Genomic DNA, 113,751 nt, shown 5'->3' with positions numbered 1-113,751 from the left:
GGCCGAGCGGGCCAGGTGCGACAGGTCGAGGACCCCCGTCTCGGAGCCGCCCTTGGCCCAGACCAGCGGCCACTTCTTCTTGTCGAGCCCGAGACCGACGTCGTTGGCCGACATCACCGCGCTCACCCGCCTGCCACCCAGCTTGAGAAGCCCGGCGTAGGCGCGGCAGACGTCGCGGGGCGAGCCGAACCACTCCAGCGTGTCGATCTCCCTGGGCTTCTCCCAGAGCACGATGTCCGACAGCGACTGCTTGGCGACCGTGTCCTTCAGGTAGGCGCGCCTGCCGACGGTGTCGAGCGCCAGGTAGGCGCGGGCCTGCGCGGGGTGGTTCACGCCCTTGAGCAGGAAGACCTCGCGCGTGGTGAGGAAGGGGATGTTCCGCTCGGCGTGGCTCGACCACCGCCGCACCTTGGCCTCCACGGCCTTGCGGCCGACCGTGTGGATCAGGATGTCGGTGGCGGTGTTGTCGCTGATCGAGATCATCAGCTTGGCGGCCTCCTCGACCGTGGTGGTGCTGCCGTCGGGGCGGCCCGTCAGCCCGTCCTCGCCCAGGCTCTTCCACTCGGGCTTGATCGTGAGCTTGGTGTTCCAGCTCAGCCCGCCGTCGCGGATCTTCTCGGCCACGGCACCCAGCACGTACAGCTTGAAGATCGAGCCCAGCGGCCGGACCGTGTCCGGCGCCACGGCGTGCGCGACGTCGCACCTGCCCCGCGCGTCGATCTCGGCGGCGAGGAAGCCGACCCGAGGCGCGACCTCGCGGAGCCGGGCGTCGAGCTTCTTCCAGCTCCTGGGAGCGGCGGGCACGGAGGGCTCGGGAGGCGTGAGCCCGAACAGGTTGATCTTCCCGTCGCCGTCCACGCCGAGCTGCAGGGTGAACGGCTGCTCGCCGATCGCGCCGGTCCCGGCCAGCGCGGACGGCGTCTCCTTGGTCAGCTTCTCCAGTCGGAACCCCTTCGACGCCTTGAGGAAGGCGTTGACGCCGTTGACCGTGAGCGACGAGAGGTAGCCGGAGTTGAGATGCTCCTTGAGCTCGCTCTCCGCCAGCGGTGCCCGGTCCGGCGCGCCGAGGAACCAGCGCAGCTGCCGGCCGGCGGGGCTGTCCGGGATCTCCGGCTCGGCGAAAGGTCTCCCCGAGGTGACCGTCCCGGCCGTGACCGTTTCGGCGGTGGCCCGCTCGGCCGTGACCGCCGACGCGAAAACGGCCGGCGGCAGGACCACAGCCGGAACGGCCGTGACGGCGACGGCGAGGGCCAGCAGGCGCTTCGATCGGAACGGCAACCGCATGAGATGCTCCTTCGGGATGTTCTCCGGCGTTGCGGCCATCTCCCCGATGGCCCACATCCGAAACTAGGAAGCGCTCCCGGCCCGCGACACCCGGCGGTCCTCCGTCTCGCGGGTGCGGCGAACCACACCGGAAGTGCGGACAACCCCCTGGACGGCGGAGCCTGCGGCAGGTCACCCTACGTTCTATGACGTTAACGGCCCCTCTGACCGTTTCGGTGCCCGCGTCGCCGTCGGGCCCGCCGGGCCCGTCGGCGTCCGCCCCGGTCCGCGCCCTCGCCGTGTCCATGGCCGTGGTGTCGGTGACCGGAATGGTCGCGGGCGGCGTGCTGGAGGCCGGTGTGCCCACGCCGTTCAGTCAGTGGCTGTTCATCGTGGCCTGCGCGCTCCTGCCCTCGGTCGGCCTGCTCATCGCCGTCAGGCGTCCCGACAACCCCTACGGCTGGCTGCTGCTGGTCACCGCCGTCTGCCTCGGTCTCGGCGGCCTCGGCGTGGGCGTCCTGGTGGCGTACGGCGACACCCGCGGCCCCCTCGCCGTGACCGGCGCGCTGCTGACCTCGCTGTTCTCCGGCTTCTACGGCCTGAGCTGGGTGTTCGTCCCGCTGATCTTCCCTGACGGCAGGTTGCCCTCACCGCGCTGGCGTCCGGTCGCCTGGATCGCGGGGGCGGCGATCCTCCTGCACTGGCTGGGCGTCCTGCTCAGCCCCGACGAGGTCTACGCCTCGACCTTCCCGTACGGCAACCCGCTGGGGCTCGAAGGCGCGGCCGGGCTGCTCGCCGCCTCGGTGGGCGGGCTCGGGCAGCTGGTGGTCTTCCTCGTGGCGCTGTCGGTGCTGGCCTCCCTCGTGCTGCGTCAGCGGCGCGGCACCCTCGTCGAGCGACGCCGCCTCCGCTGGATGATCCTCGGAGTGGTGGCCGCCCTGGGCGGCTCCATAGTGACGATGATCTTCGGGCAGGGCGGCCAGGCGGTGAGCTGGGTCGGCGTCGTGACGGCGGTGGCCGCGCTGCCCGCGGTGATCGCCACCGTCGTGTTCCGTCACAACCTGCTCGACATCCGGGTGGCGGTCAGGGGCTCCCGGCTCCTCCTGGTCTTCGACCTCAGGCCGACGGTGGACGAGCTCCTGACAGAGCTCGGGCCCGGCCTGGAGGCGGCGGACCCCGTGGAGCAGCTGGGACGGCTGGCGGAGGCCGTACGGACGGGTCTGGAGACGCGGTGGGCCGCCGTGACGCTCGCGGACGGCACGCGGGTGGTGGCGGGCGTGGAGGACGGGAAGGCGGTGCTCACCGTCCCGGCGGGGCTGGGGCACATCGCCTGCGGCCCCAAGGTCGCGGGGCGCTTCAACGCCGAGGACCGCAGGCTGCTCGGCTCGCTCGCGGTGCCGATCGGGCTGGCGATCCAGAGCGCGGGGCTGGCGGCGCGCCTGGTCAACGCGCAGGAGGCCGAGCGGCGGCGGATCGAGCGCAACATCCACGACGGGGCACAGCAGCAGCTCGTCGCGCTGATCGCGGGGCTGGAGCTGGCCCGCGCCACCGGTGGCGGCCCCGGCAGCCTGGCGCTCCTGCGCGAGCAGGCCCGCCAGACCCTCACCGACCTGCGGGAACTGGCGGCGGGCATCCATCCGTCCGTGCTCAGTCAGGGCGGCCTGGCGGAGGCGGTCGAGGAGCGTTGCTCGCGGCTGCCGGTGGCCACGGTCGTGACGGCCGATCAGGCGCTCCGTTCGCGGCGCTTCCCCGACGAGATCGAGGGAGCCCTGTACTTCACGGTCAGCGAGGCCGTCGCCAACGCGCTCAAGCACGCGGGGGCCTCCAGGATCGAGGTACGGCTGGCCTGGTCCGGCGGGCGCCTGCGGGCCACGGTCTCCGACGACGGCAGGGGCTTCGAGCGGGACGCGCCCGGCCGCGGGGGCCTGGGCGCGCTGGCCGACCGGCTGGCCGCGCTCGGCGGCGGCCTCGACGTCTCCTCGGTGCCCGGCGAGGGCACCCTGGTCGGCGCCTGGATTCCCGTGCCGGACCAAGGGGCCGGGCTGAGAGATCGGCGAGCCGAAATGCCGGGCTGAGGGGGTGGCGAACCGGGATACCGGGCTGAGGGAGCGAAAGGCTGAGGTAGCGAGCCGACGTGCCGGGCCGAAGGGGCGGGAGGCAGGGGGGGCGGCGAGCCGAGAGGCCGCTGAGGAGCGGAGGGCTGAGGGGCGGAGGGGTGAGGGGCGGGGGGTGAGGGAGCGGGGCGACGTGCTGGACCGAAAGGCCGGGGGCCAGGGGGCGGCGACCGGGTCAGCCGAAGACCGCGGGTGGGGGGACGGGGATGACCACGGCGTCGCCGTCGTTCAGCGGGCGGGCTCCGGCGATGAAGTTGACGATGTCCTCGCCGTACACGCAGCGGGCCTGGGTGAGGCCGCCCGCGGCCCTCCGGGTCAGGTCGGAGGCGGGCAGGGGAACGCGGGAGGCGGCGACGATGAGGTTGCCGAAGCGGCGTCCCCGCATGACGCCGGGCTCAGCGAGCAGCACCACCTGGGGGAAGGTGCCGCGGACGGTGGCGAGCACCCGGCGGACGAAGGCCAGCCCCTTGCCGTCGGCGACGTTGATCAGCAGGGTGCCGCTCGCGCGCAGGACGCGGGCGACGTCTCCCATGTACTCGGAGGTGGCCAGGTCGATCGGCATCGTGGCACCGCTGAAGGCGTCCAGCACGAGCAGGTCCGCCGAGGCGTCGCCGAGACCGGCGGTCGCGGTGCGGCCGTCGAGGATCCTGACCTTGAGCCGGGGCACCGACTTCAGCCGGAGCTGGTCCCTGACGAGCTGGACGAGCCCCTCGTCCGGCTCGGCGACGACCTGCCGGGACCCGGGGCGGGTCGCCGCGACGTAACGGGGCAGGGTGCAGGCGCAGCCGCCCACGTGCACGGCGTCCAGCGGCCCCTCGTCGAGGAGGTCGATGACGTCGGCCATCAGCCTGACGTACTCGAAGTCGAGGTAGGTGGCGTCGTCGAGGTCGACGTACGACTGCGGCACGCCGTCCTTGGAGACCACCCAGCCGGAGGGCCGGTCGAGGTCCTGTAGGAGATCGACCTCGCCGAAGGTCACCGGATACCGTCCCGGCATCGGCTCCCGCGTTTCCCGCCTGCCCATCGGCTCGGTCCTCTTCTCCCTGATGCGAACCCGAAGGGGAAACCATATGCGCAGTCGCGGCCGGTTGAGTCCCGTGTAGGGCAGATCACAACCTACGGCTACGTAAGTTACGCTACCGTAGGTTCATGGCCCCGATCCTTGCCGAAACGCTCGCAGAGTCCGTCAAGCCCCGTCTTCGCGGCTGGTTGCACGCCGGGGCGCTGCCCGTGGCGCTCGTCGCGGGATTCGTCCTCGTCGCGCTGGGGCCCACCCCGGAGGCGAGGTTCGCCGCCGTGGTCTACGCGATCACCTCCGGTCTGCTCTTCGGCATCTCGGCCACCTACCACCGTGGGACGCTCTCCCCGCGCTCGGAGGAGGTCCTCCGGCGCCTCGACCACGCCAACATCTACCTGATCATCGCGGGCACCTACACCCCGTTCGCGCTGCTCGCCCTGGACGGACCGGCCAGTGCGGTCGTGCTCGCCGTGATCTGGACCGGCGCGATCGCCGGGGTCCTCTTCCGGGTGCTGTGGACCGGTGCCCCCCGCTGGCTCTCGACCGCCCTCTACATCGCCCTCGGCTGGACCGCCGTCTTCGTGCTGCCCCAGCTCGTGGAGGGCGCGGGGATGGTCGCGGTGGCCCTGCTCTTCCTCGGGGGGGTGCTCTACACGGTGGGCGGGATCGTGTACGGCACGCGCCGGCCCGACCCCTCTCCCCGGTGGTTCGGCTTCCACGAGGTCTTCCACGCCTTCACCGTCGCCGCCTATCTGGCGCAGTACGTGGCGGTCTCGCTGGTGGTCTACGCGGCCGTGTGACGCGGTCGGGTGACGCGGTGACGCTGAGACGCGGCCGGGTGACGCGGGCCGGACGGAGCCCGTGCCGCCGGCCCGTCCACCTCGCGCCCATCCCATGTTCACCTCGCGCCCGGCTCGCTCACCTCGCGCCCGGTCCGCCGGTTCGTCTCACGCTGGATCCGCTGGATTCGCTGGGTTCGCTGGGTCCGCTCAGTTCGCGGCGAGGGCGAGGCGGCGGGTCGCGAGCTCGGCGTAGAGCGCGGCACCGTCGGGCAGCACCGCGTCGTCGAACCTCGCCTCGGGGGCGTGGTTGTAGGCGGCCCTGCCCGGATCGAGGTCCGCGGGACAGGCGCCGAGTGCCACGAAGGCCGACGGCACCTGGTCGCAGACGAACGAGAAGTCCTCGGAGCCGGTGAACGGCTGGGGGGCCTCGACGAAGCGCCGCTCGCCGTAGACCTCGCGGATGGCCGCGCCCGCGAAGCGGGCCTCGGCGCCGTCGTTGACCGTGACCGGGTAGCTCACCTCGTAGTCGGCGTCCACCTCCAGCCCGTGTGCCGCCGCGATGCCCTTCACCAGGGTCACCGCCCGCTCCTGGACGCGAGCGTGCGCGGCGGAGGAGAACGAGCGGATCGTGGCCTCGAAGCGGGCCTCCTCGGGGATCACGTTGTCGGCGCTGCCCGCGTGGAAGCTGCCGACGGTGACGACCACGGGGTCGAACACGTCGAACCCGCGCGTCACCATGGTCTGCAGCGCGGTGACCATCTCGCACGCCGCGGGGATGGGGTCCTTGGCGCGGTGCGGGGAGGCGCCGTGGCCTCCGGTGCCTCGTACGGTCACCGTGAACCTGTCCGCGGCGGCCATGATCGGGCCACTCCTGGTCACGAAGACGCCCTGGGGAAGTATCGAGCTGATCACGTGCAGGGCGTAGGCCGCGACCGGACGCTCGCCCGTCACGTCCAGCACGCCCTCGTCGATCATGATCTTCGCGCCGCCGGGGCCCTCCTCGCCGGGCTGGAACATGAAGATCACGTTTCCCGCGAGCCGGTCGCGCCCGGCGGCCAGCAGGTGCGCCGCGCCCGCCAGCATGGTGGTGTGCAAGTCGTGGCCGCAGGCGTGCATCCGCCCGGCCAGCCGCGAGGTGACCGCCGCGTCGCCCCGCTCGGTGACCGGCAGGGCGTCCATGTCGCCCCTGAGCAGCACGGTCGGCCCCGGCAGGGAGCCGCGCAGCACGGCGGTGATCGAACTCAGCCCCTCGCCGAGCCGTACCTCCAGGGGCAGGCCCGACAGTGCCGTCAGCACCTTCTCCTGCGTGCGTGGCAGGTCGAGGCCGAGTTCCGGCTCCCGGTGCAGGGCGTGCCGGAGGCGGGCCAGCTCGTCCCGCATGTCGGCTGCGGATTCGCGAAGGGACATCGGGTTTCCTCCTGGCGGTTGTACTGCCTTATCGCACTTATCGCACGATAGGTCGATTTGACCGGCTTGTGGGCTCGGGAGGGGTGATCTTCGGGAAGGGAGAGGTCATCCGGGGGAGACCCGGCCGCGCGGTCCCGGCGCCCGGATTTTCGCGTCTCAGCCGCACGGGAGCAAGAAAATCTTCATGGAAGTCGAATCTCATGCGTAATGTCTCCGTGTAAATGCGTCAACGACAGGGGATCATCTTCTCGGATCACCGTGGAGGGGACATGGACGTTCATGGCCGTCTCGCCCGTCACCTGCTCGTCGACGGCTACCGGCTCGTGCTGGACCTCGAACGGAGCCGGGGTTCCCGTCTCGTCGACGCCCATACCGGCCGAAGTTATCTGGACTTCTACTCCTTCTTCGCCTCGGCGCCCCTCGGGGTGAACCCGTTCGACGGCGATCCGGAGTTCCTCGCGCTGCTCGGCAGGGTCGCCGCGAACAAGCCCTCCAACTCCGATCTCTACACCACCCACCTGGCCGACTTCGCCGAGACGTTCGCCCGGGTGCTCGGCGACCCCGAGCTGCCGCACCTGTTCTTCGTGGAAGGCGGCGCCCTCGCCGTGGAGAACGCGCTGAAGTGCGCGTTCGACTGGAAGAGCCGTCTCAACGCGTCGCGGGGGCGCCCCCCGGAACTCGGCACCAAAGTGCTCCACCTCACCCGCGCCTTCCACGGCCGCAGCGGCTACACGCTCTCGCTGACGAACACCGATCCGATCAAGACCGACCGCTTCCCGAAGTTCGACTGGCCGAGGATCGAGGTGCCCGCGATCCACCTCGGCGACGTCGAGGCGGCCGAGGAGAGGTCCCTGGCCGCGGCGCGGGCGGCCTTCGAGCGCCACCCCCACGACATCGCCTGCTTCATCGCCGAGCCCATCCAGGGCGAGGGCGGCGACAACCACATGCGGGCGGAGTTCCTGCTCGCGATGGAACGGCTCTGCCACGAGTACGACGCCCTCCTCGTCATGGACGAGGTGCAGACCGGCGCGGGGACCACCGGCACCCCCTGGGTGTACCAGCAGCTGGGCCTGCGCCCCGATGTCGTGGCCTTCGGCAAGAAGGTGCAGGTGGGCGGGATCATGGCGGGCCGCAGGGTCGACACGGTGCCCGGAAACGTGTTCCAGGTCAGCGGCAGGATCAACTCCACCTGGGGCGGCGGGCTGGTGGACATGGTCCGGTCCCGCCGGATGCTGGAGATCGTGGAGCGCGACGGCCTGATCCCGCGTGCGGGCAGGCTCGGCGCCGAGCTCCTCGCGGCGCTGCGGGAGATCCAGGAGAGCTTCCCCGAGCTCGCGGAGAACGCGCGCGGGCGCGGGCTGATGTGCGCCTTCGACCTGCCGGACGCGGTGGAGCGCGACCTCCTGGTGGCCCGCCTGCGTGAGGAGGAGGGCGTGCTGGTCCTGCCCTGCGGCGAGCGGTCGGTACGGCTGCGCCCGGCGCTCTCGATCACCTCGGAGGAGCTGGCGGAGGGCACGTCCGCCATCGCCCGCGCCCTGGAGGCCTCCCGCTGCCTGCGCCTCTCCGCCTAGCGGTACGGGACTTCCCGCGCCACGCGGTGTCGGGATTTCTCCCGCTGGGCGGTACGGGACTTCCCGCGCCACGCGGTATCGGGGTTCCCCCGCTGGGCGGTTCGGGATCTCCCCACGCGGTGTCGGGGCTCGCCAGCCCAGCGGTACGGGATTCCCGCCGCTCGGCGGCCCCGGGGTTCGTCGCGCCCGGCGGCGATGGGGTCCCTTCCGTCTCACGGCACCGGGGTTCCTCGCGCGGGCGGGCGCTAGTAGTGCTGGGCTTCCTCGCCGGCCGACCGTTCCAGCCACAGGTCGATCGCGGTGACCCGCGAGTCGACGCCGAGCTTGGCGTAGATCCGGTTCACGTGGTTCTTCACGGTCTTCTCGCTCAGGAACAGGTGCTGGGCGATCTGCCCGTTGGAGCGACCCGTCGCGATCAGTTCCATGACCTCGGTCTCACGCCTGCTCAGACCCGTCACGACTCTGGGCTCTGCCTCGAACGGGGCATCGTCGACTCTCATCCGGCCTCCGTGGCTGCAACACGGTCAGGTCGCCGAAACCCCCGATACTAACGGCGTAGCGATAGCAGCGAGCATAACCTGCAATATCCACTTTTGGGGGTAATGAGGCTGGAAATGAAGAACGACCGGTCCCTGGGGACCGGCCGTTCTCGTGGGGTGAGCGAGGGGACTTGAACCCCCGGCATCTAGGACCACAACCTAGCGCTCTGCCAACTGAGCTACGCCCACCATCGCCGCCGCAGCAGCACATGAAAAGTGTAGCGGTCTTTGGGAGTCGTTTCGTACCGGGTTTCTCGTGAAACGCTCAAGCCCTGTGCGTGGACACGCCCTCGGCCAGTTCCCTGGCGGTGGCGGAGTCGGGGCCCGGCTGGGGCACGAAGACCGCCGCGCGGTAGTAGCGCAGCTCCCGGATGCTCTCGACGATGTCGGCCAGCGCCCGATGGCCGCCCTGCTTCTCCGGCGAGGCGAAGTAGACGCGGGGGTACCAGCGCCTGGCCAGCTCCTTCACCGAGGAGACGTCGATCATCCGGTAGTGCAGGAACGCGTCCACGGCCGGCATGTCACGGGAGAGGAACGACCGGTCCGTGGAGATGGAGTTGCCGCACAGCGGGGCCTTCTTCGGCTCCCGGATGTGGCTCCTGATGTATTCGAGCACCATTGACTCGGCCTCGGCCAGCGTGACACCGCCCCCCAGCGCCTCCAGCAGGCCGGAGGCGGTGTGCATCTCCCGCACCACCTCCGACATCTGCTCAAGGGACTCGGGCGGGGGCTTGATGACCACGTCCACCCCCTCGTCGAGCTGGTTCAGCTCGCCGTCGGTGACCACGCAGGCCACCTCGACAAGCGCGTCACGTCCAAGGTCGAGCCCGGTCATCTCACAGTCGATCCAGACCAGCAGGTCACTCATAGCCCTCAGGGTAGTACTCACTTCACGGGAGCTTGAATGACTTGATCACCTTGTCTGCTACGGATATGTCGAGATTGTCCGGTACGGAGATGTAGGCCAGCGCCGGACGGGTGTTCTCGCCACGATCTACGATCAAGAACGCGGCCCGCTCCTGCTTCCACTTCCAGCCGTTGGCCTCGGCCTGCTCGGAGAAGTCCAGGTCGAAGACGAGCAGCCAGGCGTCCTTCCCGCTGACCTTGACGGCCTTGTCCTCGACGATCTTCCGGCTGTGCGGCGGGGTGTAGAAGGCGGGCTCCACGACCTGCAGCAGCGTCGCGGCGACCGAACGCATGCTGCCGACGCCCTGGTAGCCGTACTGGTCGGGAAGCTCGCCGGTCAGCACGTTGCCGAGCCAGTCGCCGCCCCTGCCGTCGAAGTTCTCCTGGGCGACGGCGACGGCCGCGCTGGACCAGACGAACCCGAGCCCGCCGCCGACGCTGGGCGGCACCTCCCACGGCTCGCCGGGCATCTCGTACGACAGGCCGGTCACCGGGTCCGTGACGCGCCCGTCGACGGCCTTGGGCGGCGCGCTCCCCGAGGGCGCGGGCGTCGCCTCGGGGGTCGGCTCCTGGCTGGGCTCCAGGGGCGCGGTGGGAGGCGGCGTCGTGAGGCCGGTCGGCTCGCCCGCGGTGTTCCTGCGCTCGGGGTTGATCAGGTACATCGCGGCGACCACGATCACGACGATCAGGACCAGCACGCCACCGCCGCCCAGGATCCACGGGAGGGGGCCGCTCTTGCGCGGCGGCGGCGCGGACGGGTAGCCGTCGTACGGCGGGAGGGGCATCTGCGCCGTGTGGCCGTTCGGCGGCCCGCCCCAGTGCGGCTGTCCCGCACCCGTCGGCGCCTGCGCGCCCTGCTGGTGCGCGGCCGGAGGAGACCACTGGCCGGAGGGGCCGGACGGGGCGGGGGGGCCGGAAGGGCCGGAGGGGAAGGAACCGGAGGGGCCGGTCCCGCGAGGGCCTTCCTGCGTGGGGCGCGGTCCCGTCTGCTGGGGGCCGGGCCCGGCCGGATGCGGCCCTGTCTGCTGGGGGCCGGGCCCCGCGGAGTGCTGCTGGAGGAAGGGGCCGGTCTGTGAGCCCGGCGCCGTGCCCTGCCCCGTGGGAGCGTCCGTCTGATGAGTGGCGTCGGTCCACTCACTGCCGTCCCACCACCGCAACAGCGGTGAGCCGTAGGGGTCGGGATACCAACCGGAGGGGGTCTGCGTGGTCATGGCCGCCAGAGTAGTAAGAACGGCTTTGTGCCGCATTGTGGACCTTGGTGATCACTCATGAACATTTGTAGGTGAAGGTGGCTCTGTCCTGGATCTTCTTCCCCTCGGGGACCGGGGAGAGCACCATCAGGGTGGCGGTTCCTTTGAAATTCCCCTCGCCCTTGACCGTCCACTCCAGGCTCACCTCGTGCGAGGCGTCCCCGGACGCGATCTGGTCGGTCTGGGCGATCGGCTCCTTGCGGTCGCTCCGCTTCCACTGGTAGCGGACCTCACCGCCCGCGCCGTTGGTGGACAGCACGCCGGTGATCTTGACCGTCGTGTCGCACCCCTGCGCCTTCTTTGGGGCGCTGACGTCCACCTTCGTCACCTCCAGCGGCGTCGCCGGGCCCCGGAACAGCCAGATCGCCAGCGCGCCCACGACCATCAGCGCGAGGATCGCCGAGGCGAGGACCGTACGGCCGCGCCTGCGCCGCGCACGGGGAGCCGCGGCGGCGGCGAGCCTGCCGGACGGCAACTCGGTCTGCTGCTGGTCCCGGCCGGCCCGCCACAGCTGGGCGGCGGTGGTCTCCGACGGCACCCCGGGACCGAACCGCATGACCACGTCCTCGGGCCGGCGCTCGCCGCCCCCCGGGGCCTGCTGGTCGCCCCCCGCTGAGCCGCGCGGGTCACCCGGCCTCGGGACGTGCAGCAGCGTGACGATCTCCCCCTCGTCGGGGGCGGGGCGTACGGGCGCCGGATGCCCGCCCAGGGTGGGCGCCTCGTGCTCCGGCCACCGGTGCAGGGTCGCCACCAGCCTGTCGCGGGTGGTGAACCCGGACGGCAGCACGTCGCGCCCGGCGAGCAGCGCGTCGCGCGCGGGGGCGAGGCCCCGGATGGAGGCCGTCGCCGCCACCCTCTCCAGCAGCCCGGCGGCCCCGCGGTCGGCCGAGGCCCAGGTCGCGGCGAGCCCCCGGGCGAGCGACGCCCAGGCCGCCACGTCGCGTTCCGGCGCGGGGGGCCGGCCGAGCAGGGCGTCGGCCAGCCCTCGCTCCGCGAGCAGCGCCGACCCGTCCGCGGCGATCACCACGGTGCCCGGGTGGAGCTCCCCGTGGGCGAGGCCGGAGGCGTGTACGGCCAGCAGCGTCTGCGCGGTCTCCGCCAGGACCGTGGCCGCGCTGCCCGCGTCGGGCCGGGACGACCCGGGCAGGCCGGACGACAGCAGGTCGCCCACCGTCGGGCCGACCGGCTCCGAGGTGATCAGCCAGACCTCGTCCCCGGCCGTGACGAGGTCGGCGACCGGGACCAGCCCGGTCATGCCGCTCTGCGCGAGCCTGCGGTCGGCGATCACGGCCGCGACCAGCCGCTCGCGCGCCGAGGGATCGGCGACCAGCCGGGGGTCGAACCTGAGCGCGCTCCCCGGCCGCCCGTCGGCCGCGACGGCCGACGACCAGATCCCCAGGTCGTCCACCCAGGTGCGACCGGTCAGCCGGAACCCGGCGAAGCCTCCCCGGTCGGTGCTCATATCGCGATCGCTCCCCTGTCTACCGGCGTTTCCGGTGCCGTCCCGCCATGCCACGCTTGACGGCCAGTGTGAACGGTACGGCACCACTCGTCACCAGGCCCAGCGCGAGGAAGGCGGCCGGGGTGGTCTCCACGGGCGGCAGCGGCGAGGAGGTGAGGGTCGGAGGCGACCCGGTACCCGGTGACGAGGGCTCCGTGGTGGGGGTGGGCTCCGGCTCCGCCGTACGGGTGGGGCTGGAGGTGGGCCGGGTCGGCGTGGACGTGGGCTGGGTCGGGGCGGTGGTCGGCCGGGTCGGGGTGGGCGACGGCGGCCTGGTCGTGGGGCGGCCGGGATCGCGGGGGCCGTCCAGGGTGGAATTGCTCTCCGGGGTGGGAGGCGGGGTCGGCTGCCGCGTCGGCGTCCTCGTCGGCCGCGTGGTGGGCCTTCTGGTGGGTCTCGCCGACGGCGTGGGCGTGGCGGCCGCCGACGTCGCGGTGGGCGCCACGGGCGGGAGGCCAGAGGTGGCGGTGGTGCTCGGGGTCGGGGTCGGCGTCGGCGTGGCCGCGGACGGCGACTCCTCCACCGGCTCGTCGGTCTCGTCGGTCTCGTCCCCGGGGAGAAGCGTCTCCAGCGAGTCGGAAGGGGTCGGGCTCTGCGAGGTGACGGAACTCTGCGACTGGATCTCCGTGGGATCGCCCGAGCCGACCAGCACCGCGGTCAGCCCGCCGATCACCGCGATACAGCCGACGCCGATGAGGATCTTGACGCTCAGCCTGCTGACCGAGGAGGTCTTCTCCCAGCCCTCGCCGCCGACGCCGCCGTCACCGTCGAGCTCGGTCATGGCCAGCGAGGTGTCGGCCCCCGGGACGGGCGCGTCCAGCGGGAACATCGCGGCCAGCAGCCCGGCGATCCCGGCCAGGCGGCGCCGGCCGCGCTCCTGCCATTCGGGGCCGTAGGCGTCGGCGGCCACCGCCTCCAGTTCGGTGAGGAAGGCGGTGGCGGTCGGCGGGCGGTCGGCGGGGTGCTTGGCCAGGCCGCGCTCGACCAGCCCCTGCAGGGCGGTGGGCACCTCCTCGACCGGCGGAGGCGTGACCTGGTGCTGGCGGGCGAGCGCGGCGATGTTCGTGGCCCGGAAGGGGCGGGTGCCGGTGAGGCACTCGAAGAACACGACGGTGGCGGCGTAGACGTCGGTGGCGGGCCCGGCGGGGCCGCCCATCCACTGCTCGGGAGCCATGTAGGGCGGCGTGCCCGCGGGGGTGTCGCCGTCACCGGAGCGGACCGCGATGCCGAAGTCGACGAGCTTGCTCCTCCCGTCGGCCTCCACCATCACGTTCTCGGGCTTGAAGTCGCGGTGCACCACACCCGCCGAGTGCGCGGCGGCCAGTCCCAGCAGCGAGCCCTTGAGCACGAGCAACGCGGCCTCGGGGCCGGTCGGTCCCTCCGAGCGCAGCAGCGCCCGCAGGGCGACGCCGTTGACCAGTTCCATCACGATGGCCGCGCCGTCACCGGTCTCGACGTAGTCGTACAGCCGGACGGAGTGCGGGCTGCTCAGGGTGTTGAGCACCCGCGCCTCGTGCCGGAAGCGGGCCACGAACCCGACGTCGTTCCTGAGCTCGTCGGACAGATACTTGATCGCCACCAGGACGTCGTCGGCGTCGTGCCGAGCCATCACCACACGCCCGGCCGCACCGGCGCCCAACTCGCGGATCTCGGTGTATCCGGGGACTCGCCAGGCCGATGGCGTGCCGTACATACGGTCTCCTCAGTTGTCTGGGCCCCCACCCATAACAGACGGACCGTAGCCTAGCCATAGATAGCTGCATTCCGCTCATTAACCGCGAATAGGTCTCACGGTATGGAGCTGATCAGTGGTTATCCGCTACGGGTGGCCTGATGTCCCCGGCAGGGGAGGTGTGACCGAAATACCGATTTTCGGTCTTGCGCTGAGGGGGGCCGACGGCTGCGCCCCGGCCCGCGCGGTGCGGGTGACCGTCGCCTCCGGCCCGGGGCGTCCGGTGCGGGCGCCCGCCGGCCCCGGGGCGGGCTTCCGCGTGGGCCTGGAGGCGGGCGCGGTGGTGGGCGTGGAAGTGGGCGCGGTGGTGGGCCTGGAGGTGGGCGCGGCAGTCCTGGTCACCGTCGGGGCCGGTCCCGGGGTGCGCGTCGGCCCGGCGCACGGGGAGGTCTCACCGCTCGCGCCGCTCGTACGGCCCGAGGGAAGGCCGGTCACCACCACGTTCCAGGCGGCCCCGCACCCCACCCGGGGGAAAGCGAACCTGACCGTACGCGAGTAGCTCGTCGCGCCCGACAGCGGCACGGCCGTCCTCCGCACGGCCCGGCCGGCGCGGAAGACCACGCGCAGGCGTACCTTCCGGGCGCTCGCCGTGTCGACCGAGACCGCCACCAGGGCCGCGCCCCGCGCGTCGACACCGGCCCGCACCACCTCCACCCGGCGAACCCCCGCCCCCGGCGGCGCGGTGGAGGGACCGGTCGTCGGCGTCGGAGGGGAGGACGGTGGCGTCGGCGTCGGCGGGGATGCCGGTGATGCCGGGGGTGTCGGTCCGGGCGTGCCGGTGTCGGGGGGAGCGGTCGTCCCGCCGGCGGAGGGGGTGCTCCCCCCGGTGGGACCGGAGGACGGGGCCGGTCCCGCGGAGGAGCCGGTCTGCCCCGCGCCGGGACCGGTGGGCGAGGTGGGTCCCGCGGACACGGGAGGGGAGAAGGCCGCGGGAGAGGGCGCGGGCAGGGACGGCGGCGCCTGGCTCCGCGTACCGGGGGAGGGCGGCGGGGGCGGCGTCGCGGCGACCACGTCGATCACGCGAGGCCGCTCGGGTCCTCCCGAGGCGAGGGCGTACACGCCGGCGCCGCCCGCGATCAGCATCACCCCCGCGGCGCCCGCCGCCACCCCGGCGGACCTCGACCGCAGCGTGCCCAGCACCGTCCTGAACAGCGTGGTCCCGGCCACCGGGCCGGGACCGCCGGACGGGAACAGCAGGGGAAGCAGCGCCACCAGGGCGGCGAGCCCGGCCCGCCCGCGCTCCTCCCACTCCCGCCCGTATCCCGCGACCGCGACGCTCTCCAGCTCCGCCAGGAACTCCGCGGCGGTGGCCGGCCGGTCACCGGGCCGCTTGGCCAGGCCCCTGGCGACCAGGGGCCTTACCGGCTCGGGGACCTCGTCCACCGGGATCGGCGCGGTCATGTGCTGGTGCATCAGCACGACCCGCTCACCTGAGGGGTACGGGCGGTGCCCGGCCAGGCACTCGAAGAAGACCGCCGTCGCGGCGTAGACGTCGGAGGCGGGGGAGGCCGGGGCGCCCGCCCACTGCTCGGGAGCCATGTAGGGCGGGGTGCCCGCGGCCCGGCCGCCCCCTCCGGTCCGTACGGCGATGCCGAAGTCGACCAGCTTGCTGGTGCCGGTGGCCTCGACGAGCACGTTCTCCGGCTTGTAGTCGCGGTGCACCAGCCCGGTCCGGTGAGCGGTGGCCAGCCCCGACAGCGAGCCCTTGAGCACGGCCAGCGCCGCCTCGGGCCCCGTCGGGCCGTGCTCGCGCAGCAGCGCGCGCAGGGAGACGCCGTTGACGGCCTCCATCACGATGGCGGCGCCGCCGGGCACCTCGACGTATTCGTACAGCCGGGTCACGTTCTCGTCCGCCAGCTCGACCAGGAGCCTGGCCTCCTCGCGGAAGCGGGCGAGGAAGCCCGGGTCGTCCCTGAGCCACTCGGCCAGGTATTTGATCGCCACCTGGGTGCCCGACTCGTCGTGACGGGCGAGGACCACCCGCCCGCCGCCGCCCGCGCCGAGTTCGCGCAGCTCGGTGTAGCCGGGGGGTGTCCAGCCGATGGCCGTCATGACCGCCTCCATGGTCCGGGGCCCGACAGGGGCCTCGTCATGGAGACGCTCGGCGCGTGGCGCGGGTTTGCCGGAGAGGCTTACCGAACGGGCATGGTTCGCGACGCGATGTGCTCGGGCACGGCCAGGTCCCGGGTCAGCGCGGGATCGGGCTCGGGGGTGCCCCAGACCTGGTGGAGCGGCAGCACCCCGGCCCAGATCGGCAGGTCGTAGTCCTCCTCGTCGTCGACCGGCGGTCCCTGGCGCACCTTCACCGACGCCTCGGCCAGGGAGAGGGCGAGCACCGTGGTCGCGGCGAGCTCCTTGCGGGTGGGCGGGCGGGTGGCGTCCCACTGGCCGGGGGCGAGCTGCTCGGTGATCGCCCGCAGCCCGGCGAGGCGCTCCTCGGTGTCCTCCACCCGGCGGGGGCGGCCGTAGACCATGGCGGAACGGTAGTTGAGCGAGTGGTGGAAGGACGAGCGGGCCAGCACGACGCCGTCCACGTGGGTCACCGTGACGCAGACCTCGTCCGCGGTGCGCAGGGAGGTCGCGCCGGTGGAGCCGTGCAGGTAGAGGGTGTCGCCGATCCGGCCGTAGCCGGTGGGGACCACCATGGGGGAGCCGCCGGCCAGGACGCCCAGGTGGCAGACCAGCCCGGCGTCCAGCACCGCGTACAGGTCCTCGCGGGAGGTCCGGCCCCTGTCCTTCGCGCGGTTGAGGGTGGTGCGGGGAGTCGTGGAGAGCGTGGAGACCATGCCACTAACCTAGGGAGAAGTGGATATCGAGAACACGTCCACTTTCACGCGCTTACAGGAGACCACTTTGCCGCGTCCCTCCGTCGACCTGCCCGTATCGGTGGACCGCGAGGCCGGTACGGCGCTCGCCGTCCAGCTCGGCGACCGGCTCAGGGACGCCATGCGCGGCGGGGCCCTCTCCTCGGGAGAGCGCCTGCCCTCCACCCGGGCCCTCGCCCGCCAGCTCGCGGTGAGCCGCACCGTCGTCACGGAGGCCTACCAGCAGCTCTACGCGGAAGGCTGGCTCGAAGGGCGGCACGGCTCGGGCACCTACGTGGCCGACATGGCGGTTCCCGCCGAGGGGCGGGCTCCCGTTCCCGCTCCCGTGCCCGTTCCGGTCGCTCCCGCGCTGGTCGGCGAGAACAGGCGAGGGGTGATCGACCTGCGTCCGGGGCGGCCGTGGGTGCACGACTACGACAGGGCGGCCTGGCGCAGGGCCTGGCGGGGGGCGGCCGACCTGCCGCCGGCGAGCGACCCCGACCCCCGCGGCCTCCCGAGGCTGCGGGCCGCGCTGGCCGAGCACCTCCGCAGGACCAGGGCGATCCCCGTCGGCCCGGAGAACATCATGGTCACCCGGGGGACCGGCAACGGGCTCGACCTGGTCGCCGCGACCCTCCTGCGGCCCGGTGACCGGGCGGGCGTCGAGGAGCCCGGCTACCGCGTCGCCAGGAACGTCTTCGCCGGGAGGGGCGCCGAGCTCGTGCCCTGCCCGGTCGACGAGGACGGCGTCGTCGTGGACGGCCTCCCCGAGGACCTGCGCGTCCTGTACACCACCCCCGCCCACCAGTACCCCCTCGGCGGGCGCCTGCCCATCCCGCGCAGGGAACGCCTTCTCGCCTGGGCCCGTCGCACCGGCGCGATCGTCGTGGAGGACGACTACGACGCCGAGTTCCGCTACGACGTCGCCCCGCTGCCCGCCCTGCACGGTCTCGACCCCGGCCGGGTGGTGCTGCTGGGCAGCCTGAGCAAGGCGCTCACCCCCGACGTCGGCGTCGGCTGGCTGGTAGCCCGCCCGGGTTTCGTCGAGGCACTCGCCGTGACCAGGGACGCCCTCGCCGACCGCACGAGCGGCCCGGCCCAGCAGGCGGTGGCGGTGCTGCTGGAGAACGGGGACCTGGACCGGCACCTGCGCCGGACGCGCCTGGAGTACGCGCGCCGCCGCGCCGTGATCGTCGGCCTCCTCGGCTCCCGGGTCATGGGCGACACCGCGGGCCTGCACGTCATGGTGGAGCTGCCCGAGGGCGTGGTCGAGCCACTGGTCGAGGCGGCCCGCGCCCGGGGCGTGCTGCTCGACTCGATGGCCCGCCACTACTACGGGCCGCGCCTGCGGCACGGCCTGGTGATCGGCTACGGCTCCGCGTCGCGGGCCGACGTCAGGCGGGGTGTCTCGGTGGTCGCCGAACTGATCGGCTGACCTGCTCACCGGGGCCGCCGCGGCGGGAAAGGACCGTTCCCACGCCGCGGCGGCGAGCCGGTTCAGGCCTGCATGGACGTCCGCAGGCGGCCGTACGTCTTGAGGGCGCGGTCGGCGGTGGTGCGCAGCAGCGGGCTGGCCAGGACCGTGCCACGCGCCTTGCGAACCGGCACGCGCAGCATCCAGTGGACCCCGGCGCCGGGGCTCAGCCGGGCGATCCGGCCCTCCGCGACCTCGTACTCGCCGTTCTTGAGCTTCTCCTTGTACTCCTTCTCGCCGCGGCCCATGTCGATGACCTGGATCCCGGCCTCGGCGGCCTTCTCGGCCATGGCCAGGTGGTGGATCAGGCCGGGGGAGTACTTCGCGAAGGCGGTGTCGTAGGCGGGGAACCAGCCCGCGAGGGTGGTGCCGGTGCGCAGCCCGAAGTGCCCGGCGACCGGCTTGCCGTCCGCGTACAGCATGTCGAGGACCCCGCCGAAGTGCTCGGTGTCGGTGGCGAGGAACCGCTCGACCAGCTCCACGATCCACGGCCGGGCGAACCGGTCGGTGCGGCCGGTGCGGCGGTACTGCTCGGTCTTCCAGCCGAGCAGCGTGCGCAGCGGAGCCAGGTCGGTGGTGGCGTAGTCGTGCCGGAGCGGCCCGACGTCGCGCTGGAGCTTGCGGCTCTTGTACGCGGTCGAGCGGTAGGTCTTTCCGGAGGTCGCCTTGATCGTCTCGATGTACGGCTCGTAGCCGTCGCGCAGATCGATGATCGGCGAGGGGTGCCTGTCGTGCCCCGGCTGGAGCAGCGGCTGCCCGGAGATCAGGTGGTCGAACTCGTAGACGGCCAGGCCGCACTCCCTGATCAGCCGTTGCGCGTCGATCTCCACGTCCTTGGCGTGGACCAGCCCCTGCGCGTCGGTCAGGCCCGCGGCGACGGGCATGCCGATGCCCATCGGATGGCGCTCGAAGGGGAAGAACCCGACCACGTCCGCCCCGTCGTGCAACACCGCCACCCGGACACGTTCCTGGAGCGCTCCGACGGTGACGGTGAACTCCGGCGACAGGAACGGGCTGTCGAAGGCGGGGTCGGCGCCCTGGAGGCTTCTCCATCGGTCGAGGTCGGCCGGGCCGAGGTCACGGGGCTGAACAACTGAGACGCGCATGAGCTCCTACTGGGATGTGCGGGGTCCCCTACGTCATCCTGTGAAGAATGCCGTAAAGCTCAAGCATGCTGGTAGGGACGTAATGTAACGATAAAGGACGGAACTGGGGATGGGTGGTGTCCCCCACAACGTTTCGGGATCTCATTGGGCGACCCCGGCTGGCGCCGCTGACCCGAGTGACGTTCTAATGGGTGGCTATGAGCACCCCTGGCATCGACTGGCCGCGCCTCGTCGAGTGGATCGCGGCCAATGTCCCCGGCGCCGGTGAGCCTACCGGGGTCTCCCTGATCGCGGGCGGCAGGTCCAACCTGACGTACGTCGTCGAGACCTCCGGGCGCCGCCTGGTGCTGCGCCGGCCCCCGCTGGGACACGTGCTGCCGACCGCCCACGACATGCGGCGCGAGTGGCGGGTGATCTCGGCGCTCGCGCCGACCTCGGTCCCGGTGCCCGAGCCGGTCGCCTTCTGCGACGACCAGGACGTGATCGGGGCGCCCTTCTACCTCATGGGGCACGTGGACGGCGCGGCCGTGCGGACCCAGGAGGACGCCCTGGGGCTCACCCCCGCCCAGACCCGGCGGCTGTCGGAGCGGCTGGCCGAGGTGCTCGCCGCGATCCACGCGATCGACTACAGGGAGGTGGGGCTGGGCGACTTCGGGCGTCCCGAGGGATACATGGCCCGCCAGCTGGAGCGCTGGGGCCAGCAGTGGGAGCGGTCGAAGACCGCCGAGCTGCCCGCGTACGACCGCCTGGTGGCCCGCCTGCGCGAGCGCCTGCCCGCGCGCTCCGCCTCGACGCTGGTCCACGGCGACTACCGGCTCGACAACACGCTCGTGCGGCTCTCCCCGGATCCCGACATCCTCGCCGTCGTCGACTGGGAGATGTCCACGCTCGGCGACCCCCTGGCCGACCTCGGCCTCACCCTCACCTACTGGCAGGACCCCGGCGACGAGGAGCGCGCCTCGGTCCCGGTCGCGGCGGGCGTCACCGTGGCCCCGGGCTTCCTCACCGCCCGGGAGTTCGCCGCCCACTACGCCAAGGTCTCCGGCGCGGACCTGTCCGACCTGGACTTCTACGTGGCCTTCGGCAACTACAAGCTCGCCGTCATCGTGGAGGGCATCCACGCCAGGTTCACGCAGGGCAAGACCGTCGGCGAGGGCTTCGAGCACATCGGCGCGGCCGTCCCCACGCTCGTCGACCGGGCCCTGCGGGTCCTGGGGGACTGAACCGCCCGGCGATCCCCACACCCGCGCCGCCGGAATCCGTCGGGAGCCGCCGGGAGCCGCCGGAATCCGCGGAAGGTCCCGGGGGGTGGGCGGGAAGTACCGTAGAAGTTTCAAGCGTCATGCAAGCCGCCATCGATACGCTTGCGCCGCGGCCGGTAACGCTTGCCTGTGAACCATGCCAGGGCACCGTCACGTCCGATGCCGCTGTGGAACGCTACATTCGTTGACCTGCGAGGATAGAGGATTCGGTGATACCGACTAACGGACGGCACCAGCGACGGCGCCCGGCCTGGCCGGTCGCACTGGGAGCGTTGGTCGTGACGGCGGCACTCGTGGTAGGCATCATCGCCTATGCCGCCAAACCGGACGTTCCGCGCGGACAGACCATGACGATGGCCCCGACAGAGGCGGCGCCCGTGCTGGAGGCACCCCCCGCCGTGCACGAGTGGCCGCGCTGGGGCATCACCCACACGGAGTTCAGCGCCGACAACGAGGGCGGCGAGGTCGCCGAGGCCGCCTCCCACATGCTCAGCCGGGTCCCGATGCTGCAGAACCAGCACATCATGGGCTGGGGCGCGGGCAATCCCGAACCGGCGCCCGGCAAGAACGACTTCCGTGACCTCGACCGCCGGATCAGGTTCATGGCCGGCTCCCAGTCCATCCCGATCATCACGCTGTGCTGCTCGCCCGACTGGATGAAGGGCGGCAGCTCGGGCAGGACCGACTGGACGCAGCTGGAGACCGCGCCGCGGCCCGAGCACTTCGACGACTACGCCAGGCTCGCCGCGACCGTCGCCAGGCGCTACCCCACCGTCAAGCACTTCATGGTGTGGAACGAGCTGAAGGGTTTCTGGAACACGGCCCAGAACCGCTGGGACATCGAGGGCTACACCGAGTTCTACAACAAGGTCTACGACGCGCTGAAGGCCGTCGACAAGGAGATCAAGGTCGGCGGCCCCTACGTGTCGGTCGGCAGCACCAGCACCCCCGAGCCGGGGGCGGAGATCCAGGGACCGTGGGGAAGCATCGTCCAGCGCGACCTGGAGGCGGTCGAGTACTGGATCGAGAACAAGAAGGGCGCCGACTTCATCGTCGTCGACGGCGCCTCGGTCACCAAGGAGGCCGGCGCCTTCCCCGACGAGTTCACCGCCCTGGGCAAGTTCGGCGCCCTCACCAGATGGCTCAGGGACAAGAGCGGCGACCTGCCGGTCTGGTGGGCCGAGTGGTACGTCGAGCCCATCAACAGCGACTGGGAGGAGGACCGCCGCATCGCCGTCCACGCGGCCGCGATGATGGAGTTCGCCACCAGCGGCGTCACCACCTCGCTCTTCTGGAACCCCCAGCGCAGGTCCACCGGCGACGACCAGGCCTGCCCCGGCTGCCTGTGGCACCCGACCACCGGCGCCGAGATGCCCATGGCGGGCATCATGAGCGGCTTCACCAAGTGGTTCCCCCTCGGGATCCCCCTGGAGCCGGTGACCTCCTCCAACACGCGGGTGCGGGTCCTGGCCCAGGAGCGCCAGCTCGTGATGGTCAACACCACCGCCGCGGACGCCACCACCGTCGTGGACGGCAAGCAGTTCCAGCTGAAGCCGTACGAGGTGAGGTGGAGCGAGCGCGGGGGAGCCTAGCGGCGACCTAGGCGCCCGGGGAGCGGGCGGGCCCGCTCCGGTTGGTGAACCAGCGCAGCAGCCACTCCGCGGGCCCGTAGCGGTGGCGGCGCAGCCACCACCGGCTCCAGACGGCCTGCGCCACGAAGATGCCGACGCCGATCGAGACCACACGGAGCGGGCTGACCTGGTCGACCAGGCTCAGCCCGTAGCCGGTGAAGATGAGCGAGCTGATCAGCGACTGCCCCAGATAGTTCGTCAGCGCCAGCCTGCCGGGCGCCGCGAGCGCCCCGGCCAGCCGGGGCGCCGCGGGCAGCAGGCGCAACAGGGTGGCGGCGTAGGCCGCGGCCAGCAGCGGCGCGGTCACCAGGCTCACCGACTGGCCGACCATGTGGTACGCGTGCCCGCCGCCCGACCAGGTCGAGTGCGCGTAGACCAGCGCCCCGGCGAGTCCCGCGGTGAACCCCGCCCACTGCAGCCGCCGCAGCGTGGCCGTGTGCCCGGACAGGTCGGTCAGCAGCCGCAGCTTGCCCACGGCCAGCCCGACCAGGCAGGCGGCGAGCACGGTGGGCCCCTGGAAGAAGACCCGCATCACGAAGATCTTGGCGAGCTTGTGCAGATGCTCGTTGATGATCATGGATGCGGAGCCGTGCAGGGCCCGGTCCGACACGGCGGCCTGCGCCGCGCTCTCCGACACGGCCTCGGAGGCGTCGGTGCCCAGCGTCGCCAGCGCGGCCAGCAACAGCACCCCCGCGGCCAGCGCCACCGTCAGCGCGAGCGCGGCGATCAGCGCGGTGCGCGGGGTGATCCGCCGCACCGCCAGCAGGACCAGCCCCACGATCGCGTACGTCGCCAGGATGTCACCGGGGAACAACAGGATCCCGTGGGCCAGGCCGAGCAGGAACAGCCCGCCCAGGCGGCGCAGGAACCGGGGCACGAACGCCGCCGCCGACCTGCGGGCCGAGTCGATCTGGAGGGTGAAGCTGTAGCCGAACAGGAAGGCGAACAGCAGATAGAACTTGTTCTCGAAGAACACCGAGACGACCCAGCGCACCACCCAGTCGAGCGGCGCGGAGAACGACGGCGCCGCCAGCCCCGCCATCCGGTAACCCGAGGCGAGGTAGGTGATGTTGACCACCACGATGCCGAACAGCGCGAAACCACGCAGCGCGTCGACCGCCGCGATCCGCCGCCCCGCGACCTCGGTGGAGGCCCCCGCCCGGCCACGGGGTTCCCCTGCGAGCATCTGACCGTCCTTCGAGCAGCTTGCGAGATGTACGCCCCCCGGCGAACGGTGCTCAGTATGGCGCGCGCGCCGGTGGTCCGCCGGGAGACTTTGTCCTTTACAGAGGTCAGGACCCGATGACGATGAACCTCTCCACGATCACCGCGACGGCCAGCACGAACGCGGGCACCGCGACGAACAGGACGCGCCTCCTCGTCCTTCGCGTCCTGGCCGTCTGATCACGGCCGCGCAGGAGGACCACCTCGTAGCCGAACAGCGCGATCCACGTCACGCCCAGCGCGCCCAGGCCGATCGGCGTCCACGGAGAGGTCGGGTCGCTGCCGCCGGTCGGCGCCCCCGGCTCGGGGATCTCGGCCCCCTCGGGGAAGGTCTTGAGCGTGTAGACGGCGGCGTCCTCCCCGTTGAAGACCCGTTTGAGCTCCTTGTGGGCGTCGAGCGCGGCACGGAACCTCGGCGCCCAGTCCGTCGGGAAGCCGTGGTTGAGCTGCAGGTATCCGGCCTGTCCCCGGGTGGCCACCAGATAGGTGTTGGGCGGCGACACCCTGAGCTTGTCGATCACCGAGGAGAGCTGGGCCGGGTTCTTGTCCACCAGGACCTGCTGGTAGGAGATCTTGTCGAAGTCGCGTTCGCCCCACGGGATGCTCGGGGTGACCTCCTCGCCGAGCAGCGGGACCAGGTAGAGGACGCGGGCGCTCGGCTTGTCGTGGTCGTAGACGTAGTGCATCGCCGCGACCTCGCTGGCGGAGACCCGCTCGAACTGCTCGTTGCCGTACCGGGCGACGAGGAAGACCATCGCCAGCACCATGGCGCACCCGGCGGCGAGCAGCAGCGAGATCCGCCGCGTCAGCTCCGGGTTGAACCGGATGTTGCGCCTGCGGATCGGCACCGTCTCCTCAGGCGCGTCCTCGGTGCCCGCCGGGAGGTTCGGGAAGAAGGCGTACGCGGCCAGGATGCAGGCGCCGGGCAGCGCGAACAGGTAGATGCGCAGGCCGATCTCGCCGCCGTAGTTCTGCAGGCCGAGGGCGAGCACCGGGATGCACAGCAGCAGCAGGGCCGCGCGGTCGCCGACGCCGCGCCGCAGGCGGCGGAACAGGCCGGCGGCGGCCAGCGTCAGGATGACGCCGCAGATGCCCAGGCGGGCCATCAGGACGAGCGCGTGCTTGGGGTCGCTGCCGTCGATCCGGTCGCCGGTGTTGCTCTGGAGGTTCTCCAGGATCCGGCCCAGGCCGCCGAAGAGCTGGTCGATGTGCCCGCTCCAGAAGGCGACCGTCTGGTAGCTGATCCACGCCAGCACCATCAGGCCCAGGAAGAAGGGCAGCCCCCAGCTGAGCGAGGAGCGCCGCAGCAGGATCAGGCCGGTGAGCGCGCCGAGCATCATGAACGGCGTGATCTGGTGCGAGGCGGTCGCGGTCGCGAACAGGCCGATCAGCACGATCAGCATGATGGCCCGGTCGTAGACGCCGGTGGAGTGCGGCAGCTCGCCCGGTGTCAGCCCGTCCAGGCGGGCCAGCAGCCGCCGGACGAACCCCTTGGCCGGCATCGGTTTCTCGCGGGGCTCCACCTTGCCGAACCAGCGCAGCACGATCGCCACGAAGGCCAGGTAGATCGCGTACGTGAAGCCCTGGGAGGAGAAGTAGTCCTGGCCGATCCACTGCACGATGACGAACAGCAGCGCGGCGAACCAGCGGGCCCGGGTGGTGGCGACGACCTGCCGCAGGATCAGCACGAACGGCAGGAGGTACAGCAGGTTGGACAGCAGCGGCGTCCACCGCATGATCATCGTCAGGTCGGTGACCCCGGCCGCCTTCGTGACGAACGCCACCAGCGCGAAGAACCCCGGCCACGCCAGGCGGGCGTCGAGGATGGCCGACGACTCGCCCGTGCGGTTGATGTACTCCACGAAGCCCGCGTGGACGTAGGCCGTGTGGAACCTGGCCTCGTCCTCGATCAGGGCGGCCGCCCCGTGCAGGGCGAAGGTGATCGCCGCGATCTGGAAGAGCAGCAGGAACTTGCGGTCGGTGTTCTGGGCGATCGTGACGAAGAACGCGACGACCATCAGCAGGATCGCGGCGAACGCGGTCAGCGGCATGGCCGAGATCAGGCCCACGCCGTCGATCCGGTTCAGGTCGACGCCCCGCAGCGGGCCCGGCGCCACGCGCAGGGCCAGCACGTACATGATCAGGCCCTCGATGGTGAGGACCGGCGGCAGCCACACCATGGCCGACCGCATCACGGCCTGCAGGCGCGAGGGCTTGGCGGCGGACGTGGCGGCCGTCGAGGCCGGGGTCTCGACGGGGATCGCCGCGAACGGAGGCATGGCGCTGGTCGCCGGTATCGCCTTCCCGGCTCCCCGGCTCCCCTCGCCCGCTCCCTTCCCCTTTTCCGTCCCGGAGCCGGTCCCCGAGCTCCTCTGCGTGCCCTGGGGGGCCTGGTGGGCCGCTGGGGCTTCTGTGACCTCGGGGAGGGGCTTCGAGTCCTCCAGGGGCCGTCTGGGCGCCCCGGCGGCCCTTCCCCACAGCTCTCCGCCGGAAAGCCCGGCGGGCTTCCAGGGGTCCGAGGACTGTGAGGGGTCCGGAGGCTCCTCGTCCTGCGGGGGCGCCGAAGGTCCTGAGGGCGCTGGAGGCTCCGAGAGCTCCGAGGGGGGCGCCGGAGGTTTCGCGGGCTTCTGGGAGGTGGGCTTGAGGAGTGGCGCGGACCGGCCGGGCAGGCGCATCTCCGCCGTGGTCTCGGCCCTGTCCTCGTCCCCGTCTTCGTTCTTGTCCTCGTCCTCGGGGGGCGCGGGCGGGGCCTCGGCCCTCCCGGTCTCGGGAGCGCCGGCCGGGGGTGGGGGGGCGACCGGGCGGAGGGGGAGCCTGATGATGGCGGTGACCTCGGGATCGTCGCCGTAGACGCTGTCATCCGGCGCGTCGTCCGCGTCGTCCGTCGTGTAGGCCTCGGGGTCCGCGTCGTCCGTCATGTCGGGCACGGAGTCCGCGTCGTCCGCCCTGCCGGTCTCGGGGTCCGCGTCGTACGAAGCGTCCGTGTCGTCCGTCGTGTCGTCTCCGGCGTCCGTGGAGTCCGTGTCGTCCGAGATATCAAAAGAATCCGAAGTGTCCGTGGAGTCGTCCGCCGCGCCCCCGTCACGGGAGGCGAGGGAGGCACGGAGGTCGTCCCCCGAAGTGTCCTCGGCCTCCTCAGCCTCATCGACCTCCTCGGCGTCGGATCCGGTGCCGTCGGACACAGCGCTGTCGGACGTCTCACCGTCGGACGTCCCGCCGCCGGAAGCCTCGTCGTACGGGCTCCTGCCGTACGGACTCCTGCGGGACGTCCCGCCGTCGGACGCCTCGCCCGGAGTCTCGCCATCGGCGATCTCCTCGTCCGGGAGCTCGCCGGGAGCCTCGTCGCCAGGCGCTCCGGAGGGCGCCGCGCCGGTGGGCTCGCCGCCGGCCCCGGCCCGGGTTCCGTCCGAAGGCGCGGGGTGGGTGGGATCGATCTCCCCGACCTCGGCGGTCTCCGCCGCCCCCGTCGTCGTCACGTCATTACCTGCCCGTTGCCTCACGTCTAACATCATGGCGGCTACGCGGACCAGGGTGTGACGAGTCACCGTGGGATCCGTCATGTCCGGGCGCTTCGCGTAGATCTTTGAGAAGCGGTCACCGCGGCCGGGCGGCCCCTCTTCCGGCGCCTCCGCTCCCACGGGAGGGGACACCGGACGGAGCGGGGACCGCAGATCACACCGGGCCGGCCGCCGGGGCGCGACCCGCCTCGCGGATCGCGCGTCACCCGGGGCGCACCCGGCCGTTCAGGCCTGGCCGCGTACCTTGCGCAGACCGTATCTCGTGCGCCTGACGACGGCGTACCCCTTCGTCAGCATGCGCTCCCGCATGTAGATCAGCGGGACCTGGTTTCCCTCGACCGCCCGGCTGAACATCCTCATCGACGTGCCCTCGGCGACGGTCAGGCGCGGCAGCGCGAGCACGTCGTGCCGGTCGGCGGCGATGGCGTTGTTCACCGCGCAGGCGGCCCAGTATCCGGCCTTCCGCACCTCGCGCCGCACGCGCACGCTGGAGTAGCCGTACGGGTAGGCCATCGTCGAGACCAGGGAACCGATCTTGTCCTCCAGCAGGGCCTTGTTGCGCCGCAGCTCCTGGCGGAGCTCGTCGTCGGGCAACTGGTCGAGCTGGGGATGGCTGTGGCTGTGCCCGCCGATCTCCATGCCGCACGAGGCGGCCTCGCGGGCCTGGCTCCACGACAGCATCGTGTCGAGGGGCCTGCCCGCCGCGTCCTTGCCCGCGTCGCGGACCCATCCGCTGGTCAGGAAGACCGTCGCGGGGAAGTCGTAGCGTTCGAGCAGGGGCAGCGCCTCGCTGTGGAAGTCGGCGTACCCGTCGTCGAAGGTCACCACGACCGGCCGCTCCGGGATGGAGCGGCCGTTGTTGTTGTGCAGCGAGGCGACCAGGTCGGCCACCGTCAGCGGCGTGAAACCCTTCTCCTTCAGGTAGGCCAGCTGCTCGGCGAAGGCCGAGGGGCGTACCGCGAGCGGTTTCGTCTCGGCGTTGGGCCGGTCGGAGACCGAGTGGTACATCAGGATCGGTACGCGGATCATGACGAACGCACCCGCTTCAGCTTCAGTCGAAGGGAGCCGACGACGTAACCCCAGGTCGTCCAGGCGAGGCCGACGACGATCGCCCCGGCCCTGCCGAGACCGGACACGTCGCCCCGCAGCGCCTCGCCGACCCCGCGCAGCGCGCCCAGCGGCAGCGCCTTCAGCGCGTGGGCGCGCTCGCTCGACAGTCCGTCGCCCGCTCCCACGCTCTGGGCGACCAGCGCCTTGGACAGGCCCTCGGCGAAACAGCGCGAGCGGAAGTAGGCGAACGTCGAGCGGACGGGCGGCACCTTGTGGCCGATCACCGCGGCCGGTTCGAAGAGCATCCCCGACCCCGGCATCCGCTGCGAGAGCCGGATGCAGAACTCGGTCTCCTCGCAGCCCAGCGGGCGGGGCTTGCGCCCCTGCACGCTGCGGCCGATGCCGGTGTGGAACCCGCCCACACCGCCGATGACCTCCCTGCGGAAGGCCGCGTTGCCGCCCATGACGTTGCGGATCCGGGCTCGTTCCGTGGGCATGCCGAGATAGCTGCACCCCACGGTCCAGTCGAACTCGTGGGGATACCAGCCGGGCCGGTGCCCGATGCCCCACAGCGGCCTGGTCAGCCCGCCCACCCCCACGATGGTCGGGTCCTGGAAGCCCTCCTCCAGCGCTTCCAGCCAGCCAGGTTCCGCGACGGCGTCGTCGTCCAGATACGCCACGATGTCGCCGGAGGCGGTCGCCGCACCGGTGTTCTTGCCACCGGACAGCCCCTTCTCCTGAGCGTTCTCCACCACGATCGCGCCGGGATACTCCTTCTTGAGCCTCAGGTGGAGATCCGGGTTGTAGTCGACGACCAGGATGATCTCGTGCGGCTCGCGCGTCTGGTTCTCGACCGACTCGACGGCCGCCCGGATGTCATCCCAGCGGTCCTCGGTGTAGACGCAGATGACGACGCTGCTTCCCATGGCTACGCGGCGCCCTGATCGGCGGCCGGGGTGGCGGCGGCCGGCTCGTGAACGACGGGGGCGGGGTTGCTCCGCCACTCGCGGATGATGGTCTTCAGCACCCGGACGCCGTCGCGGACGGCGTGCAGGTTGCTCTCGCCGTGGATGCGGCAGCGCTCGTGGCTGGGGACCTCGTGGACCTTGAGACCGGCCTTGGCGGCGCGGATGTTCATCAGGGTCTCGATCTCGAAGCCGTCGCAGTCGAGGTTGAGGACGTCCAGGTGGCGGGCCCAGAAGGCGTTGTAGCCGTAGCAGAGGTCGCTGTAGCTGGTGCCGTACATCCTGTTGACCAGCGCGGTGAGCGACTTGTTGCCGAACTTGCGGATGAAGGTGAGGTCGTCGCTGCCGCCGCCGGACGCGTAGCGCGAGCCCTTGACGAAGTCGGCCCCGGTGACCAGCGCGCCCACGAACTGGATGATCTCGCGGCCGTCCGTGGAGCCGTCGGCGTCGATCATCACGATGATGTCGCCGGTGCAGGCGGCGAAGCCCGCCGACAGCGCGTCGCCCTTGCCCTTGCCCGTCTGGTGCACCACGCGGACGTTGGGACGCAGCCTCCTGGCCACGGCCACGGTGTCGTCCTTGGAGTTGCCGTCCACCAGGACGATCTCGTCGATCCACTGCGGAAGCGTCGCGAAGACGTGCGGAAGGTTCTCCGCCTCGTTCATGGCGGGGACGACGACGCTGACGGTGGGGGAGATCGCCATGTTGGGGGTGATCGGGGTGAACCGCTCGATGGGTGGCACCGCCCTCAGCGGTGGCTTCCTGTTGTTGTAGTGCTTGGTGATCTCGGGACTCATTGTGACGGCTGTCCTTCCGGGCGGTCGGTCGTCAGGGGCGACTGGCGGACGGACCCGGGGCCACGGCCGATCGGGGCGATCGGCGGAAATGGCGAATGCGATGAGGGATGCATGCGAGGGTCCTGGCGGGTGGTGTGGTGATGAACGGAGAGCGGGCTAGCCCACTCCCCATGGTTCCTTGACGACCGGAGTGCCTGATTGGTTCTGCGCGGGGGAGCGCATACGGCCGAAACCCTTCAGGACACGGTCAGCAAGCCTGTACAAATTCGGGCGATCCGTGACGATCGTTCGTGCCTTGTTGACCGGGGTGCGACCGATCCAGTGGACGGCGGCGGCCGGGGAGGGACGCGACACGCGCCCTTCCGCGACGAAGAGGTCACCGCTTTTCAACCAGCTCTTGTACTCGCGTCCGCCCTTGCCCATGTCGACCTGCTGCAGCCCGGAGTTCGCGGCGTGCTCGGCCATGTGCAGGTGGTGCATGATGCCGGGGGAGTAACGCGCGAACTCGGTGTCGTAGGCCGGGAACCAGCCCACCAGGGTCGTCGCCGTCCGGAGGCCGAAGTGACCGGCGACGGGCGTGTCTCCGGCGTAGACCATGGTCAGGACGCCCGCGAAGCTCTCGGACCTCGCCGCGTGCATCTCGTCGAGCAACTGGACGATCCACGGCTGGGCGAAGCGGTCGACCCGGCCCGTCCTGCGGTACTGGTCGGACTTCCAGTTGGTGAGCGTGCGCAGCGTGCCCGCGTCGGGCGAGTACCACTCGAAGCGGATCTCGCCCTGCTCGCGGCCGAGCTTGCGCTCCTTGTAGCGGACCGTCTTGAGGTTCTTCGGCGAGTTGGCCTTCACCTGCTCGATGTACTTCTCGAAGCCCACGCTGAGGTCCATCACCGGGGCCGGGCGCACGTCCGACTCGTACGGCGCGAACGTCGGCTGGCCGGGGACCAGGTGGTCGAAGTCGAAGACGGAGAGCCTGCAGGCGCGCAGCAGGGTCCGGACGTCGAGCTTGAGGCCGGGGACCGAGATCAGCCCGTGGCAGGTGGTCAGGAAGCCGCCGAGAGGCTTGCCGATCCCGAAGTTGTGGCGCTCGTAGGGGAAGAACCCCACGATCTTGCCGCCGTCCTGGATGACCGCGACACGGACGTAGTCACGCAGCCGCCCCATGGCGAGTGTGAACTCCACGGAGAGGAAGGGGTTGTCCAGCGACGGATCCGCCACCTGCAACTCCCGCCATCGCGAGATCTCGGACTCCCCGAGGTCACCGGGGCGAACGATGACGATGTTCACCTTGACCTGGCCCCCTGTTCGGTCTGCAAGCTCCCGCTCCCCCGATACAACACGCGTAGTACGTATATGAAGCCGCCGAGCACCGCGATCGTCGCGACTCCGGCACGGGGCGACCATGCGTCAAAAGTAAGCATGGCAGCGGCCAGGAGAACGTTCACCACCAGGCTCGCTGCCGCACCCACTGATAGTGCCGCAAGCGGGTCACGATCACGCAACAGTCCTACCACCGCGGCGCCGGGAACGACCAACAGAAACAGGGGCGTAAGGATCAAGCGTAACGGAGTGTCGATGTCGGCTAAGGCGATCACGGCCCCCGCGGCGCATGCGAGGGTGAGTGCCCATCTGAGCACCCTGCGTTTGACCGACATCTCCGAGCTCCTGGTTGGTAATGATGTGACTGATCGCGCTCTTCATGTGACCAATCACTCAGCATGGACGTCAATGCCGACGCTCGGCACCAGTCCATGGTTTACCGGATCCCCGGGAGAAGTGTCGTTGTTAGGTAAAACGAGATGCGGGAATCAGCCCGTGGCCCCCTCGGAGCTCGCTCCGGCGGAGGGGGTGGGAGTCGGGTCGGGGGCCGGGTCGTCCTGAGGTGTGGAGGCGTCGGGTTCAGGGCTTTCCCAGGAAATCGCGCATCCGGCGTTGCCCCCGGCGGACCTGAACGCGACCCGTCCGGTGCCGCTCTCCGACGGGTCCTTGGCCGTGACCCAAATCACGCTTCTCGCACCGGCCTTCAGCTGTCCCCGCGCGGGATGCACGTCGAGCCCGCCGGAGGTGGTCGCCGACCACGAGACCGTGGCGTTGCGTGCCGCGAGCCGGATCTGCCCGGCCCCCTCCCCGATGTCGCCCGGACACGAGACGCTCAGCCGTCCGGCCGCGGGTCGCGTGGTGGCGGTGCGGGTGGGGCGGGGCCGCCCCGCCGTGGGCGCGCGGCTCGGTGCCGGTCGCGTCGCGGTGGCGGTGGGGGCGGGAACGGGTGTCTCGGTCCTCCGGCTTCTCCTCGGTGTGGGCGTCGGCGCGGCCTCCGTCTCCGGGTCCTCCAGCAGCGGGTCGGGCTCCGGCTCGGGGCCGGGCTCCAGCGTGATCAGCGCGGGTTCCGTGCCCGGCGCGGTCTGGGGGTCCCTCAACGCCCCTCCGGCCAGGTCCTGCCCGCCCACCACGACCACCGCCCCGGTGGCGGCCAGCACGCACAGCGCCGCCAGCAGCAAGGGCCCCCCGCGCCCGCGCCGCCGCCGCGCGGGCGGCGTCTCCGTCCTCCGCTTCCCCTCGCCGCCGGACGACGCACGCCGCGCCCCGGGGCTCCCCGCCGGTGGCGTGGGCCGTGCCCCGGAGGTGTCCGCCGGTGACGTACGCCAGACCTCGGTGCCGCCGGCCGGCGGGGTGGGCGGGGTCTCACCGTTCGCGGGGGACTCCCCGAGCCACGCCTCGCCGTCCACGGAGGACACGGAAGTCGCGGAGGACGCCGCCGACGCCGACGCCGACGCCGCCGACGCCGACGACACGGAGGACGCGGAGGACGCGGGCCACGCCGCGCCGCCCGAGGACGACGCGGGCCACGCCGTGCCGTCGTGGGACCGCCCGGCCCACGCCTCGCCGTCGTGGGATTCCCCGGACCATGCCGTGCCGTCGTGGGACCGCCCGGCCCACGGTTCGCCGTCCGCGGATGACGTGGACCACGGTTCGTCGTCCGGGGACGACGTGCGCCAGGCGTCGCCGTTCGCGTACGGCGGCGTGCGCCAGGTCTCGCCGTCCCCGGACGACGCCGGCGACATCCCGGGGTTCGCGGGCGGTGCGGTGCGCCACGCCTCGCCGTCCGCGGGGGGCGCCGGCCAGGCGTCGGGGTTGGTCGTCGGAGCCGGCCACGCCTCCGCGCTCACGGCCGGTGCCGGCCAGGCCTCGACGTTCCCGGGGGGCGGCGTGTGCCGTGTCTCGCCGCCCGCGGGCCTCGACGCGCGCGGGGTCTCGGCGTCCGTCCACGCCGCCGCGCGTCCGGGCTCGCCGTCCGAGGGCGACGCCAGCACGTACCTCGGAGCCGTCCCGGTCCCGGGGTGGAGCGGACCGCTCTCCGGGGAGCGCGTCCCGGTCTCCGCGTAACCGGCCCGCCTCCCCTCGTACCGCGCCTCACTCCCGGCCGGCCACGCCCTCGCGTCCGGGAGTGACGTTCCCGCGTCCGAGGTTGGCGCCGCGTGCCGGGAGCGGGTGCCCTCGGGGGGCGTGGCCCCTGCGCTCGCGGCGGGTCGCTCGTCGCGTGCCCGCCTGCCCGCGCCCTTCCTCCCGCCCCACCGGCGGCCCCCGGAGCGCCGTTCGGCCGCGACGGGGAAACCGGCCTTGTCGAAGCCGTTCCCGGCGACGATGGCGGCGCGCTCCTCGCGCGCCTCCGGGTTCACGCAGGTCTCGATCACCCGGCGGCGCAGGGAGAGCGGGGGGTAGGCCAGGGGGACCAGGTCCAGCAGCCGCCCGGCCGAGACGTGCCGGTCCCTGCGCTCGACGCAGACCTCGCAGCGGCCGATGTGGGCCGACAGCCGCCTGCGCAGCAGCGTGGTGAGGGGGCCCTCCCACGAGTCCACCATCGCCGACAGGTCGGGGCAGTGCGCCCGGCCGACCTTGGCCAGCACCACGGCGGCGGCCGCGTTCTCCAGGTGGTCGCGGGCCCGGCCGAGCCTCGCCGTGACCTGGCGGGAGGTCAGTCCCAGCACCGCGCCGACCTCGCCGCTGCCGAGGTCGTGGCGGAGCGACAGTTCGAGCACCTCGCGCTCCTGCCCGCTCAGCTCCGCCATCGCCTCGTGGACGAGGGCCGCCAGTTCCCGCTCGCCCGGGTCGTCGTGGATGTCGGGCGGCGACGGCTTCCGCGGGTCGCCGTGTCCCTCGTCCCCGCACCGGATCCGCACGAGCGCGTACAGCCACGCGCGCAGGCGGCCGGGTTCGCGCAGGCGGTCCACGCCGCCCTGGGCCGCGACCAGGGCGTCGTGCACCGCGCCCGCGGCGGCCTCACGATCGCCCAGCAGCGAGTGGGCGTAGTCGTTGAGACGTTCGGCATAGGAGTCGTAGAGGCTCGCGGGCGCCGTTGTGTCGGCACGCCGCAGCGCCTCAACGAGTTTCTGATCGTCGGTTCGGCCGACGGCCGGCCATCCGGGCACGGACATTCCTCCCCCGCGAGACGGGCTCGTTCACGGGTTTCACCACTCACCCGTTCCAGCCCACACGCGTAGGACGTCACCTCCCGGCAACCGGTTGACCAAAGGGGTCGATATCATGCCGACACGGTATGACCTGGTAAAACTGCTACGGCTGGTGTCGATGTGACACCAGCCGTACAGGGTGAAGATGGGGTGGGAGAGTCAGTCGCAGTTGGGAGCGCAGAGCCTGCGCTTCATGCCTTCCAGGAAGAATTTCCTGACCTCCAGGATGTTCTTGGCGATGTACGCGTCACCGGCGGTCGCCTTGGCCAGGGCGTCCATCTGGCGCTTGCCCTTGGGGGCGTCGGGGCCGAAGGCGATGATCAGGACACTGACCGGCTTCTCCGGGTCGAACCGGTCCTTGAGCCGCTTCAGGATCTGCTGGTTGCTGATCCCGCCGTCCGGGTCGTCGTTGCCGGCGCCGTCGGTGAGGATCAGCACCGTGTTGATCTTGTCGCTCTGGTACTCGTCGGTCATCTGCTCGTAGGCGGCGGCGAGGGTGTCGTTGAGCCCGGTGTCGCCGGTCGACTTCGCCCGGGCCGCGACCAGCCTCTGGTTGATCACGTCCCTGCGCAGGACGCCGTTCATGTCCTCGGTGAGCGGGCCGACCGGGACCGTCTCGCGGTAGTCGACCCCCTGGCCGTTCAGATGGGTGGAGAACTCCCACAGTCCCATCTCGCTCTTGGCCGGGAAGAGCTTCATGCCCTCGACGGCGATCCTGCTGATCGCCTGCATCCGGGTCAGCCCGGTGCCGGGCACCGGCAGGGCCATGGTGCCCGAGACGTCCAGCAGGGTGAGGAGCCTCGTGCCCAGCTTGATCCGGGACCAGGTCTGGGACATGCTCGCGACGGTCTTGCCGTCGGGCGGCTCGATCGCCTGGGGGGCCTTGGCCTGGAAACCGGCGGAGCCGGAGATCGCCTTGCCGCCCTTGCCGTCCGGGGTGCGGAACCCCTGTTCCTGCAGCGTCTTCCTGGACGCCTCGCTGCCCAGTTCCTTGCGGAACGCCTCGGCGGCCTTGCGCACGGCGGCGTCCTCGGCGACGACCACCACCGGGTAGTCGAGGTTGATGGTCCCCTCGGCCGGATAGAGCGGCACGGCCGGGACCTCGGGCTTCTTGACCTTGTTGAACGCCCAGACCCCCTGCTCGGAGGAGATGCCCAGCGGGGCCTTGCTGCCCTTGACACCGAGGCTGGACAGCAGCGCGTCCTGGTCGCGGACCGTCGACGTCGATCCCGACAGGCTCTTGAGCGCGCCGACCAGCTGCTCCTCGCCCGCGCCCGAGGCCCTGGCCACCCCGGCGGCGGCCAGGAGCGCGCCGAGCCCGGCGGCGTTGAGCGAGGGATCCAGCACGAGGACGCGCACCTTGCGGCCGGGGCCGTCCACGTTGGCCACGTTGGCGGCGTTGATCATGCCGCCCCAGCTGGCCTCGCCGAAGCTCTTCTTCAGGTTCGGCACCACCGAGCCGGAGGCCACCATGACGATGGGGGAGCTGGCGACGGACGCGCCCGCCTCGGGCACCTCCTGGTTCCTGGCCCGCAGGTTCGTCACCCACAGCTTCGAGTCCGGGATCCACATGTCCATCGCGGCGGCCTTGCCGCCGCTGAAGGAGGAGGCCACGGTCGCCGAGACACCCTTGGTCACCGTGACCGTGGCGCACCTGCCGTCGACGTCGTGGGCGGCCTTGTTGAAGCGCTCGGCGATCTGGGACAGGGCGGGCTGGATGTCCGGGGAGGCGGTGATCCGTACCGGGAGCGCCTCGCCCCCGCACCCCCCGGCGCCACGGTCACGGTTGATGACCACGAACGCGGCGACGCCGAGCAGCACCGCGAGGGCGACGGACCCGGCCAGCGGGACCAGCACCTTGCCCCGCCCCCCGCGCCTGCGCCTGGGCTGCGGTTCCTTGTACGGGGTGTAGCCGTCCTCGAGTTCATCCGTCCGGTGACGTCCGCCCACGATGTCCTCTTCGGTGTCGATGTCATGGAGCTAGCGGGTCACCCTATCGGGAGGTAGTCCGCAATATTCACGGAACTGTACTGGGAATGGTTACTGGGGCAAAAAACGCATTTCGGTACCGCTGTTACCCTCTGTGTCGATCCTGGAGCCCTGTGTCCGTGAGAGCCGCCGACGGCCGGTGGCGGCCCGGTGGCGGCCCGGCGGCGGAGAAGATCACCTGGTCGGGCCGCGGAAACAGCGGAGAAGACCACCTGGCCGGGCCGCGGAAACAGCGGGAGATCGGCGACGGGGAGATCGGCGGCCGGCGGGGGCGCGTGTCCGGTGACAGGAAAGGCCACGAGCGGCCAGGCCGCGTCGGCGGGCGGGGAACTCCGTGACGGCGGAGGGGAAAGGCGCTCAGTGGCAGCAGGAGTGCCCGCGCCACGCCCTGAGGCCCTCGCGTACCGCCACCGCCGCCAGCAGAACCGCCATGGCGGGATCGACCCACCACCACCCGGCCGAGTTCAGCGCGATTCCCGCCAGCACCCCCGCCGCGAGCAGGGCGCACAGGAGGTTCTGTGTCCCCTCGCCCGCGGTCGCCGCCGAGTGCAGCCGGGCACCCAACCGCCGCTTGGCCGTTCCCAGGAACGGCATGCCGACCACGCTGGCCGCCGTCACCGCGATCCCGAGCAGGCTCGGCACGGCCCGGTGGCCCGCGTCCAGGTCGTGCGCCACGTGCAGCACCAGGTAGGGGGCGAGGATCCAGAAGCTGACGGCCACCGCCCTGCGGGCCCGTTCCTCCGCGTGCGCCGAACCGGTCCTCGCCCCGGTGAACCGCCAGACCACGATCAGGCTGGCCGCCGCCTCCACCAGGGCCGACACGCCCCAGCCGATGAGGGCGACCGAGTGCGCCCCCACACCGGCGGCGATGCCCAGCACGCTCTCGACGCCCAGCCAGACCAGGGTGGCCAGGGAGAGCGCGCGAGCCCTGCGGGCGTCGCGCAGCCACTCGGCGCTCGGCGGCGCCAGCACGATCTGGTCGGTCACGACGACCTCCGGGTACCCACTCGACGGCGCTCGGTAATCTATCCGTCGCGGAGTGTTGGAAGACGGAAAAGCGGCGAGGCTCCACGTGACGACAGCGGCCTGCTCCCACGAGGCGGCCGTGTCGCAAGATTGATTCGTCCAGCAGATCGTCGGAGGGAAACCCGTGCCGTTCACGCCCAGTCACGTCGCAGCCGTGCTGCCGTTGATCTCCTCGGAGCGGATGCGCCGGTTCCTCGACCCCTGGGCCCTCGCCCTGGGAGCCATGGTGCCCGACCTGCCGATCTTCTTCCCGTTCCTGCCCGACTACATGATCTGGCACTCCGTCAGGGGCGTCCTCACGATCGACCCGTTCGCCGTCGTGGTGCTGCTCGCCGTCTTCCACCTGGTGGCCCGCGACCCGTTGACCGCGCTCCTGCCCCCCGCCCTCGCCGGGCGCGCCGCCTCGCTCACCCCGGGCATGTACGGGTTGCGGCGGCTGCCCGCCGTGATCGCCGGAGGCGTCGTGGGCGCCCTCACCCACAAGCTCTGGGACTCCTTCACCCACTCGTACAGCTCGGCCCTGTGGGGCTGGAGCTGGCTGGACACCCGGGTGGCGGGGGTGATCTCCCTGTTCCGCCTGCTGCAGTACACCTCCACCGTGATCGGCCTGGCGGTCGTCCTGTGGTGGGCCTGGCGCGGGCTGGCCGGGATGGAGCCGCGGCCGGTGCCCGAGCGGCTGCGCCTGCCCGCCGGTGAGCGGGCGGCCGTGCTCCTCGCCGTCGCCGTGTCGATCCCGCTGGGCGCGGTCGCCTGGGCGGTGGCCTTCCCCCCGGGCAGCAACGCCGAGCTCGTGACGAGGCTGGGCGCGGGGGTGGTCGTCGGCTGCTGCGTGGTGCTGCTCGTCTACACGCTGATATGGCAGCTCAGGCGGGTCATGGCAGTATTCGAGGGTGCCTGAAGCCATCGACCCCCACCTGGCCGACTACGCCAACCTGCGCGACGTCGAGCTGCGCAAGAGCATGGAGGCCGAGCACGGCCTCTTCATCGCCGAGGGGGAGAAGGTCATCCGCCGCGCCGTCGCGGCGGGCTACCCCGTGCGCTCCATCCTCCTCACCTCCCGCTGGGCCGGTCCCCTCGCCGACCTCCTCGGCCCGCTCGGCGACCGGGTCCACGTCGTGGACGACGCCGTCATGGAGGACGTCACCGGCTTCCAGGTCCACCGGGGCGCCCTCGCCGCCATGGAACGCCTCCCCCTTCCCGGGGTGACGGACCTCCTGGCGGGTCGCGAGTCACGAAGGGCTCCCGCGGAGCAGGTGGCGCGGTCGGGCTCCTCCGCCACGCGAAGCGCTCTCGTCGAGAACACGGCGCACCCGGACGACGAACTCGGATCGAGCCCTCGCGCCCCGCGGAAGGCCCCCGCGAAACCCCCGGCGCCCCGGCGCGTCCTGGTCCTGGAAGACCTCGTCGACCACGGCAACGTCGGCGCCATCTTCCGCTGCGCCGCCGCCCTGGGCGTGGAGGCGGTGATCCTCTCGCCGCGCTGCGCCGACCCTCTCTACCGGCGCTCGGTGAAGGTCTCGATGGGCGCGGTCTTCGCGATCCCGTACGCCCGGATGACCGACTGGTACGCGGGCCTGGCCGAGTTGCGCGGGGCGGGCTTCCAGACGCTGGCCCTCACCCCGGACCAGTCCGCCACCCCCATGGACAAGGTCACCATGGCCGATCGGGTGGCCCTGCTCCTCGGCTCGGAGGGGGACGGGCTCTCCTCCCGCTGGCTGCGCGAGGCCGACGAGGCGGTCTGCATCCCGATGAGCCCGGCCGCGATGGGCCTGGGCGTCGACTCCCTCAACGTGGTGGCCGCCGCCGCCATCGCCTGCCACGGCCTCATGCGAGCGGGCTGACGGGTTCCGCCGACGCCGGGGAACGTCGCGCGTCCACCTCGATCTCGATCTTCATCCGGGGGTCGGCGAGACCGCACACGAGCATCGTCGCGGCCGGGCGGACCTCGCCGAAGCGGCGGCGCAAAGTCGGCCAGCAGGGCTCGAAGTCCTCGCGGTCGGGCAGCATGTACCGCACCCGGACGACGTCGGCGAACGAGCAGCCCGCCTCGCCCAGCGCCGCCCCGATGTTGCGCAGGCACTGCTCGGCCTGCTCGACCACGTCGTCGGAGATCGTCATGGTCGCGTAGTCGTAGCCGGTCGTTCCGGACACGTGGACCCGGTCGCCGTCGACCACCGCCCGCGCGTATCCGATCTGCTCCTCGAAGGTCGAACCGCTCAGGATCGCGAACCGCTCAGTCATGCGGAGAACCGTAGCAACCGACCTCGGCGCACGGTCGTTCCGCGCTCGCCACCACCAAGCGCGGAACGACCCTGAGGCCGTCGCCGGGTCGTCAGGGCCGTGGCAGGGAGAGGAGATAGGCCGGCCAGTTGCCGTGGTGGCTGATGTCGGGGGAGTCCTCGGTGGCGTACGGCTCGCAGAGGAAGCCGTGCACCGCGCGGCCGTCGGCGAGCCGGATCGTGCCGAGACCGAGAGGCGGGGCGGTCTGCGTCAGCAGGACGCCGAGTGCCGACGGGCTCAGGTCGTACAGCTCGACCTCCACCTGGACGCCGCCGGAGGTCGAGCGGACCAGCCCGGGGAGTGGCAGGTCGCCGCCGTTCAGGGCGTAGAGGCGATAGAGGGGGGCGGTCAGGGCGGTTCCCAGGCCGGTGGCCCCGAGGGAGATGAGCCGGCCGTGCAGCGGCTGGCCCGAGCGGTGCGCGCCGACCACGGCGAGCACCGCTCGCGCTTCCGGAGCGTGCGGGGGCGCCGGTCGGGCGTCCGGTACGGGGATGGCCGTCGACCGCGTGTCCGGTACGGAGGCGGCTGCCGATCGTGTGTCCGGGACGGGAGCCGCGGGGCCGCCGGTCAGGCCGTGGAAGGCGGCGCCGAGACCGGCGAGGAGTGTGTCGGAGCCCGCCGGTCCCAGGAAGGTGACGCCGTGCGGGCGGCCGGTGGTCGTCGTCCCGGCGGGTACGGAGATCCCGGCCAGGTCGAGGAGGTTGGTGAAGGTGGTGTAGTGGCCGAGGACCGCGTTGCGCTCGATCGGGCTTTCGAGCATCTCCGCGACGGTGAAGGTGGTGGGCACGGTCGGGACCGCGAGGACGTCCATCGAGGCCCACGCCCGCCGGGTCTCCGCGTCCAGCGCGCGCAGGCGGTGGAGCCCCTCGAAGGCGTCCACCGCGCTGAGCGCGCCGCCGCCGGACAGCACCTTCAGGGTGACCGGGTGGACCTCGCCGGGGTTGCGGGTCACGAAGTCGCCGACCGCGGCGAGCCGTTCGGCGAGCCACGGCCCCTCGTACAGCAGCCGTCCCGCGGCGAGGAACGGGTCGAGGTCGACGGGGACGATCCGGTGGCCGAGGCCGGTGAGCCGTCCCGCCGCCTCCGCGAAGGCGGCCTCGGCGGCGGTGTCGCCGAAGAACTCCGGGGCGCGCGGCACCCCGATCCGCAGGGGGTACGCGACGGGCGGCACCGGGCCGGGGGCGGGGAGTTCCCGTGACCAGGGGTCGGCGGGTTCGAAGGCCGCGATGACCGACAGGACGGCCAGGCCGTCGGCGGCCGAGCGGGCGAAGAGGCTCGGGCAGTCCAGCGACGCGCACGCGGGCACCACGCCGAGCGTGCTGACCAGGCCCCGGCTCGGTTTGACCCCGACGGTGCCGGTGAGCGCGGCGGGCACCCGGCCCGACCCGGCCGTGTCGGTGCCGATGGCGAACGAGACCAGGTCCGCGGCCACCGCCACCGCGGAGCCCGAGCTGGACCCGCCGGAGATCAGGCCCGGGAGCAGCGGCGACTCGCAGGCGCCGTACGGGCTGCGGGTGCCCGACAGGCCGGTGGCGAACTGGTCCAGGTTCGTCTTGCCGACGAGGAGGGCGCCCGCCGCGAGCAGCCGTTCCACCAGCGGCGCGCCGCGTTCCGGGACGTGGGAGTAGGCGGGGCAGGCCGCGGTGGTGGGCAGCCCGGCCACGTCCACGTTGTCCTTGACCGCGAACGGGACGCCGTAGAGCGGCGGGCGGGTGTCCGGGTCCGGCCAGCGGCGGGTCAGCTCGGCCGCGTCGCCGAGCAGGTCCGCCGCCGGGCGCAGGGTGATCCACACGTGGTCGTCGCCCCGCGCCGCGATCCGCGCGAGCACCTCCCCGGCGACGTCGGCGGGGCGGGCCGCCCCGGAGCGGTAGAGGCCGGAGAGGCTCTCCAGGTCCAGGCGGAGCGGCCTGTCCGTGCTGTTCGGGGCGGGGGTGGGCATGCTGTCCGGATCAGGCGGAGGGTGCATGTGCCTTTCCTGTGTGTACGCGTGTGTACGTGGTTCCCGGTGTCACGCGTTCTCGGTGCCCGGCGCGGAGACCGAGGGCGCGGAGACACGAGGGCGTGGAGGCGTGGAGGCGCGGATCGGTTCGCGAGGAGCGTCGGCGTGCGGCGTGCGGCGTGCCCCGCGGCCGGTGCCGACCGGTGCCGACCGGTGTCGGCCGGTGTCGGCCGGTTCGCGGGGCGGCGCTCACGAGGTGGCGGGGGCCGCCGACGGACCCGCGGTGACCGGCTTCGTGGCGGCCGGCTCGGGTTCGTCGGCGGCGACCGCCGTCTCGTCCGACGGCCTGGGCTTGAGGAGGATGAAGGCGAGCAGGATGAGCCCCGCGAAGAGGTAGCCCAGCGAGACCTGGCCGTTGGCGTTCCACTCGACCCGTTCACCGTGGATCAGGCCGACGAAGGCCAGGGCCGCGCCGGCGAAGGCGTACCCGGCGGCCCACAGGAACGACCGGTCGATGACGAAGGCCGTGATCGAGCCGAGTATCAGACCGGCGAGCACGGCGCCGCCGCCGAGCAGGGCCGTCCCCTCGTAGACCGTCCCGCTCTGCGCGATCGTGTCGTACCCGACCTCCCGCGCGCTGGTCCCCGCGGCGGCGAGCGCGTTGTCCATGTAGCCCTGCGCCCAGGAGGCGATGTTGGGGATGATCGCGATCACCACGGCCACCGCGTGCGCCTTCGGCACCGACTGGAAGGCCTGGGCGCCGATGAGCAGCCCGATGTAGAGCAGGATCGGCACGATCGCGGGCGTCGGCAGCACCGCGCCGAGCAGCGCGAACATGCCGAGGAAGCAGAACAGCGCGATCACGACGCCGCTCGCCATCGAGTAGCTCGTACGGCCGCCCGCGGACTTCCACCCCGGGTGGCCGATGTAGACGGCGGGCGGGAACGGTGAGCCCAGCATCGAGCCGACCACCGCGCCCGCGCCGTCGGCCAGGAGCACCGAGCGCAGGTTGTACGAGTCGCCCGCGGCGGCGGCGCTCTCCACGTTGCTCATGCCCTCGGTGAAGTTGTAGATGCCCAGGGGGATGGCGGTGGCGAGCAGCGGCGAGACCTGGCTCAGCCCTTCGAGCAGACGGTCGATGTTCAGCGACGGCAGGCTCACCGCGATGTTCTCGGCGGCGGCGCCCACGTCGGCGGGGTTCATGTAGCCGCCGATCCAGGCGATCGCGGTACCGGCCAGGAGCGCGGCGAGCCCGACGGGGATGTTGCCCGGCAGCCTCAGGTCGGTGAAGAAGCCGACCATGATGATGACCAGCACCGGCAGCGCGATCCAGGCCGCCTCCCACATCTGCGCGGCGGGCCGCATCGAGATGAAGGCGATCGAGATGCCCGCCAGGGTGCCGAGCATCGCCGCCCTGGGGGTGAAGCGGCGGATGTACGGACCCACGAAGGCGCCGATCAGCACGATGACGCCGATGATGAAACACCAGGCCAGCCCCGCCACCCACGCCTGCAGGGGATTCCTGGTCGCCAGGTAGGTCGGCAGCATGATCACGAACACGACGATGAACATGTGCGGGACGCTGGGCCCGTACGGCATCGCGCACACGTCGGTGCGGTTCTCGCGGCGGGCGAGCCGCCGGGCGAGGTAGGTGTAGTACACGTTGCCGATCAGGAGCTGGATGCCCATCGCCGGGAGGATGACGCCGAAGACGTCGGAGCCCGGCAGGTGGACGACCCCGAGGCAGAGGCCGCTCAGCACCAGCACGTTGACCATCACGTTGAAGCCGAGGCCGAAGAAGGCGTTGGTGTCCCCGCTGACCCACCAGGGGAGTTTGAGTTTGACGGGGCCGGTTGTCGTGGTCATCGGTCAGCTCCGTGTTTCGAGTGCCTTGAGATAGCCGCCGGAGGGGGCGACCCAGCCGAAGATGCCGCCCTGGGCGGCGATCATTTCGAGCCCGTACCGCTGGAACTCGGCGAAGTACGAGCCCACGCAGTCGGACAGGACCAGGCACTCGTAACCCCGGTCGTTCGCCTCGCGGACGGTGGTGTGCACGCACACCTCGGTCGTGACGCCGGTGACGATCAGGCTGCGGATGTCCGCCGCCCGCAGGGTCCGGTCCAGGTCGGTGGCGTGGAAGGAGCCCTTGCCGGGCTTGTCGACGACGAGTTCGCCCTCGGCGGGGGCCAGCTCGTCGATGATGTCGTGGCCGTACTCGCCGCGGACCAGGATCCTTCCCTTGGGGCCGGGATCCCCGATGCGCAGCGACGGCGAGCCGCGGCCGAGCTTGGCGGGCGGGCAGTCGGACAGGTCGGGCAGGTGCCCCTCTCGGGTGTGGATGACGGTCATCCCCGCCGCGCGGGTGGCGGCCAGCACCTCCTGGAGCGGCGGGATGACCCGCCGCAGCATGGACACGTCGTTGCCCAGGGTCTCCCCGAAACCCCCGGGCTCGACGAAGTCCCGTTGCATGTCGATGAGCAGCAGCGCTGTGTGTCGCGGATCGAATCCGTATGCGTACGGCTCGGCCTCGACGAGAAGCGGATCGGACAACGTTGACTCCGTCCCTCGGATCCTCCTTTTGTCGATTGTCGACAGAATTGTGTCGGCGGTTTTCCCACCCGGTTACGCTTCTGTTAGCGGAACGGATCAGAGCGTGAGGAAGCCCCCGGCCGGCTGGTCAGCCGATGTATGTGCGTGCCCCGTGCCGGGACAGGGCGTCGAGGGCGGTGGCCGGGTCGCCGGAGGCGATGGCCTCGAAGAGCCGCCGGTGCCGCTCCACCCCCTCGGACGGGGCCCGCTGCTCGGCCTCCCTGCGCAGGTTCGCGGCCATGTAGAGCTGCAGCTTCAGGATGACGGGCTCGTACGCCATCAGCAGCTGGCGGTGGCCCGCCAGCGCGACGAGCGCGACGTGGAAGCGTCGGTGCGCCTCGTTCTCGCTGAGCGGGTCGTCCAGCCGCACCGCCGACGCCATGCCCTCCAACGCCTCGGCCAGCGCGGTCATGTCGTGGACCCCGGAGAGCGGCAGCGCGGTCTCGACCGCGTAGCGTTCGAGCACGTCGCGCAGCCCGAACAGCTCGTCCACGTCGTCCCTGGTCAGCTCGGTGACGCGGGCTCCCCGCCGGGGCAGGTGCTCCACCAGCCCCTGCTGCCCGAGCGACCGCAGCGCCTCGCGCAGCGGCGCCCGGCTGATGCCGAACCGCTGGGTGAGCTGCTCCTCGATCAGCCGCTCGCCCGGCGCGAGGGCGCCGGAGAGGATCTCGTGACGGAGCCGCCGCATCGAAAGCTCGACCAGGCTGGGGTGTTTCAGCTCCCCATCGGGTTCCACCCGTCCAACTCCTCTCGACGTGTGGAACAAACTCTCTCAGAGTTCGGCCGGATTCCCGCGCGCGGGATGGCGGCGCGGCCGGGGGCGGCCCGGTTCACGCGCTCTTCGCGTTCGTGCCCGAGGCGGGTCCCCGGCACGCTCGAACACGCCTCGGAGCCGGGAGCACCCCGCTCCCGCCGTCCTCACGGCTCGCTTCTCACAGCCCGGTCCTCACGGCTCGGTCCTCACAGCTCGGACGGAGCCTGCTCGCTCGCCCAGTCGAGGAGCCGCGTCGCGCTCTGGAAGCGCCGGTCGGCGTTGGACTCGCCGAGGATGACGCCGACGAGCCGGTGGCCGTCGCGGTCGGCGGCGAAGGACAGGCAGTATCCGGCGGCGCTGGTGTAACCGGTCTTCAGGCCCATCACCCCGGGCGTCTTGCCGAGCAGCTTGTTGGAGTTGGTCCAGGAGTGTGCCCGGTGCACCTTGGACTTCGCCACGACGTGGCGCCTGGTGGACGCGATGATCCGCAGCAGCGGGTCGCGCAGCGCGAGATCGGCCAGCTTCGCCTGGTCCAGGGCGGTGGAGTAGCCGGGAGCCGGCTTCGGCAGGCCGTCGGCACTGGCGTAACGGGTGTCGGCCAGCCCCATCGAGCGGGCCGTGGCGTTCATCTTCGCCACGAACGCGGCGTTGCCGGGACCGTAGACGCGGGCCAGGGCATGGGAGGCGTCCGCCCCCGAGGGGAGCATGACCGCGTAGAGCAGGTCCCTGACGGTCAGCCGCTCCCCGGCGCGCAGGGCGGCGTGGGTCGCGCCGTTCGTCGCCGCGTGCCGTACGTCCGCCGCCTGGATCGTGACGGTGTCGTCCAGTTTCGCCTCCCTGAGGACGACGTACGCCGTCATCACCTTGGTCAGGCTGGCCACGGGCATCCGCTTCCCCGCCTGCTTGCTCAGGTGGATCGTTCCCGTGCCCGCGTCGTACAGGTACGCGGCCCGTCCCGGCACCGAGGGCACGGAGGCGCGTCGCCCGGCGGCGGGCGCGGCGGTGAAGGCGAACGTGCCGGACGTGAGGGCGGGCGTGCCGGGCGCGGCGGTGAGGACGGACGCGCGGGGCGCGGGCGGTGTGGGCGGCGCGGCGGTCAGCGCGGACGGCGCGGACGACAGGGCTCCGGTGGCCTGGACATGCGCCGGAGACCTGCCGGTCAGCGCGGGTGCCGAGGCTCCCGCTGCCAGGGCGGGCACCGGAGACACGGTGGCCAGGGTTACCGCGGTGACCAGCGCGGCGCGGGCTGTGAGGCGTCTTCCCCCGTGATGCATGCGAGCCATGCTGACAGAGGCCACCGTTGATATGCGGAAGTTAGCGGTTTGGCTATGGAAAAGTTGACATCGGTGCCGTGGGCGGACGTGAAGGGACGATCGCGAGAACGGCCTCACCCGGGGCACCTCCGGATCCGCGCGGCACACAGGTCGTCGCACGTCTCCGCCCGTCCGGTGTCCGCCCGGCACGCCTGGATTCGCGTGACACGCGGGTTGTCGTACGCTCCGCCCGTCCGGTGTCCGCCCGGCACATCCGGGTTCGCGCGGCCCACGGGTTGTCATGCCTCCCCGCTCGGCGCACCCGGGGCCGGGCGGCCGTCGCGACCCGCGTCTCAGGCCGCGGCGGCCAGTTTCTCCGCCTCGCGGCGGGCGGCCCGGTGGCGGCGCCAGCGGACGAACCCGACGACCACCGCGACCGCCACCAGCGCGGCCAGGCCCGCCAGGAGCGGCGACCTGGCGGCGAGCCCGAGCCAGCCCCAGATCACCGAGTACAGGCCGAACGAGGTCACCGGCACCCAGGTCAGGCAGCCGAGCGCGCTGGCCACGACGTACCAGGGATAGGAGATCCGCAGCACCCCGGCCACCCATGGCAGCGTGTGGCGCAACCCGGGGACCCAGAAGCAGGCGTAGACGGCGAGCGCGCCCCACTTCCTGACGACGTTCTCGACCCGGGTGATGTTCTCCTGGCCGATCCTGGCGCCCAGGCGCGAGGTGTAGAGCTTGGAGCCCAGGACGTGGCCGATCCAGTAGTAGGCCTGGAACGCGCCGAAGAGGGCCACGCCGCCGACGATCACCCAGAGCCACAGGGGCATGCCCAGGAAGGACGCGGAGGCCGGGTCGGGGATGCCCGCCACAACAGGTCGCACTCTGAACATCACCACCACGGTCGTTCCACCTGCCTACCCCGATATTAGGGCAGGCTTACCTCAACCGGCGGACCGGTGTCCCCCGAGCGTTCCGGCTGCAAGCGGACGTCAACTCCAGAGCAAGAACCGTGGCGTACACCTGGGGGGTAACGAAGAAAGGTGTCTGTCATGAGTCCGCGTAGCAGTGTGGCGCCGGTGATGGCGAGTGGAACCGCGAGCGTCGTCAAGCTGCTCATCGCCACCCTCGCCTTCGCCGGAGCCTACCTGGGGGTCGAGGCCACCTACGGCACCCCGGCCCGGACCCCGGCCGATGCGGCGGCGCAGGCGCCGGTACGGACGGTGGAGCTGTCGTCGCGGTCGATGCCCGCCACCGAGCAGTTCCCGGCCACCACGGAGCGGGTCTCCGCCGCGGGCCGGGTCCCCGCCGCGGACAAGATCACGGACAAGGCTGCGGACAAGGCCACGGACAAGGTCGCGGCCCCCGGCACGGTCACCGTCAGCGCCCTCGACGCGCTCGGTCCCTGCGACAGGCCCTACCAGGCCCAGAGCGTCGTCGACAACGACGACCCCCGGGCCACCGTCTCCTACGGCTGGCGCCTGGAGCGCTGGAGCCCGGGCACCCGCCGCTGGCAGACCTACCTGGGCACCGGGTCCGGCTTCGGCGGCGAGAGCCAGACCGTCGAGTGGCAGCCCAGGATCGTCAACAACCCCGGCTGGTATCGCGTCGTGCTGTCGGTCTCCGGCGACGCCCCGCTGCGCAGCGAGAAGTTCCTCGTCAGCTGCTGACCCACCCGGCTCCCCGGCTTTTCCCGGGCCCCGCCCAGGGAAGCACGGCCCCGAGGAAACACAGACCCAGGAAACGCGGACCCAAGGAAACAGGGACCCGAGGAAGCGCAGACCCCAGGAAGCGCCAACCTGAGGAGGGGCCGACCCGCGAAAGCGCCCCAGGGAAGCGCAGTCCCAACGAAGCTCCGACCTGGGAGAACACCGGCTCAGGAGGAGAACGCCGGCCTGGCGGAGCACCGGCCCCGCGAGGCGTCAGCCGCCGAGGGAACGCTGGGCCGCCTCCACCCACCGGCTCACGCCGACCCGCTCGGCCACCGCGAGGGCGTTCTCGTAGTGCGGCTTCACCGCGTCGGTGAAGCCCAGTCGCAGCGCCAGGTCACCCAGGGTGAGGGCGACGGGCCAGAGCGCGACCACCCCGGTCCCGGCGCCCGCGATCCGGTCGGCGAACGGCTTCAGCGTGTCGTACGCCTCGATCATCCGCTCCCGGTCGTTCAGCAGCATGCCCGCCAGGGCCCGCCAGATCATCGCCAGCTCGTAGAGGAAGTCGGGGCGCACGGGCGTCTTCACCGCGATCACGGCCCGCGCGTCGCGGTGGTGGCCCGCCGAGGCGAGGGCGACCGCGTAGGCGTCGAGGGTCCACTTGGCCCCGCGCTGGTGTGCCTCGGCCAGCGGCTCGACCATCTCGGCGGCCCGCCCGTTCACCAGGTGCAGGCAGAACGTGGTGATCAGCGGCAGGTCCTGGCGGCCCTCCAGCATCCCGGCCTTGGCGGTGAGCCGGGCGGCCTCGCGGTAGGCGCGCTCCGCCCCGGCGAAGTCACCGGCGATCATCAGGCGCTGCCCGGCGTACCAGGCGACCACGGCGGCGGGCGCGGACAGGCCGTACTGCCTGGCCATCTTCTCCGCGGCGGCCACGTGCGCGTCGGCCTCGGCGAACGCGCCCGAGGCGGCCGCGCACTCCATCAGCACCAGGTGGGCCAGCGCCTGCACCGAGATCTGCCCGGTCGCCTTGCCGACCTCCAGCAGCTCCCTGCCGATGACCTCGCGTTCGCCCACCGGGGTGATCCCGTACGACTGGCGCAGCCGCCCGCTCAGCGCGGTCGCCAGCAGGGCGGGGTCACCGGAGCGCCGGGCCAGCTCCTCGGCCTCCAGCGAGGCCTGCTCGCCCCGGGGGGTGGCCGACCCCTCGAGCTCCAGGGCGAGTGTGGCCAGCAGGCTCGCCCGCAGCGACTGCTCGCCGGCGGGCAGCTCGACCAGCGCCTGCTCGGCGACGTCGACGATCTCCCAGGCGGTGCGGGTGAAGTCGCGGGCCATGCCCTTGTGCGGCACCGCGAGCGAGGCGGCCACCCGGGCGGTGAGCTCCAGGTTGCCCAGCGGCAGCGCCGCGTCCATCGCCTCGCGCCGCCGCCTGCGGGCCGCAGCCATGTCGCCGCAGAGCGCCAGCGCCTTGATCAGCCGCAGGGTGAGCAGCAGCCGCTCCCTGGTGCTGTCGGGCGTGTGGGTGATGCCCGACCTGTCGAAGGCGGCGATGGCCTGCTCCCACAGCGTGGCCGCCTCGCGGTGGGCGAAGCGCCGCTCGGCCTGCTCGGCGGCGAGCCCGGCGTAGTGCACCGTCTTGGTGGCGGTCTCGCTGGTGCCCGCCGAGTCGTAGTGGTGGGCCAGCGCGGCGACGTCACCGGGGTTCCTGCGCTCGATCACCGAGGCCACCGCGGCGTGCAGCCGGGAGCGGCGCAGACGGGAGGCGTCGGAGTACAGGGTGTCGCGGACCAGGTCGTGGTCGAAGCGGAGCATGCCGGGACCCGGCTCGGTGACCAGGCCGGCGAGCAGCGCCGCCTCCACCGCGTCGACCACGGCCTCCTCGTCGCCCGAGACGTCGACCAGCACGTCCACGTCGACGTCGCGGCCGATCACCGCGGCCTGCAGCAGGATCTGCTGGGCGATCGCGGGCAGCCGGGAGATCCGCCTGCGCAGCACGTCGCGGACGCCGGAGGGCACGCCGGAGATCACCTCGGCGGCCGTCGCGCGGTCGCTCACCGCCTCGGCGTCGAGCAGGCGCACCGTCTCGCGGACGAAGAAGGGGTTGCCGCCGGTGCGCTCGACGATGCTGTTGACCGCGTCCTCGTCGACCTCGCGCACGCAGGTCGCCCTGACCAGCTCTGCCACCGCCTTGGTGTCGAGCCCGGTGAGACCGACCCGGACGGGACCGAGCCTGGCCAGCGCGGCCAGCACGTCGGCCTGCTGGTCGCTCAGCTCGCTGTCGCGGCAGGTCACCACCAGCAGCACCCGGCTGGTGGCGAGCAGGCTCGGCAACGCGCGAAGCAGCGCCAGCGTCTGGTCGTCGGCCCAGTGCAGGTCCTCCAGGGTGAGCAGGATCGGCGTCTCCTTGGCGACGGCGGCGAGGTAGCCGCCCACCGCCCGGTGCAGCCGGAACCCGCCGGAGGCCTGGTCGTCGTCGGGCTCGGGGGCCGCGTCGTCGAGGAGCGGTGCCAGCAGCGAGGCGTACTCGCCGGGCCCGGCGGCGTTCACCAGGGTGCGCAGGATCTCCACCCAGGCCCAGCCGGGAGGCGTGGCGCTGCTGTCGGGGCACGCGCCGGAGGAGATGCCCCACCCGTCGTCGGACAGCCGCTTGATGAGCTGGCGGACCAGGGTGGTCTTGCCCGCGCCCGCGTCGCCGCTGATGACCGCGACGGTGAACCGGCCGGTCCTGGCCGCGGCGGTGGTGAGCCTGCCCAGCTCGGCGTCGCGGCCGACGAACGGCTCCGGCTCCAGCGGGGGAAGCTCCACCTGGGCCACCGTGGGCCTGGGCGGCCAGGTCTCCGCGGCCACCTGCTGGCGCTGCCTGGGCGGCGGGGCGGCGAGCTGCAGGCCGGGATCCTGGGACAGGATGTCGGACTCCAGCTTGCGCAGCGCCGGGCCGGGGTCGATGCCCAGCTCGTCGGAGAGGATCGTGCGCGCCCGGCGCAGCGCGGCCAGCGCGTCGCCCTGCCGCCCGCAGCGGTACAGGCCCAGGGCGAGCAGCCGCCAGCCCTCCTCGCGGAGCGGGTGCTCGGTGGTCAGCGCCTCCAGGTCGGGCACCGACTCGGCGGGCAGGCCCATCCGCAGGCCGCTGTCGGCGTGCCGCTCGCGGGCCACCAGGCGCAGCTCGGTGAGCCGGTTGACCTCGGCCTCGGCCCACGGCTGGTCGGCGAAGTCGGAGTACGGGGTGCCGCGCCACAGGCCCAGGGCCTTCTCCAGGCGGGCTCGCGCGGAGGCGGGGTCGTCGCCCTCCAGATGCTCTCCGGCGGTGCGGACCAGCGTCTCGAAGCGGAGCGCGTCGACCTGGTCGGGGGCGGCGCGCAGCGCGTAGCCCGAGGCGACGGTCACCAGCAGCCGGTTGGGGCCCCCGCGCGGACGGCCCGGCTCCAGCACCCTGCGCAGCCGGGAGATGTAGACCTGAAGACCCGACTGGGCACCCTTGGCCGCGTCGTCGTCCCACAGGTCGTACAGCAGGGAGTCGACGGGAACGACCTGACCACGCGCGACGAGCAGGCGTGCCAGGACCGCACGTTGACGAAGCCCGCCCAGGTCGAGCTCGTCCTCACCGGAATACGCCTCGACCGGGCCGAGAACTCGGAAAGCCACCATGTCAGCCGCCACGCTATGTGGGCCTTCCAATCGCATACAAGGTATTTCCCAATCTAGCGGCTGATCGACTCCTTTTCAGGGGCCGGCGCGGCGTTCTCACGCCTGCGCAGGAATGTCCACGCACCCAGCGCCAGCCCGCCGAAGGGGATTTCGACAGTGTAGGTCCAGAACCCGAAAAGCAGGGCGGCGGCGGTGGCGGAGTCCAGCGGAGCGCCGAAGAAGACCAGCGCGCCGATGGTCCCGGCCTCCATTATCCCCGTACCGCTGGGAGTCACCAAAGCCGTCGTGAGGACCCTCGACAGGGCGAAGGCGGCGATCGACTGCGCCAGGCCGGGGTAGGCGCCGGTCGCGTGCAGGCAGACGACGAGGATGAGCCACTGGAAGCCGAGAAAGAAGATCATTCCCAGTGTCAGGCCGGCCCAGCGGCTCCGCACGATCTCGGAGGTGTCGGCCCGCAGCTTGGTCAGCGCCTCGGAGGCGGCGTGCTCGCCGGGGCGGATCCGGCGGGGGAGCAGGCGGGACAGGGCGTCGAGGCCGCGGCCCAGGAAGTCCGCCGCGCGGTCCCAGTACAGGGCGACGGTCACCACGGCGACCAGCGCCAGGATGGACAGCACACCGGCCCAGCCGGCCCTCGTCACCGACGGGCTGAGCGGTTGCCCGCTGAACAGCAGGGCCACGATGCCCGCCGCGGGCAGCAGGAAGCGGAACAGGGTGTTCCAGATGCCGGTGGTCAGCGTGGAGACCACCACCGCCCGCGCGGGGAAACCCCAGCCCCTGGTCATCGCGAACGTCATCGCCACCCCGGCCGCGCCGCCGAAGGGGAGCAGGTTGCTCACCGCGCTGCCGCCCGCGTTCAGCATCAGGGCCTGCGGGTGGGTGAGCCCGGGGAGGGAGGCGGTCAGCACGAACGTGTAGGCGAGGAGGCTGAGCAGCCAGACGGCGGTCATCAGCGCGACCTCCCGGCCGCCCAGCGCGGCGAACTGCGCGCCGATCTGCGCCCAGGAGACGTGTTTGCCCGTCAGGACCGCGACGACCTGGGGCATGAAGAACACGAGCGTGGCGGCGAGTGCCAGTGACACGACCGACAGCCCGACCTGGAACAACCTGCTCTTCATCCGACACGCCCGCTCTTCATCCGGCACCCCCGGACAAGTCTGCCGGTCCCGGCCTCATCCTTTGGGAGGAACTTCGAAGGGATGCCTCAGCCGGGAGCCCAGGGGGGCGTCCCGGCGGACGTACCACTCGGTGCCGAAGACGAGACGGTACAGAGGCTGGGGGATCTTGAGCATCACCCCGAGCGTGCGGGTGTCGGCGCCGGTGGCCTGGGAGGCGTGGGCGGCCATGCTCGCCCGCTTCTGGCGGGCGAAGCGCCGCACGGCGACCCGGTGGGTGATCACCTCGCCGGGGGAGTACGCCCGCTCGAAGGCCCGGATGTCGAGCTGCGGGTAGAACCTCCTGACCAGGCGCAGCCCCCGCAGCAGGGGGTCGCGGTTGACGGTGGCCTCCAGCACGATCGGGGTCCTCGCGATCTCGGCCGCCCGGCCGCCGACCCGGTGCACCTGGACGTGGTCGGGGTGGCCGTAGCCGCCCGCCGGGTCGTAGGTCGTCAGCAGGTCGGCCCTCTCCTCGGTGAGGATGGCGGCGAGCCGCTGGGCGGCCTCCTCGGCGTCGGCGTCGATGAAGGCGTCGTCGGGCCGGTCGTCGGCGACCCCGCCGCCGGGCGCGAGCCCGGAGTCGCCGTAGCCGAGGTTCACCACGCGGGCGCAGCCGAGTGCCGCCGCCGATTTGTACAGCTCGGCCACGCGGGCGGCGCCCAGCGCCTCACCGGGTTCGAGGTCGGCCTGGCCCCGCTCTCCCGAGGTCGCCACGACGAGCACCACCCGATGGCCCTCGGCGGCGAGCATCGCCATGGTGCCCGCGGTGAGCAGGGCCTCGTCGTCGGGATGGGCATGAAAGAACACTGCTGTCTTGACGCTGCTGATCAGGCTCACTCCGTTCGCGCGACTCGGGCGCGCCCTAGTGGGGCACGCAGGCATGATCTCACGCGGGTCTACGCTGGCACGGTGAGGATCCTCCACATCAGTGACTGTTACCTGCCGCGTCTCGGTGGGATCGAGGTGCAGGTCGCCGATCTGATCCGGGCGCAGCGGGAGGCGGGCCACCAGGTCGAGGTGGCGACCGCCACCCCCGGGGAGAGCCTGCCCGGGGTGCACAGGATCGTCGCGAGACTACCGTTCGACCTGCCGGTCCATCCGTTCGGGGTGGGACATCTGCTCCGTCTGGTGAGAGCGCGGCGTCCCGACGTGGTGCACGTGCACACGGGCGCGGTCTCGCCGTTCGCCTGGATGGGCGTGCGGGCGGCGACCCGCGCGGGCCTGCCCGTGGTCGTCACCGTGCACAGCATGTGGGACCCGGTCACGCGGGCGCTCTACCGGGGGCTGCGGCTGCTGTTCGGGTGGCACCGCTGGGGGCTGGTGGGCACCGCGGTGAGCGGGGCCGCCGCGCTGCCGATCCGCGCGGTGGCCGGGCCCGGCGTGCCGGTGCACGTGGTCTCCAACGGCCTGGACGTCTCCGGCTGGCGCTCGTCGTTTCTCCCTCCGCCCTCTCCGCCCCCTCCCGCCGATCCCGTACGGCCCGAGCCGGGCGGGGACCCCTCGCGGTCCGTGCCGGAGAGCGGTCCGGTACGGCCGGAGCCGGTGCACGTCGTCGCGGTGGGGCGGCTCGCGCCCCGCAAGCAGCCGGTCCGGTTGCTGAGGCTCCTGCGGGAGGCGCGCGCCCAGGTGCCGGGGGAGACGCCGATGCGGGCGACCGTCGTCGGGGACGGCCCGGCCCGGTCGCAGATGGAGCGCTACCTGCGGGCCAACGGCATGACCGGCTGGGTCTCGCTTCCCGGCCGCTACAGCCGCGACCAGATCCGCGAGCTGCTCGCCTCGACGGACGTGTTCGTCGCCCCCGCGCCCCGCGAGTCCTTCGGGCTGGCGGCGCTGGAGGCGAGGGCCGCGGGGGTGCCGGTGGTGGCGCGGGCGCAGAGCGGGGTGGCCGACTTCGTACGGCCCGGCAAGGAGGGGCTGCTCGGCAGGAGTTTCGACGACCTGGTCGCGTCGGTGGCCAGGCTGGTCCGCGACCGCGAGCTGCGCGAGTCGATCGCGGAGAACAACCGGGAGACCGAGCCCGTCCGCAGCTCCTGGCCGGTGGTGCTCGAAGGCTTCGAGCGCTGCTACGAGCAGGCCCGCGCCGCCAGGACCTGACGGGCCCCGCCTCCGGAGGGAACGAACGGGGCGAGGGCCGTGAACGGGGCGAGGGCCGGGAAAACGTGCGAGGCCCCCGCCGTGCGGTGGCAGGGGCCTCGATGGAGCGCGATGGGGCTTGGTGGAACTCCGGAACTCCGGAATCCGGTGGAGACGGTCGGTACGGCCGCCGCGCCGCACTGCCCCCCGCAGGCGGGGCGGCGGCCGTACCCGAAGTGTCTCCTGTCACCAGGAGACACGAGTCCGGTGGACGGGTTCGTCCAGGAGCGAGCGCCTAGGCGCAGGCCTCGGCGAGCTTGGTGCTCGCCTCCTGGGCCTTCGTCGTCATCGATCCCACGGCCGTGGCTGCCGCCGCCGGGTCGTTCGGGTCGATCTTGAACCCCTCGAACGTCGTGGAGAGGTCGTTGAGGGCGGTGGCCACCTCGCCGTCGGCCGTGCCCGCCAGCGCCTTGAGGTCGGCGGCGAGCTTGGCGGTGGCGTCGTTGTACTTGGTGAGATCACCGGCGCTCGCCGTGACGGCGGTGGTGAAGTCCGCGAAGGGCTTCGACCAGGCGCCCTCGGTGCAGACCGCGCTGTTGGCGGTCGCGCCGCAGGCGGCGGTCATCGATATGAGAGCGATTCCCGCGGCGGTGACGGCGAGGCGGCGGGAGGAGAGGGCGCGGAACATTTCTGCCTTTCATTGCATTTCGTGACAGTTGGAACTGTAGGCAGGGTTCCTTGCGGATCACTTTCATGGCGCTTACAACAGTGACTCGTGTGACCTGACGTGATTTCGCCCCCGCGGAGGGTAAGGGCGGGGTATGGCTGAGGCGATCGTCGATCCCGGTTCCGGTCAGCACTCGCTCAAGCGGGTCATCGGGCGTAAGGTCCTCCTGCTGTTCGTGGTGGGCGACATCCTCGGCGCGGGGATATACGCCCTGGTCGGGAAGGTCGCCGGACACGTCGGCGGGGCGCTGTGGGTGCCCTTCCTCGTGTCCTTCGTGCTCGCGGCGCTGACGGCGACCGCCTACGCCGAACTTGTCGGCAAATATCCTCAGGCAGCCGGTGCCGCGCTTTATGCGAACAAAGCGTTCAACATTCCCTTTGTCACCTTCATCGTGGCGTTCGCGGTGCTGATGAGCGGGATCACCTCGGCGAGCGCGGCCGCCCGGGCCTTCGGCGGCGACTACCTCGGGGAGTTCGTCACCCTGCCGGTCGTCGTCGGGGCGTTCCTCTTCCTCGGCCTGATCACGCTGGTGAACTTCGCCGGGATCTCCGAGTCCATCAAGGTCAACGTGGTGCTGACGATCATCGAGGCGTTCGGCCTGCTCGTCATCATCGCGATCGGGATCTTCGCCCTGCTGTCCGGTGACGGCGATCCGTCGCGGGCCCTGGAGTTCCACCCGGCCAACGGCGCCTTCCTCGGCATCCTGGGCGGCACGGCCCTAGCCTTCTACGCGCTGCTCGGTTTCGAGGACTCGGTCAACCTCGCCGAGGAGGCCAAGGACCCGCAGCGAGACTTCCCCCGCGCGCTCTTCGGCGGCCTGACCATCGCGGCGATCATCTACCTGGGTGTCGCGTTCACCGCGACCATGCTGGTCGACACCAAGACGCTCACGGACTCGTCCGGTCCGTTGCTGGAGGTCGTCAAGGTCGCAGGGCTGGCGTTCCCGCCCAAGTTGTTCGCCCTGATCGCGCTGCTCGCGGTGGGCAACACCGCGCTGATCAACATGCTCATGGCCTCGCGCCTGGTGTACGGCATGGCGCGTGAGGGGATCGTGCCGCGGGTGTTCGCGGCGGTCCATTCGACGAGGTCCACCCCGTGGGTGGCCATCCTCTTCACCGTGGGTGTCGCGGCCGTGCTGGTCGCCACCGGCGACGTGGGCGGCCTGGCGGACACCACCGTGCTGCTGTTGCTGTGCGTCTTCACGCTGGTCAACGTGGCCGTGCTGGTCCTCCGCAAGGACCGGGTGGACCACGATCACTTCCGGGCGCCGAGCTGGATGCCGATCCTGGGGGCGGTGGTCTGTTTCGGCCTGACGCTTCCCGTCACCGGCAGGGGCGTGGACGTCTACGTCCGCGCCGGGGTGCTGCTCGTGATCGGGGCGGCCCTCTGGTTCGTCAACCGGCTGTTCCTCTCAGAAGGGCAGCGCCCGTCCTGAGGGCGTACGAAGGTCCAGGGCGATGGGTTTCCGGGGCGGCCGGGGCTTTTGGAGGATAAGAACCTTTTTCATGTGATACTCCCTCTTTGTTGGAGTTTGAGAGAGACTACGTCACCTGACCGACTTTTTCACGGATTTTTTACCAAGCGTGTGCAGGTCTGGGGTGGGATCAGGGGTTCTAGGGGTCGCGTGAGCGCGGGGGCGGGCGGTGCCCGGGGCGGAAGTCTGACCTTCGGTGTCCCAGCCGTGTCGTCGAAGGCTCTGTCGTGGCATTTGGTGGGTAAAGTCCGCCATGTCCGCACGGTAGGCGGCTCATGTTTCCGGCAGGGACATCGTGTGTTCCAAATCCGCGACCTCGCGCCGCACGGGAGGCGGCGGCAGCGGTGGGGGTCAGCGGCGGAGCACGAAGGCCTTCTCGTCGTCGCCCACGCCGACCGAGCCCACCGCCCACAGCGTCTCGGTGCCCGGCACCCGGGTCAGGACGGTGCCGCCGACGTCGTCGGTCCCGTCGTACTGCTGGGTGGTGGTGTAGGTACGGAACAGCGGGCCGTACTCGCGTGACCAGGTGGTGCCGTCGAAGTGGAGGACGAGCACCTGCCCGGCGTGATCGGCGTCGACGCCGCTGATCCACAGGTTTCCGGGACCGGAGGCGGTGACCCCGTGCAGGCTCCCCCGGGAGACCGGCACCTCGACCCGCGTCCAGCGGGTCCCGTCCCAGCGCATGACGAGCGGCCGCGCTCCCTCGCCGCCCGCCCGGACGTCCGGCGGCGTCTCAGCCTGGGCGCTCGGCCCGGTCTCGCTCCCCGACGGCCCGGCCGGGGCGGCGGAGACCTGCCCGACCGCCCACACCTCCGACGGCGAGACCTGCCAGACCCGGTCGAGGCGGCCGCCAGGGATCGGGGGCGTCTCCAGGCTCTCCCACGATCCGGCCGTGCCGTGCCAGGCCAGCGGGGTCCCGGTCTCGCTCGTCCCCACCGCCCAGACGTGCCCCTCCCCGGAGGTGATCGCCTCGAAGGTGCCCCCGGTGCTCAGCACGTTGCGGAACCCGCCGCCCGCCCACTCCAGGACGACCGCGCCGGAAGGGCCATTCGCGGCGAACCACGCGTCGCCGCCGCTCGTCGTGACGTCCGCGAGCCGGTAGTCCTCGGCGACCCCGAAGGGCCGGTGCGGGGCCCACGCCCGCCCGTTCCAGTGCGCGGCGAACGCGCTCGGGCCGTTGCCCACCACCCACACGTCGTCGGGCCCGGCCGCGCCGACCCCCTCCAGACGGGCGGCGCCGGCCCCCTCGCCCAGCTCGCCCAGCGGCATCTCCCGCCAGCGGCTCCCGTTCCAGCGGAGGACGGCGGGCGTGCCCTCCCGGTCCTCGGCGCTGTCCTGGTATCCGACGGCCCAGGCGTCACGGGGCCCGGTCGCCGCCACGTCGAGCAGCGCCGTGCCGCCCGGCAGCTTCGCGCTCCCCACGGCCGCCCACTCGGCGGACGAGGCGACCGCCCCGGTCGCCACCGGACTCGCCGAGGGGTCCCGTGGCGCCGGACCCGGGGAAGTGGAGGAAACGGAACCGGGGGACCGCGAGGCCGTACCGCCCGGCCCCGGGGTCGCGGTGGGTGCGGTGGGCTCGGCCGGGGCCGCGCCGCACGCGGCGATCAGCAGCGTTCCGAAGACCAGGATCGCCACCGGGCGCGCTCTCACCATGCCACCATTGTTCCGCATGCCTCCGTCGTCCGGCCGTGCCCGCGATGATTAGAACCGCCTGGCTGGGGCACCGGGGACGTAGGCGGGAGAGGATGCCGATGTCGAAGGCTGAGGAGGACGCGAGATTCCGCGTTCGGGCCGACAAGCACAGCCATTTCACCGCCCTGCACGCGGTGGGGGCACTGGACTACGGGTCTTCCCCGCTGCTGAAGGAGCAGGCGGACGCCGCGCTGGGCGCGACGGACCACCCGCGCCTGGTGATCGACCTCACCGAGGTCACCTTCTGCGACTCCACCGGCTACGGCGTGCTCATGTACGCCCTCACCCGCGTCCGCCGGGTCGCGGGCTCGCTCGTCCTCGTCGGCCCCTCCACCGTGATGAGGCAACGGCTGCGCCGTCTGGGGGTGGCCGAGCTGTTCGACACCCGGCGTACGGTCGAAGAGGCGATGGAGGCCTTCCCCGAGCCGACATGAACGGCCGCGTCTCTCCGCGCCGGGGCGATACGCGCCGTATGAGACAGTTATGGTTGCTTGGGCAAAGGGTCGGTCAGAGGGTTGGTCATGTTCGTGGGAGATGAGCCGGAGTCGGTTTTCACCGTCACCTCCGGGCTGCACGGTACGACGCTCGTCGTGCGCGCGAGTGGAGAGCTTGATCACTACCACACGTCCGTGCTGCGCGAGGAGATGGGCAGGGCCTGGGACTCCCTGCCCTCGCCGATGCTGATCCTCGACCTGTCCGCCCTGACCTTCTGCGACTCCTCCGGGATCGGCGAGCTGCTCCAGGTGCGCCACCAGGGCCTGAACCGGGAGGTACGGGTCATCCTCACCGGCGTCCAGGGCAACCTGGCCAGGCGTCTCAACCTCGCCGGCCTGATCCAGGTGTTCGAGGTGCTCCCCTCGGTGGCCGACGCGCTCGAGGTGGCCTGAGGCCCGTACGGCGGCCCTGATCTCCGCACCGCCTCCGCGAACACTGGTCCGCCTGTCCCTCCGCCTCGACCTTCGCCGGCACCAGGGGGGAGGGCGGGATCATATGTCGTCGTTTCTAATGACATATGACATTCTCTCGCGGAACTTTTCGTTCAGCTCGATGTGATTTGGCGTGACGGGGCGGAGAGCCGCGCCTGTCGTGGCCCCTCTCGCCCTCGGTGGCCCTGTGGCGGAGGGCGAGCTTTTTCGTGACGTCTTTCACCTGGTCGTCGAAGTCGCCTGAGCCGTCCGGCGACGTTTTTCCGTCCGCGGTGACCGGATCACCATTGATCCTGGCGGCTTCGAGTGCCGCGACGGTCGAACTCTCCGCGTCGACGAGCCTGATGGCATCGGCGCATCCGGGAAACGGCCGCCCCCCGCACCTTTATCTGGCGAAACGAATTATGGTGACATTACTTGCCGTGTTTGATATTTCGCCCTCATGTGTAATTTGTGCTATTTGATCCCCGTCTCTTGATCTCAGCGGGACGGTCCGGCAGAGTTGGCTGACGCCCGCGTACCGACGCCGGGCGCGGGCCGACCGAGAGGGCGCATGGTCACGGCGAGGTCGCGGATCCGTAGTGTGCTGGTGGCACTCGTGGCCATTGTCGTCCTGGCCGGTTGCTCGACGACCGCGACACCTCCGGCGATCCCGCGGGCGCAGCCGTCATGGTATTCCGTGAATGAACCGGACACAGGTGCCGTGGCCCGAGAGGTCTGCCCGAAGGGCGACGGGCCGGGAGACGTGGACTGCCGGTCGAAGGTCCCGGGATACGACACCTGCGTGAGGCGTCATCCGGCGAAGACCTCTGCCACGTTGTGCAAGCAGGCGTTGATCGTCCGGGTTGGATGCAGATTCGGAGAACGAGGTGCTTTCAACAACGAAAAAGCCTGTGCCGCTTCCTTCGATTCCTACCTGTCGTGCCGGACGGGGACTCCCGTTCGGTCTGACGAGGTGTGCGCCGCGGGCGAGAGGGAGTTCTCACGCTGTCCGCCCACCTTTGATCCGGCCGGCGGATTCGACTGTGTGAAGGCGCGAGACGCCTACTACGAATGTCGCGACGACAGGCGGGGTGACGACACGTTCTGCTCGACGTACATCGAGGTTCTCGGTCTGTGTCACACGCTGAGGGTCGGCTGTTCGGACCTTCTCGACAGGTATCTCGGATGCGCCGACGAGGATCTTTCCCCGAACGAGTGCGCCTTCGGTCTCACCATGAGACTGAACTGCTTGCGAGATCTCGGAGACGGCGTCTTCCGGCAGGCCGCGACGTGTGACTCCGTCTGGCGTGGTTCCATCAGGGACTGTGGCGGCAGGCAGAGCCTTGACACGGACGGTCCCACACCCTGTACGGGTGGCCGGAACTGGAACACGGCGAGTTACTCGATCTGTGAAAAACTCGGAGATCCCGCCGAAACGGTCGGGGTGGCCTACGTGTATTCCACGAGCGTGGGCCGGACGCCCGTCTGCTGGGCACCCGAGGACGGGGCCCGCCCGATGACCGAGGCGGCCGAGCGGGCCTTCGGCGAACGCGGTGTTCGCCTCGTACACCGTCACGGCGAAACCCGCCACGAACCCATGTGATCGCCATGACGTCACCTCCGGCCGTTCCGGGGAGGCGGGGCCGGAGCGCGGTTCATCGCCCCCGGCGTCGCGCGGGCGGAGCGGCACCGGCCGGTGTCCGCCCTGATCTTCGCGGGTTCCCCGGCGGGTGTCAGGCGGTGGCGTGGGTGGCGTGCTCCCGACGCAGCCGGATGCCGCCGACGCGTCCCTCGCGCTCGCGGAGGATGGTGCGCAGCACCCGAAGGCCGTCGCGGACGGCGTGCAGGTTGCTGGCGCCGTGGATGCGGCTGCGCTCGTGGCTGGGGACCTCGCGGATGACGAGACCGGCCTGGGCGGCGCGGATGTTCATCAGCGTCTCGATCTCGAAGCCGTCGCAGTCGAGGTCCAGGGCTTCGAGGTGGCGGGCCCAGAAGGCGTTGTAGCCGTAGCACAGGTCGGTGTAGCGGGTGCCGTACAGCCGGTTGGTCATCTTGGTCAGCATCGTGTTGCCGAGCGAGCGGATCGGGCTGATGTCGTCCGAGCCTCCGCCGGGGGCACAGCGGGACCCCTTGGCGAAGTCGGCGCCTTCGACCAGCGCGGTCACGAAGGCGTGGATCTCCCGGCCGTCGGTGGACCCGTCGGCGTCGATCATGACGATGATGTCACAGGTCGCGGCGGCGAAGCCCTCGGTGAGAGCGTTGCCCTTGCCCTTGCGGGTCTGCGTGACGACGCGCAGTCCCGGACGCAGGGCCTTGGCCACGGCCACCGTGTCGTCGGTGGAGTTGCCGTCGACCAGGATCACCTCGTCGATCCAGGACGGCAGGGTCGCGAAGACGTGGGGCAGGTTCTCCGCTTCGTTCATGGCAGGGACGATCACGCTGACACTGAAAGCGAAAGGGGCGCTGTTCATGGTCACAAGGTCTAACGAACCGCCTGCAGAACACTTGAAAGCCTCTTGCAACCCCGTATGCGACGGAGGATCGTGCCTCTTGACCTCCCCTTGGGGGCAGCGGGAAGGTCTCTTCGCCGACTGTTCCCAAGGGGGAGGCGCGACCCGATGTGGATCGCCGGGGCCGTCAGAAGGGGAGTGTGCGACCCGAGGGGCTGCGCAGATCGAGCGGCACCGGCTCACGGGGCGGACGCGGACGTTGTACGACCAGGATCCTTTTCACGGTGCCGCTCCATTCTGGGCTTGATCACCGGGTGTTACCCATGCCAGGCCCAAGAATCACCTATCTCCGTATCACATGAAGAACACTGGCCACACGTTCCGCGGCCGTCGCGACGTCCTCCGCGTGGCCGATGCGCCCCGCCCAGGACAGCCAGAACCACCACTCGCCGTCCTCCTCGTGGGCGGCGAGCACGTCCTCGGTCCTGGCCGGGGCCATGGGGTTGATCACATGAAGCCGTGGATAAAGTCCTGCGGCCGACCTCAGACGCACCTGGAAGGCGTGCGCCTCCAACTGGGCGGCCAACCGACGCAGGTGGTCGATGCCCTCGCCGCGCTCTGTCATCATCCGGATCACTCCTGGCGGACACTTGTGACTTGCCTCTCTGCAGAGTGCGGTTTTGCGGCACTTGAGGCAATCGGTCCCTCCGCAACCCCCCTCGGGATCAGTGGAATAGACCGGAAAGTCGCTGATGTTCCGTGGGGAAACCGCGAATAAAAGGAACGCCGCGCACAGGTGCGTTTACGCTGAGGTGCGTGTTTGTTAATGTTGTGTAAACAGCGACCGGGAGGGGCGCCGTGGCCCGAGGTGAGCATTCCCCCGCGTGCGCGCGACGGTGGCGGGAGCAGGCGGCGTCCAGGCAGTGGACCCACTGGCAGACCGCGCAGGCCATTCACGGCTGCTGCGGGGTGAGCCTGCTCAAGGCACACCGCCTGGCCAGGGGATGGTCGGCCAGGCAGTCCGTGCAGGAGCTGGAGGAGCTCTGTGAGCGCCAGGACCTGGGCGAGGCGCGGGCCAGCATCGACCTGCTCAACGCCTGGGAGAACAACCGGGCACGACCGCGCCCGCAGACCATCGATCTGCTCGCCCGACTCTACCGCGCGAACGCGGTGAGGCTGGGCCTGGCCGGAGATTACTGCGAGGACGGCGGGGGCACCAAGGTCGTCGTCGTCTCCGGTGGCGAGTCCCGCGCGCCGTACCAGACGGAGGAGCGGGAACGGTCCGAGGACGACATCGAGCGGCGGGCGCTGTTCCACCACGCCCTGCTCGGCTCGGAGTCCGTGATGACCGGCCGGCTGCTGGCCGAGGTCGAGCGGACCCGCCAGGACCTGGACCGTACGCTCGCCGTCGCCACCGTCTCCGAGGAGCAGCTCGACCGGCTCGACGAGCAGGTGCTGCGCTACCGGCGCGAGTACATCAGCAGCGCGCCGGTGCCGATGCTCTACCGGCTCATGCTGGAGCTGTCGGACGTCCGGACGCTCTCGCTGGCCCGCCAGCCCGCGATGGCCCAGCGCCGCCTGCTCAACGCCACCGTCATGCTCGCGCTGCTGTCGGCCGACGCGCTGATGAAGCTCGGCGACACCCGCCAGGCCCACGCCTGGTACGGCACCGCGCGCAACGCCTCCGACGACATGGGCGACGTGCGGCTGCGCGCCCTCGTCCGGGCGCAGCAGGCGATGCTCCCCTACTACTACGGCGACCTGGCCGAGACCGTGCGGCTGGCCCGCGAGGCCAGGATGCTCGCCGGCAGCGCGCCCAGTTCCCCGGCCGCGCTCGGCGCGGCGGCGGAGGCGCGGGCGCTGGCCCGGATGGGCGAGCACAAGGCGGCGAGGGTCGCGCTCGCCGAGGCGGAGCGGATCTTCGCCAAGATGCCCCCCGAGGGCCACGACCACCTGGCCTTCCGGTTCTCCGAGCGGCGGCTGCAGTTCTACCGGATCGGCACCCTGATCGAGCTGGGCGAGGACGTCGACTGGAAGCCGGGGCCCGCCGGGCCCTCGGTGCCGTACGCCATCGACCCGGTCCTCCTCCTGCTCGACCAGGCCGCGCACCTGGTCCGCGACGGCAAGATCGACGACGCCTGCCACCTGGCGGAGAAGGCCCTGCTCCAGGTCCCGCCCGAACACCGCACCTCCATCGTGCTCAACCGCGCGCGGGCGATGCTGTCGGAGGTGCCCCAGACCAGGCACAGGGCGGCGGCGGTGCGGCGCCTGAACGACCTGGTCACCGGCGCGGCACCGGTCAGCTGATGAACGCGCTCGCCGAGGAGGCGTACACCGTCCTGCGGGAGGTCTGCGAGGACCTCGGCATCGACCACAGGGACGCGGAGCTGCTGCGGGTGCGCAGCAACGCCGTCTTCAAGCTGCGCAGCGAGATCGTGGTCAGGATCGCCACCGCTCCCAACGCGCTGACCCGGCTGCCGCTGGTCCTCGCGGTGGCGCGCTGGCTCGCCGAGCAGGGGTTCCCCGCGGTGCGCCCGGCCGACGAGATCTCCGAGCAGCCCGTGGTGCACGAGGGCAGGGTCGTCACCTTCTGGCACTACGTCCCGGCGAGCGGCCGTCCCACCACCACGGAGCTGGGCGAGATCCTGCGCAGCCTGCACCTGCTGCCGGTCCCGCCGGTGGCGTTGCGGCGTTTCGTCGACCCGCTGTGCGAGGTGCGCCGCGCCGTGGACCGATCCGAGGAGCTCACCTCCTGCCAGCGGGCCTGGCTGCGCGACCGCATCGCGGAGCTGACGGAGCGCTGGTCGGACCTCGGCATGGACGACGCGCCGGTGCTGCTGCACGGCGACGCGTGGATCGACAACCTGCTGCGCTGCACGGACGGCCACGTGGTGCTCTGCGACTGGGACGGTGTCGCGGTCGGCCCCCGCGAGTGGGACCTGGTCCACACCTACCACGGCCAGCGGCGTTTCGGCCTGACCGCCGCCGACGTGGACGCCTTCGCCGACGCGTACGGCAGCGACCTGCGTTCCTGGCCGGGATACTCCACCCTCATGGAGGTCAGGGACATCTACGCGGTGGGCATCCACATCCGCAACGCCGCCGCCGACCCGTTCTCCCGGCGCGAGCTTCCCCGCAGGCTGGATTCCCTCACCCGAGGTGAGCAACATGCCCGCTGGTACATGGCCGAACCCGTTACTGTCTCCCAGTAAAAGATCTTAAAACGGGGGCATACATGCCAAAGGTCACACTGCGTAACACCTTCCATGTCCGCAACACCCCGGAGGCGCTCCACGCCCATCTGAGCCAGCCGCAGAGCTACGTGGGGCTCTCGCCGATGGTGGTCGCCGTCAAGGACGTCGAGCAGGGCGACTCCGAGACCCGTTACACCTCGGTGGAGCGGTTCAGGTTCTTCGGTCTCGTCAAGTACGACAACATGATCAAGGTGACGTTGCGGAGCACGCCGCGGACCGTCGAGGGCGAGGTCGACAGCCCCGGCGGGGTGCGCCTCGACTACCGGTTCACCCTCAACGAGAAGAACGGGGGCACCGAGGTCGAGGACATCCTCGTGGTGCACGCCTGGGTCAGGCCGCTGCTGGGCTACGCCGCGAAGAAGGCCCGCGAGGTGCAGCTCGCCCGTGCCGGGGTCCTGGCCGCCCGGCTGGGGTCCGCTCCCTAAGGTTCCCGTCGTGGTCGTGGTCGTGGTCGTGGTCGTGGTCGTCGCGGTGGCGGCGGGACCACGCCTAGGGTGGGGCGCGTGAGGGCGCCCACGGTCACCGGGAAGGTCATGGCCATCCTCGGCGCGTTCCTGCCGGGAGACGTGCGGCTGACGCTCACCGAGATCTGCCGCCGGGCCGAGCTGCCGCCCGCCACCGGTCACCGGCTGGTCGGGGAGCTGGTGGCGGGCGGGTTCATGGAGCGGCTCCCCGACGGCTCCTACCGGGTCGGGATGCTCCTGTGGCAGATCGGCGCCCAGGCCGCGGAGCCGAGGGAGCTGCGCGAGCTCGCCCTGCCGTACATGGAGGACCTCTACGTCGCCACCCGCGAGAACGTGCAGCTCGCGGTGCTCCGCGACGACCGGGCGCTGTACGTCGAGCGGCTGCGCGGGCCCACCTCCGTGCCGGTCGTCTCGCGCGTGGCGGGGGAGCTGCCGCTGCACGCGACCGGCGTCGGCAAGGTCCTGCTCGCCTTCGCGGATCCGGAGACGGTGGAGCGGGTGCTCGCCAGGGAGCTCACCCCGCACGCGCCGAACACTGTGGTGGACCCGGCGCGGCTCCGTACCGAGCTGGAGGAGGTCCGCAGGACCGGGATCGCCCGCACGCAGGAGGAGATGTCGGTGGGCACCTGCTCGGTCGCGGTGCCGGTGCGGGGGGCGGGCGGCCGGGTGGTGGCGGCGCTGTCGCTGGTGACCTGGCGGCACACCGCCGATCCGCGACGGCTGGCCGCGGCGGTGCTGTCCGCCGCCGCCGCTCTCTCCCGCGACCTCGCCGCGGCTCCCCGCTGAACGTCCACGGCCGCTTCCCGCTTCCCGCCTCCCCGGCGTGTTCCGCGGCTCGTTTCGCGTCGCCTGCCTTCGCCGCCTGCCCGGGGTCTCCTGTTTCGTACGGCCTGTTTCCCGCTTCTTCCGCTCTGGACGCGCACGGACGCCTCCCGCCCCCGCCGGGCGGGGCTTTCCGCTGAGCGGAAGGTCGCGCTGTGCGGGGGCGGGCGGTACGGGATGCTCGGTGCATGCGAACTCAGGTCGGGATCGTCGGCGCGGGACCCGCCGGGCTGCTCCTCTCCCATCTGCTCCACCTGCGGGGCATCGACTCGGTGGTCCTGGAGGCGCGGAGCAGGGAGTACGTCGAGCAGCGCGTACGGGCCGGGGTGCTGGAGCAGGGCACCGTGGACCTGCTGAACGAGGCGGGCGTCGGCGACCGGATGCGCGCGGAGGGGCTGCCGCACCACGGCATCGAGCTGCGCTATGGCGGGGCCGGGCATCGCATCGCCTTCGAGAGGCTGGTCCCCGGGCGGGCCATCACCGTCTACGGCCAGCAGGAGGTCGTCAAGGACCTCATCGCCCGGCGGCTGGCCGACGGGGGAAGGATCCTCTTCGACGTCCCCGACGTCGCGCTGCACTCGCTGGAGAAGGACCCCTACCTCACCTTCCAGGGCGAGCGCCTCGACTGCGACGTCATCGCCGGGTGTGACGGCTTCCACGGCGTCTCGCGGCCGTCGATCCCCGAGGGTGTCCTGTCGGTCTTCCAGCGTGACTACCCGTTCGCCTGGCTCGGCATCCTCGCGCGGGTCCCGCCGTCGTCCGAGGAGCTGATCTACTCCCGTGGCGACCGGGGCTTCGCGCTGCACAGCATGCGCTCCCCGGAGATCAGCCGCTTCTACCTCCAGGTCCCCCCCGACGCCTCGCTCGACGACTGGCCGGACGAGCGGATCTGGGCCGAGTTGCGGGCCCGCCTGGAGACGGTTCCGGGGTTCGCGCTGGCCGAGGGGCCGATCATCTCCAGGGACCTGTCGGCGATGCGCTCGTTCGTCGCCGAGCCCATGCGTCACGGCAACCTCTACCTCGCCGGGGACGCCGCCCACATCGTGCCGCCCACCGGTGCCAAGGGGCTCAACCTGGCCGTCGCGGACGTCCGGCTGCTGACCGCCGCCCTGGCGGAGTTCTACGCGACGGGCTCGACGGGGCTGCTGGACACGTACTCCGCCAGCTGCCTCAAGCGCGTCTGGCGGGCCCAGCACTTCTCCTGGTGGATGACGACGCTGCTGCACACCTTGGACGACGACGACCCCTACGGGCGGCGCCTGCAGACCTCGCACCTCGACTACGTCACCTCCTCCGAGGCCGCGGCGACCACGCTCGCGGAGAACTACGTCGGCCTGCCCTTCGACTTCGGGGACCACCCGTGACTCCCGCCGGCCCGCTCTCGCGCTGACCCGCTCTCGCGTCGCCCCGTTCGCCGGTCGGCCCGTTTTTTGTCGTTTCGTTCTTTCTGTCGCCTTGTCCTTTTCGCCAGCCTGTCCTTTTCGTCGGCCCGTTCTTTTGTCGGCTTGTACCCATGTCGGCTCACTCCCCGCCCGCCGCGTCGCCGTGCCGTGAGTGTCCCCGACGGGCCGTCCCTCAGGGTCCTGCCCCCGAGGGCAGGACCCTGAGGGGGATCGCCCTACCATCGCGGGTGTTTGTGCAGCTCAGAGGTGTATAGCGGGAAATTTCCCCGGAGGGTGAACACCACCTCGTCCCGGAGGACATCCGGGACCGTTCAGGGGTGGCCTGGGGCTGTCTCCGATACTCCGTGATCTTGGTCGTCGCCATCGTTGAGGTATGGAAAGCCAGGCGTTCACGCGGCACACGATGATCCTCGGCGGCTACGCGGCGATCGGCGCGGGGGCCGTCGCGATGCTCGGGCTGCACGTGGTCACCGGCCTCGACCCGGTGCACACCGTGATCAGCGAGTACGCGTTCGAGGCGAACGGCTGGCTGCTGCCCCTGTCGCTCACGCTCTTCTCCGTCGCGGCGACGATCATCGGGGCGATGCTGGCCCGTCGCGGGGAGGACCGCGCGGTGGCCCTGCTGGTCGGGACCTGGGGCCTGTGCATGCTGCTGATCGGAGCCTTCCCGACCGACGAGCCCGGCGTGCCGCTGTCGATGTCCGGTGGCATCCACAGGTACGCGGCGTTCGTGGCCTTCCTCACGATGCCGGTCGCCGGGCTGCTCCTGGCCAGGCGGTACGCGACCAGCCCGTACGCCCGCCCGGTCCGGCTGCTCAGCCTGGCCGCCCTGGGCGTGCTGGTCCTGGTGGTCCTCCCGTACGTGGTGCGGATGTTCGGCGTGGACCTGACCAACGACGACATCCCCGCCGGGGTGGTCCAGCGGCTGGTGGTGGGGTTCGAGGTGGCGGTGCTGGCCATGCTGGGACTGGTGGCCGGTGCCAGGCAGGGCGGCCGCGTCCGTCGCCCCCTCCCGGCAGCCGTCCGCGCCTGACCGCCTCCCCTGACCGTTCCCGCGTGACCGCTCCCGTGCGGTCCGCTCGGCCTGGCCGTTCCCGCTCGCCCGTCCCCGGGCGGTCCGCTCCGCGTGGCAGGTTGACGGTCCCGGCGCCCCGGCCTACCTTCGCAGGAAGCGACCGCTCGGTACGTCATCGCCGTCAGGTCGGACCACCCCCGGAGGACGCGCATGCCGGTCGTGAACACCGTCAGAGGTCCCGTCGACGTCGCCGACCTGGGCCAGACCCTCATGCACGAGCACGTCTTCGTCCTCTCGCCCGAGCACGTCGACAACTACGGCAGGGGCGCGTGGTGGGACGAGGAGTACCGGGTGGCCGACGCCGTCACCAAGCTCAGGGCGGTGGCGGCCATGGGCGTGAGGACCATCGTCGACCCGACCGTGTGGGGGCTGGGCCGCTACATCCCGCGCGTGCGGCGGGTGGCCGAGCAGGTGCCGGAGCTGAACGTCATCGTCGCCTCCGGCATCTACTCCTTCGACGAGGTCCCGCATCAGTACGAGCACCGGGGGCCCGGTCTGATGATGGACGTGCCCGAGCCGATGGTCGAGGACTTCTCCCGCGACATCGTCGAGGGCATCGCCGACACCGGGGTCAAAGCCGCGTTCCTCAAGTGCGCGATCGAGAGCAAGGGGCTCACCCCCGGCGTCGAGCGGATCTGCCGGGCGGTCGCCCAGACCCACCTGCGGATCGGCGTGCCGATCACGGTGCACACCAACCCCTCCACCGGGAGCGGGCTGGTCGTCCTGGACCTGTTCGTGAAGGAGGGGGTCGATCCGGCCAAGGTCGTGCTCGGGCACTCGGGCGACTCCAACGACCTCGACCACCTGATGCGGCTGGCCGACACCGGCGCGACGCTCGGTATGGACCGCTTCGGGCTGGACGCGTACAACTCCACGGCGTCGCGGGTCGCCACCGTCGTCGCGCTCTGCGAACGCGGCTACGCCGACCGGATGGTGCTCAGCCACGACAGCGCGTGCTTCATGGACTACTTTGGCGCGGCCTGGGACGACGGCATACCGCTCGCCGCGCCCAACTGGCGCTTCGGCCACATCCACGACGACGTGCTTCCGGCTCTGCGGGAGGCCGGGGTGAGCGACGCGCAGGTGGACCAGATGCTGATCGACAATCCTCGCCGCTACTTTTCCTGACTTTTCGTTATTTGTCGTACGGCTGCCCTACGCTCCCGGAAAGTCGACGAACCGAGAAGGTGGAGCATGGCCGCGCGGAGCACTTACCTGGAACTGTCCGAGGACGGCGGGAGCTCGCACAAGTTCTACGAGGTCGTGGTCGACGGGACCGAGGTGACGATCCGATACGGCCGCATCGGCGAGACGGGCCAGGCCAAGGCCTCGGCGTTCGCGAGCGAGGCGAAGGCCGAGGCGGCCGCCGCGAAGAAGATCAACGAGAAGGTCCGCAGGGGGTACGCCCCCGCCGTCCAGGGGGTGCGTCAGCGCCGCGCGGTCACCCGGCGCAGCGTGGAGAGCACCCGCTCCACCGCGACCCAGGCGCCGGTGCTGTGGCGCTTCGCCAGCGGCGCGGCGGCGTTCGGCATCTTCGTCGACTCCGAGCGCTGCTGGGTCGGCAACCAGCGCGGCGACGTCTACACCGTCACCCACGGCGGCACCGTCACCGGCCGCTTCAAGCTGCCCGACGGGGTGAAGTGCATCGTCGGCGACGACTTCTGGATCTACGCGGGCGCCGACGACGGCAAGGTCTACGACCTCGGAGGCAAGGTCCCCAGGGTCGCGTACGAGATCGCCGAGGACGTCGACATCTACTGGCTGGACATCCACGACGGCGTGCTGGGCGTCTCCGACCGGGCCGGGCGGATCACCACCATCGACCACGAGGACGAGTTCCAGTGGGCGCGCAAGGGCCGGGGCGACTCGGCCTGGATGGTCCGCTGCGACGACGAGGCCGTCTACCACGGCCACTCCACCGGGGTGGCCCGCTACGACGCCGCCGACGGCACGCCGGTCTGGGAGACGCCTCTCACCGGCGCGGTGCTGTTCGGCTGGCAGGAGGCCGACTCCGTCTACGCCGGAACCTCGCGTTCCACGGTGCACCGCCTGCGCAAGTCGGACGGCGCCTCCCAGGCGGTCTACCGCTGCGACGCCACGGTCTTCTCCTGCGCCACCGCCCCCGGCGGCCGGTACGTCTTCGCCGGTGACAACCACTCGTCGATCTACTGCTTCGACCAGAGCGGCGAGCGCCTGTGGAAGCTGGCCACCGGCTGCGGCTCCGCCTTCTCGATGCAGTATCTCGACGACCGCCTCTACATCGTGACCACCGACGGCACCCTGGCCTGCATCGACGCCACCGAGACGGCGATCAGGGCGGCCCAGGAGGGCACCGTCCCCGACGTCGTGGACGTCAAGGCGTCCGCCGGGCTGGCGGTGGTGGAGCCCACCACCGCGCTGGAGACCGTGGCGTTCGACGCCGTCCCCGACACCGGTGACGGCGTGGTGGTGGAGTGCTTCCGCGAGGGCGAGCGGCTCCGGGTGCGGGTGGTCAGCGAGGGCTACGACGTGCGGCGCAACGTGCAGTTCCCCAAGGGCGTGCGCGAGGCCGGGGCCCGCTATCTCGTCGAGGGGGTCCGCTTCTCCGAGCGGGGCGGCTTCTACCGCGCGTACGGCGACATCAGGCGCCTGCTCTGATCTCCCCGGCCCCGGCCCCGGCCCCGGCCCTGTGCCCTCGACCCCGCGCCCCCGGTCCCACGTCCCCCCGGCCCCCGTTTCCCGGCCCCGTGCCGGGCGGCCGTCGACGGCGAAGCCGGCGGCCGGGGGAGCTTCGGTAAAGCTGACGAGATTTTGTCAGATACTGTCGCTTCCTGACCTCTCTTCCGCGCGGATGTCCTAGCGTCCGATACATGGTGCGCGAATTCCGCGGTGCGGCCCCGGTGGGGGCGGGGGAGAACTCCGCAGGTGAAGGCTCGGCGCGCGAGGGATTCGCCCGCCGGGGTCCGGCGCGTGGCGAGGGGGGCGTGGTCGCCGTCGTCGTGGAACTGAACGTTTTCCCGCTCAAAAGCGCGGGCGGCACCCCCCTGGCCGACGCCGAGCTGACCCCGACCGGGCTGCGGCACGACCGGGAGTTCATGCTGGTCCGTCCGGACCTGCGGCACCTGTCGCAACGGGAGCTGCCCCGGCTGGCGACGCTGCGGCCCGCGTACGACGGCGTGAAACTCGTCGTGGGCGCGCCCGGGGCGGTGACACCCCTGGTCCACGAGCCGGTGGACGGGCCGGTGCTGGACGTGACCGTGCACGGGAAACCCTGCCAGGGCGTGGACCAGGGAGAGGAGGCCGCCGCGTGGTTCTCCGGCCTCCTCGGAGCGCCCTGCCGCCTGGTCCGCTTCACCGGCACCCGGCCCACCTCGCGGGGCGGGGGCACGCTGACGTACGCCGACGGCCACCCCATCTCCGTGCTGTCGCGCGAGTCCCTCGACGACCTGAACCGGCGGGTGGACGACCAACTGCCGATGGACCGGTTCCGGCCCAACATCGTGCTGGAGGGCCTCGGCCCCTACGGTGAGGACGCGCTGTCCACCCTGCGCGTCGGCGCCGCCGAGATCGAGCTCACCAAGCCCTGCGGGCGCTGCGTCATCGTCAACGTCGACCAGGACACGGCGCGCAAGAACGGCGAGCCACTGCGGGTGCTGGCCGGCTACCGCACCAGGGTCTTCGACGGCGATCGCGGCATCATGTTCGGCCGGCTCGGCATCCCGCGCGCCCTCGGCACGATCGCGGTCGGTGACACGGTCACCGCGTCGTGAGCGGCGGCGAACGGCGGCGAGCGGCGGCGAACGGTGAAGGCCCGTCGCGGACCGGAACCGAGGGTGTGGGTTCCGGCCCGCGACGGGCCTGGTCAGGTGGAGGCGGGCCGGGTCAGGCCGGGGCGGTCCACTTCTGGTTGGCGGTGCCGGTGCACTCCCAGATCTGCAGGCGGGTGCCGTTGGCGCTGGACTGGCCGGTGGCGTCCAGGCACTTGTTGGCGGCCGGGTTCACGAGATCGCGGGTCGCGGAGTTGTAGGTCCACCGCTGGGCGGTGGTGCCGTTGCAGTCGTACAGCTGGATCTGCGCTCCGTTGGCGGTGGAGGCGGCGGTGACGTCCAGGCACTTGCCGAGGGCGCGCACGGTGCCGTCGGTGCCCAGGGTCCACTGCTGTGCGGCGGTGCCGTTGCAGTCGTACAGCTGGATGGGGGTGCCGTTGGCGGTGTTGGCGGCGGCGACGTCGACGCACTTGCCGCCGATGCCGGTGATCTGTCCCGTACGGCCACCGCCGCTGGGCGGCGCGTAGACGCGGACGTAGTCGACGGTGAGCTGCTGGGGGAAGGTGGTGGAGGCGTCGGGCGAGCCGGGCCAGTTACCGCCGACGGCGAGGTTGAGGATCATGAAGAACGGGTGGTCGTAGACCCAGGGGTTGCCCCGCGTGTCGGCGGGGGTCTTCCTGGAGTACTGGACGCCGTCGACGTACCAGGTCACCGCGCCGGGTTCCCAGTCGACGGTGAAGGTGTGGAAGGCGTCGGCGAAGGCCTGGCCCGCCGGGAGGTTGTAGCTGCCGCTCAGCGGGCTGCCCCCCGAGTAGCCGGGGCCGTGGAGGCTGCCGAGCACCTGCCCGGGGACGCTGCCGACGTTCTCCATGATGTCGATCTCGCCGTTGGCGGGCCACTGGGCCCCTCCGGTGCCCAGCATCCAGAACGCGGGCCACATGCCCTTGCCCCGGGGGAGCTTCATCCGCGCCTCGAAGCGGCCGTAGGCGCGGGTGAAGGTCGCGGCGGTGGTCAGCTTGCCCGAGGTGTACTCGCACGAGCCGTACCAGCAGCCGAGTCCCGAGGGGTTGCCCTTGCGCGCGGTGATGACCAGGTTGCCCGCGCCGTCGTGGGCGATGTTCTCGTTGCCGGCCGTGTAGTACTGCCGCTCGTTGTTCCCCCAGCCGCCGCCGCCGACGTCCCGGCGCCACTTGGTGGTGTCGGGTCCGGCGCCGGAGGCGGCGTTGAACTCGTCCGACCACACGAGGGGGCCGGGCGCGGGGGCCGCCAGGGCGGCGGTGTTCTGTGCGGAGGTGCCCTGGACGGTGGCGGTCTGGGCGCCCGCCTGGGTGGGGACGAGCGCGGCGGAGCCGAGGGCGAGGAGTGTCGCGGCGAGGAGGCCGCCGATCCGCGTGAGCCGTGTCCTCGCGGGGCGAGGGCCGGGAAGGGGCGCCGGGCTGGTGGAGATCATCGGCTGTTCCTTTCGATCCGGTGTCCGCTGGAAGGGGGCACGTCTAGAAGCCGGCCGTGATGCGGGTGAACTCCCAGTTGGGCTGGGAGATGCCGCTGCACTCGGAGCCCGAGTTGCCGCCGGGGCAGGGACGGTCGCGGTTGACCGCCCAGTAGGCCAGGCGGGTCAGGCCCTTGGACTTGGCCCAGTCGCGGATCTGGGTCCAGGCCGCCACCGTGGTCAGCTCGCCCTGGTCGGACAGGCCGTTCATGCCGGAGATGCCCATCCGGGCGTACGCCTGCGCGTCGGTCCAGCCGTTGGCGGCCTTGAGCGCGTTCTTCAGGCCCTCGGAGGAGCTGACGGTGGCGTTGTAGATGTTCGAGGCGCCGAAGTTGAACGGCATGATCGTGTAATTGTCGATCGGCACGTTGAGAGCCCTGGCCTGGTTGATCAGGCGGACACCGGTCGAGCTCGGGCCGTTGATCCCGGTACCGAAGGTGACGGCGATCTTGACGTTCGGGTTGTTCTGCTTGACGATCTTCAGGCCGTTCAGGATGCGGTCCTGGACGGTGAAGTTCTCGAACTCGTCGGTGTTCTCGATGTCGAAGTCGACGACCGCGGGGCCGACGGCGTTGATGACCTGCTGCACCGCGCCGGCGTAGGCGGCCGGGGTGGAGCAGTTCGGGCCGAGCTTGTTACCCGACCAGCCGCCGAAGGAGACCTGCACGCTGCCGCCCGCGGCCTTGATCTGGTTGATCGCGGCCTGGTCGGTGCCGCCGGTCAGCGGCCTGGAGCCGTCCCAGCGCGGGGTGCAGCCGCCGCCGGACAGGATGAACGCCATGGTGAAGGACTTCACGCCGGTGGTGCTCATGATCGTCGCCGGGCTCGGCGGGTTGCCCCAGCCCATGTAGAGGTACGGGGCCCCGGCCATCTTGCCGGCGGGCGGGGGGTCCGTGGGCGGGTTGCCGCCGTCGCTCGGGGCGTTCCACTTCTGGTTGGCGGTGCCGGTGCAGGTCCAGATCTGCAGGCGGGTGCCGTTGGCGCTGGACTGGCCGGTGGCGTCCAGGCACTTGTTGGCGGCCGGGTTCACCAGGTCGTTCGCGGCGCTGTAGGTCCACTGCTGCGCGGCGGTGCCGTTGCAGTCGTACAGCTGGATCTGCGCTCCGTTGGCGGTGGAGGCGGCGGTGACGTCCAGGCACTTGCCGAGGGCGCGCACGGTGCCGTCGCCGTTGCGGGTCCACTGCTGCGCCGAGCTGCCGTTGCAGTCGTACAGCTGGATGGGGGTGCCGTTGGCGCTGTTGGCCGCGGCGACGTCGACGCACTTGCCGCCGATGCCGGTGATCTGCCCGGTGGCGGCGGCGGCCGGCGACGCGGTCGTCACGCCGGCGAGGGCGAGGACGACGACGGTGAACATCCCGCCGAGGGTGGTGGGGAGCGACATGCGACGGCGCCGGCGAGGCGACTGTCCGGTGTCCATGCGCGGACTTCCTTCCGTCTTGGGGAGGCGACGCACGGGTGCCGCCACGCCCAGGGGGACGCGGCGCGCGTGACGTCACGACCCGGAGCAGGGGGTGACATGCGGGTGGTGCCGGACGCGGCGGACGTGTTTCACGCGAGCGGCCGCACGGTGGCCCGGGGGGTGGGCCCGCCTCGCGGCGGCACGCGCTGCTCGGCGCGTCCTGGGCCCTGCCGCGACGGATACGGCAGGGAGAACGGGGGTTTCACGGGCGGAGGGCGGCCAGCGCGTCCCGCGCTCGTGACGGGGTGTGGTCGGGGCGGTGGGGCGAGCGCGATCATCACGCCCTCCGCCGGCCGGTGTCAGGGGAGGCGAGTCATGGGGGGTCCCTTCACGGCGAGGTCTCGCTTGCCCGGGACCCTAGGCCAGCCTTCATTCTCAAGTCAATACAAGCAGTAAAAAAAGCGGCACGCCTCTGGGTTCCGGTTCGCGGAAAATGCTGTGGATCGGTGGGAAAAAGGAAAGTTTACTAACGGTAGAAGCCCTGACGGGAACGTTCCATGAGGGGGTGCTGTCAGGATCTCGTGTCAGAAAATCCCGGGGCGGTGGAGGGGGAGCCACGTGCGGCGCGGCGCGGCGCTGTACTGTGTCCGGCCCGGCGCGGTGCGTGCCGCGCCCGGTCGCGGCACCGTACGCTCCGTTGCCGTGTGTGTGAGTGTGTGCGCGGCATCGCACGCTTCGTGCCGGGTACGCGAGCGTGGTGCCGTACAGCTCCGTAACGCGTGCGTGTGTGTGCGTGTGCGCGAGTGTGCGTGGTGCCGTACGCTCCGCGCCGCGCGGGCCCGCGGCCGGTGGAGGGATGCCGTCCAGATCATCCGCGGCGTGGCGTTATTCAGTGTCGTTCCCGACTTTTCGTGTGGTGTGATGTCCGATAGGTGGCGAGCCCTCGCGCGCCGCCAGGCGATCGACAGTGGGGTTCAGCTCATGCTTCGTGGAGACAGGGTCCTGCTCAGGGCCATCACCAAGGAGGACCTGGTCCCGCTCCACCGGTTGAACGACGACGTGGAGACGGCGGCCGGAGCCACGACGACGCCCTGGGTCCCCGAGACGATCGACCAGATGATCGCCCACTACGAGCGGCGCAAGCCCGACCCGGCCAACGTCGACTTCGCCATCCAGTCCCTCTCCGGGGATCTGCTCGGGTCCTGCAACGTCTGGGGGATCGACACCCTCAACCGCAACGGGCACCTGGGCATCTCGCTGCTCCCCGAGGCACGCGGCCACGGTTACGCCCCCGACGCGCTGAGACTGCTGTGCGACTACGCCTTCCGCATCCGCGGCCTGAACCGGCTGGGCCTGGAGACGCTCGCGACCAACAGCGCGATGATCGCCGCCGCCGAGAAGGCCGGCTTCCAGCGCGAGGGCACGCTCCGCAGGCACGCCTGGGTGGCCGGGTCCTTCGTCGACGAGGCGCTGTTCGGCCTCCTCGCCTCCGAGTTCCGCGACCCGCGCACCACGAAGGATCAGTGAGCGATGAAGACCTGGCTTCCGATCGGCCTCGGCGTCCTGCTCGTCCTGGCGGGCGGCCTCTGGGCGCTCCAGGGGCTCGGCTACGTGGGTGGCAGCTCCATGAGCGGGGCGCGGGAGTGGTTCTGGATCGGCCTGGCCACCCTCGCCGTCGGCCTCGTCCTCGCCGTCTCCGCCTTCCGACGGGGTCGCCGCCCCCGGTGAACGGAGCCGGTGCCGCCGGCCGCGCCCACCGGGGGCGGCGACCCCGGCCGCCGCTCTCGCGTCGGCAACACGGCGTCGCGTGCCGGTGACCGGCGGGAACGTGCCGGTCACCGGCGGGGCGTGCGGTGACCGGCGTGCCGGTGGCCTGCGGGGGCTTCACCCGCCTCACGCCCGTACGAGAGTGACCGGCTCAGGTGAACCCGGCCAGTTTGTAGAGGACCAGCGATCCGGCGACGGCCACGTTGAGGCTGGCTCCCGTGCCGATCATCGGGATCTCCACCGCGGTGTCGAGCAGGTCGAGAGCCTCCGGCGGGATGCCGTCACGCTCGTGGCCGAGGACGGCGACCGTGGGGCGGCGGGCCATGGGCAGGTCCGCGAGGCGGACGGCCTCCTCCGCCAGTTCCACGCCGAGGACGTGGTGTCCGGTGGAGCGCCGGTCGGCGAGCCAGGTCAACGGGTCGCGAACCCAGTGCACGCAGGCCGGTCGGCGCAGGGTGTTGCCCCGGTCCAGGGCCTCGGGGACCCAGGAAAGGCGGGGGACGGCCATGCACGCGCCGACCGCGTCACAGGTTCGCAGCAGGGTGCCGAGGTTGATCCCGTGCAGCGGCCACAGCGGGGCGACGTACAGGTGGCCGAGACAGCGGGAGGGGCGCGGGCGGCGTGTCGCTCGCAGGTCCTTGGGGGTGCGGACCCGGATGGCGGGGCCGGTCATGCCCGGTCGCGGAGGACCTCCGCGCGGGTGGCAGGAATCATGGTGGTGAACGCTTCAGCGGTGCGTCCGGACCATCGACGGCGTTATCTCGCCCTCAGGGTAACGGTAGGGCCGCCGCCGCGTGAAGGCGGCGACGGTACCGTTCCCCGCCGCCGCCCGGGTTGTGGCGGTCGTCGCGACAACCTGATCCGCGCGGGGGCGCGACCTCTCCGGCGTCACGTCCCCGGACGTGCTCGGCGCCGGCCGCCTCCGCCCGCCTCCGCCCGCCTCCGGGCGGCGCCGGAGCCGTCGAGTCCCGCGCGGCGCAGGTGGTGTGTCCGCGCGGGGTGCCTGGCGTTCGTCACTGGAGCCGTCGAGTCCCGCGAGGCGCGGGGTGCCTCGCGGGGTGCCTAGCGTTTGCCGCCGGAGCCGTCGAGTCCGGCGCGGCGCAGCGCGTCGGCCATCGCGCCGCTCGGCGCGTTGCGCTGCCGGCCGCCGCCCTCCTGACGCTGCCGGTCGCCGCGCCCCTGCCCGCCGCCCTGCCCGCCGCGCCTGCCGCCGCCGTCGCCCTGGCGCTGCCCGCCACCGCCCTGCTGGTCGCGCTGCTCGCGCGGCCCTCGGGGACCCGAGGGCTTGACGTCGTCCTCCAGCCGGAGGGTGAGCGAGATGCGCTTGCGCGGGATGTCGACGTCGAGCACCTTCACCCGGACGATGTCGCCGGGCTTGACCACCTCGCGCGGGTCCTTGACGAAGTTGTGCGACAGCGCCGACACGTGGACCAGGCCGTCCTGGTGCACGCCGACGTCGACGAACGCGCCGAAGGCGGCGACGTTGGTGACCACGCCCTCCAGCAGCATGCCGGGCGTGAGGTCGGAGAGCTTCTCCACGCCCTCCTTGAAGGTCGCGGTCTTGAAGGCGGGACGCGGGTCGCGGCCCGGCTTCTCCAGCTCGGCGAGGATGTCGGTGACGGTCGGCAGGCCGAAGGTGTCGTCCACGAACTCCTGCGGGCGCAGGGCCCGCAGCGCCGTGCCGTTGCCGATCAGGGACGCGAGGTCGCCGCCGGTGCTCTTCAGGATGCGCCGCACCACCGGGTACGACTCCGGGTGCACGCTGGAGGTGTCGAGCGGGTCGTCGCCGTCGCGGATGCGCAGGAAGCCCGCGCACTGCTCGAAGGCCTTCGGGCCGAGCCTGGGCACCTCCTTCAGCGCCTTGCGGGAGCGGAACGGGCCGTTGGCGTCGCGGTGCTGGACGATGTTCTCCGCGAGCCCGGAGCCGATGCCGGAGACCCGGGTGAGCAGCGGCGCGGAAGCGGTGTTGACGTCGACGCCGACCGCGTTCACGCAGTCTTCCACCACGGCGTCGAGCGAGCGGGAGAGCTTGGTCTCGGCGAGGTCGTGCTGGTACTGGCCGACGCCGATCGACTTGGGATCGATCTTGACCAGCTCGGCCAGCGGGTCCTGCAGCCGCCTGGCGATCGACACGGCGCCGCGCAGCGACACGTCCATGCCGGGCAGCTCCTGGGCGGCGAACGCGGAGGCGGAGTAGACCGAGGCCCCGGCCTCCGACACCACGATCTTGGTCAGCCCGGGGACCAGCTTCACCAGCTCGCCCGCGAGCTTGTCGGTCTCGCGCGAGGCGGTGCCGTTGCCGATGGAGACGAGTTCCACGTCGTACTTCTTGGCCAGCGCGGCGAGGGTGGCCAGCGACTGGTCCCACTGGCGGCGCGGTTCGTGGGGGTAGACGGTGTCGGTGGCGAGCACCTTGCCGGTCGCGTCGACCACGGCGACCTTCACGCCGGTGCGCAGCCCGGGGTCCAGCCCCATGGTCGCGCGGCTCCCGGCGGGCGCGGCGAGCAGCAGGTCGCGCAGGTTCGCGGCGAACACGCGCACCGCCTCCTCCTCGGCGGCCTGCCACATGCGCATCCGCAGGTCGATGCCGAGGTGGACGAGGACGCGGGTGCGCCAGGCCCAGCGGACGGTGTCGGCGAGCCACGCGTCGGCGGGCCGTCCCTGGTCGGAGATGCCGAAGTGGTGGGCGATGCGGCCCTCGTAGGTGCCGGTGGGCTCCTGCTCGGGCTCCAGGGTGAGGGTGAGGATCTCCTCCTTCTCCCCGCGGAACATCGCCAGGATCCGGTGGGAGGGCAGCTTGGTGAACGGCTCGGCGAAGTCGAAGTAGTCGGAGAACTTGGCGCCCTCCGCCTCCTTGCCCTCGCGGACCGCGGCGACGAGGCGGCCCTTCGTCCACATCCGCTCGCGCAGCTCGCCGACCAGGTCGGCGTCCTCGCCGAACCGCTCGACCAGGATCGCGCGGGCACCGTCGAGCGCGGCGGCCGCGTCGGCGACCCCCTCACCGACGAACGCCTCGGCCGCGGCCCGGGGATCGACCGACGGGTCCGCCAGCAGGCCGTCGGCGAGCGGTTCGAGCCCCGCCTCCCTGGCGATCTGCGCCTTGGTCCGCCGCTTGGGCTTGTACGGAAGGTAGATGTCCTCCAGGCGGGCCTTGGAGTCGGCCGCCAGGATCTGCGCCCGCAGGGTGTCGTCGAGCTTGCCCTGGCCCTGGATCGACTCCAGGATCGCGGTGCGTCGCTCCTCCAGCTCCCGCAGGTAGCGCAGCCGCTCCTCCAGCGTGCGCAGCTGCGTGTCGTCGAGCATCTCGGTGGCTTCCTTGCGGTAGCGGGCGATGAACGGCACGGTCGCCCCGCCGTCGAGCAGGTCCACCGCCGCACTCACCTGTCGCTCGCGCACACCCAGCTCTTCGGCGATCCGCTGATGAATAGACGTGGTCACGATCTCTCTTCCTCTGTGATGACGGTCTCCAAGCTACCGCCTCACCCCCGTGGAGGACCGGAGAGCCGGAGGGACGAATCACCCGAGAGCAGGAAAAGAAGAGTGCGGTCGTGCGGGGGCGGGAAAGTCAGGGCAGCACCCCGAGGGTGGGGGTGAGCCGGGTCCACTCGACGGTCGCCCCGGCCGCGTTGCCGCCGGGGGTGCCGGTCACCCAGTGCGTGAGCTGGGGAGTCTCCCTGCTGTCCTGGATCACCCAGGTCGCCCCGGTGTCGGCGCCGTCCCTGAACAGGCGGGCCGTCCCCGCGCTGTCCACCCGTACCCTCCAGGTCGCCGTCCGTCCGGCCGCGTCCAGCGAGTGGACCTTCTCCCAGACGGCGGAGCCCTTGCGCATCGTCCAGACCCCGCCGCGCTGCACGGTCAGCATGAGCCGCCTGGCGCCGTTGGCCACCTTCGCGCCGAGACAGACACCGTTGCCGGTACGCGGGTCGAGCGCGCTGTCGTCGTCCACCCGGCCGCGGAACTCCAGGGTGAAGTCGCATCCTTTGGAGGCGTCGAGGGGGAAGGACGCCCGGCACGCCGAGGTGCCGGTGCTCGCGAGCCGGAGCCCGCCCCCGGCGCCACCGGCGACCCGCGCGCCGCCGCTCAGCGTCCAGCCCCTCGCGTTCGCGCCGGTGGTCCAGTCGCCCGCGGCGAGGGGCTCGACGGAGACGGGACGGGAGATGTCGAGCCTGGCGACCTTGATGTTGGTCTGGTTGTGCTCCCACACGACGAAGAACCGGCCGGGTTCGTACTCGTCGGCGCTCGGGTAGACGTCCCAGCCCCGGGCCGCGCCGCTCGTCAGCCGGGGGCCGTCGGCGAGGAGCCGCGCCGGCTCCCAGGGCTCGCCCGGCCGCCTGACCTTGTAGTAGAGCACCTCGCGATACTGGTCGGGCCTGCTCGCCGAGGAGCCGGTGAACGGCCCGGCCAGCGTGTTGAAGACGGCCAGCTGGCGACCCGCCGAGTCACGGGTGAAGAACGTCTTGACGTAGTAGTTGGGCAGGTCCGCGTCCAGCCTCAGCGGCGACCACGTCAGCCCGCCGTCGGCGCTGGTCGCCGTGGCGCTGTGCGCCGCGCCCGTGCGGTAGCGGGCGTCGCGCGCCGCCGCCGAGGTGCCGCTCCTCAGGTCCAGGGCGCGGGTCACCATCACGAGCGTCCCGGGGTCGTCGTGGGAGAGCGCGATCTGCGGCTCCTCGATCGCCACCCCCGGCGGGTTCTCCGCGAGCGCGCCGGAGGTCCAGGTCACCAGGTCGGCCGAGCGCAGCACGCCCGCCCTGTTCGTGCCGCCCGAGTGCCGCCAGTACGGCACCAGCCACACGCCACCGAACCGCAGCGGCTTGCCCGCGACGACCACGCCCCTGCCGTTGTCCGGCACGTCGACGGTGACGGGGAAGGCGGTCCACGTACGGCCGCCGTCGGTGCTCCTCCTGACGGTGAGCGAGGTGGGGAAGCCGTCGACCTCGCCCTCCCGGTCGCGGTCGCGCTCGACGGAGATCAGGCCGAGCAGCGCGTACAGCGTGCCCGCGTCGTTGAGGAAGATCACATAGTGGTAGCGGGTCGTGGCGGTGGCGGCGGCGAGCGTTCCCACCGTCCAGGTCAGGCCGCCGTCCTGCGAGCGGGCGTACATGATGGAGCCCTGGTCGGTCGGTGCCGGGTCCCGCGCGTCCCGGACCCCGGCCCGCCAGGCGACCACCAGCCGCCGCGGGTCCAGGGCGACGATGTCGGGAACCCGGTTGCCCTCGTGGGCGAGCTCCCCGCCGGGCCCCCTGTCCACCGTGCCGTACACGGTGACGGGAGGGCTGACGTCCGATCCGACGATCTCGGTTTCCGGCCAGGGCATGGATCACAGCGAACAGGGGGCGGGTGGACGGGAGGTGGCCGGGGGGTGAAGCCTGCCCGGCCGTCGTCCTTTCCCCGGTGCCGCCCGCCGTCCCCGCCGCCCCGGAACCACCGGCGGCCGGTTCCGCCCGACAGGTGTCTCCGGGAGGGAATGTCTCGCGAATGAAAACCGTTATCACCGGCATCGTGCGATCCGACAACCCGAGAGGAGCCGACCGTGGCCAGGAACGAGGTGCGCTCAGTGATCAAGCTGAGGTCGACCGCGGGCACCGGTTTCACCTACGTGACCCGCAAGAACCGGCGCAACGACCCCGACCGGCTCACCCTCGTCAAGTACGACCCGATCGTCCGCCAGCACGTCCCGTTCCGAGAGGACAGATAGCCATGAAGAAGGGCCTCCACCCCGACTACCGCCCGGTCGTCTTCCGCGACCCGAGTGCCGGTTTCGCCTTCCTGACCCGTTCGACCGTCGGCAGCCGCAAGACCGTCGAGTGGGAGGACGGCAACGTCTATCCGCTGGTCGACGTCGACGTCTCCTCGGCGAGCCACCCCTTCTACACCGGGCGCGGCCGGGTCCTCGACACGGCCGGGCGCGTCGAGCGCTTCAAGCAGCGCTACGGGAAGCGCTGACGCCGGACCGATCCCGGCCGGCCCGGCCGGCCGGGGCCGCGTCTCGCGTCCGCCCTCCACCGGGACGCGCGACGGCGGCAGGAGCGACGCGTAAGGTCTGAAGTTCCGCGTACGGTCTGAGCAGGTGGGAGCCCGGGTGGGGCCGCCGGGTCCGTCAGCCGCAGGTGATCTCGGTGAAGGTCGGGGGAGTGTCGGCGGTTCCCACGAAGCCGATGTCGGAGACGGTCTCCCCCGGCGGCAGCGACGGCTTCTCCAGAGGGGCGTGGATCATCGCGACCGGACCGCTCTGCATGTGGGTGCCGTTCCAGGACTGCCTGAAGGTCGCCTCGCGCGGCTGCATCCACTGGATGTACCAGTCGCGCATCGGCTGGTCGGTGGTGTTGCTGATCGTCGCGGCACCCCGGTAGCCACCCGGCCACGACTCCACCAGGGTGACCGTCGCCCGGCACCTCGAGGAGGCCTTGGCCGGGGTGCCCCGCTTGGCGGTTCTGTGGACGGGCGTGGGAGACGAGGACGCCGAGGTCTCTTCGCGGACGGACGGGGACGCCGGGGTGTTTTCGTGGACGGACGGGGACGCCGGGGTGTTTTCGTGGACGGACGGGGACACCGGAGCGGCGCCCTGGGAGGGCGGGGAGGGCGGGTGCGCCACGGCGTGCCCGCCCTCCGGTGTCCGGCCGGCGCAGGCCGCCACGACCAGGGCCACCGCCGCTCCGAGCGAGACGAGACCCAGCAGTGGGGCGATCTTCGTGGTGGGCGGCACGGGACTCCCTTCCGCCCTTTCACGAGGGCGCGGCGGCCGTGGGGGGCGCGGTCCGCCGGTCTTGTCGGTCTGCCGGTCTTCTCGTTTCGCCGGGCCGGCCGAACGGAGCGGGGGCGGGCGCGGGTCGGTCCCCGCCGGTGCTCACCGGCGGGGACCGCGTCCCGCTAGGGGCTGGTACAGGTGACGGAGGGGGAGCCGCTGGTTCCCGTTCCGGTGAATCCGAAGGTGGTCGAGCCGCCGGCCGGCACCGTCCGGTTCCAGTCGGCGTTCTTCGCCGTGACTGTGGACCCCGACGTGGTGTGCGTGCCGTTCCACAGGCTGTTCACCGCGCTGCCGCTGTTGAGCGTCCAGCGCGCGGTCCAGCCGTTGAAGGCGGCCGTGCCCGTGTTCCTCACGGTCACCTCGGCCTGGAAACCGCCCGACCAGTTGCTGATGACCTGGTAGGTGGCGGCGCACGCGCCGGTTCCGGGCGTCGGTGTCGTACCGGGGGTCGGCGTCGTACCGGGCGTCGGCGTCACGGTGGGGGTGGGCGTCGGGGTCGGGGTCGGGTTGGTGCCCGTCCGGCCGACACCGGTCACCTCGCCGTTGCCGCCGTCGAAGACGACGTCGGAGCAGTTGTAGAACGTCTCCGCGCTGTCGGAGCGCTTCCACACCGAGTAGATGATGTGACGGCCCGACTTGCCCGACGGGAGCTTGGCGTTCCAGTAGTAGTTGGCGTCGTTGGTGCCCGGCGAGCCGACGCTCTGCGGGTGGTCGGCCGTGTGGAAGGGCTCACTCTCCAGGTCGTCCCAGGTCAGCGCCCGGTTGGGGTTCCAGCCGTCCTTGGTGATGTAGAGGTAGAACCAGCCGGGGTGCGCGGCCCACTTGTTGTACTTGAACTGGATGGTCGCGCCCGAGGTCAGGTGCGTCACCGGCCAGTTGGCACTCGGGAGGTCGTACCCGCTGTAGCCGGGGTTGCCGCCGCTGCACGCCTGGCCGTCGGGGATGAACCCGCGGGTTCGCCCGGCCCCGTCGGACCGCAGCAGGCTGAACCAGTTGTACAGGGAGTTGGCCCCGCTCTGGGCCACCGCAGCCGAGCACGCCTGGTTGATGGGCACGATGTTCCCCTGCGGGGAGAGACCGTCCTGCCAGCAGAAGTAGGTCCGGCTACCGGGCGTCATCATGGCGCCGTGCGCCGAGGCCGACTGCGGAATGAGGACGACGGCAAGAAGCGCGGTCATGAACGTGACCACACCGGCGACAGCCATACTTCGCCATTTACTCACAGAATTACCCTCCCTTTCGAGGGGTGACGAGTCGCTGATCAATGGCGGTGAGGCGCTCACGCGAGACGGACTCTAGGTCGCCGATCCCGGGGTGTAAACGGAGCGCCTTTCCCGCGGCGCGGTAACGGCTCGTCGTACCAGTTCAGGGAGGGGGCGCGGGGGTTGCGCGAGATGAAAGGTTCACGGCCTCGGCCGTGTCAAGGCGGGTTTTTCACGCGCGGGCTTCCTGGAAGGTGAGGGGACGCCACGCGACGGGGCGGAAGACCGGCGGGAAGGGCGTTCCGGCCGGCCCTCGCCGTGCGGGCCCGGGACGGAATCCCTGTTCGTCCCTGTTCGACCGTGGGTTTCGGCACGGCCGCCGCGTCTTTCCCCGCCGGTACGGCTACCGCGTGCTCTCCGCCGCCACCTTCTCCAGCGCGGGGCCGGAGAGCCGGTACCTGTCCCATTCGCCGAGCGGTTCCGCGCCGATCGCCCGGTAGAAGTCGATGGTCGGGGTGTTCCAGTCGAGCACCGACCATTCGAAGCGGCCGTAGCCGCGCTCCACGCAGATGCCCGCCAGTGTGGCGAGCAGCTTCTTGCCGTACCCGCCGCCCCGGTGCTCGGGGTGGACGAAGAGGTCCTCCAGGTAGATCCCGTGGGTGCCGAGCCAGGTCGAGTAGGAGACGAACCAGATCGCGAACCCGGCGATCCTCTCTCCGTCGACGGCGATGTGGCAGAACACGCTGGGGGAGGGGCCGAAGAGCGTCTCGTGGAGCATTTCGGGGGTGTTCCGGACCTCGTCCAGCGCTCTCTCGTACTCCGCGAGTCCGCGGATCATGTCGATGATCGCCGGGACGTCGTCCGGCGTTGCGGGGCGAATCATGCCCGAAGTCTAGGTGGGGGCCGAGGACCCGCTGATGCTAAAAAGGGATTTTTGGTGGTAAAGGGTGTTATATGGGGTCGCTTGGTTGGACAGGAGGCTCCTCCCGTAAGTTGTCTGCTGATCGAAGTGCGGGTCGTTGAGAGAGGTGGGTCACCATGTCGACAGAGCCCAACGGGGAGCGGCTGGCGGAGCTCAGGCAGGCGTTCGCGGCCATCGACACCGATGGCGACGGATTCATCACGGAGCGGGAGTTCGGTGAGCACTTCCCCGCGCTGCCCGCCGAGGCCATCGGGTCGCTGAACCAGAACGGTGACTCCGACGGCGACGGCCGGTTCTCGTTCGAGGAGTTCGTCCGCCTGGTCGCCCGAGACTGATCCGCCTCTCGCTCCCGGAAGTGGCCCCCTCGCCCGCCGCCGGAACCGGCGGCCCCTTCCGGGAGCGGATGCCGTCCCCGTCCGGGCCCTCCGCTGACGGGAGGTCCACGCAAGATCGACGGAAGGTCCGCGGAAGGTCCACGGAAACGAGGTGGGAGCGAGGCGGGGTCAGCGCGAGACGGGAACGATCCCGTCGGAGACCTCGCGCAGTGACTCCTCGATGCTGGAGTCGATGGGGAACGCCTCCCGCAGCCTGGTCAGGTCGAGCAGGCGGCCGAGGAATCCGTGCACGCCGACGAGGCGCAGCCAGCCCTTCCGCTCGTAGGCGCGCCGCAGGCTCGTCAGCAGCACCCAGATGCCCGTGGAGTCGCAGAATCCCAGCTCCGTCGTGTCGACGACCAGGCAGACGTGGCCGCGTCTCATGAACTCCGCGAGCCTCTCCTCAAGCAGGGGCGCCGAGGACTTGTCCAGATCGCCGATCAGAGTCACCACGGAGAAATGTGGGTGCGCGTCCACAGTGACGGATAGTCGAGTCATATCGCCCCGCTGTCTACGGCAGTTGGAGACAGCGCCCTGTCGGGAGCCGTACGAAGGACGGGTGCCATTGGCCCCACCGTACGCCCGTGACTCATGACAGTTCAACAAGTGATTGTGAAACGTCGACGGTCAGGAAGCTCGTCGACCGGACGCCGCGACCTGTTCCGGCCATCCGGTCGGGGATGTCGTCACCCCAGGTCGTCGCGGTCGAACGGACCTCGGCGGAGGCCCCCGGACGCCCGCCCGGAGGGGCGAAAGAGGGATCCGCGACGGGGTGCCGTTTGTCCCATGCGCCCCCGGGCACGCCAGGAGGATGGGAACCACTGATCCGGCGGTGCTCACCGTCAACGCGGGATCGTCGAGCCTCCAGCTCCACCTCGTCCGGGACGGCGAGGTCCTGCGCACCAAGCACAGCGAGCAGAGCCCCGACCCCGAGACCGCCGAACGGGCGATCGCGGACTTCCTCGACGCCGCCCCCGGCACGGGCCTCGCCGCGGTCGGCCACCGCCTCGTCCACGGGGGCGAGGCCGTACGGGAGCCGACGGTCGTGGACGACGGCGTGCTGGAGGCGGTACGGGAGTACGCCGACCTCGCCCCGCTGCACGTGCCACCCGCCCTCGCGCTCGTCGAGGCCGCCCGGCGCAGGCTGCCCGGCGTCCCGCACGTGCTCTGCCCCGACACCGCCTTCCACGCCGCGCTTCCCGACGCCGCCGCCACCTACGCGCTGCCCGCGGAGTGGAGGAGCCGCTACGGCCTGCGCCGCTACGGCTTCCACGGCCTGTCGTACGCCTGGGCGCTGGGGCGGGCCGCGGAACTGCTCGGCCGGCCCGCGGGAACCCTCCAGGTGGTCCTGGCCCATCTCGGCGGAGGCTCCTCGGTGTGCGCCGTCCGCGAGGGCCGCAGCATGGACACCTCGATGGGGTTCACCCCGCTGGAGGGGGTCCCGATGAGCAAGCGGTCGGGGAGCGTCGATCCCGGCATGCTGCTGTGGTTGCTGTCCGGTTCCCGGCTCACGCTCGACGAGCTGCGCGACGGCCTGGAACACGGGTCGGGGCTGCTCGGGCTCTCGAACGGGAAGTCGGGCGACACCCGGGAACTGGTCGCTTCAGAGGATCCCGCCGCCGCGCTGGCCCTGGAGGTGTTCGAGCACCGGGTGAGCCGGGAGATCGCCGCCGCCGCGACGAGCCTGGACCGGCTCGACGCGCTCGTGTTCACCGGCGAGATCGGGTGGGACCAGCCGGAGGTCCGCGAGGCCGTCTGCCGCAGGCTCTCGCTGCTCGGCGTCGAGCCGCCCTCCCGTACCGCTCCCGACGCCGACACCGAGGCCGACGGTACGGTCAGCGCGCCCGGCGCGTCCGTACCCGTGCTGGTGGTCCGGCCGAGAGAGGAACTGCAACTCGCCCGCGACACCCTCGGCGCGCTCGGCTGACGTCCGGCGCGGCTGACATCGGGCGCGGCTGACATCGGTGAGGGGCAGGCGCGGGGTCCGGTCACGGTTCAGGGAGAGGAACCGTTCGTCGTTGTCACGATCGTTGCTGCTGTCGCTGTCGCTGTCGCTGTCGCTGTCGCTGTCGCCGTCGCCGTCGATCCGGCGAGTCCAGGGGGCGGCGGGTTCGTCTGCGGGCTCTCGCGGGGCGGCCCGCCCCTTCCGTGTCCCCGCAGGGAGGGGAGGGGCGGGCCGCCACACTGATCGCGGAGACGGGGGAACGGTCTGCCCCGCGAAGGGGGCCCGTCCTACGAGTTGGTCACCGAGATACTAGGAGGCGGCCACCGAGGCCGTGACCGGCTGTCCGGCCGAGAGCGTCTGCCGCATCGGCTTGCCGACGTTACGCGCCGCGTTGGGGCCTTCCGGCGCCTCCTGGACGTCCGCGGGATTGATCCGGCCGCCGTGCTCGTCGTGGTGGTCCGCGTCCGCGTCGTCGAACCACACTCCGCCGTCCGCGAGATAGCGGAAGCGGATGGGCTGCCGGGCGGGGACCATCAGGCTCACCTGGTAGGTGCCGTCCTCCCGGCGTTGCATGGGATGGGCGTAGGGGTCCCAGCCGTTGAAGTCGCCGACCAGCGAGACCCCTCCGAGGGTCGGGCTCTCCGCTATGCTGAAAGTCAGCTTGACCTGGCCGTTCTTGGTCGGCTTACCGCGCTTGATCACTGAATTCCTCCTGACATCGCTGTCTCCGTGCGTAACGTGCCGTGATCTTGGTTGCGGAAAGACGTGAAGATCACGCCAACTACCGGATCGCGCCGACATGGATGTGACGCGACCAGGAGGCCGACGCCCAGTCACGGCCGAACCGTCGATCCATATGGATCGTTACCGCCCGTAGCGGCAGGACAACCCGGACAGACCGATATTTGATCGGCATCACGTCCGACTTTGACCGGGTCATGATGGTTGACCGGCCCCGGCCGGAGGCGGGCGCGCGTCGGCCAGGATGGTGGGGTGAACATACGGCCGATCTCCCCGTCGTCACTGGTGGAGGAACTCGCTGACCGGGTGGCCGCGGAGCCCCGCGACTCCTGGGTGCGCGTCGCGCTCGACGGTGCTCCGGCGGCGCGGCCGGAGAGCCTCGCCGACGCGCTCACCGAACCGCTCCGGCTCCGTGGCAGGGAGGTGCTCCGCGTCTCCACCGCAGACTTCCTGCGCCCGGCCTCGCTCCGCTTCGAGTACGGCCGGACCGACCCCGACTCCTTCTACGCCGACTGGTTCGACTACGGGGGGCTGGCCAGAGAGGTCCTGGGGCCGCTCGATCCCGGCCGGTCGGGGAAGGTGCTGCCCACGCTGTGGGACAGCACCGTCGACAGGGCCACCCGCGCGCCCTACGTCACGGTTCCCCCGGGCGGGGTGCTGCTGCTGGCCGGACCCCTGCTGCTGGGCAGGGGACTGCCGTTCGAGCTGACCGTGCACCTGCGGCTCTCACCGGGCGCGCTCGCCCGGCGCACCCCGGACGAGCAGCGCTGGACGCTGCCCGCCTACGTGCGCTACGAGGAGGAGGTGGCTCCGGCGGAGGCCGCGGACGTGGTCGTCCGCGTCGACGACCCGAGGCATCCGGCCCTGGTCACCTGGTCATGACCCGCCTCCGGGCGGACCGGGACACGAGACCGGGACGGGAACGGGACAAGGGGAGCCGGACAAGAGACCGGGACGTGGCGGACTTCGCTGGAGGTGGGAGCCCGTGGGAGCCAGGGAAGCCTGGGCGGGAACAGGGGCAGGCGGGAGACAGGCTGGACGGGCGGCGCGGGAACCCGGACGAGGGCGACGAGGGGAGCGAGGGGGCGACCACAAGGGCGGGAGGGGACGCGGAGGCGGGGCGCGTCCCCCGGGACGCGCCCCGCCTCCGATCGTCCGGCGGTGGCGCTACACGCCCGCGCGTGAGGGCACCCTGCCCTCGGAGTCGGAGTACGAGCCGCGGAGCGAATCCCGCTCGATGGAGGACCCCAGCTCCTCGCGGGTCTCCTCCATGCGCAGCGCGATTCCCATCGCGAAGAAGGTCGGCGCCCACTCGCCGATGAAGATGCCCCACCGGTCCGCCCGGTCGACCCCGGCGCGCTCCTGCGAGTGCGACGTGAACCACACCGCGACCGACGCGCCGATCGAGGCGAGCCCGGCGACGTACATCATGCTGGACTTTATGCCCATCTTGTGAAGCGTATTGATCATTTCATCCCCCTGATGATGGTTCGCTCTTATGGTTACCCCGGGACATCACGGATAACCGAATGCGACGAACCGCAGGTGGTGGCTCCTCCTGGCGGGCGGGCCCAGTCGCCCTACGTCGTCCCGCGCGGTTGCGCGTGGTCGTGCTCGCCCCCTCCACCGAGGCGTTTGAGGAGGTCCTCGCGCCTGGCTTCGAGCTCGCCGACAAGGATCTCCTGCTCGTCGGCCTGATTGATCATCATCGACCGCTCGGTGGGGTCGGTGGGGCCGACCTCCCCGACCTGCCTCCGCATATCGGCGACCTCGGCACGCAGCCTCTCCAGGTCCTCTTCGACTTGCCGCAGTTCTTCCTGAAGGCTCATTCGCTGTCCATACCCCTGAGTTCGGCTTCGACTCCACGGCCCCGGCCGTATCGCCCGATCACCCGATCCCCCGGGTTCCGCTCGCCGGTCCCGCGACCTCGGTGGCGGGAACCCGGCGGGCCCGGCCGGTGTACCTCCCGCATGAGACGAATCCTTCTCCTCCTGGCGTTCATCGTCCCCCTGCTGGCCCTCGGTGCCCCGGCGCGGGCGGGAGGCTGGGCGCTCACCGTGATGGACCCGGTCCCGGTGACGAGCCCGGACACGACGTACACCCTCGGCTTCTGGTTGCTCCAGCACGGCACCCACCCGTACGAGGGCGGCGACCTGGGTGAGGTCGCGCTGAAGTTCACCGACGGCAAGCGGACCTTCCAGTTCTCCGGCGTGGCGCTGAAGGAGCCCGCCCACTACGCCGCCGCGGTCTCCCTGCCCAAGGGAACCTGGGAGGTGGAGGGGATCCAGGGCTGGTTCGCGCCCTACCCGATCGGCACCCTGACCGTGCCCGGCCGGCTGAAGGTCGCCCCGGTTCCCAAGGAGTTCAGGGAGTCGATCGCCGCCCAGTCGCCGCGGCGGGACTACTGGGGCGTGATCCGCCCGCCGGGCGTTCCCGCGGGCGACGTCGCCACCGCCCCTCCCACTCCCACTCCCACGTCCACGCCCGTCGCCGCTCCGGCGGCGGCGCCCGCCGGAGGCTCACCGGAGGAGACGACCGCCGTCGCGATCGTGGAGCAGGGATCCTGGTGGCGGCCCTCGTACGTGGTGGTGGCGCTCCTGGGGGTCGCCGCTCTCACGGTTCTCGCCTACCGGGTACGGCGGCGTTGACCGCCGGAGGAGCGTGGCGGTCCTGACGGCCGAGGGCAGGCCCGTGACGGTTCGCCCACGGCTCGGGGTGGTGGGGCTTCACCACGGTTCGGGCCGGTGAAGCCCCGCTCACGGGGCGGGTCGTGGCGGTGGGGTCTCGCTCACGGGTCGGGGGGGCGGTGGAACCCCGCTCACGGGTCGGGGCGGCGGTCTCGCCCACGGTTCGGGTCAGCGGAGCAGGGATCTCGCCGTCGGCGTCAGGTTCAGCCGTTCGGGAGGAGAGACCAGGCGAGCGGACAACTCGGGAAGGACCTCCCGTGCCCACCTCTCCGAACGCGCGAGCCGTGCGGCGTGCTCGTCGTGCCGTTCCCGGCTCGCGAAGGCGGAGAACCACACGAAGACGTCCTCGCCGGTCCGTACCGGCAGGGCCGGGTAGGTGTTCTCGGCGTGTTCGGTCCGCAGGCGGGCCAGTGGGACGGCGCCCGTCTCCGCCAGCAGCGGCGCCACCCGGTCGTCGAAGAACCGGGCGAACTCGTCGCCGGGTATGTCCGGGTGGCAGACGGTGGCGGTGAACCACGACGAGGTCGCCTCGTCGTTCGCCGGGGGACCGGCCGCCGCACCGCCCGCCACGGGGCGGACGGCGCCCGAGAGGTCGAAACCCGCTCCCGGGACCGCCGGGCGGAGCAGCAGGACGTCGTCCGAGTCGATCATCGTCCCGTTGGCCTCGTCGCGGTGGGTCTTCCACACCGGCCCTCCGTAGAAGGCCGCCAGCGCCTCGGCCCGCGACTCCATGTCACGGAACCCGCGCAGCCAGACGAACCTCTCCGGGTCGTCCCGGTCGCGGAACTGGCCGACGACGCGCATGCCCACGGCCTCCTGGGACTCGACGAACTCCCTGTCGAACAGGGTGATGAGGTCGTCCCTCCTGCCGGGGCGCAGCGTGTAGCGCCTCAGTTCGAGGATCGGGCAGCAGGTGTTCTCCGTCTGCTCGCGACGGGCGTGGTTCGTCACCGTGGTCGGTCCTTCCCGGAACTGCTCAGTGGTGCCCGCATGCTAGGAGCAGGTCACTGACACCTTGCGTCAGTGACCTGCTCCCGCGGCCGGGGCCGCCACCGTCGTGTCCAGCCGGTTCGTAGGCCGGTTCAGGGCCGGTTCGGGGGCCGGTCAGGAGGCCGGTCCGAACACGGAGCCCGTGACACGCGAGGTGTCACGGGCTCCTTCCCTGTCAGCTGTTTTCCTGTCAGTCGTCGTCCTGGTCGTCGGTGTCGTCATCGGCGGCGTCGGCGGCCCGCTCCGCGGCGGTCTCGGTCTCCTGGTCCTGCTCCAGGATCGCGCCGCTGGTGGCGTCGATGTCGAACTCGTGCTCGACGTCACCCTCGAGGAGCTCGATCTCCCAGCTGGTGGGAGTGTCGTCGCCGTCGAACTCGGCCTTGACGAGCTTGGCGCCGGGCACCTTGTCCTGAGCGATCTTGATAGCCGCGTCCCGCTTGACCTTGGCCTCCGCCTCGCCGGGTACGGGGGGCGCGGGAGTGGTCTGGGTCCCGGGCGTCTCGTTCACCGGTGCGGGAGTCGTCGCCGTACCGCTGGGGGCCGGGGTGGGCGTCGCGGTTCCGGCGAAGGCTACTGCGCTACCCCCGGAGACGACGGCGAGAAGTCCGGCGGCGGCGATGGTGAGTTTCGTCGTGTTTCGCATGTCCCCAACCTTGCCGGGTCTCCCGTTAGCGGCACGCTGCGGAAACCCTAAAGGCAGGTTAAGACCGTCGAGCGGCTTCGGCCCGCTGTCTCCGTCCCTGCTCAGGCCCCCCGTACTCGCCCCGGTTCGATCCGGCCGCCGGGGTTCTCACGGGAAACCAGGGCCCGGATCCGGGAGATGACCGCGGGAACATCACGAATGGGGTCTTGTCGAAGTGCGATCAGAGGATCACTGTCGAGGCAGGGGGGTTCCAACCCTGGAGGATCGCCATGGCTGAAGTCACCCGGTCCCATCCGCTCGGAGTCAGCCGCCCGGATCTCGCCGTCGCGGACCTGCCCGAACCCGAGGAGGTCTTCGGAGTCTCCCGGCTCGGGAAGAAGGAGCTGTTCAAGTTCGCCGTCGGTCCCAGCCTCATCGCGCTCGGCATCTCCATCGGCAGCGGCGAGTGGCTGCTGGGACCGCAGGCCGTCGGCCAGTACGGGTTCGTCGGGGTGGGCTGGGTCATCCTGGTCTCGGCCATCCTGCAGACCTTCTACAACGTCGAGTGCTCGCGCTACGTCGTGGCCACCGGTGAGGCACCGGTGGTCGGCTGGGGCCGGGTCCCGCCCGGCTTCCGGCTCTGGGTGCCGCTCTCGGTCTTCATCGTGATCTTCGCGTTCATCGCCGGAGGCTGGGCCGCCTCCGCCGGGCAGGGCGTCTACGCGCTCGTCCACGGGGAGGTCGCGCCCGCCGGAGCCGAGGAACCCCGGCTGTGGGCGATCGGCCTGCTCCTGCTCGTCTTCCTCATCACCGCCGCCGCCCGCAGGATCAGCCGGGCCCTGGAACTCGCCAACTGGGGCATGGTCGGCGCGATCCTGGTCGCGCTGCTGGTCGTCGACGTGTTCGTGGTGCCGTTCGAGATCTGGTGGGACGCGATCCGTGGCTTCGTCACCCCCGCCGCGCCGCCGGCGGGGATCACCGCCACCCAGCTCGGCGCGCTGGCCGGGTTCACCGCGCTCGCCTCCGGGCTGAACTGGTACGTCATGGGCCACTACCGCGACAAGGGCTACGGCATGGGCTACCGGACCGGCTTCATCGCCGGGATGCGCGGGCCGAGGAGCGAACTGCTGGCCAGCGGCGTGACCTTCCCGGACGACGAGGCCAACGCGGGGCGCTGGCGCCGCTGGTACCGCCTGCTGCTGGTCGACATGTGGGGCGTCTTCTTCGTCGGGGCCGTTCTCGGGATGCTGCTGCCCACCATCCTGATGTCCAGGGCGGTCGAGTTGTCCGGCGAGCGGCCGACCCAGGAGAACGTCCCGACGTTCGTGGCGAGTGCCCTGGGTGACGAGTACGGCCGGGCCATGTTCGTCGGCGCGCTGATCCTGGGGGTGCTCATCCTCTTCTCCACCCAGCTCGGCATCTTCGAGGCGATGGTCCGGGTGGTGACCGACGCCGCGCACGCCACCAGCCCCCGGCTGAGGGTGCTCATCGAGGGCGATCCTCGCAGGTTCTACTACCCGTTCATGTTCGGGCTGCTGGTGGTCATCGCCGTCGTGCTGCACCTGGCCCTCCCGGTGAGCCTGGTGCAGTGGTCGGCCAACATGTCCAACCTGGGCGCGCTGATCTATCCGTTCCTGCTCATGTACCTCAACGCGAGATTGCCCCGCCCGGCACGTCCCCGCTGGTGGCACTACGTGATCCTGGTGCTGAACTTCCTGTTCTTCGGGTTCTTCTTCGTCAACTTCATCGCCGACTTCGTCGGTGACCCGCTGGTCACCTTCTGATCCCGCCCAACCCTGACCCGGCCCGCCCGAGCCCGGCGGCCTCTGTCCCCGCGGCACCGTGTTCTTGTGTTCCCGCGCCCCCGTGACGGGCTTCCGTCCCGGGGACGCGGTACGACGACGAGAGGGCGGGTGACGCCGGGTGAACCCGGCACGCCGGTCCTGCGTACCTGCCGGTGAAAGCGACCTCGAAACCGGTGGCGCGAGCCGGGACCCGGACCGTGGTACCGGCTCGCGGCCGGGCGCGATCCGCCGTCGTGCCCGTACGCCCTCGATGACGCGGATCTCCACGCTGGAAGGATTGGGATGGACGACATCACGGCCTCCGCCGGGACTCTTCGCCCCCGCTCCGGGACTTCGTGCCCTCCGTGGTGCGAGCGCGAGCACTCCACCACGTACGTCACCCACGCGGCCGACATCGCCGAGGTGCGCAACCCCGACGGGTCCACGGTGACCGTCACCCTCTCCCAGCACGTCCAGCCGGGGTACGTGGGGGAGCAGGTGGTGCGCGTCTACACCTGCCTCGGTGAGGAGACCGGCATCGCGGACCTGTCCCCGGACTCCGCCGAGGCGGTCGGACGCTCGATCGTCTCCTTCTCCCCCGACGGATCCATGCGCGCGTACGGGCTGGCCCTACAGCGGGCCGCCGCCCACCTGCTGTTTCCCGGGCTGGAGGTCTCCCGCGACGGGGAGGACGCGACGAGGCCGGTCAAGATGCCCGGCCGGTCCTCCGCCGAGTCGCCCTCGCAGGAGAAACTGTTCAGGATCGCGTTCCTGTCCGGCTACCTCAACATGACGAGGACGCCGGGACCGTTGAGCGGGGGCGTGGTCGAGCGCCGTCTCAGCCGGGTGCTGTCGCCGAGGGAGACGAGCGAGCTGTGCGACATCGTGCGCGGCATGCTGTCGCGCCGGGCCGCCGCGAGCCGGGGGGCCTTCCGCGGCGACGCGCACGGCGACCTGCGCGACGACACGTACGACCTCGCGTCGGGACTGTGACGCGGGACCGTCGGGGCCGTGACGTGGACGACCTCACGTCGGGATCGTGGCGACGAGTGACCTGGTGTCGGACTGCGGCGCCGAGTGATGTCGCGTCGGGATGGTGGCGCCAAGGGTTTCGGACACGGTCCGCTGAGCGGGAAAGCCGGGAAAAGGGAAATTTGCCGCGATCTGCACTTGCGATTGCAAGTGCAGACGCAAGGGCGCGCGCGACGGAGCTGTGCGAAACGCGATGTATATGTGAAACTGTGGCACCGTAGGAAGGTGCGACAGGGAGCCCACATGGCCAGACAGGCCGCGGAAGACAGCGGCGAGCAAGGCGGCGTTCTCGCGTACGCGGGCGGTGGCGGCCCCACCATCCTGCGGATTCTTCTGGGCGCCCAGCTGCGGAGGCTGCGCGTCGCCAAGGACATCACCCGCGAGCAGGCGGGCTACGCCATCCGCGCCTCCCACGCCAAGATCAGCCGGCTGGAGCTCGGGCGGGTCGGCTTCAAGGAACGTGACGTCGCGGACCTGCTGACGCTGTACGGGGTGACCGATACCGAGGAAAGGGCCCCGCTGCTCACGCTGGCCCGCCAGGCCAGCGCCCCCGGCTGGTGGCACAAGTACGGAGATCTGCTCCCCAACTGGTTCCAGGTCTACGTCGGCCTCGAAGAGGCCGCCTCGATCGTCCGGACCTACGAGGTGCAGTTCATTCCCGGCCTCCTGCAGAGTCCCGAATACGCGCGGGCCGTCATCATGCTCGTGCACGGCGCCGCCGCCGCGGACGAGGTCGACCGCCGCGTCGCGCTCCGCATGGCCCGCCAGGAGCGCCTGAACAGGCCGGACGCCCCGACGCTCTGGGCCGTGATGGACGAGGCCGTGCTGCGGCGGCCCATCGGCGGGCCCCGGGTGCTGCGGGCCCAGATCGACCACCTGCTCGACGCCGTCGAGAGGCCCAACATCAGGCTGCAGATCATGCCGTTCGAACGGGGCGGTCACGCCGCGGCCGGTGGCCCGTTCTCCATCCTGCGCTTCCCCGAGCGGGACCTGCCCGACGTGGTCTACATGGAGCAGCTGACGAGCGCCCTCTATCTGGACAAGCTCGACGAGACCGACCATTACATGCAGGTCATGGACCGTCTGTGCATCCAGGCGTACTCCGTCTCCGAGAGCAAGCGGTTCCTGCGCGACCTCCGCGAGGAGCTCCCGGACTGACCGGGCTTGGCGGGTTTTCGGGGTAATTGCGATGTCTGGTGACTGAGAGCTGTCTTGTCCATCTATCGGGTGAAATATCGGTTCATGATCTAAAGGTGTCGATCGCTCGTCTACCATGCGGGAAAGACGTGGTGAAGGCGAGGACATGACTGAGCACGAGCAGGCTCCCCCGGGAATCGACCCTACGGTCCCGAGTGTGGCTCGTATGTATGACTACTACCTGGGAGGCAAGGACAACTTCGCCTCCGACCGGATCGCCGGTGAGAAGATCGTCGAACTCGTCCCCAACGTCAAGGACGTGGCGCGCTCCAACCGCGCCTTCCTCGGGCGTACCGTGCGGCATCTCGCCGCCGCGGGGATCCGCCAGTTCATCGACATCGGCACGGGTCTGCCGACGCAGGAGAACGTGCACCAGGTCGTCCTGCGCGAGGCGCCGGACTCCCAGATCGTGTACGTCGACAACGACCCCATCGTGCTCGTTCACGCCCGCGCGCTGCTCGCCGACAACGCGCAGACCATCGTGATCCCCGGGGACCTGCGGGAGCCGGGGGCGATCCTCGACCACCCGGACGTCCGCGAGCGCATCGACTTCGACCAGCCGGTCGCCGTCCTCATGGTGTCCATCCTGCACTTCGTCGCCGACGACAAGGAGGTCTCCGGCATCGCCGCCTCCTTCGGGGAGCGGCTGGTCTCCGGCAGCCACGTGGTGATCTCCCACGTCACCTCGGGCGACCTCACCGAGGAGCAGGTCCGCCAGGGCCGCGGCGTCTACGGTACGACCACCGCGGGCGGCATCTTCCCCCGTCCCCTCAGCCAGATCCGCGGCCTGTTCGACGGGCTGGAGATGCTCGAACCCGGCCTGGTGCCCGTCTACGACTGGCGGCCCGACTTCGGCGACGTCGTCATCCCGCCGGGAGCCGGAGCCGTCACGGTGGGAGCCGTCGGGCGCGTCCCGTAGGGACCTTCCCCCCATCTCCGTCCGCGTTCCTCCGGGGAGCGCGGACGGGGATGACCTGGGGCGTGGGATGGGATCCCCTGGGCCGCGGGCCTGGCCCCTGGACCCGGGCCCCTGGACCTCGGGATCGGGTGAGGTCGCCGCCGCCGACGCTCCGAGCCCCTTCAAGTCCGGCTGAGCCCCTTCGAATCCCTCAGCGTCCCTCAGTGTCCCTCAGCGTCCCTCACGTCTCTCGGGCATCCCTCAGTGTCCTGTCGTGTCACCCAGGCGCTCTCGGCCGACACAGGGCCGGAGAACGGTGAACCCGCCGGAGCCGGTGAGCGTATCTGAAGGATGTTGACACATTCGCGCCAGACCGGTGTCGCCAGGAACGCCCGCGTGGTCGCCACGGTGATTCTCGCGCTGTCCTTCTCTCTCGCCTGCAGCGCGGAGCAGCCCACGAGCTCCCCTGCCGCCGCGGCCGGAGCCGCGGCCCCCGCGGGCCCGCCTCCAACCGTCGAGCAGCTCGCCAAGAAGGTCGACTGCAAGCCCAAGATCCAGGTTGACGCCGTCGACATCCGGACGGGAGCCTGCAAGACCTCCGCCGGCCAGTTCTTCATCAGTACCTTCGTCACCCAGTCCGGCAAGGACCAGTGGATGGACCAGGCGCCGGAGTACAACCCCCACCTGGTCGGGGAGCTGTGGACCGTGCTCGGCGCCAGGAAGGTCCTGGACGAGTTGCGCGTGACGCTCGGCGGGGACCTGCACCTGACCGACCACCGGGTGACCCCGACCCCCGCGCCGCCCGCTGGGTGAGCCCGCACGCCACCCGCGGGGTGAGCCCCCGGTGATCCTCCATATCACCCGAGAGGCGAGCCCGCCCGCCACACCGTCCGCGGGGAGAGCCCCCACGCCGTTCGCGCGGTGAGCTCCCACGCCGCCCGCCGGGTGATGAACGCGGTCGGCCCGCGCCAGGCGAACGCGCCTGGCGCGGGCCGGGGCACGCCGGGGCGCGCCGGGGCACACCTGGCCACCCGTCCGCCGGAGCATCGCTTGCCATAGCGGCGCTAGATGTGCGATCGGCGCTATTCCTAGCGGGGATCGGCCTGATAGCGGTGCTAGCATCTGCGGGATGTCCACACATGAGCGCCGCGAGCGCGAGCGAGCGCGACGCCATCGGCTGATCGTGACGGTCGCTCGCGAGCTGGCCGAGGCCGAGGGGTGGGAGGCGGTCACGACGCGCCGTCTCGCCGAGCGTATCGAATACAGCCAGCCGGTCCTCTACAGCCACTTCGCGGGCAAGGACGCCATCGTCGCGGCCGTCGCCCTGGAAGGCTTCGCCGAGCTCACCGCCGAGCTGGGCAAGGCCCGCGCGACGGCCGGTACCCCGCGCGAGGCGCTCGCCGCCCTGGTCCACGCCTACGCAGGCTTCGCCCGCCTGAACCCCTCGCTGTACGACGCCATGCTCACCCTCGCCGTCGACCTGCCCTTCGGCCGCCCCGACACGCCCGCCCCGCTCCAGGCCGCCTTCACCGAGTTCCGTGAGGCGATCGCCGCCTTCGCCGACGGCCGCGACACCGGCGTCCTGGCCGAGGTCGCCTGGGGCTCCGTGCACGGTCTCGTCACCCTCACCCGCAGCGGCCGTCTCCCGGTGGGACACCACGAGCGACGACTGGCGATGCTGATCGACCAGCTCGCCATGTCCGCCGACCGGCGGTAGCCCGTCGGTTTCCTCTCGGTTCCTCCTCACCCCGGTGCCGGTGACCTCGCGCACGTGTTTCCCGCCGGACTCTCGGGTTCTCGGGGAGGGCGAACTTTATCCCTGAATGAAATAGATACGGCATTGCCTGCTGATTCGCCGGTCCGTAGCATCCGTCCCATGTCCATCACACGTGAGTTCGCCTACGCATCGCCCTCGCGTCCCGCTGACGGCGAGTGCGTGTGGTATCGCTCCAAGGGCGATCTCTACGACCTGATTCGTACGGGCAGCAATGGAGATTTCCGCTATCACATCTTCCATGCCCGTGACGGACGCTATCTTCAGGCCTTCGCCTCCTGGCAGGACGGCCTGGAGTGGATCAAGGAGCGTGTCGAGGGCGAGTAGCGCCCTCCACCCTGCGGTCTCGCCTCTCCGGCGTGTGACACGTGGAGTCGCGGCACCGCACCGTACGCGAATCCCGGCGCGCCGCACCCGGAGCCACGAAGCGCCGCACGCGGAACTCCGGCACGTCGCACGTGGAGCTCCGGCGCGGCACCGGGCCCTGGACGCTTCCGGTGGGCCACGGACGACATCCGCGACCGGTCCCCGCGCCGGAGCCGGGGTCAGGGCACCAGGCGCAGCGCCGGGCGCTGGTCGGGCAGGTCGAGCAGCTCGCGCACCCGGGAGACGGGCCAGGCCAGCTGGGCGGCGAGCTGCGGCATGGTGAGGCCGGTGTCGGAGACGGCCAGGTCGAAGGCCCGGCGCAACAGCGCGGGCTGCTCTCCGGGATAGCCGCTGATCGGCTCGGCGGCGAAGCCCGGCTGGTCGCGCAGCGTCTTGAGCCGCTGGTAGGCGCGGCTCGCCGCCGAATCGGAGATCAGACCGACCTCGCGGCAGCGGTACAGCAGGGAGTCGACCGACACCCCCCAGGTGTGCTTGAGCTCGACCAGCCTGCGCAGGTCGAGACGGCCGGGCAGCTCCGGCAGGATGCTGTCGCGCGGGGTGAGGAACTCGGCTGCGAAGACGTCGGCCTCCCGCTCCTGCTGGGTGTCTCCTGACGCGGTGTCGCCGTGCAGCACCAGGTGCCCCAGCTCGTGGGCGGCGGTGAAGCGGTAGCGGTGGATGTCGTCGAACCGGTTGGCGGTCAGCACCACGATCGGACGGGGCAGCTGGGAGGTGGAGAAGGCGTCCACCGTGGTGGCGTCCTCGTCGGGCGGAGGGAAGACCACGACGATCCCGTGGGACTCCATGTGCCGGACGATGTGCGACAGCGGGCCGGTGCCCAGCTCCCAGAGCCGTCGCAGGGCGCGGGCGGCCTGGGCGGGGTCGCTGGGCAGCTCCACGCCGGAGTGGACCTCGCCGCCCGAGAAACCGGGCAGGGCGACGTGCGGCAGCCTGACCCGCCTCTCCAGGGCGTGGGCCAGCTCCCACACCTGCTCGACGAAGGCCGCGGCCTTGGCCCGCTGGTGCGCGCGGGTGGAGCGCAGACTCCTGAAATGCGCCATGGACCCGTCCAGCTTGCCGTGCGGGCGGCCCAGCAGGAAGAACGCCGGTGGTACGCCGAGCGCCTCGGCCAGCCGGGGAACGAGGTCGGGCCGGGGACGGGTCATGCCCGTCTCGTACTGCCCCACCGCGGCGGGAGTGACGCCGATCCGTTCGGCCAGGTCCTTCTTGGTCATCCCCGCGAGCTGTCGCGCCTGGGTCAGCCGCCCCTGGTCGAACGCGTCGGCCACGGCCTGCGGGCTCGGCCCGCCGCTCCCGGGGACGCCGGGAGCGCCGAACAGAGGGGTCTGGTTACGGTTGCTCATTGTCGCCGGTGACCACGGTTTCCTCGGGTGCCTCGCTGCTTACGGGGAAGATCTTGCCACTCTTCCGCTCGGCCGGAGACCTCGTGCTCAACGCGAGGGCGGGGACGAGGCCGTCGTCGAAGCGTGACGCGGCACCGGGCTCCGCCGCCCACAGGCCGCGGACGGCGCCGGAGGAGGCGGCGGGCAGCGGGATCGGCTCGTGGTGCAGCCACCGGATCCTGCCGAACTCGTCGATGAGCTCCGCCTCGCCCCAGTAGAGCCGCAGCAGGCCGGCCTGCGCGTTGCCCGCGTAGGCGACCGGGACCAGCCGGGTGTCGCCGGGCAGCCCGGTGAGGGCGGGGCGCACCGTGGCGGGCCCGTCCGCCCCGGCGGACAGGTCCAGCTCCTCCTGGGTGGCCTGGGAAGACTGGGAGGACTGGGCGGACCGGGCGGGCTCCGTCGCGAGCGCCAGGTCCAGCTCCTCCTGGCGGTAGGAGGTCGCCGGGCCGAACCGGTCGAACAGCTCGCGTACCAGAGAGGAGATCCGGCCGTCGCTGACGCGGGCCTCGGAGATCGGCGTGCGGTCGTCCTCGGCGTAGCGGAAGGGCAGCAGCAGGTTGCCGCCCAGGACCACCAGGTGGTGCGGCGAGCCGTGCGGCCTGACCAGCTGGAAGCCCGGCTCGTCGCGCAGGCCCTCGGCGAGCGCCTCGTAGCGCCTGGCCATCATCGTGAAGCCGTAGGTGTATCGCTTGTCGCTGTGCCCGGAACTCTGCGCGTCCTGCGCGTTGCCCATCGCCTCCAGCAGCGACGCGGCCAGCTGCCGTCGTACGGCGTCGGCGCGGTCGCCGAACCGCTCGCTCGCCCAGCTCGACATCCGGCCCAAGGTCCGGTCCGCCCCCTGGTCCGGCCTCGCCCGGTCCTGCCCTTCCCGGTGCGGCAACGACGACCCCGCGCCCATCGGCGACCTCCGCTCACACTTCGCTCCGCGTCGGGCGACCGTCGCCGACACTTCATTTCCGCGCATCATACTCCCGCGAAGGCTCTAGTTGATGTTGCGCGTCTCTCGTGTCGCGGGCGGTGACGGCGAACCCTCCGGCGCGACCGCGACCGCGACCGGGCGCGGATGCCGGTGTATCCCGTGGTGAGCCTCCAGCCGGAGCCGCTCCGCGCGGGCGGCGTCGGCGCGGTCGGGTCGAGGGCTTCGGCGGCGGGCTCGTCGCCGGGGCCGGGCGGGTCCTGATCGGCCGGGGCGATGGTTAGGGGTGAGGGGTGAAGAGCCAGGGGTAAATGAACTGTGAACTGTCGGTGGGACAGGCGATGATTGGTCCCATCATGGTCATCTCCCCGTCCCTTCCGTTCACTGCCACGACCTCCCCGAGCGGCGACATCGTGGTCTTCTACGTCGGTGCCGAGCCTCGCATGACACCGGAGCAGGCGCTCGCGTTCGCCGACATGCTCCGTGACCTCGCGGCCGGAGCACGACGTCCCGCCCTGGCCGGAACGTCGGCCGGTGCCCCTCAGCTGTCCTGACCGAGCGCTCGCCTGTTCTCGTCCTCGTTGTCGTTGTCGTCCCCGCTCTCCCCGCTCTCCTCGCCGGTCTTCTCCGTCGGGCGGGGGAGAGTTCTCTCGTGTCCGGGATCGGCCCCCCGATCCCGGTCCTCGGCCTGGACCTGGGCCTGCACCCGTTTTCGGGCCGCACTCGTTTTCGGGGCGCACCCGATTTCGGGCCCGCACCGGAATCCGGTCCCCGGCCCCCGCTCCGCACCGGGGCTCTGACCCTGGGCGAACCTGGGCGGCCCTGAGCGGGGCCGGGGTGCGTCACGGGTAACCGGAGTGCGCCACGGGTATTCGTGACAATCCCTTTCACTCTCCGTGGCCATTGCGTAACGTTCTGGCTGGCGAGGCTGCCGGAGGGCAGGCCGTCCCGCCGATCCGCCCACCCGCTACTCCGTCGCGGTCCGGCGTCCGATGCCCAGGGCGTTCCCGAAAGCGTCGAAGTCAGATATGGAAGGACAGAACATGCAACCCTTCGAGCTCCCTGACTTCTATCTGCCGTATCCGGCCAGGCTGAACCCCCATGTGGAGACCGCGCGCGAGCACACCAGGGCCTGGGCGTACGACATGGGCATCCTCGACCCCGACCTCGGCATCTGGGACGAGCACAAGCTCGACGCCATGGACTACGGCCTGCTGTGCGCCTACACCCACCCCGACGCCCCCGCCGCCGAGCTCGACCTCATCACCGACTGGTACGTGTGGGTGTTCTTCTTCGACGACCACTTCCTGGAGGCGTTCAAGCGCAGCGGAGACCTGACCGGGGCCAAGCGGTACCTCGACAGGCTGGCGGCCTTCATGCCGGTGCATCCCACGGGCCCGCCCCCCGAGCCGGAGAACCCGGTGGAGCGTGGCCTCGCCGACCTGTGGGCCCGCACGATCCCGGCCATGTCCGCCGACTGGCGGGCCAGGTTCGTCGAGAGCACGAAGAACCTCCTCGACGAGTCCCTGTGGGAGCTGGCCAACATCAACGAGGGACGCGTCGCCAACCCGATCGAGTACGTCGAGATGCGGCGCAAGGTCGGCGGCGCCCCCTGGTCGGCCAACCTGGTCGAGCACGCGGCGGGCGCCGAGGTCCCGGCCGCCGTCGCCGCGAGCAGGCCGATGCGCGTGCTGAGAGACACCTTCTCCGACGCGGTTCACCTGCGCAACGACCTCTTCTCCTACGAGCGGGAGGTCGGCGACGAGGGTGAGCTCAGCAACGGCGTGCTGGTCTTCGAGCGCTTCCTGGGCTACGACACCCAGCGGGCCGCCGACGCCGTCAACGACCTGATCACCTCCCGGCTGCACCAGTTCGAGAACACCGTCGTCACCGAGTTGCCCCCGCTCTTCGAGGAGCACGGCCTGGACCTGCGGTCCCGCCTCGACGTCCTCGCGTACGTCAAGGGGCTCCAGGACTGGCAGTCGGGCGGTCACGAGTGGCACATGCGCTCCAGCCGCTACATGAACGGCGCCACGCGGGCGACCCCGGTGGCCCCGGCCCTTCTCGGCGGGCCCACCGGCCTGGGTGTCTCGGCGGCGCGCGTCAGGCTGGCACCCGGCATCACGGGCCCGGGGGGCCTCAGGAGCCACACCCACGTCCCCCTGCGGCGGGTGGGGCCGCTGCCGCTGCCCGAGATCTACATGCCGTACACCGCCCGGATGAATCCCAACCTCGACGCCTCCCGCCGCAACGCGGTGAAGTGGGCGCGCGAGATGGGAATGTTCGAGCAGCTCCCCGGTCTCCCCGGCCTGGCGGTCTGGACCGAGCACAAGCTCGACGCCTACGACTTCGCCATCTGCGCCGGGGCCATCAATCCGGACGCCCCCGGCCCCGAGCTGGACATCTCGACGTTCTGGCTCACCTGGGGGACCTACGCCGACGACTACTTCCCGATCGTGTTCGGGTCCCGCCGCGACATGGCCGGCGCGAAGGTGTTCAACGAGCGGCTGCCGGCGTTCATGCCGCTCGACCTCTCCGCCACCCCGCCGCCGGTCAACCCGATCGAGCGGGGCCTGGCCGACCTGTGGTTCCGTACGGCGGCCCCCATGTCGGAGGCCGCGCGCGCCACGTTCCGCCGGGCCGTCGAGGACATGACGGGGAGCTGGCTGTGGGAGCTGGCCAACCACATCCAGAACCGGGTCCCCGACCCGGTCGACTACATCGAGATGCGCCGCAAGACCTTCGGCTCCGACCTCACGATGAGTCTGTCGCGGCTCGCCCACGGCCAGACGGTGCCGCCCGAGATCTACGACACCCGGACGATGCGCGGTCTGGACGACTCGGCCGCCGACTACGCCTGCCTGGTCAACGACCTCTGCTCCTACCAGAAGGAGATCGAGTTCGAGGGCGAGCTGCACAACTGCGTCCTGGTGGTCCAGAACTTCCTCGACTGCGACGCGCGGCAGGCGGCCGACATCGTGAACGACCTGATGACGTCCCGGGTGCGGCAGTTCGAGCACATCGTCGCCACCGAGCTCCCGGCTCTCCTCGACGACTTCGACCTCGACGGGGAGGCGAGGGAGACGCTCAACGGATACGTGACGGAGCTGCAGGACTGGATGGCGGGCGTGCTGCTGTGGCACATGAGGACGCGCCGCTACGACGAGTCCGAGCTGCACCACCCGCCCGCGAGGGTCCGCCCGGTCGGCGGCACCGCGGGTCTCGGCACCGCGGCCGCGCGCGTCGGATCGCGGCTACGGGCGGTGCCGGCTCCGCTCCCCTGAACGCGACAGGGGGGCGGGACCTTCGCCGGTGGGACCTTCGTCGGCGGGACCTTCGTCGGAAGGGCCGGGCGGGGGCGGCTGGGTCGGTGGGGTCGGTGGGCGAGGGGCGGTCACGGCGGCTCGCCGGTCCCCTTCGGCGGTCCTTTTCGCCGGCTCCTCTCGCCGGTCCCCTTCGCTGATCCCTTTCGCCGGGCCCCTGGAAGCTTTCGCCGGGCCCCTGGAAGATCGTCCGCCCTCTGGAAGATCATGCCTGCCCGCCGGGAGGTCAGCGCACCTGCCGCGACCGGAAGTCGTACCTGCGCGGCCTGGCTCGTGGTGGTGTCTGCGCCCGCGGTTCCGCCTCTGTTTCCATCTCCGTCTCCGGTTCCGTCTCCGGTTCGGCCCGCACCGGCGGCTCCGACCTGATCTCGGGGATCGCCGGTGCGGTGACGACCTCCGTGCGCGGCTCGCCGACGGGCCGCCGCGTGGTCAGGTCGATGACCGTGCCGTGACGGCTGGTCGTGGCGTGCGAGGCGGCGAACAGGATGAGCACGTTCACCAGCTTCAGGAACAGCAGCATGCCCACCGCGCCCGCGACGACCTGGTACGCCGGACTCGCCGAGCTGAAGTTGAGATAGACCTGTCCGATCGTCTTCAGCAGTTCCAGCCCGATGGTGATGACCAGAGCCGGTCCGATGACCCGGCGCGGCGACAGGCGCAGCCGAGGGGGCAGCGTCAGCAACGCCGTAGACAGCAGGAGGTTCACGCAGATGCCGAGCACGAAGGCGACCGTGGACAGCGCCCACTGCGCCGGTAGCGCGTCGACCCCGATCGTATGCCCGGCCAGCCAGGTCAGCGCGGCCTGGGCGCCGAAGGACAGGGTCAGCGAGATCGACAACAGCAGCCCGAGGGTGACCAGCACGGACAGGTCGATCAGCCACCGGAGGAAGAAGTTGCCCGGATACTGCTCCAGGCCCCAGACCGCCCGCATGGAGGAGCGCATCGAGTCGATCCAGAACAGGCCGGTCAGCGGAAGACCGAACGAGGCGATCACCCCGGCCGTGTCCCGCGCGTCGCGCAGTGCCTGCACGTCCAGACGCGGGAACGTGTCGCTCAGGTAGCCCTCCACCTGAGCGAGCGCGGCGGGCGTGTCCAGCACGTGACCCATGATCACGAAGGCCAGCAGGGCGAGCGCGAAGATGGCGTAGAACGCGTAGTAGGTCATTCCCGCGGACAGACGGCCCGCGTCGGTGCGGTCGTAGTGGACGGCGGCCCGGACAAGATGGTCGAACCAGCCGCATCGATCCCGTGCCGCGGCCCATGCCCTGACGAAACCGCTGGTCCAGCGGCTCGCCTCGGGGGTGGCCTTCATGACGGCGCACTCTACCCGCAAGCGGGCGTTTCACCGCTTCCGAACCGGTCGAACCCGGTGAAGTCCGAACCGGCGCGGTGTCATCCCCGGAGGGCGGGGCCTTTGGTGCTGGCCCGATCCACAACGAGCCGACAAAGGTGTCGTTCTGCTGTAGCGCGAGACGCGATTAACCGTATAGAAATACGACACCCCTTCGTTTAAGGCTTGACGTAAGCTCGGTGGCGACGAGAGAGCGCTCTCTGGGCATCCCGGTGACGTCGCGCCGCCCGTTCTCGATAGGCAGGTCGAGGAGAAAACAGCTCATGACCAGGATGTACGCGCGACGTCGTCAGTCGTCCCTGACCTGACCCGGCCCATTCGTCCGCGGGCGTGCCCCCGCCCGTGGGCCCGGTGGTGACCGTCCGCCGGACGCCGACCCGGAACCCTCCGGGCCGGCGGGCGGTCACCGCTCCCGCGCCGGCGGCACGTCCACCCTCGGCCCGCGCAGGAGCCACCACAGGAACGACGCCTGGACGAACCCGGCGGCGGTGAGCAACAGCAGAAGCCCGCTGGGAGGAATCACCTCCGCGGGGATCATCATCACCGGCCACGAGAGCGGCAGGGTCACCAGGATCAGCATGACCGCCGACAGGCCCTGGTTGTCCGGCTGGCGTATGCCGACCTCGGCGACGACGTACGCGGCGATGATTAGCAGCACGTAGACGCCGGTGATGACGAGGGCGAGGGTGCCCCGCCTGTACCGGGAGGCGAAACGGACCGCGTCGCGAACTGGTCTCATGCCTCCGATCCTGCCCGCCGGGCCGCGGGTGAGACCTCCGTACGAATACTCGGAAACCGAACCGGCTGCGGCTCGTCGCGGTTCGTGCGGACACGCGGTTCGGCGGGAAAATCACGCGCGCGGTTCGTCGGGGAAACCGGTCCAGCGCAGTTCGGCGGGCAGATGGCCCATGTCGTTGTAGCAGAGGACGCTGGAGAGCAGGCCGGGTGCGTACCGGATCACCGTCAGGGCCGCGTTGCAGTGGTTGAGCCCCAGCCAGCGCCACCGCGGGGCGTCCTGCGCGGCCCTGACGAGCCAGCCGACCAGGAAATTGTGGGTGACGACCAGTTCGTGACGGGTCTCCTCGCCCTCCACCGGACCCGTCAGCCGTTCCAGGACCTCACGGGCCAGCGCCTCGCCGCGCTCGCGCTCCTCCGCCGGGAACAGGGAGAGGAAACGGAGCAGGTAGTCGGCGGACTCCTGCGGTAGTTCCTCCCTTTCCGGGGTGTACGGAATGTAGTCTCCGGCCATTTCCGAGACGCGCACGGGGACGCCGTCCAGCTGCTCGCCGATCAGGCTCGCGGTCTGCGCGGCGCGGGGCAGCGGGCCGTGGTGGATCGCCGAGATGGGGACGCTCCGAAGCCGCCTGCCCAGCAGCACGGCCTGACGACGGCCGTTCTCCGTCAGGCCGCTCCCGTCCGGTGAGGCCTCGCCGTGCCGGGTGACGTACAGATAACGGGGAGAGCGTGACACGGTGCTCCTTTCGCGTCCGGGTCACCCTACCGACGCGGGCGCGGCGGTGGCCGGTGTCTCATGCGGAACGCCTGGAAGATCGCGGCCCCTCGGTTCGCGTGCCGCCTTCCGAGGCGGTGGCCGGTGTCCCGGAGCTCACTCGCTTCCGGGGAGCTCGGCCAGGGCGGCGCGGAGACGGCCGGCGAGGTCGACGGCCTGCCGCACCGACCAGGGGATCACCCCGTTCTCGGTCATCAGGGCGTGATACTGCTGCTGCTCGTACGGGGTGCCGGGTGGTAGCGGGGCGATGTGCCAGTGCAGGTGCGTGTTGCCCTGCTGACTGCCCAGGGAGAGCACGTAGGTGCGTTCGGAGGGGACGACCGCCTCGACGGCGAGGGCGATCCGGCGGACCGTTCGCATCAGCCGCGAGTAGGCGTCCTCGTCGAGGTCGCGGACGACGTGCTCGACGTGCGCCCTGGGCGCCACCAGCACCTTGCCCGGCACCGTGGGGTAACGGTCCAGGAAGGCGATGTGGTGCTCGTCCTCGAAGACGACCTGTTCGAAGTCGTAGCCGGTGGGGTCGGCGAGGAGCGCGCAGATGAAGCACGCTCCACCCCTGGCGCGCCGAACGTAGCCTTCGAGGTCGAAGGTCTCCTTCTCCAGCTGAGAAGGCTCGTCGGGTCGCTTCCCCCGGTGGGTCGGCTCGTCCAGTTGTTCCTCCCGACGGATCGGTTCGTCCGGTCGTGTGGCTCGTACGCTCATCATCCCCCCGACGGGAACGGACAGATCAGGGACCGTCCTGAGAGGACATCACGCGCGGGGGCACTTGGGCGAGGAGGGCGCGGACCGTCTCCGCTCCTCTCGACGTCTTTCCGCTCGGGCCAACGCGTCCTCGGTCTGCACGGGCCATCATCACCCCTTGTCGGTTCTTCAAGGATCAAAGGGGTGAACCAACCACCGACGTCCTGATTTCCGCGGCGGATGACGCCTGCCGAGCCGGCCGTGACCAACACGGCGCGCCCGTGCGACGACTTCACCGGCCCGTGGCCACCACGAAGAATTTCGGCCCGGCGCGGTAAGTACAGGTGACCTCATACGCCAGGAAAGGCCAACATGTATGACAATCTCCCGCGAAGTCATCGAGGTCGATGACGCGACCATCATCGAGAGGTCGCTGAACGAGCCCGAGGTCTTCGCCGTCCTGTTCGACCGGCACGCACCGCTCCTGCATCGCTACGTGACCAGGCGACTGGGACCCGGCGAGGCGGAGGACGTCGTGGCCGACACCTTTCTGGCCGCCTTCCAGCGTCGGGGCGATTACGACCGGGGCCGCTCCGACGCCCGCCCGTGGCTGTACGGCATCGCCTCCAACGTGATCGGCAAGCGGCGGCGCACCGAGACGAACCTCTACCGCGCGTACATCCGCAGCGGCGTGCATCCGGCGGAGATACCAGGTCTCCAGGTAGAGGACGGAATCAACACCCTGGCCGTCAACCGGCCGCTGGCACGGGCCCTGCTGGGGCTCAAACGGGCCGATCGCGACGTCCTGCTGCTCGTCGCGTGGGCCGAACTGAGCTACCAGGAGGTCGCCGACGCGCTCGCCATCCCACCCGGGACCGTCGCCTCGCGACTCAACCGAGCCCGTCTCCAGATCCGCCAAGTCCTGAACCAGGAAGAACGAGGAGAATGACGATGGACGCGCTGAAGACCATGTGGGAGACCATTCCCGCGGCCACCCCGGGGGAACTCGCCGGAGCACGGCGGCGGCTGCTCAGCGGGATGCACTCCCGGCGGCGCCTCGTCACCACCCCCCGGCTGCTGGTCGCGGCGAGCGCCGCGGCGACGGCCGTCGCCGCGGCGCTCGCCATCGGGAGCGGCGCCCCCGCCTACGCGGTGGCCGAGAGCCCGGACGGCACGCTCACGGTGACCGTCAACGAACTCCACGACCCCGAAGGGCTGGAGGCCAAGCTGGGCGCGGCCGGTGTCAAGGCGGATGTGACGTTCCTGGCCCCGGGCACGCGGTGCGCGGCCCCTCGGTTCGCCGGGGTGGATTCGGCCTACGGCGGGCCGCCCGCCGCAGGACCTGGGAAACTGCGCTCACTCGTGAACGAATCGCGTTCGCTCAAGGCCACCACGGTGACCTCCATACGGACGATCCGGATCTCCCCCGAGCACATCAGGCCGGGCGAGACGCTCGTGATGGAGTTCCGCGACAACGCGAACGCGCAGGTGCCCTGGCGACTCGGCAGCTGGCTGGCCCAGGCCGACACTCCCGTGCAACCGTGCACAACCGTCGCGGACGCCGGCTGAGGACCTCCTGCCGAACACGGCCCCACCGGGCATGGCACACGCCCGGTGGGGCTCATGCGTGCCGCCTGGGCTCTCTGTGGTGCCTGGGCTTCTTCTTGGAAGCCGGTTGACCTGCGTGGATCGGCGTGGTTTGAGGCCATGGACATGTTCGGCAGGAGGTCCCGCAGGGTGTCGATCACGGCGAGTTCGGCGGCGACGCCGCAAGAAATCCCATAGGCGCCGTCGGCCGATCTGGGTGGTGGACAGCGAGACGGCAGGTTGATCACGAATGTGGATCGGAGCGAACAGCACCTGATCTCTCCTCATCTCCTTGGGTATGAGGAATTCGGCTCTGGCCTGGATCGGCCACCCCCTGACTGTGATCGCCGTGGTGGTCCTGCTGCTCAACGACCACCTCTTCAAGCCGCTGTGGCCCGGTGCGGTGACCGGGAAGCTCAGTGACGTCGCCGGGCTGATCGTCGCGCCGCCCCTGCTCAACCTGTTCATTCGCCGCCCCCGCGCGTCCGTCCTGCTCACCGGCGTGGTCTTCGGCCTGGTCAAGACCACCGCTGTCGGCGCCGCCCTCGCCTCGCAAGCGTGGACCCTCGTCTGGGGTCCCTCCCGGGTCCTGGCCGATCCCGTCGACCTCATCGCCCTGCCCGCCCTGTGTCTCGCCTGGTGGATCTGGAAGCATCCCGACGCGCGAGCCGTACGGCTCGCACGGGCCGTGGTCGTCATTCCCGTCACCGTGCTGGCCGTGGCCGCGACCGGCCAGACGAGTGTCTTCAAGCCGTACAGCGCCTACGCGGTCGACGTGACCGACGGCATGATCGTCGTCGCGACCCGCGGGGGCCTGTCACCCGGCCCATTCGTCGGGGCGGGCCTCGCCTCCGCCGACGCCGGGAATTCGTGGTCGAGCTGGGACGGTCCGGTGCCTGCCGTTCCGAGGACGTCGGCCTGCGTGCCCGGGAACCCGGACCGCTGTTACCGGATCGTCCCCGCCAGGCTCAAGGTCGAGGAGTCCAGGAACGGCCGGTGGGTGACGGCGTGGGAGATCTCTCCCGGCGACCAGGACCGGCTGGCGAGAGCTTACGCGTCCGAGTACCCCGAGCACACCGAGGCCGTCGCGTCGCTGGGGATCGCGGTCGAGAAGCTCTCCGATGGATACGTCGTGGTCGTCGCCAACGGCGCGGACGGGATCGCCCTGCGAGACGTCTCGGGTGTCTGGCACCGCCTGGGCTGGACGGGAGAGGGGTTCGACTCCTCCAGCACGGTTCCACTGACAGCGCCGGGAAGATACCCGGACTCCGTCCCCGCCGTGGCGCTGCTGGCCGCCCTCGCGGCGGGATTGGTGACGCTCGGATGCGGTGTGCGGAGGTCTGACTTCGCCAAGGCCGCGCTGGCGCTATGGGTGGGAGTCTGGGCGTTTCACTCGGGGACGAACACGCCGATCCTGTTCAACCCGTTCGCCGTGCTCCTCGCCGCGGTGCTGGTGCCCGCCGGCGCGACTGTCATGATCATGAGCTCGGTGCGGGACGGAACACGGCTTCGAGTGTGGGCGATCGGTACGCTCACCGCAACCGTCGTCTATTACGCGGTCATGACGCCCTTCTACGTGTGGAGCGCCGGAGGACTGGAGTACTACGCATCGGCACCCAGCCTGGCCATCGCCCTGGGAATCGCGACGGTCTGCACAGGCGTCCTCGCGGCCGTCAAACAGAGAGGTCCGCGAAGAGACGTTTGCTCGGTCCCGGCCCATGACCATCAAGATCGCGAGACCAGTACGTAGGCCGGCGACTCCGTGACCGTATCGCGCTGTCGGCCGTGGGCGAACGGTCGTTCATCGGAAGCATGACTCCATGCCCGTGCCCCCGGGAGTGCGACTCGCGTTCGCATCCCGGCCACACCGGCGAGCCCGGCAGCGCCGGACCTGTGCCCGAGTTCCGGCCGCCTCCGGCGCCCACCGGGCCGAACCGATGCGGTCGAATCAGTCGGACACCGCCAGGCCGGTCATGCCGGTCCGGGCCGTTTCCCAGGTCTTCGCCGAATTCATCCGCGAGCCGATCGTGATACGGGTGGAAAAACCCGGATGTTTTGATCCTGCTGTTATGGATGCACGCCCCGGGTGCCACACCCCGTGACACTTGCTTGACCTGTAACCTCCTCACGGGTCGCACCATCACTCCTCCGTGAGGGGGTCACGCCCTGGTGCCCAGACCACAGCCCGGATGATCGGCACCGAGGGTCGCGTCCTCGGAGCGGTGTAAAAGGCTCGACGAGGTAGGTGCCGCGGGCTGATCTTAGGCGGCTGCCGTTTCGGGCGTCGAGTCGGTGGCCGG

97 protein-coding genes and 1 tRNA gene (1 of these 98 only partly in view) are annotated in these 113,751 nt (G+C 71.3%); 43 read left to right on the top strand and 55 right to left on the bottom strand.

The features are described 5' to 3' along the window. On the bottom strand, positions 1-1,284 hold the 5' portion of the coding sequence (locus tag ACFFRH_RS10040) for a serine hydrolase (protein ID WP_386155828.1). 126 nt of this gene lie to the left of the window's left edge; 1,284 of the gene's 1,410 nt are visible here — the first part of the coding sequence; the start codon lies at positions 1,282-1,284; its stop codon lies beyond the left edge, outside the window. 185 nt (positions 1,285-1,469) lie between these two features. Between ACFFRH_RS10040 and ACFFRH_RS10035 the strand changes: the two genes are divergently transcribed. After that, a complete protein-coding gene (locus ACFFRH_RS10035) occupies positions 1,470-3,338 on the top strand; it encodes a sensor histidine kinase (RefSeq protein WP_386155826.1) in 1,869 nt (622 codons plus the stop codon). 214 nt (positions 3,339-3,552) lie between these two features. Here ACFFRH_RS10035 and ACFFRH_RS10030 read toward each other — a convergent pair whose 3' ends face one another. Continuing rightward, a complete protein-coding gene (locus ACFFRH_RS10030; protein ID WP_344745619.1) occupies positions 3,553-4,401 on the bottom strand; it encodes a spermidine synthase in 849 nt (282 codons plus the stop codon). Positions 4,402-4,526: 125 nt separating this feature from the next. Between ACFFRH_RS10030 and trhA the strand changes: the two genes are divergently transcribed. Further along, positions 4,527-5,195 (top strand): PAQR family membrane homeostasis protein TrhA, encoded by a 669-nt coding sequence (trhA, locus tag ACFFRH_RS10025; protein WP_344745618.1) that lies wholly within the window; start codon positions 4,527-4,529, stop codon positions 5,193-5,195. A gap of 189 nt (positions 5,196-5,384) precedes the next feature. Here trhA and ACFFRH_RS10020 read toward each other — a convergent pair whose 3' ends face one another. Next, entirely contained in the window at positions 5,385-6,584 is a 1,200-nt protein-coding gene (locus ACFFRH_RS10020) for a M20 metallopeptidase family protein (protein WP_344745617.1), read from the bottom strand. A 269-nt stretch (positions 6,585-6,853) separates the two neighbouring features. Here ACFFRH_RS10020 and lat point away from each other — a divergent pair, with 269 nt between their 5' ends. Next, entirely contained in the window at positions 6,854-8,155 is a 1,302-nt protein-coding gene (gene lat, locus ACFFRH_RS10015; RefSeq protein ID WP_344745616.1) for an L-lysine 6-transaminase, read from the top strand. A gap of 245 nt (positions 8,156-8,400) precedes the next feature. Here the strand turns inward: lat and ACFFRH_RS10010 are convergent, their stop codons facing one another. The 8 genes from ACFFRH_RS10010 to ACFFRH_RS09975 form a co-directional block, all read right to left on the bottom strand. Then, complete coding sequence (locus ACFFRH_RS10010) at positions 8,401-8,655, bottom strand: helix-turn-helix domain-containing protein (RefSeq protein ID WP_344745592.1); 255 nt, start codon at positions 8,653-8,655, stop codon at positions 8,401-8,403. A 152-nt stretch (positions 8,656-8,807) separates the two neighbouring features. Next, positions 8,808-8,883: transfer RNA gene (locus ACFFRH_RS10005), tRNA-His, on the bottom strand. A 76-nt stretch (positions 8,884-8,959) separates the two neighbouring features. After that, the gene (orn, locus tag ACFFRH_RS10000; protein WP_344745593.1) at positions 8,960-9,562 is read right to left on the bottom strand and encodes an oligoribonuclease; all 603 of its coding nucleotides are present in this window, start codon (positions 9,560-9,562) and stop codon (positions 8,960-8,962) included. Positions 9,563-9,584: 22 nt separating this feature from the next. Next, positions 9,585-10,811 (bottom strand): DUF2510 domain-containing protein, encoded by a 1,227-nt coding sequence (locus ACFFRH_RS09995; protein ID WP_386155822.1) that lies wholly within the window; start codon positions 10,809-10,811, stop codon positions 9,585-9,587. A gap of 55 nt (positions 10,812-10,866) precedes the next feature. After that, entirely contained in the window at positions 10,867-12,312 is a 1,446-nt protein-coding gene (locus ACFFRH_RS09990) for a protein kinase family protein (RefSeq protein WP_344745595.1), read from the bottom strand. Positions 12,313-12,331: 19 nt separating this feature from the next. After that, the gene (locus ACFFRH_RS09985; RefSeq protein WP_344745596.1) at positions 12,332-14,044 is read right to left on the bottom strand and encodes a serine/threonine-protein kinase; all 1,713 of its coding nucleotides are present in this window, start codon (positions 14,042-14,044) and stop codon (positions 12,332-12,334) included. Between the two features lie 126 nt (positions 14,045-14,170). After that, the gene (locus ACFFRH_RS09980) at positions 14,171-16,135 is read right to left on the bottom strand and encodes a protein kinase domain-containing protein (protein ID WP_386155820.1); all 1,965 of its coding nucleotides are present in this window, start codon (positions 16,133-16,135) and stop codon (positions 14,171-14,173) included. An 80-nt stretch (positions 16,136-16,215) separates the two neighbouring features. Next, complete coding sequence (locus ACFFRH_RS09975) at positions 16,216-16,869, bottom strand: pyridoxamine 5'-phosphate oxidase family protein (protein ID WP_344745599.1); 654 nt, start codon at positions 16,867-16,869, stop codon at positions 16,216-16,218. A 67-nt stretch (positions 16,870-16,936) separates the two neighbouring features. On the opposite strand from ACFFRH_RS09975, the gene pdxR reads away from it, so the two are divergent. Further along, complete coding sequence (gene pdxR / locus ACFFRH_RS09970) at positions 16,937-18,322, top strand: MocR-like pyridoxine biosynthesis transcription factor PdxR (protein ID WP_344745600.1); 1,386 nt, start codon at positions 16,937-16,939, stop codon at positions 18,320-18,322. Between the two features lie 62 nt (positions 18,323-18,384). On the opposite strand, the gene ACFFRH_RS09965 is transcribed toward pdxR, so the two are convergent. After that, positions 18,385-19,467: a GNAT family N-acetyltransferase gene (locus tag ACFFRH_RS09965; protein WP_344745601.1), complete on the bottom strand. Its 1,083-nt coding sequence runs from the start codon at positions 19,465-19,467 to the stop codon at positions 18,385-18,387. A gap of 197 nt (positions 19,468-19,664) precedes the next feature. On the opposite strand from ACFFRH_RS09965, the gene ACFFRH_RS09960 reads away from it, so the two are divergent. Next, a complete protein-coding gene (locus ACFFRH_RS09960; protein ID WP_344745602.1) occupies positions 19,665-20,690 on the top strand; it encodes a phosphotransferase family protein in 1,026 nt (341 codons plus the stop codon). 317 nt (positions 20,691-21,007) lie between these two features. After that, complete coding sequence (locus ACFFRH_RS09955) at positions 21,008-22,321, top strand: GH39 family glycosyl hydrolase (RefSeq protein WP_386155817.1); 1,314 nt, start codon at positions 21,008-21,010, stop codon at positions 22,319-22,321. Positions 22,322-22,328: 7 nt separating this feature from the next. On the opposite strand, the gene ACFFRH_RS09950 is transcribed toward ACFFRH_RS09955, so the two are convergent. The 9 genes from ACFFRH_RS09950 to ACFFRH_RS09910 all read right to left on the bottom strand — a co-directional run bounded on the left by ACFFRH_RS09950 (position 22,329) and on the right by ACFFRH_RS09910 (position 37,356). Beyond that, the gene (locus ACFFRH_RS09950; protein ID WP_344745604.1) at positions 22,329-23,546 is read right to left on the bottom strand and encodes a DUF418 domain-containing protein; all 1,218 of its coding nucleotides are present in this window, start codon (positions 23,544-23,546) and stop codon (positions 22,329-22,331) included. Positions 23,547-23,652: 106 nt separating this feature from the next. Beyond that, positions 23,653-27,060, bottom strand: coding sequence for a hypothetical protein (locus ACFFRH_RS09945; RefSeq protein WP_386155814.1), 3,408 nt, complete (start codon positions 27,058-27,060; stop codon positions 23,653-23,655). 267 nt (positions 27,061-27,327) lie between these two features. Beyond that, complete coding sequence (locus ACFFRH_RS09940) at positions 27,328-28,131, bottom strand: polysaccharide deacetylase family protein (RefSeq protein WP_386155812.1); 804 nt, start codon at positions 28,129-28,131, stop codon at positions 27,328-27,330. Further along, positions 28,128-29,078, bottom strand: coding sequence for a glycosyltransferase family 2 protein (locus ACFFRH_RS09935; RefSeq protein WP_344749478.1), 951 nt, complete (start codon positions 29,076-29,078; stop codon positions 28,128-28,130). Before ACFFRH_RS09935 ends, ACFFRH_RS09940 begins: the two co-directional genes overlap by 4 nt. Positions 29,079-29,080: 2 nt before the next feature. Beyond that, entirely contained in the window at positions 29,081-29,914 is an 834-nt protein-coding gene (locus tag ACFFRH_RS09930; protein ID WP_344749479.1) for a glycosyltransferase family 2 protein, read from the bottom strand. Between the two features lie 156 nt (positions 29,915-30,070). Further along, the gene (locus tag ACFFRH_RS09925; protein ID WP_344749480.1) at positions 30,071-31,198 is read right to left on the bottom strand and encodes a GNAT family N-acetyltransferase; all 1,128 of its coding nucleotides are present in this window, start codon (positions 31,196-31,198) and stop codon (positions 30,071-30,073) included. A gap of 521 nt (positions 31,199-31,719) precedes the next feature. Beyond that, positions 31,720-34,338, bottom strand: coding sequence for a sigma factor-like helix-turn-helix DNA-binding protein (locus ACFFRH_RS09920; protein ID WP_344749481.1), 2,619 nt, complete (start codon positions 34,336-34,338; stop codon positions 31,720-31,722). A gap of 201 nt (positions 34,339-34,539) precedes the next feature. Continuing rightward, on the bottom strand, positions 34,540-36,330 hold the full coding sequence (locus tag ACFFRH_RS09915) for a substrate-binding and VWA domain-containing protein (RefSeq protein WP_386155809.1): 1,791 nt from the start codon (positions 36,328-36,330) through the stop codon (positions 34,540-34,542). A gap of 396 nt (positions 36,331-36,726) precedes the next feature. Next, complete coding sequence (locus tag ACFFRH_RS09910; RefSeq protein WP_344749485.1) at positions 36,727-37,356, bottom strand: cation diffusion facilitator family transporter; 630 nt, start codon at positions 37,354-37,356, stop codon at positions 36,727-36,729. A 163-nt stretch (positions 37,357-37,519) separates the two neighbouring features. Here ACFFRH_RS09910 and ACFFRH_RS09905 point away from each other — a divergent pair, with 163 nt between their 5' ends. Then, positions 37,520-38,293, top strand: a complete 774-nt coding sequence (locus tag ACFFRH_RS09905) for a DUF4184 family protein (protein ID WP_344749486.1) — start codon at positions 37,520-37,522, stop codon at positions 38,291-38,293. Continuing rightward, entirely contained in the window at positions 38,286-39,236 is a 951-nt protein-coding gene (locus ACFFRH_RS09900; RefSeq protein WP_386155806.1) for a TrmH family RNA methyltransferase, read from the top strand. The genes ACFFRH_RS09905 and ACFFRH_RS09900 overlap by 8 nt, the downstream gene beginning before the upstream one ends. Here ACFFRH_RS09900 and ACFFRH_RS09895 read toward each other — a convergent pair. From ACFFRH_RS09895 to ACFFRH_RS09865, 7 genes are all read right to left on the bottom strand, one after another. Continuing rightward, complete coding sequence (locus ACFFRH_RS09895) at positions 39,220-39,636, bottom strand: RidA family protein (protein ID WP_344749488.1); 417 nt, start codon at positions 39,634-39,636, stop codon at positions 39,220-39,222. The genes ACFFRH_RS09900 and ACFFRH_RS09895 overlap by 17 nt on opposite strands. Positions 39,637-39,727: 91 nt before the next feature. Then, the gene (gene atzF / locus ACFFRH_RS09890) at positions 39,728-41,641 is read right to left on the bottom strand and encodes an allophanate hydrolase (RefSeq protein WP_386155804.1); all 1,914 of its coding nucleotides are present in this window, start codon (positions 41,639-41,641) and stop codon (positions 39,728-39,730) included. Positions 41,642-41,863: 222 nt separating this feature from the next. Continuing rightward, positions 41,864-43,480, bottom strand: a complete 1,617-nt coding sequence (locus ACFFRH_RS09885) for a SulP family inorganic anion transporter (protein ID WP_344749491.1) — start codon at positions 43,478-43,480, stop codon at positions 41,864-41,866. A 3-nt stretch (positions 43,481-43,483) separates the two neighbouring features. Continuing rightward, positions 43,484-44,164, bottom strand: coding sequence for a cysteine hydrolase family protein (locus ACFFRH_RS09880; RefSeq protein WP_344749492.1), 681 nt, complete (start codon positions 44,162-44,164; stop codon positions 43,484-43,486). 127 nt (positions 44,165-44,291) lie between these two features. After that, positions 44,292-44,939, bottom strand: a complete 648-nt coding sequence (locus ACFFRH_RS09875; RefSeq protein ID WP_344749493.1) for a GntR family transcriptional regulator — start codon at positions 44,937-44,939, stop codon at positions 44,292-44,294. A gap of 224 nt (positions 44,940-45,163) precedes the next feature. Further along, a complete protein-coding gene (locus ACFFRH_RS09870) occupies positions 45,164-46,231 on the bottom strand; it encodes a D-alanyl-D-alanine carboxypeptidase family protein (RefSeq protein ID WP_386155801.1) in 1,068 nt (355 codons plus the stop codon). Positions 46,232-46,563: 332 nt separating this feature from the next. Then, positions 46,564-47,106, bottom strand: coding sequence for a DedA family protein (locus ACFFRH_RS09865; RefSeq protein WP_344749496.1), 543 nt, complete (start codon positions 47,104-47,106; stop codon positions 46,564-46,566). Positions 47,107-47,265: 159 nt separating this feature from the next. Between ACFFRH_RS09865 and ACFFRH_RS09860 the strand changes: the two genes are divergently transcribed. Next, positions 47,266-47,883, top strand: a complete 618-nt coding sequence (locus ACFFRH_RS09860) for a hypothetical protein (protein ID WP_386155799.1) — start codon at positions 47,266-47,268, stop codon at positions 47,881-47,883. 252 nt (positions 47,884-48,135) lie between these two features. Here the strand turns inward: ACFFRH_RS09860 and ACFFRH_RS09855 are convergent, their stop codons facing one another. Genes ACFFRH_RS09855 through ACFFRH_RS09845 form a run of 3 tightly spaced genes read right to left on the bottom strand, consistent with a single transcriptional unit; the run spans position 48,136 to position 53,465 of the window. Further along, positions 48,136-51,504 (bottom strand): ATP-binding protein, encoded by a 3,369-nt coding sequence (locus ACFFRH_RS09855; RefSeq protein WP_386155797.1) that lies wholly within the window; start codon positions 51,502-51,504, stop codon positions 48,136-48,138. 53 nt (positions 51,505-51,557) lie between these two features. Further along, positions 51,558-52,619, bottom strand: coding sequence for a lysylphosphatidylglycerol synthase transmembrane domain-containing protein (locus ACFFRH_RS09850; RefSeq protein ID WP_386155795.1), 1,062 nt, complete (start codon positions 52,617-52,619; stop codon positions 51,558-51,560). 54 nt (positions 52,620-52,673) lie between these two features. Then, on the bottom strand, positions 52,674-53,465 hold the full coding sequence (locus ACFFRH_RS09845) for a PIG-L deacetylase family protein (protein WP_386155793.1): 792 nt from the start codon (positions 53,463-53,465) through the stop codon (positions 52,674-52,676). 102 nt (positions 53,466-53,567) lie between these two features. On the opposite strand from ACFFRH_RS09845, the gene ACFFRH_RS09840 reads away from it, so the two are divergent. Beyond that, positions 53,568-54,752 carry a glycosyltransferase family 4 protein gene (locus ACFFRH_RS09840; RefSeq protein ID WP_386155791.1) on the top strand — a complete coding sequence of 395 codons (1,185 nt, stop codon included), beginning with the start codon at positions 53,568-53,570 and terminating at the stop codon, positions 54,750-54,752. A gap of 274 nt (positions 54,753-55,026) precedes the next feature. Here ACFFRH_RS09840 and ACFFRH_RS09835 read toward each other — a convergent pair whose 3' ends face one another. Beyond that, positions 55,027-55,419, bottom strand: coding sequence for a DUF8711 family protein (locus ACFFRH_RS09835; RefSeq protein ID WP_386155789.1), 393 nt, complete (start codon positions 55,417-55,419; stop codon positions 55,027-55,029). A gap of 133 nt (positions 55,420-55,552) precedes the next feature. On the opposite strand from ACFFRH_RS09835, the gene ACFFRH_RS09830 reads away from it, so the two are divergent. After that, positions 55,553-56,893, top strand: a complete 1,341-nt coding sequence (locus ACFFRH_RS09830; protein ID WP_386155787.1) for an APC family permease — start codon at positions 55,553-55,555, stop codon at positions 56,891-56,893. Positions 56,894-57,283: 390 nt separating this feature from the next. Here ACFFRH_RS09830 and ACFFRH_RS09825 read toward each other — a convergent pair whose 3' ends face one another. After that, a complete protein-coding gene (locus ACFFRH_RS09825) occupies positions 57,284-58,585 on the bottom strand; it encodes a hypothetical protein (RefSeq protein ID WP_386155786.1) in 1,302 nt (433 codons plus the stop codon). A gap of 98 nt (positions 58,586-58,683) precedes the next feature. Here ACFFRH_RS09825 and ACFFRH_RS09820 point away from each other — a divergent pair, with 98 nt between their 5' ends. The 3 genes from ACFFRH_RS09820 to ACFFRH_RS09810 all read left to right on the top strand — a co-directional run bounded on the left by ACFFRH_RS09820 (position 58,684) and on the right by ACFFRH_RS09810 (position 61,135). Further along, on the top strand, positions 58,684-59,058 hold the full coding sequence (locus ACFFRH_RS09820) for an STAS domain-containing protein (RefSeq protein ID WP_386155784.1): 375 nt from the start codon (positions 58,684-58,686) through the stop codon (positions 59,056-59,058). A gap of 87 nt (positions 59,059-59,145) precedes the next feature. After that, positions 59,146-59,511 carry an STAS domain-containing protein gene (locus tag ACFFRH_RS09815; protein ID WP_386155782.1) on the top strand — a complete coding sequence of 122 codons (366 nt, stop codon included), beginning with the start codon at positions 59,146-59,148 and terminating at the stop codon, positions 59,509-59,511. Positions 59,512-60,148: 637 nt separating this feature from the next. Then, positions 60,149-61,135 carry a hypothetical protein gene (locus ACFFRH_RS09810; RefSeq protein WP_386155780.1) on the top strand — a complete coding sequence of 329 codons (987 nt, stop codon included), beginning with the start codon at positions 60,149-60,151 and terminating at the stop codon, positions 61,133-61,135. A 130-nt stretch (positions 61,136-61,265) separates the two neighbouring features. On the opposite strand, the gene ACFFRH_RS09805 is transcribed toward ACFFRH_RS09810, so the two are convergent. Both ACFFRH_RS09805 and ACFFRH_RS09800 read right to left on the bottom strand, forming a co-directional pair. Then, on the bottom strand, positions 61,266-62,003 hold the full coding sequence (locus ACFFRH_RS09805) for a glycosyltransferase family 2 protein (RefSeq protein ID WP_386155778.1): 738 nt from the start codon (positions 62,001-62,003) through the stop codon (positions 61,266-61,268). 322 nt (positions 62,004-62,325) lie between these two features. After that, positions 62,326-62,610 carry a hypothetical protein gene (locus ACFFRH_RS09800; protein WP_350968244.1) on the bottom strand — a complete coding sequence of 95 codons (285 nt, stop codon included), beginning with the start codon at positions 62,608-62,610 and terminating at the stop codon, positions 62,326-62,328. 230 nt (positions 62,611-62,840) lie between these two features. Between ACFFRH_RS09800 and ACFFRH_RS09795 the strand changes: the two genes are divergently transcribed. From ACFFRH_RS09795 to ACFFRH_RS09755, 9 genes are all read left to right on the top strand, one after another. Continuing rightward, complete coding sequence (locus ACFFRH_RS09795) at positions 62,841-64,289, top strand: helix-turn-helix domain-containing protein (RefSeq protein ID WP_386155776.1); 1,449 nt, start codon at positions 62,841-62,843, stop codon at positions 64,287-64,289. Continuing rightward, a complete protein-coding gene (locus ACFFRH_RS09790) occupies positions 64,289-65,194 on the top strand; it encodes a phosphotransferase enzyme family protein (RefSeq protein WP_386155774.1) in 906 nt (301 codons plus the stop codon). Before ACFFRH_RS09795 ends, ACFFRH_RS09790 begins: the two co-directional genes overlap by 1 nt. Positions 65,195-65,217: 23 nt before the next feature. Beyond that, positions 65,218-65,661 carry an SRPBCC family protein gene (locus ACFFRH_RS09785; protein WP_386155772.1) on the top strand — a complete coding sequence of 148 codons (444 nt, stop codon included), beginning with the start codon at positions 65,218-65,220 and terminating at the stop codon, positions 65,659-65,661. Between the two features lie 78 nt (positions 65,662-65,739). Further along, positions 65,740-66,486 carry an IclR family transcriptional regulator gene (locus tag ACFFRH_RS09780; protein ID WP_386155770.1) on the top strand — a complete coding sequence of 249 codons (747 nt, stop codon included), beginning with the start codon at positions 65,740-65,742 and terminating at the stop codon, positions 66,484-66,486. Between the two features lie 224 nt (positions 66,487-66,710). Further along, positions 66,711-67,886 carry a 4-hydroxybenzoate 3-monooxygenase gene (locus tag ACFFRH_RS09775; RefSeq protein ID WP_386155768.1) on the top strand — a complete coding sequence of 392 codons (1,176 nt, stop codon included), beginning with the start codon at positions 66,711-66,713 and terminating at the stop codon, positions 67,884-67,886. Between the two features lie 412 nt (positions 67,887-68,298). After that, positions 68,299-68,958 carry a DUF998 domain-containing protein gene (locus tag ACFFRH_RS09770; RefSeq protein ID WP_386155766.1) on the top strand — a complete coding sequence of 220 codons (660 nt, stop codon included), beginning with the start codon at positions 68,299-68,301 and terminating at the stop codon, positions 68,956-68,958. Positions 68,959-69,150: 192 nt separating this feature from the next. Further along, a complete protein-coding gene (locus ACFFRH_RS09765; RefSeq protein WP_386155764.1) occupies positions 69,151-70,128 on the top strand; it encodes a phosphotriesterase family protein in 978 nt (325 codons plus the stop codon). A 66-nt stretch (positions 70,129-70,194) separates the two neighbouring features. Then, on the top strand, positions 70,195-71,637 hold the full coding sequence (locus ACFFRH_RS09760) for a WGR domain-containing protein (protein WP_386155762.1): 1,443 nt from the start codon (positions 70,195-70,197) through the stop codon (positions 71,635-71,637). A gap of 212 nt (positions 71,638-71,849) precedes the next feature. After that, a complete protein-coding gene (locus tag ACFFRH_RS09755) occupies positions 71,850-72,749 on the top strand; it encodes an MOSC domain-containing protein (protein ID WP_386155760.1) in 900 nt (299 codons plus the stop codon). A 112-nt stretch (positions 72,750-72,861) separates the two neighbouring features. Here the strand turns inward: ACFFRH_RS09755 and ACFFRH_RS09750 are convergent, their stop codons facing one another. Beyond that, positions 72,862-74,196, bottom strand: coding sequence for a ricin-type beta-trefoil lectin domain protein (locus ACFFRH_RS09750; RefSeq protein WP_386155758.1), 1,335 nt, complete (start codon positions 74,194-74,196; stop codon positions 72,862-72,864). 43 nt (positions 74,197-74,239) lie between these two features. Further along, on the bottom strand, positions 74,240-75,652 hold the full coding sequence (locus tag ACFFRH_RS09745) for a ricin-type beta-trefoil lectin domain protein (RefSeq protein WP_386155756.1): 1,413 nt from the start codon (positions 75,650-75,652) through the stop codon (positions 74,240-74,242). 963 nt (positions 75,653-76,615) lie between these two features. Between ACFFRH_RS09745 and ACFFRH_RS09740 the strand changes: the two genes are divergently transcribed. After that, on the top strand, positions 76,616-77,161 hold the full coding sequence (locus tag ACFFRH_RS09740) for a GNAT family N-acetyltransferase (RefSeq protein WP_344745127.1): 546 nt from the start codon (positions 76,616-76,618) through the stop codon (positions 77,159-77,161). Positions 77,162-77,164: 3 nt separating this feature from the next. Continuing rightward, complete coding sequence (locus ACFFRH_RS09735; RefSeq protein ID WP_344745126.1) at positions 77,165-77,362, top strand: hypothetical protein; 198 nt, start codon at positions 77,165-77,167, stop codon at positions 77,360-77,362. Positions 77,363-77,552: 190 nt separating this feature from the next. Here ACFFRH_RS09735 and ACFFRH_RS09730 read toward each other — a convergent pair whose 3' ends face one another. The 3 genes from ACFFRH_RS09730 to ACFFRH_RS09720 all read right to left on the bottom strand — a co-directional run bounded on the left by ACFFRH_RS09730 (position 77,553) and on the right by ACFFRH_RS09720 (position 82,715). Continuing rightward, the gene (locus ACFFRH_RS09730; RefSeq protein WP_344745125.1) at positions 77,553-78,074 is read right to left on the bottom strand and encodes a TrmH family RNA methyltransferase; all 522 of its coding nucleotides are present in this window, start codon (positions 78,072-78,074) and stop codon (positions 77,553-77,555) included. Between the two features lie 389 nt (positions 78,075-78,463). Beyond that, positions 78,464-80,839 (bottom strand): Tex family protein, encoded by a 2,376-nt coding sequence (locus ACFFRH_RS09725; RefSeq protein WP_344745124.1) that lies wholly within the window; start codon positions 80,837-80,839, stop codon positions 78,464-78,466. A 127-nt stretch (positions 80,840-80,966) separates the two neighbouring features. Beyond that, on the bottom strand, positions 80,967-82,715 hold the full coding sequence (locus ACFFRH_RS09720) for a sialidase family protein (RefSeq protein WP_344745123.1): 1,749 nt from the start codon (positions 82,713-82,715) through the stop codon (positions 80,967-80,969). Between the two features lie 216 nt (positions 82,716-82,931). On the opposite strand from ACFFRH_RS09720, the gene rpmG reads away from it, so the two are divergent. Both rpmG and ACFFRH_RS09710 read left to right on the top strand, forming a co-directional pair. Next, on the top strand, positions 82,932-83,096 hold the full coding sequence (gene rpmG, locus ACFFRH_RS09715; RefSeq protein WP_329084587.1) for a 50S ribosomal protein L33: 165 nt from the start codon (positions 82,932-82,934) through the stop codon (positions 83,094-83,096). 2 nt (positions 83,097-83,098) lie between these two features. Next, positions 83,099-83,344: a type B 50S ribosomal protein L31 gene (locus tag ACFFRH_RS09710; protein ID WP_344745121.1), complete on the top strand. Its 246-nt coding sequence runs from the start codon at positions 83,099-83,101 to the stop codon at positions 83,342-83,344. 154 nt (positions 83,345-83,498) lie between these two features. Here the strand turns inward: ACFFRH_RS09710 and ACFFRH_RS09705 are convergent, their stop codons facing one another. From ACFFRH_RS09705 to ACFFRH_RS09695, 3 genes are all read right to left on the bottom strand, one after another. After that, the gene (locus tag ACFFRH_RS09705) at positions 83,499-84,104 is read right to left on the bottom strand and encodes a cellulose binding domain-containing protein (protein WP_344745119.1); all 606 of its coding nucleotides are present in this window, start codon (positions 84,102-84,104) and stop codon (positions 83,499-83,501) included. Positions 84,105-84,268: 164 nt separating this feature from the next. Then, positions 84,269-85,324 carry a lytic polysaccharide monooxygenase auxiliary activity family 9 protein gene (locus ACFFRH_RS09700; RefSeq protein ID WP_344745118.1) on the bottom strand — a complete coding sequence of 352 codons (1,056 nt, stop codon included), beginning with the start codon at positions 85,322-85,324 and terminating at the stop codon, positions 84,269-84,271. A 427-nt stretch (positions 85,325-85,751) separates the two neighbouring features. After that, a complete protein-coding gene (locus ACFFRH_RS09695; protein WP_344745117.1) occupies positions 85,752-86,231 on the bottom strand; it encodes a GNAT family N-acetyltransferase in 480 nt (159 codons plus the stop codon). Between the two features lie 155 nt (positions 86,232-86,386). On the opposite strand from ACFFRH_RS09695, the gene ACFFRH_RS09690 reads away from it, so the two are divergent. Continuing rightward, positions 86,387-86,605 carry an EF-hand domain-containing protein gene (locus tag ACFFRH_RS09690; RefSeq protein ID WP_344745116.1) on the top strand — a complete coding sequence of 73 codons (219 nt, stop codon included), beginning with the start codon at positions 86,387-86,389 and terminating at the stop codon, positions 86,603-86,605. 168 nt (positions 86,606-86,773) lie between these two features. Here the strand turns inward: ACFFRH_RS09690 and ACFFRH_RS09685 are convergent, their stop codons facing one another. Then, a complete protein-coding gene (locus ACFFRH_RS09685; RefSeq protein ID WP_344745115.1) occupies positions 86,774-87,142 on the bottom strand; it encodes an STAS domain-containing protein in 369 nt (122 codons plus the stop codon). Positions 87,143-87,455: 313 nt separating this feature from the next. Here ACFFRH_RS09685 and ACFFRH_RS09680 point away from each other — a divergent pair, with 313 nt between their 5' ends. Further along, positions 87,456-88,571 carry an acetate/propionate family kinase gene (locus ACFFRH_RS09680; protein ID WP_344745114.1) on the top strand — a complete coding sequence of 372 codons (1,116 nt, stop codon included), beginning with the start codon at positions 87,456-87,458 and terminating at the stop codon, positions 88,569-88,571. Between the two features lie 327 nt (positions 88,572-88,898). Here ACFFRH_RS09680 and ACFFRH_RS09675 read toward each other — a convergent pair whose 3' ends face one another. Further along, positions 88,899-89,291, bottom strand: a complete 393-nt coding sequence (locus ACFFRH_RS09675; protein WP_344745113.1) for an isoamylase early set domain-containing protein — start codon at positions 89,289-89,291, stop codon at positions 88,899-88,901. Positions 89,292-89,582: 291 nt separating this feature from the next. Here ACFFRH_RS09675 and ACFFRH_RS09670 point away from each other — a divergent pair, with 291 nt between their 5' ends. Continuing rightward, positions 89,583-90,212 (top strand): nucleoside/nucleotide kinase family protein, encoded by a 630-nt coding sequence (locus ACFFRH_RS09670; RefSeq protein WP_344745112.1) that lies wholly within the window; start codon positions 89,583-89,585, stop codon positions 90,210-90,212. 285 nt (positions 90,213-90,497) lie between these two features. On the opposite strand, the gene ACFFRH_RS09665 is transcribed toward ACFFRH_RS09670, so the two are convergent. Both ACFFRH_RS09665 and ACFFRH_RS09660 read right to left on the bottom strand, forming a co-directional pair. Further along, on the bottom strand, positions 90,498-90,779 hold the full coding sequence (locus ACFFRH_RS09665) for a hypothetical protein (protein WP_386155749.1): 282 nt from the start codon (positions 90,777-90,779) through the stop codon (positions 90,498-90,500). Between the two features lie 131 nt (positions 90,780-90,910). Then, positions 90,911-91,159 (bottom strand): hypothetical protein, encoded by a 249-nt coding sequence (locus tag ACFFRH_RS09660; protein ID WP_386155747.1) that lies wholly within the window; start codon positions 91,157-91,159, stop codon positions 90,911-90,913. A gap of 141 nt (positions 91,160-91,300) precedes the next feature. On the opposite strand from ACFFRH_RS09660, the gene ACFFRH_RS09655 reads away from it, so the two are divergent. Then, positions 91,301-91,978, top strand: a complete 678-nt coding sequence (locus ACFFRH_RS09655) for a hypothetical protein (protein ID WP_344745108.1) — start codon at positions 91,301-91,303, stop codon at positions 91,976-91,978. A gap of 207 nt (positions 91,979-92,185) precedes the next feature. On the opposite strand, the gene ACFFRH_RS09650 is transcribed toward ACFFRH_RS09655, so the two are convergent. Continuing rightward, positions 92,186-92,968, bottom strand: coding sequence for an NIPSNAP family protein (locus tag ACFFRH_RS09650; RefSeq protein WP_344745107.1), 783 nt, complete (start codon positions 92,966-92,968; stop codon positions 92,186-92,188). 229 nt (positions 92,969-93,197) lie between these two features. Further along, complete coding sequence (locus ACFFRH_RS09645) at positions 93,198-93,650, bottom strand: PepSY domain-containing protein (protein ID WP_344745106.1); 453 nt, start codon at positions 93,648-93,650, stop codon at positions 93,198-93,200. A 269-nt stretch (positions 93,651-93,919) separates the two neighbouring features. Between ACFFRH_RS09645 and ACFFRH_RS09640 the strand changes: the two genes are divergently transcribed. The 7 genes from ACFFRH_RS09640 to ACFFRH_RS09610 all read left to right on the top strand — a co-directional run bounded on the left by ACFFRH_RS09640 (position 93,920) and on the right by ACFFRH_RS09610 (position 100,641). After that, a complete protein-coding gene (locus ACFFRH_RS09640) occupies positions 93,920-95,413 on the top strand; it encodes an Nramp family divalent metal transporter (protein WP_344745105.1) in 1,494 nt (497 codons plus the stop codon). A 303-nt stretch (positions 95,414-95,716) separates the two neighbouring features. Next, positions 95,717-96,406 (top strand): hypothetical protein, encoded by a 690-nt coding sequence (locus tag ACFFRH_RS09635; RefSeq protein ID WP_386155744.1) that lies wholly within the window; start codon positions 95,717-95,719, stop codon positions 96,404-96,406. Between the two features lie 282 nt (positions 96,407-96,688). Further along, on the top strand, positions 96,689-97,603 hold the full coding sequence (locus tag ACFFRH_RS09630) for a Sco1979 family transcriptional regulator (RefSeq protein ID WP_344745103.1): 915 nt from the start codon (positions 96,689-96,691) through the stop codon (positions 97,601-97,603). 115 nt (positions 97,604-97,718) lie between these two features. Further along, positions 97,719-98,561 (top strand): SAM-dependent methyltransferase, encoded by an 843-nt coding sequence (locus tag ACFFRH_RS09625; RefSeq protein ID WP_344745102.1) that lies wholly within the window; start codon positions 97,719-97,721, stop codon positions 98,559-98,561. A gap of 330 nt (positions 98,562-98,891) precedes the next feature. Beyond that, a complete protein-coding gene (locus ACFFRH_RS09620; RefSeq protein ID WP_344745101.1) occupies positions 98,892-99,353 on the top strand; it encodes a hypothetical protein in 462 nt (153 codons plus the stop codon). 316 nt (positions 99,354-99,669) lie between these two features. Continuing rightward, complete coding sequence (locus ACFFRH_RS09615; RefSeq protein ID WP_344745100.1) at positions 99,670-100,257, top strand: TetR/AcrR family transcriptional regulator; 588 nt, start codon at positions 99,670-99,672, stop codon at positions 100,255-100,257. 159 nt (positions 100,258-100,416) lie between these two features. Beyond that, positions 100,417-100,641: a hypothetical protein gene (locus ACFFRH_RS09610; protein ID WP_344745099.1), complete on the top strand. Its 225-nt coding sequence runs from the start codon at positions 100,417-100,419 to the stop codon at positions 100,639-100,641. Positions 100,642-100,859: 218 nt separating this feature from the next. Here ACFFRH_RS09610 and ACFFRH_RS09605 read toward each other — a convergent pair whose 3' ends face one another. Together ACFFRH_RS09605 and ACFFRH_RS09600 are read right to left on the bottom strand one after the other, a co-directional pair. Next, on the bottom strand, positions 100,860-102,044 hold the full coding sequence (locus ACFFRH_RS09605; protein ID WP_344745098.1) for a helix-turn-helix domain-containing protein: 1,185 nt from the start codon (positions 102,042-102,044) through the stop codon (positions 100,860-100,862). Beyond that, a complete protein-coding gene (locus ACFFRH_RS09600; RefSeq protein ID WP_386155740.1) occupies positions 102,031-102,897 on the bottom strand; it encodes a hypothetical protein in 867 nt (288 codons plus the stop codon). The genes ACFFRH_RS09605 and ACFFRH_RS09600 overlap by 14 nt, the downstream gene beginning before the upstream one ends. 413 nt (positions 102,898-103,310) lie before the next feature. Here ACFFRH_RS09600 and ACFFRH_RS09595 point away from each other — a divergent pair, with 413 nt between their 5' ends. Both ACFFRH_RS09595 and ACFFRH_RS09590 read left to right on the top strand, forming a co-directional pair. Next, positions 103,311-103,553: a hypothetical protein gene (locus tag ACFFRH_RS09595; RefSeq protein ID WP_386155738.1), complete on the top strand. Its 243-nt coding sequence runs from the start codon at positions 103,311-103,313 to the stop codon at positions 103,551-103,553. Positions 103,554-104,042: 489 nt separating this feature from the next. Continuing rightward, positions 104,043-106,283 (top strand): family 2 encapsulin nanocompartment cargo protein terpene cyclase, encoded by a 2,241-nt coding sequence (locus tag ACFFRH_RS09590; RefSeq protein WP_344745094.1) that lies wholly within the window; start codon positions 104,043-104,045, stop codon positions 106,281-106,283. A gap of 265 nt (positions 106,284-106,548) precedes the next feature. Here ACFFRH_RS09590 and ACFFRH_RS09585 read toward each other — a convergent pair whose 3' ends face one another. The 4 genes from ACFFRH_RS09585 to ACFFRH_RS09570 form a co-directional block, all read right to left on the bottom strand. Further along, positions 106,549-107,634, bottom strand: a complete 1,086-nt coding sequence (locus tag ACFFRH_RS09585; RefSeq protein ID WP_344745093.1) for a YihY/virulence factor BrkB family protein — start codon at positions 107,632-107,634, stop codon at positions 106,549-106,551. A 442-nt stretch (positions 107,635-108,076) separates the two neighbouring features. Then, on the bottom strand, positions 108,077-108,412 hold the full coding sequence (locus tag ACFFRH_RS09580) for an SCO4225 family membrane protein (RefSeq protein ID WP_344745092.1): 336 nt from the start codon (positions 108,410-108,412) through the stop codon (positions 108,077-108,079). 111 nt (positions 108,413-108,523) lie between these two features. Beyond that, positions 108,524-109,144 (bottom strand): histidine phosphatase family protein, encoded by a 621-nt coding sequence (locus ACFFRH_RS09575; protein WP_344745091.1) that lies wholly within the window; start codon positions 109,142-109,144, stop codon positions 108,524-108,526. Between the two features lie 135 nt (positions 109,145-109,279). Beyond that, complete coding sequence (locus ACFFRH_RS09570) at positions 109,280-109,885, bottom strand: HIT family protein (RefSeq protein WP_344745090.1); 606 nt, start codon at positions 109,883-109,885, stop codon at positions 109,280-109,282. 355 nt (positions 109,886-110,240) lie between these two features. Here ACFFRH_RS09570 and ACFFRH_RS09565 point away from each other — a divergent pair, with 355 nt between their 5' ends. From ACFFRH_RS09565 to ACFFRH_RS09555, 3 genes are all read left to right on the top strand, one after another. Further along, positions 110,241-110,813: an RNA polymerase sigma factor gene (locus tag ACFFRH_RS09565; RefSeq protein ID WP_344745088.1), complete on the top strand. Its 573-nt coding sequence runs from the start codon at positions 110,241-110,243 to the stop codon at positions 110,811-110,813. Between the two features lie 2 nt (positions 110,814-110,815). Continuing rightward, entirely contained in the window at positions 110,816-111,433 is a 618-nt protein-coding gene (locus ACFFRH_RS09560) for a hypothetical protein (protein WP_344745087.1), read from the top strand. 316 nt (positions 111,434-111,749) lie between these two features. Further along, on the top strand, positions 111,750-113,201 hold the full coding sequence (locus ACFFRH_RS09555) for a hypothetical protein (protein ID WP_386155733.1): 1,452 nt from the start codon (positions 111,750-111,752) through the stop codon (positions 113,199-113,201). Positions 113,202-113,751: the final 550 nt, after the last annotated feature.

The organism is Streptosporangium vulgare, assembly GCF_042428775.1.
Taxonomy (GTDB): domain Bacteria; phylum Actinomycetota; class Actinomycetes; order Streptosporangiales; family Streptosporangiaceae; genus Streptosporangium; species Streptosporangium vulgare.
This window is presented reverse-complemented; position numbering and strand designations above follow the sequence as displayed.

Bases quoted from the DNA above. Each gene is read 5' to 3' on its own strand.
- ACFFRH_RS10035 (WP_386155826.1), top strand. From the start codon at position 1,470: ATGACGTTAACGGCCCCTCTGACCGTTTCGGTGCCCGCGTCGCCGTCG.
- ACFFRH_RS10030 (WP_344745619.1), bottom strand. From the start codon at position 4,401: ATGGGCAGGCGGGAAACGCGGGAGCCGATGCCGGGACGGTATCCGGTG.
- trhA (WP_344745618.1), top strand. From the start codon at position 4,527: ATGGCCCCGATCCTTGCCGAAACGCTCGCAGAGTCCGTCAAGCCCCGT.
- ACFFRH_RS10020 (WP_344745617.1), bottom strand. From the start codon at position 6,584: ATGTCCCTTCGCGAATCCGCAGCCGACATGCGGGACGAGCTGGCCCGC.
- lat (WP_344745616.1), top strand. From the start codon at position 6,854: ATGGACGTTCATGGCCGTCTCGCCCGTCACCTGCTCGTCGACGGCTAC.
- ACFFRH_RS10010 (WP_344745592.1), bottom strand. From the start codon at position 8,655: ATGAGAGTCGACGATGCCCCGTTCGAGGCAGAGCCCAGAGTCGTGACG.
- orn (WP_344745593.1), bottom strand. From the start codon at position 9,562: ATGAGTGACCTGCTGGTCTGGATCGACTGTGAGATGACCGGGCTCGAC.
- ACFFRH_RS09995 (WP_386155822.1), bottom strand. From the start codon at position 10,811: ATGACCACGCAGACCCCCTCCGGTTGGTATCCCGACCCCTACGGCTCA.
- ACFFRH_RS09990 (WP_344745595.1), bottom strand. From the start codon at position 12,312: ATGAGCACCGACCGGGGAGGCTTCGCCGGGTTCCGGCTGACCGGTCGC.
- ACFFRH_RS09985 (WP_344745596.1), bottom strand. From the start codon at position 14,044: ATGTACGGCACGCCATCGGCCTGGCGAGTCCCCGGATACACCGAGATC.
- ACFFRH_RS09980 (WP_386155820.1), bottom strand. From the start codon at position 16,135: ATGACGGCCATCGGCTGGACACCCCCCGGCTACACCGAGCTGCGCGAA.
- ACFFRH_RS09975 (WP_344745599.1), bottom strand. From the start codon at position 16,869: ATGGTCTCCACGCTCTCCACGACTCCCCGCACCACCCTCAACCGCGCG.
- ACFFRH_RS09965 (WP_344745601.1), bottom strand. From the start codon at position 19,467: ATGCGCGTCTCAGTTGTTCAGCCCCGTGACCTCGGCCCGGCCGACCTC.
- ACFFRH_RS09960 (WP_344745602.1), top strand. From the start codon at position 19,665: ATGAGCACCCCTGGCATCGACTGGCCGCGCCTCGTCGAGTGGATCGCG.
- ACFFRH_RS09950 (WP_344745604.1), bottom strand. From the start codon at position 23,546: ATGCTCGCAGGGGAACCCCGTGGCCGGGCGGGGGCCTCCACCGAGGTC.
- ACFFRH_RS09940 (WP_386155812.1), bottom strand. From the start codon at position 28,131: ATGATCCGCGTACCGATCCTGATGTACCACTCGGTCTCCGACCGGCCC.
- ACFFRH_RS09935 (WP_344749478.1), bottom strand. From the start codon at position 29,078: ATGGGAAGCAGCGTCGTCATCTGCGTCTACACCGAGGACCGCTGGGAT.
- ACFFRH_RS09930 (WP_344749479.1), bottom strand. From the start codon at position 29,914: ATGAGTCCCGAGATCACCAAGCACTACAACAACAGGAAGCCACCGCTG.
- ACFFRH_RS09895 (WP_344749488.1), bottom strand. From the start codon at position 39,636: ATGACTGAGCGGTTCGCGATCCTGAGCGGTTCGACCTTCGAGGAGCAG.
- atzF (WP_386155804.1), bottom strand. From the start codon at position 41,641: ATGCACCCTCCGCCTGATCCGGACAGCATGCCCACCCCCGCCCCGAAC.
- ACFFRH_RS09885 (WP_344749491.1), bottom strand. From the start codon at position 43,480: ATGACCACGACAACCGGCCCCGTCAAACTCAAACTCCCCTGGTGGGTC.
- ACFFRH_RS09870 (WP_386155801.1), bottom strand. From the start codon at position 46,231: ATGCATCACGGGGGAAGACGCCTCACAGCCCGCGCCGCGCTGGTCACC.
- ACFFRH_RS09865 (WP_344749496.1), bottom strand. From the start codon at position 47,106: ATGTTCAGAGTGCGACCTGTTGTGGCGGGCATCCCCGACCCGGCCTCC.
- ACFFRH_RS09860 (WP_386155799.1), top strand. From the start codon at position 47,266: ATGAGTCCGCGTAGCAGTGTGGCGCCGGTGATGGCGAGTGGAACCGCG.
- ACFFRH_RS09855 (WP_386155797.1), bottom strand. From the start codon at position 51,504: ATGGTGGCTTTCCGAGTTCTCGGCCCGGTCGAGGCGTATTCCGGTGAG.
- ACFFRH_RS09850 (WP_386155795.1), bottom strand. From the start codon at position 52,619: ATGAAGAGCAGGTTGTTCCAGGTCGGGCTGTCGGTCGTGTCACTGGCA.
- ACFFRH_RS09835 (WP_386155789.1), bottom strand. From the start codon at position 55,419: ATGTTCCGCGCCCTCTCCTCCCGCCGCCTCGCCGTCACCGCCGCGGGA.
- ACFFRH_RS09830 (WP_386155787.1), top strand. From the start codon at position 55,553: ATGGCTGAGGCGATCGTCGATCCCGGTTCCGGTCAGCACTCGCTCAAG.
- ACFFRH_RS09825 (WP_386155786.1), bottom strand. From the start codon at position 58,585: ATGGTGAGAGCGCGCCCGGTGGCGATCCTGGTCTTCGGAACGCTGCTG.
- ACFFRH_RS09820 (WP_386155784.1), top strand. From the start codon at position 58,684: ATGTCGAAGGCTGAGGAGGACGCGAGATTCCGCGTTCGGGCCGACAAG.
- ACFFRH_RS09815 (WP_386155782.1), top strand. From the start codon at position 59,146: ATGTTCGTGGGAGATGAGCCGGAGTCGGTTTTCACCGTCACCTCCGGG.
- ACFFRH_RS09805 (WP_386155778.1), bottom strand. From the start codon at position 62,003: ATGAACAGCGCCCCTTTCGCTTTCAGTGTCAGCGTGATCGTCCCTGCC.
- ACFFRH_RS09800 (WP_350968244.1), bottom strand. From the start codon at position 62,610: ATGATGACAGAGCGCGGCGAGGGCATCGACCACCTGCGTCGGTTGGCC.
- ACFFRH_RS09790 (WP_386155774.1), top strand. From the start codon at position 64,289: ATGAACGCGCTCGCCGAGGAGGCGTACACCGTCCTGCGGGAGGTCTGC.
- ACFFRH_RS09785 (WP_386155772.1), top strand. From the start codon at position 65,218: ATGCCAAAGGTCACACTGCGTAACACCTTCCATGTCCGCAACACCCCG.
- ACFFRH_RS09775 (WP_386155768.1), top strand. From the start codon at position 66,711: ATGCGAACTCAGGTCGGGATCGTCGGCGCGGGACCCGCCGGGCTGCTC.
- ACFFRH_RS09770 (WP_386155766.1), top strand. From the start codon at position 68,299: ATGGAAAGCCAGGCGTTCACGCGGCACACGATGATCCTCGGCGGCTAC.
- ACFFRH_RS09765 (WP_386155764.1), top strand. From the start codon at position 69,151: ATGCCGGTCGTGAACACCGTCAGAGGTCCCGTCGACGTCGCCGACCTG.
- ACFFRH_RS09760 (WP_386155762.1), top strand. From the start codon at position 70,195: ATGGCCGCGCGGAGCACTTACCTGGAACTGTCCGAGGACGGCGGGAGC.
- ACFFRH_RS09755 (WP_386155760.1), top strand. From the start codon at position 71,850: ATGGTGCGCGAATTCCGCGGTGCGGCCCCGGTGGGGGCGGGGGAGAAC.
- ACFFRH_RS09750 (WP_386155758.1), bottom strand. From the start codon at position 74,196: ATGATCTCCACCAGCCCGGCGCCCCTTCCCGGCCCTCGCCCCGCGAGG.
- ACFFRH_RS09745 (WP_386155756.1), bottom strand. From the start codon at position 75,652: ATGGACACCGGACAGTCGCCTCGCCGGCGCCGTCGCATGTCGCTCCCC.
- ACFFRH_RS09740 (WP_344745127.1), top strand. From the start codon at position 76,616: ATGCTTCGTGGAGACAGGGTCCTGCTCAGGGCCATCACCAAGGAGGAC.
- ACFFRH_RS09735 (WP_344745126.1), top strand. From the start codon at position 77,165: ATGAAGACCTGGCTTCCGATCGGCCTCGGCGTCCTGCTCGTCCTGGCG.
- ACFFRH_RS09730 (WP_344745125.1), bottom strand. From the start codon at position 78,074: ATGACCGGCCCCGCCATCCGGGTCCGCACCCCCAAGGACCTGCGAGCG.
- ACFFRH_RS09720 (WP_344745123.1), bottom strand. From the start codon at position 82,715: ATGCCCTGGCCGGAAACCGAGATCGTCGGATCGGACGTCAGCCCTCCC.
- ACFFRH_RS09710 (WP_344745121.1), top strand. From the start codon at position 83,099: ATGAAGAAGGGCCTCCACCCCGACTACCGCCCGGTCGTCTTCCGCGAC.
- ACFFRH_RS09700 (WP_344745118.1), bottom strand. From the start codon at position 85,324: ATGACCGCGCTTCTTGCCGTCGTCCTCATTCCGCAGTCGGCCTCGGCG.
- ACFFRH_RS09695 (WP_344745117.1), bottom strand. From the start codon at position 86,231: ATGATTCGCCCCGCAACGCCGGACGACGTCCCGGCGATCATCGACATG.
- ACFFRH_RS09690 (WP_344745116.1), top strand. From the start codon at position 86,387: ATGTCGACAGAGCCCAACGGGGAGCGGCTGGCGGAGCTCAGGCAGGCG.
- ACFFRH_RS09685 (WP_344745115.1), bottom strand. From the start codon at position 87,142: ATGACTCGACTATCCGTCACTGTGGACGCGCACCCACATTTCTCCGTG.
- ACFFRH_RS09680 (WP_344745114.1), top strand. From the start codon at position 87,456: ATGGGAACCACTGATCCGGCGGTGCTCACCGTCAACGCGGGATCGTCG.
- ACFFRH_RS09665 (WP_386155749.1), bottom strand. From the start codon at position 90,779: ATGGGCATAAAGTCCAGCATGATGTACGTCGCCGGGCTCGCCTCGATC.
- ACFFRH_RS09660 (WP_386155747.1), bottom strand. From the start codon at position 91,159: ATGAGCCTTCAGGAAGAACTGCGGCAAGTCGAAGAGGACCTGGAGAGG.
- ACFFRH_RS09655 (WP_344745108.1), top strand. From the start codon at position 91,301: ATGAGACGAATCCTTCTCCTCCTGGCGTTCATCGTCCCCCTGCTGGCC.
- ACFFRH_RS09645 (WP_344745106.1), bottom strand. From the start codon at position 93,650: ATGCGAAACACGACGAAACTCACCATCGCCGCCGCCGGACTTCTCGCC.
- ACFFRH_RS09640 (WP_344745105.1), top strand. From the start codon at position 93,920: ATGGCTGAAGTCACCCGGTCCCATCCGCTCGGAGTCAGCCGCCCGGAT.
- ACFFRH_RS09635 (WP_386155744.1), top strand. From the start codon at position 95,717: ATGGACGACATCACGGCCTCCGCCGGGACTCTTCGCCCCCGCTCCGGG.
- ACFFRH_RS09630 (WP_344745103.1), top strand. From the start codon at position 96,689: ATGGCCAGACAGGCCGCGGAAGACAGCGGCGAGCAAGGCGGCGTTCTC.
- ACFFRH_RS09625 (WP_344745102.1), top strand. From the start codon at position 97,719: ATGCGGGAAAGACGTGGTGAAGGCGAGGACATGACTGAGCACGAGCAG.
- ACFFRH_RS09620 (WP_344745101.1), top strand. From the start codon at position 98,892: ATGTTGACACATTCGCGCCAGACCGGTGTCGCCAGGAACGCCCGCGTG.
- ACFFRH_RS09615 (WP_344745100.1), top strand. From the start codon at position 99,670: ATGTCCACACATGAGCGCCGCGAGCGCGAGCGAGCGCGACGCCATCGG.
- ACFFRH_RS09610 (WP_344745099.1), top strand. From the start codon at position 100,417: ATGTCCATCACACGTGAGTTCGCCTACGCATCGCCCTCGCGTCCCGCT.
- ACFFRH_RS09605 (WP_344745098.1), bottom strand. From the start codon at position 102,044: ATGAGCAACCGTAACCAGACCCCTCTGTTCGGCGCTCCCGGCGTCCCC.
- ACFFRH_RS09600 (WP_386155740.1), bottom strand. From the start codon at position 102,897: ATGTCGAGCTGGGCGAGCGAGCGGTTCGGCGACCGCGCCGACGCCGTA.
- ACFFRH_RS09595 (WP_386155738.1), top strand. From the start codon at position 103,311: ATGAACTGTGAACTGTCGGTGGGACAGGCGATGATTGGTCCCATCATG.
- ACFFRH_RS09590 (WP_344745094.1), top strand. From the start codon at position 104,043: ATGCAACCCTTCGAGCTCCCTGACTTCTATCTGCCGTATCCGGCCAGG.
- ACFFRH_RS09585 (WP_344745093.1), bottom strand. From the start codon at position 107,634: ATGAAGGCCACCCCCGAGGCGAGCCGCTGGACCAGCGGTTTCGTCAGG.
- ACFFRH_RS09580 (WP_344745092.1), bottom strand. From the start codon at position 108,412: ATGAGACCAGTTCGCGACGCGGTCCGTTTCGCCTCCCGGTACAGGCGG.
- ACFFRH_RS09570 (WP_344745090.1), bottom strand. From the start codon at position 109,885: ATGAGCGTACGAGCCACACGACCGGACGAACCGATCCGTCGGGAGGAA.
- ACFFRH_RS09565 (WP_344745088.1), top strand. From the start codon at position 110,241: ATGACAATCTCCCGCGAAGTCATCGAGGTCGATGACGCGACCATCATC.
- ACFFRH_RS09560 (WP_344745087.1), top strand. From the start codon at position 110,816: ATGGACGCGCTGAAGACCATGTGGGAGACCATTCCCGCGGCCACCCCG.
- ACFFRH_RS09555 (WP_386155733.1), top strand. From the start codon at position 111,750: ATGAGGAATTCGGCTCTGGCCTGGATCGGCCACCCCCTGACTGTGATC.